This window comes from Streptomyces longwoodensis (assembly GCF_001514125.1).
Taxonomy (GTDB): Bacteria; Actinomycetota; Actinomycetes; order Streptomycetales; family Streptomycetaceae; genus Streptomyces; species Streptomyces longwoodensis.
Genome location: NZ_KQ948551.1, coordinates 147291 through 259311, shown reverse-complemented (window position 1 = coordinate 259311; position 112021 = coordinate 147291). Strand labels below are relative to the sequence as shown.

Annotated in this window: 102 protein-coding genes, 1 other RNA gene and 1 pseudogene (1 of these 104 running past the window's edge); 56 read left to right on the top strand and 48 right to left on the bottom strand. The window is 73.8% G+C overall.

Going from position 1 to position 112021, the window contains the following annotated elements; all coding sequences use genetic code 11:
* From pulA to AQJ30_RS10155, 6 genes are all read right to left on the bottom strand, one after another.
* A protein-coding gene (gene pulA / locus AQJ30_RS10180; RefSeq protein ID WP_067231537.1) for a pullulanase-type alpha-1,6-glucosidase crosses the window boundary here: on the bottom strand, window positions 1–3002 show its 5' portion. The gene continues 2392 nt to the left of window position 1, outside the view; the window shows 3002 of its 5394 coding nt (coding positions 1–3002); the start codon lies at window positions 3000–3002; its stop codon lies beyond the left edge, outside the window.
* A 272-nt stretch (window positions 3003–3274) separates the two neighbouring features.
* The gene (locus tag AQJ30_RS10175) at window positions 3275–4654 is read right to left on the bottom strand and encodes an alpha-amylase (protein ID WP_211278956.1); all 1380 of its coding nucleotides are present in this window, start codon (window positions 4652–4654) and stop codon (window positions 3275–3277) included.
* Between the two features lie 120 nt (window positions 4655–4774).
* On the bottom strand, window positions 4775–6460 hold the full coding sequence (locus AQJ30_RS10170; protein ID WP_067231533.1) for a glycoside hydrolase family 13 protein: 1686 nt from the start codon (window positions 6458–6460) through the stop codon (window positions 4775–4777).
* 218 nt (window positions 6461–6678) lie between these two features.
* Window positions 6679–7587 (bottom strand): sugar ABC transporter permease, encoded by a 909-nt coding sequence (locus AQJ30_RS10165; protein ID WP_067231531.1) that lies wholly within the window; start codon window positions 7585–7587, stop codon window positions 6679–6681.
* A 13-nt stretch (window positions 7588–7600) separates the two neighbouring features.
* On the bottom strand, window positions 7601–8602 hold the full coding sequence (locus AQJ30_RS10160; protein ID WP_067231528.1) for a carbohydrate ABC transporter permease: 1002 nt from the start codon (window positions 8600–8602) through the stop codon (window positions 7601–7603).
* Window positions 8603–8743: 141 nt separating this feature from the next.
* A complete protein-coding gene (locus AQJ30_RS10155; protein WP_067231526.1) occupies window positions 8744–10015 on the bottom strand; it encodes an extracellular solute-binding protein in 1272 nt (423 codons plus the stop codon).
* 431 nt (window positions 10016–10446) lie between these two features.
* On the opposite strand from AQJ30_RS10155, the gene AQJ30_RS10150 reads away from it, so the two are divergent.
* Window positions 10447–11481 carry a LacI family DNA-binding transcriptional regulator gene (locus tag AQJ30_RS10150; protein WP_067231523.1) on the top strand — a complete coding sequence of 345 codons (1035 nt, stop codon included), beginning with the start codon at window positions 10447–10449 and terminating at the stop codon, window positions 11479–11481.
* Window positions 11482–11611: 130 nt separating this feature from the next.
* Window positions 11612–12568: a phosphatase PAP2 family protein gene (locus AQJ30_RS10145; protein WP_067231521.1), complete on the top strand. Its 957-nt coding sequence runs from the start codon at window positions 11612–11614 to the stop codon at window positions 12566–12568.
* On the opposite strand, the gene AQJ30_RS10140 is transcribed toward AQJ30_RS10145, so the two are convergent.
* Both AQJ30_RS10140 and AQJ30_RS10135 read right to left on the bottom strand, forming a co-directional pair.
* Complete coding sequence (locus tag AQJ30_RS10140) at window positions 12556–15561, bottom strand: bifunctional [glutamine synthetase] adenylyltransferase/[glutamine synthetase]-adenylyl-L-tyrosine phosphorylase (protein WP_067231518.1); 3006 nt, start codon at window positions 15559–15561, stop codon at window positions 12556–12558. The genes AQJ30_RS10145 and AQJ30_RS10140 overlap by 13 nt on opposite strands.
* A 40-nt stretch (window positions 15562–15601) precedes the next feature.
* Window positions 15602–16621: a DUF72 domain-containing protein gene (locus AQJ30_RS10135; RefSeq protein WP_079083959.1), complete on the bottom strand. Its 1020-nt coding sequence runs from the start codon at window positions 16619–16621 to the stop codon at window positions 15602–15604.
* A 182-nt stretch (window positions 16622–16803) separates the two neighbouring features.
* Between AQJ30_RS10135 and AQJ30_RS10130 the strand changes: the two genes are divergently transcribed.
* Both AQJ30_RS10130 and AQJ30_RS10125 read left to right on the top strand, forming a co-directional pair.
* On the top strand, window positions 16804–17250 hold the full coding sequence (locus AQJ30_RS10130; RefSeq protein WP_067231516.1) for a VOC family protein: 447 nt from the start codon (window positions 16804–16806) through the stop codon (window positions 17248–17250).
* A 183-nt stretch (window positions 17251–17433) separates the two neighbouring features.
* A complete protein-coding gene (locus AQJ30_RS10125; protein WP_067231513.1) occupies window positions 17434–19836 on the top strand; it encodes an Orn/Lys/Arg family decarboxylase in 2403 nt (800 codons plus the stop codon).
* 17 nt (window positions 19837–19853) lie between these two features.
* Here the strand turns inward: AQJ30_RS10125 and AQJ30_RS10120 are convergent, their stop codons facing one another.
* A complete protein-coding gene (locus AQJ30_RS10120; RefSeq protein ID WP_067231510.1) occupies window positions 19854–20402 on the bottom strand; it encodes a GNAT family N-acetyltransferase in 549 nt (182 codons plus the stop codon).
* Window positions 20403–20434: 32 nt separating this feature from the next.
* On the bottom strand, window positions 20435–21796 hold the full coding sequence (glnA, locus tag AQJ30_RS10115) for a type I glutamate--ammonia ligase (RefSeq protein WP_067231507.1): 1362 nt from the start codon (window positions 21794–21796) through the stop codon (window positions 20435–20437).
* A gap of 368 nt (window positions 21797–22164) precedes the next feature.
* Here glnA and AQJ30_RS10110 point away from each other — a divergent pair, with 368 nt between their 5' ends.
* The 3 genes from AQJ30_RS10110 (at window position 22165) to AQJ30_RS10100 (ending at window position 25588) form a co-directional block, all read left to right on the top strand.
* The gene (locus AQJ30_RS10110; RefSeq protein ID WP_067231504.1) at window positions 22165–22842 is read left to right on the top strand and encodes a thioredoxin-like domain-containing protein; all 678 of its coding nucleotides are present in this window, start codon (window positions 22165–22167) and stop codon (window positions 22840–22842) included.
* A gap of 11 nt (window positions 22843–22853) precedes the next feature.
* Entirely contained in the window at window positions 22854–23462 is a 609-nt protein-coding gene (locus AQJ30_RS10105) for a DUF305 domain-containing protein (RefSeq protein ID WP_391948582.1), read from the top strand.
* A gap of 188 nt (window positions 23463–23650) precedes the next feature.
* The gene (locus tag AQJ30_RS10100) at window positions 23651–25588 is read left to right on the top strand and encodes a S53 family peptidase (RefSeq protein WP_067231499.1); all 1938 of its coding nucleotides are present in this window, start codon (window positions 23651–23653) and stop codon (window positions 25586–25588) included.
* A gap of 202 nt (window positions 25589–25790) precedes the next feature.
* Here the strand turns inward: AQJ30_RS10100 and panB are convergent, their stop codons facing one another.
* Window positions 25791–26666 (bottom strand): 3-methyl-2-oxobutanoate hydroxymethyltransferase, encoded by an 876-nt coding sequence (panB, locus tag AQJ30_RS10095; RefSeq protein ID WP_067231497.1) that lies wholly within the window; start codon window positions 26664–26666, stop codon window positions 25791–25793.
* Window positions 26667–26855: 189 nt separating this feature from the next.
* Here panB and AQJ30_RS10090 point away from each other — a divergent pair, with 189 nt between their 5' ends.
* The 6 genes from AQJ30_RS10090 to AQJ30_RS10065 all read left to right on the top strand — a co-directional run bounded on the left by AQJ30_RS10090 (window position 26856) and on the right by AQJ30_RS10065 (window position 33704).
* Window positions 26856–28445, top strand: a complete 1590-nt coding sequence (locus AQJ30_RS10090) for an MFS transporter (protein WP_067231494.1) — start codon at window positions 26856–26858, stop codon at window positions 28443–28445.
* 106 nt (window positions 28446–28551) lie between these two features.
* Window positions 28552–29166, top strand: coding sequence for a TetR/AcrR family transcriptional regulator (locus AQJ30_RS10085; RefSeq protein ID WP_245726881.1), 615 nt, complete (start codon window positions 28552–28554; stop codon window positions 29164–29166).
* A gap of 176 nt (window positions 29167–29342) precedes the next feature.
* Window positions 29343–30407, top strand: a complete 1065-nt coding sequence (locus AQJ30_RS10080) for an endonuclease/exonuclease/phosphatase family protein (protein ID WP_079083958.1) — start codon at window positions 29343–29345, stop codon at window positions 30405–30407.
* Window positions 30408–30521: 114 nt separating this feature from the next.
* Complete coding sequence (locus AQJ30_RS10075; RefSeq protein WP_067231489.1) at window positions 30522–31733, top strand: MFS transporter; 1212 nt, start codon at window positions 30522–30524, stop codon at window positions 31731–31733.
* 130 nt (window positions 31734–31863) lie between these two features.
* A complete protein-coding gene (locus tag AQJ30_RS10070; protein ID WP_067231486.1) occupies window positions 31864–32889 on the top strand; it encodes an ATP-binding cassette domain-containing protein in 1026 nt (341 codons plus the stop codon).
* On the top strand, window positions 32886–33704 hold the full coding sequence (locus AQJ30_RS10065; protein ID WP_067231483.1) for an ABC transporter permease: 819 nt from the start codon (window positions 32886–32888) through the stop codon (window positions 33702–33704). The genes AQJ30_RS10070 and AQJ30_RS10065 overlap by 4 nt, the downstream gene beginning before the upstream one ends.
* 36 nt (window positions 33705–33740) lie before the next feature.
* On the opposite strand, the gene AQJ30_RS10060 is transcribed toward AQJ30_RS10065, so the two are convergent.
* A complete protein-coding gene (locus tag AQJ30_RS10060; protein ID WP_067231480.1) occupies window positions 33741–37112 on the bottom strand; it encodes an AfsR/SARP family transcriptional regulator in 3372 nt (1123 codons plus the stop codon).
* 170 nt (window positions 37113–37282) lie between these two features.
* On the opposite strand from AQJ30_RS10060, the gene AQJ30_RS10055 reads away from it, so the two are divergent.
* Window positions 37283–38083, top strand: coding sequence for a site-2 protease family protein (locus AQJ30_RS10055; protein WP_067231479.1), 801 nt, complete (start codon window positions 37283–37285; stop codon window positions 38081–38083).
* A gap of 44 nt (window positions 38084–38127) precedes the next feature.
* On the opposite strand, the gene AQJ30_RS10050 is transcribed toward AQJ30_RS10055, so the two are convergent.
* Complete coding sequence (locus AQJ30_RS10050; RefSeq protein WP_067231476.1) at window positions 38128–38307, bottom strand: hypothetical protein; 180 nt, start codon at window positions 38305–38307, stop codon at window positions 38128–38130.
* A 63-nt stretch (window positions 38308–38370) separates the two neighbouring features.
* Window positions 38371–39087 carry an NADPH-dependent F420 reductase gene (gene npdG / locus AQJ30_RS10045; protein WP_067231473.1) on the bottom strand — a complete coding sequence of 239 codons (717 nt, stop codon included), beginning with the start codon at window positions 39085–39087 and terminating at the stop codon, window positions 38371–38373.
* A gap of 99 nt (window positions 39088–39186) precedes the next feature.
* On the opposite strand from npdG, the gene AQJ30_RS10040 reads away from it, so the two are divergent.
* The gene (locus tag AQJ30_RS10040) at window positions 39187–39786 is read left to right on the top strand and encodes a hypothetical protein (protein WP_067231471.1); all 600 of its coding nucleotides are present in this window, start codon (window positions 39187–39189) and stop codon (window positions 39784–39786) included.
* Window positions 39787–40008: 222 nt separating this feature from the next.
* Window positions 40009–41316 carry an MFS transporter gene (locus AQJ30_RS10035; RefSeq protein WP_067232619.1) on the top strand — a complete coding sequence of 436 codons (1308 nt, stop codon included), beginning with the start codon at window positions 40009–40011 and terminating at the stop codon, window positions 41314–41316.
* Between the two features lie 24 nt (window positions 41317–41340).
* Here the strand turns inward: AQJ30_RS10035 and AQJ30_RS10030 are convergent, their stop codons facing one another.
* Window positions 41341–41574 carry a hypothetical protein gene (locus tag AQJ30_RS10030; protein WP_067231468.1) on the bottom strand — a complete coding sequence of 78 codons (234 nt, stop codon included), beginning with the start codon at window positions 41572–41574 and terminating at the stop codon, window positions 41341–41343.
* A gap of 57 nt (window positions 41575–41631) precedes the next feature.
* Between AQJ30_RS10030 and map the strand changes: the two genes are divergently transcribed.
* Window positions 41632–42489, top strand: a complete 858-nt coding sequence (gene map, locus AQJ30_RS10025) for a type I methionyl aminopeptidase (protein ID WP_067231466.1) — start codon at window positions 41632–41634, stop codon at window positions 42487–42489.
* 28 nt (window positions 42490–42517) lie between these two features.
* A complete protein-coding gene (locus AQJ30_RS10020) occupies window positions 42518–43168 on the top strand; it encodes a biliverdin-producing heme oxygenase (RefSeq protein ID WP_067232617.1) in 651 nt (216 codons plus the stop codon).
* 64 nt (window positions 43169–43232) lie between these two features.
* Here AQJ30_RS10020 and AQJ30_RS10015 read toward each other — a convergent pair whose 3' ends face one another.
* Both AQJ30_RS10015 and AQJ30_RS10010 read right to left on the bottom strand, forming a co-directional pair.
* On the bottom strand, window positions 43233–43439 hold the full coding sequence (locus AQJ30_RS10015; protein WP_067231463.1) for a hypothetical protein: 207 nt from the start codon (window positions 43437–43439) through the stop codon (window positions 43233–43235).
* 94 nt (window positions 43440–43533) lie between these two features.
* Entirely contained in the window at window positions 43534–44178 is a 645-nt protein-coding gene (locus AQJ30_RS10010; protein ID WP_067232614.1) for a PhzF family phenazine biosynthesis protein, read from the bottom strand.
* 214 nt (window positions 44179–44392) lie between these two features.
* On the opposite strand from AQJ30_RS10010, the gene efeO reads away from it, so the two are divergent.
* Genes efeO through AQJ30_RS09990 form a run of 4 tightly spaced genes read left to right on the top strand, consistent with a single transcriptional unit; the run spans window position 44393 to window position 48685 of the window.
* A complete protein-coding gene (gene efeO / locus AQJ30_RS10005; RefSeq protein WP_067231460.1) occupies window positions 44393–45532 on the top strand; it encodes an iron uptake system protein EfeO in 1140 nt (379 codons plus the stop codon).
* A gap of 17 nt (window positions 45533–45549) precedes the next feature.
* The gene (efeB, locus tag AQJ30_RS10000; protein WP_067231459.1) at window positions 45550–46830 is read left to right on the top strand and encodes an iron uptake transporter deferrochelatase/peroxidase subunit; all 1281 of its coding nucleotides are present in this window, start codon (window positions 45550–45552) and stop codon (window positions 46828–46830) included.
* A 3-nt stretch (window positions 46831–46833) separates the two neighbouring features.
* Window positions 46834–47730: an iron uptake transporter permease EfeU gene (gene efeU / locus AQJ30_RS09995; RefSeq protein ID WP_067231456.1), complete on the top strand. Its 897-nt coding sequence runs from the start codon at window positions 46834–46836 to the stop codon at window positions 47728–47730.
* Window positions 47678–48685, top strand: coding sequence for an SCO2278 family lipoprotein (locus AQJ30_RS09990; protein WP_067231454.1), 1008 nt, complete (start codon window positions 47678–47680; stop codon window positions 48683–48685). The genes efeU and AQJ30_RS09990 overlap by 53 nt, the downstream gene beginning before the upstream one ends.
* A 30-nt stretch (window positions 48686–48715) precedes the next feature.
* On the opposite strand, the gene AQJ30_RS09985 is transcribed toward AQJ30_RS09990, so the two are convergent.
* The 3 genes from AQJ30_RS09985 to AQJ30_RS09975 form a co-directional block, all read right to left on the bottom strand.
* Window positions 48716–49447 carry a bifunctional DNA primase/polymerase gene (locus tag AQJ30_RS09985; RefSeq protein WP_067231451.1) on the bottom strand — a complete coding sequence of 244 codons (732 nt, stop codon included), beginning with the start codon at window positions 49445–49447 and terminating at the stop codon, window positions 48716–48718.
* A 177-nt stretch (window positions 49448–49624) separates the two neighbouring features.
* Window positions 49625–50233, bottom strand: a complete 609-nt coding sequence (locus AQJ30_RS09980; protein WP_067231448.1) for a TetR/AcrR family transcriptional regulator — start codon at window positions 50231–50233, stop codon at window positions 49625–49627.
* A 36-nt stretch (window positions 50234–50269) separates the two neighbouring features.
* The gene (locus AQJ30_RS09975) at window positions 50270–51271 is read right to left on the bottom strand and encodes a Gfo/Idh/MocA family protein (protein ID WP_067231445.1); all 1002 of its coding nucleotides are present in this window, start codon (window positions 51269–51271) and stop codon (window positions 50270–50272) included.
* Between the two features lie 83 nt (window positions 51272–51354).
* Here AQJ30_RS09975 and AQJ30_RS09970 point away from each other — a divergent pair, with 83 nt between their 5' ends.
* From AQJ30_RS09970 to AQJ30_RS09960, 3 genes are read left to right on the top strand one after another with little or no spacing between them, the layout of a single operon-like run.
* Window positions 51355–52662, top strand: coding sequence for a multidrug effflux MFS transporter (locus tag AQJ30_RS09970; protein ID WP_067231443.1), 1308 nt, complete (start codon window positions 51355–51357; stop codon window positions 52660–52662).
* On the top strand, window positions 52614–53783 hold the full coding sequence (locus tag AQJ30_RS09965; RefSeq protein WP_067231440.1) for a serine hydrolase domain-containing protein: 1170 nt from the start codon (window positions 52614–52616) through the stop codon (window positions 53781–53783). Before AQJ30_RS09970 ends, AQJ30_RS09965 begins: the two co-directional genes overlap by 49 nt.
* Before the next feature lie 41 nt (window positions 53784–53824).
* On the top strand, window positions 53825–54826 hold the full coding sequence (locus AQJ30_RS09960; RefSeq protein WP_067231437.1) for a small ribosomal subunit Rsm22 family protein: 1002 nt from the start codon (window positions 53825–53827) through the stop codon (window positions 54824–54826).
* Window positions 54827–54945: 119 nt separating this feature from the next.
* Here the strand turns inward: AQJ30_RS09960 and AQJ30_RS09955 are convergent, their stop codons facing one another.
* A complete protein-coding gene (locus tag AQJ30_RS09955; protein ID WP_245726879.1) occupies window positions 54946–56601 on the bottom strand; it encodes an alkaline phosphatase D family protein in 1656 nt (551 codons plus the stop codon).
* 132 nt (window positions 56602–56733) lie between these two features.
* Between AQJ30_RS09955 and AQJ30_RS09950 the strand changes: the two genes are divergently transcribed.
* The 3 genes from AQJ30_RS09950 to AQJ30_RS09940 all read left to right on the top strand — a co-directional run bounded on the left by AQJ30_RS09950 (window position 56734) and on the right by AQJ30_RS09940 (window position 58887).
* Window positions 56734–57504 (top strand): SDR family oxidoreductase, encoded by a 771-nt coding sequence (locus AQJ30_RS09950; protein ID WP_067231432.1) that lies wholly within the window; start codon window positions 56734–56736, stop codon window positions 57502–57504.
* Between the two features lie 470 nt (window positions 57505–57974).
* On the top strand, window positions 57975–58520 hold the full coding sequence (locus AQJ30_RS09945) for a DoxX family protein (protein WP_067231429.1): 546 nt from the start codon (window positions 57975–57977) through the stop codon (window positions 58518–58520).
* A gap of 28 nt (window positions 58521–58548) precedes the next feature.
* The gene (locus tag AQJ30_RS09940) at window positions 58549–58887 is read left to right on the top strand and encodes a MazG-like family protein (protein WP_067231426.1); all 339 of its coding nucleotides are present in this window, start codon (window positions 58549–58551) and stop codon (window positions 58885–58887) included.
* A gap of 3 nt (window positions 58888–58890) precedes the next feature.
* Here AQJ30_RS09940 and AQJ30_RS09935 read toward each other — a convergent pair whose 3' ends face one another.
* From AQJ30_RS09935 to AQJ30_RS09920, 4 genes are all read right to left on the bottom strand, one after another.
* The gene (locus AQJ30_RS09935; protein ID WP_067231423.1) at window positions 58891–59940 is read right to left on the bottom strand and encodes a beta family protein; all 1050 of its coding nucleotides are present in this window, start codon (window positions 59938–59940) and stop codon (window positions 58891–58893) included.
* Between the two features lie 123 nt (window positions 59941–60063).
* An RNA gene (gene rnpB / locus AQJ30_RS09930) (RNase P RNA component class A) lies at window positions 60064–60466 on the bottom strand.
* A 46-nt stretch (window positions 60467–60512) separates the two neighbouring features.
* Window positions 60513–61091 (bottom strand): Uma2 family endonuclease, encoded by a 579-nt coding sequence (locus tag AQJ30_RS09925; RefSeq protein WP_067231420.1) that lies wholly within the window; start codon window positions 61089–61091, stop codon window positions 60513–60515.
* Window positions 61092–61217: 126 nt separating this feature from the next.
* Complete coding sequence (locus AQJ30_RS09920) at window positions 61218–62654, bottom strand: RNB domain-containing ribonuclease (protein WP_067232611.1); 1437 nt, start codon at window positions 62652–62654, stop codon at window positions 61218–61220.
* Between the two features lie 142 nt (window positions 62655–62796).
* Here AQJ30_RS09920 and yaaA point away from each other — a divergent pair, with 142 nt between their 5' ends.
* Together yaaA and eda are read left to right on the top strand one after the other, a co-directional pair.
* Window positions 62797–63579 carry a peroxide stress protein YaaA gene (yaaA, locus tag AQJ30_RS09915; protein WP_067231417.1) on the top strand — a complete coding sequence of 261 codons (783 nt, stop codon included), beginning with the start codon at window positions 62797–62799 and terminating at the stop codon, window positions 63577–63579.
* 109 nt (window positions 63580–63688) lie between these two features.
* Window positions 63689–64453 (top strand): bifunctional 4-hydroxy-2-oxoglutarate aldolase/2-dehydro-3-deoxy-phosphogluconate aldolase, encoded by a 765-nt coding sequence (gene eda / locus AQJ30_RS09910; RefSeq protein ID WP_079083957.1) that lies wholly within the window; start codon window positions 63689–63691, stop codon window positions 64451–64453.
* Here eda and AQJ30_RS09905 read toward each other — a convergent pair.
* The 3 genes from AQJ30_RS09905 to AQJ30_RS09895 are packed head-to-tail and all read right to left on the bottom strand — an operon-like array spanning window position 64425 to window position 67296.
* Entirely contained in the window at window positions 64425–65687 is a 1263-nt protein-coding gene (locus tag AQJ30_RS09905) for a bifunctional RNase H/acid phosphatase (protein WP_067231414.1), read from the bottom strand. The genes eda and AQJ30_RS09905 overlap by 29 nt on opposite strands.
* Window positions 65688–65698: 11 nt before the next feature.
* A complete protein-coding gene (locus AQJ30_RS09900; protein WP_079083956.1) occupies window positions 65699–66442 on the bottom strand; it encodes a CT398-like coiled coil hairpin domain-containing protein in 744 nt (247 codons plus the stop codon).
* Window positions 66439–67296, bottom strand: coding sequence for a Nif3-like dinuclear metal center hexameric protein (locus AQJ30_RS09895; RefSeq protein WP_067231408.1), 858 nt, complete (start codon window positions 67294–67296; stop codon window positions 66439–66441). The genes AQJ30_RS09900 and AQJ30_RS09895 overlap by 4 nt, the downstream gene beginning before the upstream one ends.
* A gap of 208 nt (window positions 67297–67504) precedes the next feature.
* On the opposite strand from AQJ30_RS09895, the gene AQJ30_RS09890 reads away from it, so the two are divergent.
* Together AQJ30_RS09890 and AQJ30_RS09885 are read left to right on the top strand one after the other, a co-directional pair.
* The gene (locus AQJ30_RS09890; RefSeq protein WP_067231406.1) at window positions 67505–68788 is read left to right on the top strand and encodes a hypothetical protein; all 1284 of its coding nucleotides are present in this window, start codon (window positions 67505–67507) and stop codon (window positions 68786–68788) included.
* 96 nt (window positions 68789–68884) lie between these two features.
* Window positions 68885–69076: a hypothetical protein gene (locus tag AQJ30_RS09885; RefSeq protein ID WP_067231403.1), complete on the top strand. Its 192-nt coding sequence runs from the start codon at window positions 68885–68887 to the stop codon at window positions 69074–69076.
* A 226-nt stretch (window positions 69077–69302) separates the two neighbouring features.
* Here AQJ30_RS09885 and AQJ30_RS09880 read toward each other — a convergent pair whose 3' ends face one another.
* Window positions 69303–70163: a MaoC/PaaZ C-terminal domain-containing protein gene (locus AQJ30_RS09880; protein ID WP_067231401.1), complete on the bottom strand. Its 861-nt coding sequence runs from the start codon at window positions 70161–70163 to the stop codon at window positions 69303–69305.
* Between the two features lie 168 nt (window positions 70164–70331).
* On the opposite strand from AQJ30_RS09880, the gene AQJ30_RS09875 reads away from it, so the two are divergent.
* Both AQJ30_RS09875 and AQJ30_RS09870 read left to right on the top strand, forming a co-directional pair.
* Complete coding sequence (locus AQJ30_RS09875; protein ID WP_067231398.1) at window positions 70332–71630, top strand: sensor histidine kinase; 1299 nt, start codon at window positions 70332–70334, stop codon at window positions 71628–71630.
* A gap of 5 nt (window positions 71631–71635) precedes the next feature.
* On the top strand, window positions 71636–72268 hold the full coding sequence (locus tag AQJ30_RS09870) for a response regulator transcription factor (RefSeq protein ID WP_067231396.1): 633 nt from the start codon (window positions 71636–71638) through the stop codon (window positions 72266–72268).
* A 52-nt stretch (window positions 72269–72320) separates the two neighbouring features.
* On the opposite strand, the gene AQJ30_RS09865 is transcribed toward AQJ30_RS09870, so the two are convergent.
* Window positions 72321–72989 carry a class I SAM-dependent methyltransferase gene (locus tag AQJ30_RS09865; RefSeq protein WP_067231393.1) on the bottom strand — a complete coding sequence of 223 codons (669 nt, stop codon included), beginning with the start codon at window positions 72987–72989 and terminating at the stop codon, window positions 72321–72323.
* Window positions 72990–73083: 94 nt separating this feature from the next.
* Window positions 73084–74847 (bottom strand): MFS transporter, encoded by a 1764-nt coding sequence (locus AQJ30_RS09860; RefSeq protein WP_067231390.1) that lies wholly within the window; start codon window positions 74845–74847, stop codon window positions 73084–73086.
* Between the two features lie 192 nt (window positions 74848–75039).
* On the opposite strand from AQJ30_RS09860, the gene AQJ30_RS09855 reads away from it, so the two are divergent.
* The 3 genes from AQJ30_RS09855 to AQJ30_RS09845 all read left to right on the top strand — a co-directional run bounded on the left by AQJ30_RS09855 (window position 75040) and on the right by AQJ30_RS09845 (window position 78482).
* Window positions 75040–76488: a DHA2 family efflux MFS transporter permease subunit gene (locus tag AQJ30_RS09855; RefSeq protein WP_067231388.1), complete on the top strand. Its 1449-nt coding sequence runs from the start codon at window positions 75040–75042 to the stop codon at window positions 76486–76488.
* 117 nt (window positions 76489–76605) lie between these two features.
* Window positions 76606–77520 (top strand): N-acetylmuramoyl-L-alanine amidase, encoded by a 915-nt coding sequence (locus tag AQJ30_RS09850; protein ID WP_067231386.1) that lies wholly within the window; start codon window positions 76606–76608, stop codon window positions 77518–77520.
* A gap of 155 nt (window positions 77521–77675) precedes the next feature.
* Window positions 77676–78482, top strand: a complete 807-nt coding sequence (locus AQJ30_RS09845) for a DUF5336 domain-containing protein (protein WP_079083955.1) — start codon at window positions 77676–77678, stop codon at window positions 78480–78482.
* An 80-nt stretch (window positions 78483–78562) separates the two neighbouring features.
* Here the strand turns inward: AQJ30_RS09845 and AQJ30_RS09840 are convergent, their stop codons facing one another.
* From AQJ30_RS09840 to AQJ30_RS09830, 3 genes are read right to left on the bottom strand one after another with little or no spacing between them, the layout of a single operon-like run.
* Window positions 78563–79339, bottom strand: coding sequence for a hypothetical protein (locus AQJ30_RS09840; protein ID WP_079083954.1), 777 nt, complete (start codon window positions 79337–79339; stop codon window positions 78563–78565).
* Window positions 79326–80939, bottom strand: a complete 1614-nt coding sequence (locus AQJ30_RS09835) for a vWA domain-containing protein (protein ID WP_245726877.1) — start codon at window positions 80937–80939, stop codon at window positions 79326–79328. The genes AQJ30_RS09840 and AQJ30_RS09835 overlap by 14 nt, the downstream gene beginning before the upstream one ends.
* The gene (locus AQJ30_RS09830; protein WP_079083953.1) at window positions 80936–82231 is read right to left on the bottom strand and encodes a hypothetical protein; all 1296 of its coding nucleotides are present in this window, start codon (window positions 82229–82231) and stop codon (window positions 80936–80938) included. The genes AQJ30_RS09835 and AQJ30_RS09830 overlap by 4 nt, the downstream gene beginning before the upstream one ends.
* A gap of 169 nt (window positions 82232–82400) precedes the next feature.
* Here AQJ30_RS09830 and AQJ30_RS09825 point away from each other — a divergent pair, with 169 nt between their 5' ends.
* Entirely contained in the window at window positions 82401–82691 is a 291-nt protein-coding gene (locus AQJ30_RS09825; RefSeq protein ID WP_067232602.1) for a hypothetical protein, read from the top strand.
* 57 nt (window positions 82692–82748) lie between these two features.
* Here AQJ30_RS09825 and AQJ30_RS09820 read toward each other — a convergent pair whose 3' ends face one another.
* From AQJ30_RS09820 to AQJ30_RS09810, 3 genes are read right to left on the bottom strand one after another with little or no spacing between them, the layout of a single operon-like run.
* The gene (locus tag AQJ30_RS09820; protein ID WP_067231377.1) at window positions 82749–83819 is read right to left on the bottom strand and encodes a prenyltransferase/squalene oxidase repeat-containing protein; all 1071 of its coding nucleotides are present in this window, start codon (window positions 83817–83819) and stop codon (window positions 82749–82751) included.
* Window positions 83816–84619 carry a class I SAM-dependent methyltransferase gene (locus AQJ30_RS09815; protein ID WP_067231375.1) on the bottom strand — a complete coding sequence of 268 codons (804 nt, stop codon included), beginning with the start codon at window positions 84617–84619 and terminating at the stop codon, window positions 83816–83818. The genes AQJ30_RS09820 and AQJ30_RS09815 overlap by 4 nt, the downstream gene beginning before the upstream one ends.
* The gene (locus AQJ30_RS09810; protein ID WP_067231373.1) at window positions 84613–85986 is read right to left on the bottom strand and encodes a glycosyltransferase family 4 protein; all 1374 of its coding nucleotides are present in this window, start codon (window positions 85984–85986) and stop codon (window positions 84613–84615) included. Before AQJ30_RS09810 ends, AQJ30_RS09815 begins: the two co-directional genes overlap by 7 nt.
* Window positions 85987–86204: 218 nt before the next feature.
* Here AQJ30_RS09810 and AQJ30_RS09805 point away from each other — a divergent pair, with 218 nt between their 5' ends.
* Complete coding sequence (locus AQJ30_RS09805) at window positions 86205–86840, top strand: TetR family transcriptional regulator (RefSeq protein WP_067231371.1); 636 nt, start codon at window positions 86205–86207, stop codon at window positions 86838–86840.
* 3 nt (window positions 86841–86843) lie between these two features.
* On the top strand, window positions 86844–87185 hold the full coding sequence (locus AQJ30_RS09800) for a hypothetical protein (RefSeq protein ID WP_067231369.1): 342 nt from the start codon (window positions 86844–86846) through the stop codon (window positions 87183–87185).
* 10 nt (window positions 87186–87195) lie between these two features.
* Here AQJ30_RS09800 and AQJ30_RS09795 read toward each other — a convergent pair whose 3' ends face one another.
* Window positions 87196–87891, bottom strand: coding sequence for a phosphotransferase (locus AQJ30_RS09795; RefSeq protein WP_107119542.1), 696 nt, complete (start codon window positions 87889–87891; stop codon window positions 87196–87198).
* Window positions 87892–88193: 302 nt separating this feature from the next.
* Between AQJ30_RS09795 and AQJ30_RS09790 the strand changes: the two genes are divergently transcribed.
* From AQJ30_RS09790 to AQJ30_RS09760, 7 genes are all read left to right on the top strand, one after another.
* Window positions 88194–89426, top strand: a complete 1233-nt coding sequence (locus AQJ30_RS09790) for an SCO2321 family membrane protein (RefSeq protein WP_067231364.1) — start codon at window positions 88194–88196, stop codon at window positions 89424–89426.
* Window positions 89423–90082 (top strand): SCO2322 family protein, encoded by a 660-nt coding sequence (locus tag AQJ30_RS09785; RefSeq protein WP_067231362.1) that lies wholly within the window; start codon window positions 89423–89425, stop codon window positions 90080–90082. The genes AQJ30_RS09790 and AQJ30_RS09785 overlap by 4 nt, the downstream gene beginning before the upstream one ends.
* Window positions 90075–91199, top strand: a complete 1125-nt coding sequence (locus tag AQJ30_RS09780; RefSeq protein WP_067231360.1) for an energy-coupling factor transporter transmembrane component T — start codon at window positions 90075–90077, stop codon at window positions 91197–91199. The genes AQJ30_RS09785 and AQJ30_RS09780 overlap by 8 nt, the downstream gene beginning before the upstream one ends.
* Complete coding sequence (locus AQJ30_RS09775; RefSeq protein ID WP_067231357.1) at window positions 91196–92881, top strand: ABC transporter ATP-binding protein; 1686 nt, start codon at window positions 91196–91198, stop codon at window positions 92879–92881. Before AQJ30_RS09780 ends, AQJ30_RS09775 begins: the two co-directional genes overlap by 4 nt.
* Window positions 92878–93723, top strand: coding sequence for an ECF transporter S component (locus tag AQJ30_RS09770; RefSeq protein WP_067231354.1), 846 nt, complete (start codon window positions 92878–92880; stop codon window positions 93721–93723). The genes AQJ30_RS09775 and AQJ30_RS09770 overlap by 4 nt, the downstream gene beginning before the upstream one ends.
* A gap of 238 nt (window positions 93724–93961) precedes the next feature.
* Complete coding sequence (locus tag AQJ30_RS09765; RefSeq protein WP_067231352.1) at window positions 93962–94387, top strand: aggregation-promoting factor C-terminal-like domain-containing protein; 426 nt, start codon at window positions 93962–93964, stop codon at window positions 94385–94387.
* Between the two features lie 183 nt (window positions 94388–94570).
* On the top strand, window positions 94571–95212 hold the full coding sequence (locus tag AQJ30_RS09760) for a YoaK family protein (RefSeq protein WP_067232599.1): 642 nt from the start codon (window positions 94571–94573) through the stop codon (window positions 95210–95212).
* A 1-nt stretch (window position 95213) separates the two neighbouring features.
* Here the strand turns inward: AQJ30_RS09760 and AQJ30_RS09755 are convergent, their stop codons facing one another.
* The gene (locus AQJ30_RS09755; protein WP_342671623.1) at window positions 95214–95408 is read right to left on the bottom strand and encodes a DUF397 domain-containing protein; all 195 of its coding nucleotides are present in this window, start codon (window positions 95406–95408) and stop codon (window positions 95214–95216) included.
* Window positions 95383–96231 carry a helix-turn-helix domain-containing protein gene (locus AQJ30_RS09750; protein WP_067231347.1) on the bottom strand — a complete coding sequence of 283 codons (849 nt, stop codon included), beginning with the start codon at window positions 96229–96231 and terminating at the stop codon, window positions 95383–95385. Before AQJ30_RS09750 ends, AQJ30_RS09755 begins: the two co-directional genes overlap by 26 nt.
* A gap of 81 nt (window positions 96232–96312) precedes the next feature.
* Here AQJ30_RS09750 and AQJ30_RS09745 point away from each other — a divergent pair, with 81 nt between their 5' ends.
* The 3 genes from AQJ30_RS09745 to AQJ30_RS09740 all read left to right on the top strand — a co-directional run bounded on the left by AQJ30_RS09745 (window position 96313) and on the right by AQJ30_RS09740 (window position 97897).
* Window positions 96313–96735: an ATP-binding protein gene (locus AQJ30_RS09745; protein WP_067231344.1), complete on the top strand. Its 423-nt coding sequence runs from the start codon at window positions 96313–96315 to the stop codon at window positions 96733–96735.
* Window positions 96736–96766: 31 nt separating this feature from the next.
* A complete protein-coding gene (locus AQJ30_RS37825) occupies window positions 96767–96904 on the top strand; it encodes a hypothetical protein (protein WP_211278955.1) in 138 nt (45 codons plus the stop codon).
* A gap of 96 nt (window positions 96905–97000) precedes the next feature.
* A complete protein-coding gene (locus AQJ30_RS09740; RefSeq protein ID WP_067231343.1) occupies window positions 97001–97897 on the top strand; it encodes an acyltransferase family protein in 897 nt (298 codons plus the stop codon).
* Here the strand turns inward: AQJ30_RS09740 and AQJ30_RS09735 are convergent.
* The gene (locus tag AQJ30_RS09735) at window positions 97838–98284 is read right to left on the bottom strand and encodes a MarR family winged helix-turn-helix transcriptional regulator (protein WP_067231340.1); all 447 of its coding nucleotides are present in this window, start codon (window positions 98282–98284) and stop codon (window positions 97838–97840) included. The two genes, AQJ30_RS09740 and AQJ30_RS09735, sit on opposite strands and share 60 nt — an antisense overlap.
* Before the next feature lie 108 nt (window positions 98285–98392).
* Here AQJ30_RS09735 and AQJ30_RS09730 point away from each other — a divergent pair, with 108 nt between their 5' ends.
* Window positions 98393–99295 (top strand): alpha/beta hydrolase, encoded by a 903-nt coding sequence (locus tag AQJ30_RS09730; RefSeq protein WP_067231337.1) that lies wholly within the window; start codon window positions 98393–98395, stop codon window positions 99293–99295.
* Here AQJ30_RS09730 and AQJ30_RS09725 read toward each other — a convergent pair.
* A complete protein-coding gene (locus AQJ30_RS09725; protein ID WP_067231335.1) occupies window positions 99279–99731 on the bottom strand; it encodes a VOC family protein in 453 nt (150 codons plus the stop codon). The genes AQJ30_RS09730 and AQJ30_RS09725 overlap by 17 nt on opposite strands.
* Window positions 99732–99829: 98 nt before the next feature.
* Here AQJ30_RS09725 and AQJ30_RS09720 point away from each other — a divergent pair, with 98 nt between their 5' ends.
* A complete protein-coding gene (locus AQJ30_RS09720; RefSeq protein ID WP_067231331.1) occupies window positions 99830–100861 on the top strand; it encodes a helix-turn-helix transcriptional regulator in 1032 nt (343 codons plus the stop codon).
* Between the two features lie 88 nt (window positions 100862–100949).
* On the opposite strand, the gene AQJ30_RS09715 is transcribed toward AQJ30_RS09720, so the two are convergent.
* On the bottom strand, window positions 100950–103013 hold the full coding sequence (locus tag AQJ30_RS09715) for a bifunctional glycosyltransferase 87/phosphatase PAP2 family protein (RefSeq protein WP_067231330.1): 2064 nt from the start codon (window positions 103011–103013) through the stop codon (window positions 100950–100952).
* 274 nt (window positions 103014–103287) lie between these two features.
* On the opposite strand from AQJ30_RS09715, the gene AQJ30_RS09710 reads away from it, so the two are divergent.
* On the top strand, window positions 103288–103959 hold the full coding sequence (locus AQJ30_RS09710; RefSeq protein WP_067231327.1) for an O-methyltransferase: 672 nt from the start codon (window positions 103288–103290) through the stop codon (window positions 103957–103959).
* 19 nt (window positions 103960–103978) lie between these two features.
* On the opposite strand, the gene AQJ30_RS09705 is transcribed toward AQJ30_RS09710, so the two are convergent.
* Complete coding sequence (locus AQJ30_RS09705) at window positions 103979–104356, bottom strand: peptidase inhibitor family I36 protein (protein ID WP_067231325.1); 378 nt, start codon at window positions 104354–104356, stop codon at window positions 103979–103981.
* A gap of 496 nt (window positions 104357–104852) precedes the next feature.
* On the opposite strand from AQJ30_RS09705, the gene AQJ30_RS09700 reads away from it, so the two are divergent.
* Window positions 104853–108098, top strand: a complete 3246-nt coding sequence (locus AQJ30_RS09700) for an RHS repeat-associated core domain-containing protein (protein WP_079083986.1) — start codon at window positions 104853–104855, stop codon at window positions 108096–108098.
* 46 nt (window positions 108099–108144) lie between these two features.
* Here the strand turns inward: AQJ30_RS09700 and AQJ30_RS09695 are convergent, their stop codons facing one another.
* Window positions 108145–108537 (bottom strand): hypothetical protein, encoded by a 393-nt coding sequence (locus tag AQJ30_RS09695; protein WP_067231323.1) that lies wholly within the window; start codon window positions 108535–108537, stop codon window positions 108145–108147.
* Window positions 108538–108622: 85 nt separating this feature from the next.
* Here AQJ30_RS09695 and AQJ30_RS09690 point away from each other — a divergent pair, with 85 nt between their 5' ends.
* Window positions 108623–109057, top strand: coding sequence for a DnaJ family domain-containing protein (locus tag AQJ30_RS09690; RefSeq protein ID WP_067231321.1), 435 nt, complete (start codon window positions 108623–108625; stop codon window positions 109055–109057).
* On the opposite strand, the gene AQJ30_RS40090 is transcribed toward AQJ30_RS09690, so the two are convergent.
* Complete coding sequence (locus tag AQJ30_RS40090; RefSeq protein ID WP_067231318.1) at window positions 109046–109927, bottom strand: hypothetical protein; 882 nt, start codon at window positions 109925–109927, stop codon at window positions 109046–109048. The two genes, AQJ30_RS09690 and AQJ30_RS40090, sit on opposite strands and share 12 nt — an antisense overlap.
* 18 nt (window positions 109928–109945) lie before the next feature.
* Window positions 109946–110599, bottom strand: coding sequence for a hypothetical protein (locus AQJ30_RS09680; protein WP_067231317.1), 654 nt, complete (start codon window positions 110597–110599; stop codon window positions 109946–109948).
* A 162-nt stretch (window positions 110600–110761) separates the two neighbouring features.
* Between AQJ30_RS09680 and AQJ30_RS09675 the strand changes: the two genes are divergently transcribed.
* Window positions 110762–111253 (top strand): GNAT family N-acetyltransferase, encoded by a 492-nt coding sequence (locus tag AQJ30_RS09675; RefSeq protein WP_067231314.1) that lies wholly within the window; start codon window positions 110762–110764, stop codon window positions 111251–111253.
* On the opposite strand, the pseudogene AQJ30_RS09670 reads toward AQJ30_RS09675, so the two are convergent.
* A pseudogene (locus tag AQJ30_RS09670) lies at window positions 111246–112021 on the bottom strand (EmrB/QacA family drug resistance transporter); the annotation flags it as partial. The gene AQJ30_RS09675 and the pseudogene AQJ30_RS09670 overlap by 8 nt on opposite strands.

Below are 112021 nucleotides of genomic sequence, written 5' to 3'. Positions count from 1 at the left end.
GCGGACTTGGTCAGCCGCAGCCAGCGCTCGTCGTCGCTGGTCAGGGCGCCGTCCTCGACGGCGATCGAGCCGTCGCGGGAGGACAGCAGCTGGGTGGAGGCGGCCGCGTCGGAGCCGTTCCAGGCGACGGTGTCCCGGTCGATCCAGACCGCCTTGGAGGTGGTCAGGTCGAGCGCGGCCGCGCTGCCCGCGGGCTGCGGGAGGAGGTACTCCTCCTGGCCGTTCACGAGCCACACCTCGTGACCCGCGGCCGTGAGGTCCAGCGACTGGTCCGTCGGGAGGTCCTTCTGGTCACCCTTGTGGAGGATGTAGCTGAGACTGGTGGCACCCGCGCTGAGCGGCACCTCGTAGACCGCGCCATAGGCGTCAGTCTTCACCGGCCGCAGCGGGTTCGACCACTCGGTGGGGTTCGCGGCGCCCGTCCAGACGTGCAGGCCCCAGCCGTCGTAGTCGCCGTCGGCGCGGTGGTAGTGCAGGACCGCCTTGCCGGTGTCCTGGGCCGGGTGGTCGGGCCGCTCGGTGAGGACGTCGGCCTTGCCCTGCTGGATCCAGACCTCGCCGGTCCTGGTCACGTCGATGGTGCGGTCGGTGGCGACGTCCTTGGTGCCGTCCTTGTCGATCACCAGGAAGCCGACGTTCGAGGCGCCCGGCTTGAGCTTGACCCAGGCGAAGGCGCCGTAGGCGTCACGGCCGACGAAGGGGTGGCTCTTCGGCCAGTCGGTGGCCTCGCCCTCGGCGAGGTCGCCCCAGGCGTACAGGCCCCAGTCGGCGTAGTCGCCGTCGGGCCGCTGGTAGTGCACGACCGCGTAGTCGCGGGAGGAGGCGGTGGGGGTCTCCTCGGCGGGCGGGGTGCCGGAGGTGGAGGCGGCGGTGGCGCTCGCGGTGCGGCCGGCCGAGTCGACGACGACGGCCTTGTAGCGCAGCGCGGTCCCGGCCGGTACGTCCGCGCCGAGCACCTGGGTGACCTTGTACGGGGCGTGGTCGGCGGAGCCGAGGACCTTCCAGGCGCCGTCGCCGACCTGGGCGGCGAAGACGACCCGGTTGAGCTGCCCGCCGTCGACGTCCGCGCCGATCTCGACGGTGCCGGTGGCGCCGGCGGCCGGGGCCCGCAGGGTGACGGCCGGTGCGGCGGCCGGGCGGGCGGGCCTGCCCGCGGCCTTCAGGACGATGGCCGCGCCCGCCGGGACGGTCACGGTGATCTTCCGGTCGGCGTCCGAGGTGACCCGGGCACGGGTGCCGTAGAGGCCGTCGAAGCGCAGGGAGGCGGAGCCGGTCGCGAAGGTGGCGGTCCGGGCCTCGCCGGCGTTGTTCACGGCGACGACGTACTCGGTGCCGGTCCGGGCGTCGGTGCGGGAGAAGGCGTACACGCCGGCGCCGTCGGCCGCGTACCGCTCGGTCTGCACGCCGTCCGCGAGGGCCGGGTTGGCCTTGCGCAGCCGGGACAGCTCGGCGATCTGCCGGTACAGCGGGGCCTTGGTGTCGTAGGCGTCGTCGGCGTGGGTGCGGTCGGTGCCGATCTCGTCGTCGTCGAGGTAGTCGGCGGTCTTCGAGGCGAACATCGGCTGGCGGGCGTCCTTGTCGCCGCCGGCGCCCGTGAAGCCCTGCTCGTCTCCGTAGTAGACGACGGGGTTGCCGCGGCTGAGGAACATCAGCTCGTTGGCGAGCCGGTCCTTGGCGAGGATCTCGGCGTCCGTGGCCTTCGGGTTGTCCTGCTTCAGGAAGTACCCGACGCGGCCCATGTCGTGGTTGCCGAGGAAGGTGACCTGCTCGTAGGCGTTGGCCTTGTCGGTCGTGTACTTGTAGTCGTCGCCGAAGACCGAGGCCAGCTTCCGCGCGCTGCCGCCCTGGGAGGCGTACTGGCGGGCCGCTTCCTGGAAGGGGAAGTCGAGGGTGGCGTCGAGGCGGCCCTGGGTGACGTACGGCGAGGTGATGGAGGTGTCCGCCGAGTAGACCTCGCCGAACATGAAGAAGTCGTCGCGGCCGCGCTTCTCGGCGTACGCGTCGAGGGCGGTCGCCCACTGCGTCCAGAACTCCATGTTCACGTGCTTCACGGTGTCGATCCGGAAGCCGTCGACGTCGAAGTCCCGCACCCAGCGCTGGTAGATCTTCTCCATGCCCTGCACGACCTCGGGACGCTCGGTCCACAGGTCGTCGAGCCCGGAGAAGTCGCCGTACGTGGTGGACTCGCCGGCGTACGTGGAGTCGCCGCGATTGTGGTACATCGTCGGGTCGTTGAGCCAGGCCGGGACCTTGGTGCGGGCGGCGACCGTCGGGGTGCGCGGGAAGGAGTCGGCGTCGACCGCGGGGAACGCGCGCGTGCCGTCGGCGTAGTCGGCGTCGTCGAAGGGCCGGCCGTCCTTGGTCAGGTACGGGAAGGCGCCCTTGGAGAGGTAGTCGTAGGACGTGGGCTCGTAGTCGACGACGTCGGCGGTGTGGTTGGTGATGACGTCGAAGTAGACCTTCATGCCCTTGGCGTGCGCCGTGGAGATGAGGGTCTCGAGGTCCTTGTTGGTGCCGAAGTGCGGGTCGACCTGGGTGAAGTCGGCGATCCAGTACCCGTGGTAGCCGGCCGAGGCGTTGGCGCCGGTGCCCTGCACGGGGCGGTTCTTGAAGATGGGCGCCATCCACAGCGCGGTGGTGCCGAGCCCCTTGATGTAGTCGAGCTTGCGGGTCAGGCCCTTGAGGTCACCGCCCTGGTAAAAGCCCTTGTCGGTGGGGTCGTAGCCGGTGCTCAGGCGGCTGCCGGTCAGGCCGCCGCGGTCGTTGGACGTGTCGCCGTTGGCGAAGCGGTCCGGCAGGACGAAGTAGAACTGCTCGCGGGTGGCGTCGTGCCGGGCGGGCTGTGCGGCCAGGGCGGCGTCGGACGGCGGCGCCGGCGGTGCGGCGGCGTGGGCGGCCAGCGGCTGCACGAGGGCGGCGGCCAGGGCGGCCGCGACGAGTACCGCGACCCGTCCGGTCCGCGGGATACGGCGCGTCGGGGGCGCCGGCCATCTCGGTATCACAGGCGTGAACTCCTAGCAGAAACGGCTCAAGTGGGTCCGACCCCTGCGCCGCGGCGGTGTCTGCCTGGTCCTCGTCCGGTCCTCGTCGGCGTCGTCGCCGGGCGCCCGCGTGACCGTACCCCCGCCGAAAGCTTTACAGCAAGAGTCCTGCAACCAATAGCAAGTCTTTTCATGAGGGGGTGCTCCTCCCCCGCTGGTCGGCACGAACCGCCCGTGCGCGACGGGCGGTTCGTCCGGTCACCCGGAGGGCGGCTCCGGCGTGCGGGAGCGGCTCAGCAGGTCGACTTGCCCGCGTAGACCGCCAGCGCCGTGTGGGCGCCCAGGGTGGCCGTGAACTGGCCCGAGGAGTTCACCGTCACCGTCGTGTTGTTCTGCACGTTGCAGTACGTCCCTGCGGGCAGCGAGGTCTGGTAGGTGCGGCTGAGGCTGCCGGACTCGTGGTTGATGGCCACGTAGCCCTTGCTGCCGCGGCCGAAGGCGATCGCGTCGCCGCCGTTGTCCCACCAGTTGGTGACCGCCTGGCCGCGGGTGGCGTTGCGGAAGGCGACCATGCGCATGATCTCCGGCCACTTGTGCTGGCACTTCCAGCCGTCCTGCCAACAGGCGTTCACCGTGCCGCCATTGGGCGGTCCGGCGTCCGCGTCCGACCACTCGTAGCCGGAGTTGACGTCGGGCGCGCCGTAGGGCCAGGCGAGCATGAAGACGTTGGCCAGGGTGTAGGTGGCGCCGTCCTTGTAGTTGAGGGTGGAGCCGTTGCGCTCGGTGTCGTGGTTGTCGACGAAGACGCCCGCGGCGGAGCTGTTCAGGTAGCCCCAGGCCTCGCCGTAGTTCTTCAGGTAGGCGAGGTTCTCGTTGGTGAAGACCCGCTTGAGGTCGTAGGCGTAGCGGAACTCCTGGACGTCGCCGTTGCCGGTGTACTCGGTGGGCTGGACGGCCTCCCCGGCGCCGTAGATGACCTCCTGCTTCCAGTACACCGACGGGTTGGTGAGCCGGGACTTGATGGTGGCGAGGTCGGCGGTGTCGATGTGCTTGGCGGCGTCGATGCGGAAGCCGTCCACGCCGAGGGTGAGCAGGTCGTTCATGTACCCGGCGATCGCGCCGCGGACGTAGGACTCGCCGGTGTCGAGGTCGGCGAGGCCGACCAGCTCGCAGTGCTGGACGTTCCAGCGGTCGGCGTAGTTGCCGACCTGACTGGTGCAGTCGTCGAAGTCGTACGAGGAGTACAGCCCGGGGTAGTTGTACTTCGTGTACGAGGAGCCGCCGGTGCCGGTGCCGTTGCCGGCCGCCATGTGGTTGATGACGGTGTCGGCGACGACCTTCACACCGGCCGCGTGGCAGGTGGAGACCATGTTCTTGAAGGCGGTCCGGTCGCCGAGCCGTCCGGCGATCTTGTAGGAGACCGGCTGGTACGAGGTCCACCACTGCGAGCCCTGTATGTGCTCGGCGGGCGGGGAGACCTGCACGTAGCCGTAGCCGGCCGGGCCGAGGGTGCTGGTGCACTCCTTGGCCACCGAGTCGTACTTCCACTCGAAGAGGACCGCGGTGACGTCCTTGGTGCCGGGCGGGGAGGCCTGTGCACTAGTCGGGTTCATGCCAACCGTAGCGGCGGCTGCGAGGAGGAGAGCCGCCGAGAGGGTCGTTCTGCGTGCCATGTGGGGTTCCTTCACCGTTGAAGGTTCTTGCTGCAATCTTGCTGAAACCTTGCAGTGACGCAGATGTTAAAGGCCCGCCGCCCAAATGGGCAGCGGGCCGGAGCAAGTTGATGCAAGAAATTACCGGGCGGTGCTCCACCACACCGTGGTGTCCGCCGGGACCTCGGCCTCGCCGCCGGTCTCGGCGACGTCACCGCTGGCCAGCAGCAGCTGCCCGTACGCGGGCGTCGTCACGGACTCCCCGGTGGTGTTGGCGACGCACACGAACTCCCCGCGCCGGAAGGCCAGGACGCCCGCGGGCGCCTTCAGCCACTCCACACCGTCGCCGGCGCCGAGGTCGGGCTGCTCGCGGCGCACCCGCAGCGCGGCGCGGTACAGCTCCAGCGTCGACCCGGCCCGGCCGGTCTGCGCCTCGACGCTCAGCTCGGCCCACCCGGCCGGCTGGGGCAGCCAGCTGCCGCCGCCGCCGAAGCCGTACGAGGAGCCCTCGCGGGTCCACGGGATCGGCACCCGGCAGCCGTCGCGGAAGCCGTCCTGGCCCGCGCCGCGGAAGTACGCCGGGTCCTGGCGCACCTCGTCGGGCAGGTCGACGACGTCCGGCAGGCCCAGCTCCTCGCCCTGGTAGACGTAGGCGGAGCCGGGCAGCGCCAGCATCAGCAGGCTGGCCGCCCGGGCCCGGCGCAGACCGAGCTCGCGGTCGCCGGCCAGCCGGATCTGGGTACCCAGGCCCGGCGGGTTGGCGAAGCGGGTGGCGTGCCGGGTGACGTCGTGGTTGGACAGCACCCAGGTGGCGGGGGCGCCGACCGGGCGCATCGCCTCCAGCGTGCGGTCGATGACCTCGCGCAGCTCCGCCGCGTCCCACGCGGTCGACAGGTACTGGAAGTTGAACGCCTGGTGCAGCTCGTCGGGGCGGACGTAGTGCGCGGTGCGCTCGATGGTCGGGGTCCACGCCTCGGCCACGAAGATGCGCTCCCCGGCGTACTCGTCGAGCACCGTGCGCCACTGCCGGTAGATCTCGTGCACGCCCTCCTGGTCGAAGAACGGCATGACATCGTTGCCCAGCAGCTTGAGTTGGTCGTGGGCGCCCAGGTCGGGCAGCCCCGGCGCCTTGACCAGGCCGTGGGCGACGTCGATGCGGAAGCCGTCGACGCCCATGTCCAGCCAGAAGCGCAGGATCGAGCGGAACTCGTCGCCGACCGCCGGGTGGTCCCAGTTGAAGTCGGGCTGCTCGGGGGCGAACAGGTGCAGGTACCACTCGCCGGGGGTGCCGTCGGGCTCGGTCACCCGGGTCCAGGCCGGGCCGCCGAAGATGGACTCCCAGTCGTTGGGCGGCAGTTCGCCGTGCGCGCCCTTGCCGGGGCGGAAGTGGTAGCGCTCGCGCAGCGGGGAGCCGGGGCCCTCGGCGACGGCGCGCTTGAACCACTCGTGCTGGTCGGAGGAGTGGTTGGGGACCAGGTCGACGATGATCCGCAGGCCCAGCCCGTGGGCGTCGCGGATCAGGGCGTCGGCGTCGAGGAGGCTGCCGAACATCGGGTCGACGGCGCGGTAGTCGGCCACGTCGTAGCCGGCGTCGGCCTGCGGGGAGGCGTAGAAGGGGCTGAGCCACACCGCGTCCACGCCGAGGTCGCGCAGGTACGGCAGGCGGGAGCGTACGCCTTCCAGGTCGCCCATGCCGTCGCCGTTGCTGTCGGCGAAGCTGCGTGGGTAGACCTGGTAGATCACCGCGTCCCGCCACCAGTCGCCGCGCGGGGCGACGGTGGCGAGGGCGGTGTGCGGGGCCGGTGCGGCGGAGTGCTGCTGGCTCATGGCGTCCTTGATGCGTAAGGGAAGGGAGGTCATGGGTCGTCTTCGGCGGCGGACGGTGCGGACGGTGACGAGGTGGCCGCGGGGTCAGCGGGGTCGGATGGACCCCGCGGCCACCACCCCTCGCCGGCACCCGGGGGAACCTGGTCCCGGGCCGTCGTGGCTCGGGCAGGCCGGGTGCGGCGCGGGAGTCCGGTGCCCGAGGGCGCGCCCGGGGGCGCTCAGCCCTTGGTGCCGCCTGCGGTGAGTCCGGTCACCAGGTTCTTCTGCACGAGGTAGAAGAACGCGGACACGGGTATCGCGATGAGCACCGCGGTGGCGGCCATCAGGTTGCGCTGGGCGTCGTGCTCGCTGACGAAGCTCTGCAGGCCGACGGCGAGCGTGTACTTCTGGTCGTCCAGCATGAAGGTCGTCGCGAAGGCGACCTCGCCGAACGCGGTGATGAAGCTGTAGAAGGCGGCGACCGCCAGGCCCGGCTTGGCGAGCGGCAGGATGAGCCGGAAGAAGGTGCCGAACGGGCTCAGCCCGTCCACCCGGCCGGCCTCGTCGATCTCGAACGGGATGGTGTCGAAGTAGCCCTTGAGCAGCCACGCGCAGTACGGCACCGCGGTCGAGCAGTAGACCAGGATCAGGCCGAGGTAGGTGTCGATGAGCTGGAGGTCGGCCATGATCTGGTACATCGGCACCATCAGGACGGCCACGGGGAACATCTGGGTGACCAGCAGCACCCACATGAACTTGCGGTAGCCCGGGAAGCGCATCCGCGACACCGCGTAGCCGGTGGTCGCGGCGACCAGGACGCCGAGCAGGGTGGTGCCCAGCGACACGATCAGCGAACTGGTCAGCCAGTCGAAGAAGTTGGTGTGCTGCAGGACGAACGCGTAGTTGTCGAAGGTCATCTTCGACCAGATGCGCCCGGGGTGCAGGTAGTCGTCCTTGTCCGGTCCGAGGGACAGGAACACCAGCCAGGCGACCGGGAACAGGGCGACCAGGCTCGCGACGATCAGGATGCCGTGCGAGGTGAGGGCGGCCAGCGGGCTGCTCTCGCCGCGCCGGCGCACCCGCCCGGGGGCCGGCGCGGGGCTGTCCTTCGTCACGGCGGCGGAGGTCTCGACGGTGGTCGTGCTCATGGGAACTCCTGCCTCAGATCGCGAGCTGCTGCTCGTTGCGGTTCAGCCAGCGGCGGTAGAACGACGTGAAGACGATCAGGATGGCCAGCAGCAGGATGCCGTACGCGGCCGACTGGGCGAAGTCACGCGGCTGCTGTCCGAAGCCGAGGTAGTACGCCCAGGTGACCAGGATCTGCGCGTCCGGGGCGGTGTTGCCGAACAGCAGGAAGATCACCGCGAACTGGTTGAACGTCCAGATGATGCCGAGCAGGACGACCGTGGAGCTGACCGTGCGCAGGCCCGGGAGGGTGACGTAGCGGAACCGCTGCCAGGCGCTCGCGCCGTCCATCTCGGCGGCCTCGTAGAGCGTGCCGTCGATGGACTGCAGGCCGCCGAGCAGCGAGACCATCATGAACGGCACACCGCACCAGGTGTTCACCATGATCGCGGCGAACCGCTGCCAGAAGGTGTCCTCCAGCCACTGCGGGGTCGGCAGGTGCAGCGCGTCCAGGGCGGCGTTGATGATGCCGGAGTCGGCGAGCATGAAGCGCCAGCCGAAGACGGTGACGAACGTCGGCACGGCCCAGGGCAGGATGAGGAGCAGGCGGTAGACGGTGCGGCCGCGCAGCTTCTGGTTGAGCAGCAGGGCGAGGCCCAGGCCGATGGTGTAGTGCAGCGCGACGCACAGCGCGGTCCACGCGACGGTCCACAGGAAGTGCGACCAGAAGCGGTCGTAGGCGGTCGGGCCCCACAGGATGTCGGCGTAGTTGTCCAGGCCGATGAACTTGTAGGTGGCGTCGATGTGGTTGACGCCGATGGTGCGCGCGGTGTTGAGGCTGTTGGCGTCGGTGAGGGTCAGGTAGAGGCCGTACACCAGGGGGTAGATCACCAGGACGCCGAGCACGACGACGACCGGGGCGATCATGGCGTAGGCGTACCAGTTCTTCTGGTAGCTGTGCTTCAGGCGCCGGCCCAGGCCGGGCCGCGGCGCGTCACCGCGGCGCTTGCCGGTCGCGCGGTCGATGGCGACTGTCATGGTGCGACAACCTTCGTGAAGTCCTGCGGAGCGAGGTCCGGGAGAGCGGTCGGTACGGCGCCCGGGTGGTGCGGCGCGCAGGCCGCCGGCCGCCGGGGCCCGGTCCCGTCAGGGGGGCCGGGACCCGGCGGCCGTGCGGGCTCACTTGCTGAAGTCGGGCACCAGCTTGGCGATGGCGACCTCGGCGTTGCTCAGGCCCTTGTCCAGGGACTCCTTGCCGCCCGCGATCTTGGGCAGTTCGGTGTCGAGCGGGCCCCACAGCGAGCTGTACTCCGGCAGCGCGGGGCGCGGCTGGGCGGCGGACAGGACCGTGCCGTAGCCGGCGATGCCCGGGTCGGCCTTGACCTGGTCGGTGTAGGCGTCGTCGCGCGTGGGCAGCGTGGAGTTCTTCAGCGCGATGGCCGACTGGGACTTCGCGGAGGTCATGAAGTTCACGAACTTCAGGGCCGCCTTCTGGTGGGCGGAGTCCGAGCCGGCGTAGACCGAGAGGTTGTGGCCGCCGGTCGGGGCGCCCGCCTTGCCGGCCGAGCCGGCCGGGACGGTGGCGATGCCGAGGTTGTTCTTGTCGGCGAACGCCGAGCCCTTGTAGAAGTTGGTGATCTCCCACGGGCCCTGGATGATCGCGGCGACCTTGCCGTTGACGAACGCGTCCTGGATGTGGGCGTAGGCGTCGGCGGTGGTGTCGGCCTTGTGCAGGCCCTTGCCGGAGAACAGGCTCAGCCAGGTGCCGTAGCCCTTCTTGGCGGCCGCGGAGTTCACCGTGATCTTCTTGGCGCCGGCGTCGACCGTGTCGGTGCCCTCGCCGTAGAGGAAGGACTGGGCGTAGTAGGCCTGGGTGGAGCCCCAGTAGCCGTCGACGCCGGTCTTGGCCTTGACCGTGGCGGCCGCGGTCTTCAGCTCGTCCCAGGTCTTGGGCGGCTGGACGCCGGCCTTGGCGAAGAGCTGCTTGTTGTAGACCAGCGCCAGGGTGTCGGTGACGAGCGGCACGCCGTACGTCTTGCCCTCGTACTGGGCCTGCTCGATCAGGTTGGACTTGAACTTGTCCTTGTCCGCGAGGGCCTCGGTGCCGTCCAGCGGCAGGAAGTAGCCCTTCTTGGCGAACGCGGGGGTCCAGCCGACCTCCGAGCGCAGCACGTCCGGGGCGCCCTTGGAGCCGGCGGCCGTGTCGAACTTGTTCTGGGCCTGGTCGAACTGGACGTTGACGTACTTGACCTTGACGTCCTTGTTCGCGGCCTCGAACTCCTTGATCAACGCCTGGTACGTCGGCGCCTCGTTCGTCGCGTTGGAGGTGTCCCACCAGGTGATGGTGACCGGCCCGCTCGAGTCGCTGCCGCTGTCGTCGTCTCCGCCGCAGGCCGTCGCCGCGAGGGCGAGGGACGCCACCAGCGCGGTGGCCGCTATGCCACGCCGCATGAGTTCTCCTTGAGGGTGTGAGCCCGTGTAGCTACAGGAGCGGCCCCGTCCGCCGTTCCTGTCGACTTGCCGACAAGCGCCATCGCCGCCGCCGGGCGACCAGGAACGTAACAGCCGTGCAATCGTTCCGAAAGACCTTGCAGAAAAAAAGTGCAAGAGATCGCGGAAGTTACCTCGGCGTGACCGCGTGTCGACCGTTGTGAGACCGCAGTTTTACGGGCTCTGAGCGGGACCGCCCGCGCTGTGCAAGACTCTGCAAGCTCTTGCCATCCGTTTCCGGTACGGGAATCATCACGTTGCAGGGGACAGGACGCCGACCAGAATCACGAGGGATCTCGATGACGCAGCAGCCCGCAGCGCGGCGTTCAACCGCTCGCCTCCGGCGTCCGATTGGTGTGCAAAGGGAGATACGACAGGTACAGTCCAGTGGCGTGACCACACGGCTTGCCGATATCGCTGCGCAGGCGGGGGTGAGCGAAGCGACCGTCAGCCGGGTCCTCAACGGGAAGCCGGGCGTCGCCGCCACCACCCGCCAGTCCGTGCTCGCCGCGCTCGACGTACTGGGCTACGAACGCCCCGTGCGCCTGCGCCAGCGCAGCGCCGGCCTGGTCGGGCTCATCACGCCCGAGCTGGAGAACCCGATCTTCCCCGCGCTGGCCCAGGTCATCGGGCAGGCGCTGACCCGGCAGGGCTACACCCCGGTGCTCGCCACCCAGACCCCGGGCGGCTCCACCGAGGATGAGCTGACCGAGATGCTGGTCGACCGCGGGGTCGCCGGGATCATCTACGTCTCCGGGCTGCACGCGGACACCACCGCCGACATGCAGCGCTACGAGCAGCTGCGCGCCCAGGACGTGCCGTTCGTGCTCGTCGACGGCTTCTCCCCCAAGGTGCAGGCGCCCTTCATCTCCCCCGACGACCGGGCCGCGATGAACCTGGCGGTGACCCACCTGGTGTCGCTGGGCCACACGCGGATCGGCCTGGCGCTCGGGCCGAAGCGGTTCGTGCCGGTCCAGCGCAAGATCGAGGGCTTCGTGCGCACCGTGCAGGACCAGCTGGGGCTCAGCCCCGAGACGATCGAGACGGAGCTGGTCCAACACTCCCTGTACACGCTGGAGGGCGGCCAGGCGGCCGCCAGCGCGCTCATGGACCGGGACTGCACGGCCGTGGTGTGCGCGAGCGACATGATGGCGCTCGGCGCGATCCGGGCCGCCCGGCAGCGGGGCCTCGAGGTGCCGCACGACGTCTCCGTCGTCGGCTTCGACGACTCCCCGCTGATCGCCTTCACCGACCCGCCGCTGACCACCATCCGCAAGCCGGTGCCGGCCATGGGCCAGGCGGCCGTGCGCACCCTGCTGGAGGAGATCGGCGGGACCCCGGCCCCGCACAGCGAGTTCGTGTTCATGCCGGAGCTGGTGGTGCGCGGCTCCACGGCCTCGGCCCCAGGGGACCGGCATCGTCCGTAGGGCGGAGCGCCCGGGTGGGGGCCACTGCGCCGGGAGGACGTCCGTGGGGTCCGCCGGGCGGAGAACGTGCGGGCCGGACCCGACCGGGGGATGATCAGGGCGGAAGGCTTTTCTGGCAGACTCTGTGTCCATGGGTGAACCGACCGTGACGTCTCCGGAAGGCCGTGAGGAGGTCGTTCGGCACCCCGTCACGGTCCCGGACCGGCGTGGGCCGCTGCACCGGCCGCGCACACCGCGCCGTCCCCGGCTGTGGTTCGAGGTCCTGCTGATCGCGGTCAGTTACTGGACGTACTCGCTGATCCGCAACGCCGTGCCCGAGCAGAAGCACGAGGCGCTGCGCAACGCCGACCGGGTCTGGGCCCTGGAGCACCACCTCGGCCTGGCCGTCGAGCAGTCGGTCAACCACGCGGTGAACTCGGTGACCTGGCTGATCGTGGGCATGAACTACTACTACGCCACCTTGCACTTCGTGGTGACGCTGGGTGTCCTGGTGTGGCTGTACCGCAGTCATCCGGGCCGGTACGCGGCGGCCCGGACGGTGCTGTTCGCCACCACGGCCGTGGCGCTGGTCGGTTACTACCTGTATCCGCTCGCCCCGCCCCGGCTGATGAACGGCTCCGGCTTCGTCGACACGGTCCTGGCCCACCGCACGTGGGGTTCGATGGCCTCCGGCGACCTGAAGAACATGTCCAACCAGTACGCCGCGATGCCGTCCATGCACATCGGCTGGTCCCTGTGGTGCGGCCTGACCCTGTTCGCGCTGGCCCGCGTGCCCTGGGTGCGGGTGCTCGGCCTGCTCTACCCGGTCCTGACCCTGGTGGTCATCGTCGCCACCGCGAACCACTTCTGGCTGGACGCGGTGGGCGGTGTCCTCTGCCTCGCCTTCGGCTGCGCGGTCTCCGCGCTGTGGTACGGCGCGCTCCCCCAGCAGCTGCCCCGCACGGTGCCGTCCCGTACGGGGCCGTCGCGTGCTGAGCCGTCCCGTACGGGGCCGGTGCGTGCTGAGCCGTCCCGTACGGAGCCGTTGCCTGCCGAGCCGTCCCGCCCGGGGCCCTCGCGTGCGCGGCGCCGGCGTCAGGCCCCGTAGAACAGCTCGTCCACGACCGCCCGCGCCCGGCGGGCCGTGCGGCGGTAGGCGTCCAGGAGCTCCCCCACGTGTCCGGGGCCGTACCCCAGGTAGCGGCCCACCGCGGCCAGCTCGCGGGGCTCCGAGGGGAACGTGTCGCCCGCCCGGCCCCGCACCAGCATCACGGCGTTGCGGACCCGGGTCGCCAGGACCCACGCCTCGTCGAGCGTCCCGGCGTGCTCCGCCTCGATCAGACCGGCCTCCCGCGCCGCCGCGAGGGCCGCCCGGGTGCGGGTGGTGCGCAGGCCCGGCAGGGTGCTCCCGTGCCGCATCTGCAGCAGCTGCACGGTCCACTCCACGTCGGACAGCCCACCCGGCCCCAGCTTGGTGTGCAGCTTCGGGTCGGCGCCGCGCGGCATCCGCTCGGACTCCATGCGGGCCTTCAGGCGCCGGATCTCGCGGACCGCGTCGTCGCCGAGGCCGTCGGCCGGGTAGCGCAGCGGGTCGATCAGCTCCACGAAGCGCCGGCCCAGCTCCTCGTCGCCGGCCACCGGCTCGGCCCGCAGCAGCGCCTGCGCCTCCCACACCAGCGACCAGCGCCGGTAGTAGGCCGCGTACGACTTCAGGGTGCGCACCAGCGGCCCGGACTTGCCCTCGGGCCTCAGGTCGGCGTCGATCAGCAGCGGCGGGTCGGCGCTCGGCAGCTGCAGCAGCCGGCGCATCTCGGCGACGACGCGGTTCGCGGCCTGGGACGCCTCCCGCTCCTCGACGCCCTCCCGCGGCTCGTGCACGAAGATCACGTCGGCGTCGGAGCCGTAGCCCAGCTCGTGCCCGCCGAACCGGCCCATGCCGATGATCGCGAAACGGGTCGGCAGGTCGTCGCCCCAGCCCTCCCGCACCACCGCGCGCAGGGTGCCCGCGAGCGTGGCCGCGGTGAGGTCGGAGACGGCCGCGCCGACCCGGTCCACCAGGGCGCCCTGGTCGGCCTCGGCGGGCTGGGTCTCGGTGCCGTAGGAGCTGACGATGTCGCCGGCCGCCGTGCGGAACAGCTCGCGGCGGCGCACGCCACGGACCCCGGTGACCGCCTGCTCGGCGCCCGCCGCGCGGCGCACGGTGGCCAGTATCTCCTGCTCCAGCGGGGCCCGCCCGCGCGGCTCGAGGCCGCTGCCCGCGCGGCCGTCGCCGTCGCCGAGCAGGGCCACCGCCTCCGGGGCGCGCATCAGCAGGTCGGGGGCGAGCCGGCCCGCCGACAGCACCCGCGCCAGGTTCTCGGCGGCCGCCCCCTCGTCCCGCAGCAGCCGCAGGTACCAGGGGGTCTTGCCCAACGCGTCCGACACCTTGCGGAAGTTGAGCAGTCCCGCGTCCGGGTCGGCGGAGTCCGCGAACCAGCCGAGCAGCACCGGCAGCAGCGTGCGCTGGATGGCCGCCTTGCGGCTGACGCCCGACGCCAGCGCCTCCAGGTGCCGCAGCGCGGAGGCCGGGTCGGCGTACCCGAGCGCCACCAGCCGCTCGCGCGCCGCCACCGCGCTCAACCGTGCCTCGCCGGGCGCCAGTTGGGCCACGGCGTCGAGCAACGGCCGGTAGAACAGCTTCTCGTGCAGCCGGCGTACGACGGAGGCGTGCCGCTTCCACTCCCGGTTGAGCCCCGCCACCGGATCCGTGCGCAGCCCGAGGCTGCGGCCCAGGCGCCGTTGGTCGGTCTCGTCCTCGGGGACGAGGTGGGTGCGGCGCAGCCGGTACAGCTGGATGCGGTGCTCCATGGTGCGCAGGAAGCGGTACGCCTCGTCGAGCTGCACGGCGTCCGCCCGGCCCACGTACCCGCCGTCGGCGAGGGCCTGGAGCGCCTTCAGGGTGGTGCCGCTGCGCAGCGCGGCGTCGGTGCGGCCGTGCACCAACTGCAGCAGCTGCACGGCGAACTCGACGTCCCGCAGCCCGCCGGGGCCGAGCTTCAGCTCGCGGTCGACCTCGGAGGCGGGGATGTTCTCCACCACCCGGCGGCGCATCTTCTGCACGTCGGCGACGAAGTTCTCCCGCTCGGCCGCCTGCCACACCAGCGGCTGCAGCGCGGCCAGGTACGCCTCGCCGAGCTCCGGGTCGCCGGCCACCGGGCGGGCCTTGAGCAGCGCCTGGAACTCCCAGGTCTTGGCCCAGCGCTGGTAGTAGGCGACGTGGCTGCTGAGGGTGCGCACCAGGGGGCCGTTGCGCCCCTCGGGGCGCAGGTTGGCGTCGACCGGCCAGATCGACCCCTCGACGGTGGTCTCGGAGCAGATCCGCATCAGGTGCGAGGCGAGCCGGGTGGCCGCGCGCAGCGCCTTGTCCTCGTCGGCGCCCTCGACGGCCTCGCCGACGAAGATGACGTCGACGTCGGAGACGTAGTTCAGCTCGTGGCCGCCGCACTTGCCCATCGCGACGACCGCGAGCCGGCACAGCGCCGCGTCGTCGGGCGCGGCGGCCCGGGCCAGCGCGAGGGCGGCGCGCAGGGTGGCGGTGGCGAGGTCGGCGAGCTCGGCGGCGGTCTCCGCGACGTCGGTGGTGCCGCACACGTCCCGCGCCGCGATGGACAGCAGGCAGCGCCGGTAGGCGACCCGCAGCGCCACCGGGTCGTCGGCCTCGGCCAGCCCGCGCTCGAACTCGGTGACGCCCGGGTGCAGGTCCTGCGGCTCGTAGGTGACCAGGGCCTGCCAGTCGTGCGGGTGCCGGGCCAGGTGGTCGCCGAGCGCCGCGGAGGCGCCCAGCACGCCGAGCAGCCGGTCGCGCAGCGGCTTGGCCGCGATCAGCGTGTCGAGCAGACCGCGGCGCGCGGCGGGGTCGGGCTGTGCCTCCAGCAGCCGTACGAGGCCGCCCAGGGCCAGGTCGGGGTCGGCGGTGGCGCCCAGGGCCTCCAGCAGCACCGGGTCGCTGCGCACCCCGGTCAGCTCCTCGCCGGCCAGCAGGCGCTCGGCGGCGGAGGGGTCGGTGAAACCGTGCCGCAGCAGCCGTGTGAACGTACTGCTCCTGCGCCCCGGCGCCGTCATGTGCGGGCTCCCCTCGGCTGTGGGTCGTTCTGGCCAGAGCCTAACCGGCCGCGGAGCGGGGCGCTCCGTCGCGGGGGCGGGACCGGTGGGGGGCGGGCGGGGTGACGGGGGACGTCGGGGCCGGGGTGGTGGGCGGGGTGGGGTCCTCGGGGAAGTCCTCGGGGAAGGGCAGGGTGGGCTGCTCCGCCGGGCGCGGGAGGCGGGCCCCCAGGAGGCGCTGCATGAGGCCGGCCGCGCGGACCGCCGCGTCCGCACAGCAGTTGTTGAACAGCACGTGGGTCTCCGACGCGCGGGACGCCAGGGCGTGGATGCGGGGCAGCCACGCGGTCAGCTCGTCCTCGGTGTACGCGTGGCGGAAGCGGTCCTCCTTGCTGCCGGTCCCCCAGTGCTCGCTGCGGCCGTGGAAGCGGACCACTGCCGGGCCGGGCGCCGTCACGGGGGTCACGGGCGGCATGGAGGTGGGCAGGCCCTGGACCGTGTCGACGGCCACCGCGGTGGCGTCGAGGTCGGCGAGGAGGGCGGCCGTGGCGGCGGCCCGCTCGTCCGCCCACCAGGAGGGGTGGCGGAACTCCACGGCGACGGGCCAGTCCCGGGCCCGTTCGCGGGCCGCGCGCAGGACGCCCTCGGCCTCGGGGCCGGGGAGGAGGGACGGCGGGTACTGGAAGAGCAGGGTGCCCAGCCGCCCGGCGGCGCGCAGGGGCTCGACGGCCTCGGCGTACCGGGCCCAGACCTCGTCCAGCAGGCCCGGGTCGCGGGCCCCGCCCCGGGCGTGGGCGGACCGCAGGTCGGCGGGCAGCGCGGCGGGCCGGGTGGGGTGGCCGGTGAGCAGCGAGAACGCCTTGACGTCGAAGCGGAAGCCGTCGGGGGTGCGCTCGGCCCAGCGGCGCGTGGTGAGCGGGCTGGGCAGCGCGTAGTACGGCGAGTCCGCCTCGACCACGGGGAACCACTCGGCGTAGTGCCGCAGCCGTCCCTCGGCGTCGCGCCGCCCGCGCGGGTACCAGCCGCTGGCCACCAGCGCCTTGTCGGTCCAGGAACACGTGCCCACGAGGATGTCGCCCATGGGGCGCGGGTACCCCGACGGGCGTCCTTGCGGCACGTGTTGGGGGCGCGGACCGCGGACGGCGGCGCGGGACGGCCGTGCCGTGCGCTGGCGCGGCGCGGGTTTCTGGGCTTCGGTGAGTCGGGGAGGGTCGTGCCCCGACGCGCCGGCCCGTCGGCCCCACGTCGCCTTGGAGGACCGTCATGGACTTCTCGCTCGAAGTGATTCCGCTGCCCGTGAGCGACATCGACCGTGCCCGTGACTTCTACCGGGACCGGGTCGGCTTCCACGTGGACATCGACCAGGAGGTCGTGCCGGGCATGAGGATCGTGCAGCTGACGCCGCCGGGCTCGGGCTGTTCGGTCGCGCTCGGCGACAGCATCTGGGAGATGGCGGGCGGCCCGCGCCCGGCGCCCGGCTCCTACCAGGGCCTGCAGCTGTGCGTGGCCGACATCGAGGCGGCGCGCGCGGAGTTGACCGGGCGGGGCCTGGAGGTGTCGGAGCCGGTGCGGTACTCCCCGGACGACGGGGCCACGTTCATGTACTTCAAGGACCCGGACGGCAACGGCTGGTCGGTCCAGGAGTACCGGCGCCGGGCCACCGAGCCGCTGCACCGGGTGCTGGCGGACCTGGCGTCCCGGCGGGAGTGACGGGCGGCGGGTCACCGGGAGCCCGCGGCGGAGGACCGCGGGGGAAGACGCGGGCCGGTCGGTCAACCCGGGGGACGCGTCCCTCCCTCCTCGGGGTGGTTTGCCGGGCCGCACGGTCCGCGCGTCGGCAGGTGGTCCGCACACTGGCCGGGGCGGCACCCGGTCGCCGACGGAGGGGGCGGCATGGCCGACAGCGGGGTCCTGATCGCGGTACGGGAACACCCCCGGGACGAGGGCGCGGCGGCCGGGCAACTGCGGGCCCTGCGGGACGCGATCGAGGCGGCCGGGTACGAGGTCCGCTGGGCGGTGACGGCCGCCGACGCGGAGGCGGTGCTGCGCACCGAGGCGGGGCTGGCGGCGGCGCTGGTGGCCTGGGACCTGCCCGACGGCCGGGGGCGGGGTGACGGCACCGGCGCCCACGACGGGGGCCGAGGGGACGGGTCCGGCGGGGCGGCCGTACTGCGCCAGGTGGGCCGCCGCTTCCAGGAGCTGCCGGTGTTCCTGGTGATGACCGACGACGGCGTACGGGACCTGCCGCTGTGGGTGTCGGAGACGGTGGTGGGCTACGTCTGGCCGCTGGAGGACACCCCCGGGTTCATCGCGGGCCGGATCACGACGGCGGCCCGCGCCTACCGGGAGGCCGTACTGCCGCCGTTCTTCCGGGCGTTGCGCCGTTTCGACGACGCGCACGAGTACTCCTGGCACACACCGGCCCACTCCGGTGGCGTCGCGTTCCTCAAGTCGCCCGCGGGGCGCGCCTTCCACGACTACTTCGGCGAACGGCTGCTGCGCAGCGACCTGTCGATCTCGGTGGAGGAACTGGGCTCGCTGTTCGAGCACACCGGCCCGATCGGCGAGGCGGAGCGCAACGCGGCGCGGGTCTTCGGCTCCGACCACACCTACTTCGTGCTGCACGGCGACTCCACCTGCAACCGCCTGGTGGGCCACTTCAGCGTCACGCGCGACGAGATCGCGCTGGTGGACCGCAACTGCCACAAGTCGGTGCTGCACGGCCTGGTGGTGTCCGGGGCGCGCCCGGTGTACCTCGTGCCCACCCGCAACGGCTACGGCCTGGCGGGCCCGTTGCCGCCGGCGGAGCTGGCGGCGGACGCGGTCGCGGCGCGGATCGCCGCGCACCCGCTGGCCCGGGGGGCGGTGTCGCCGCGGCCGCAGTACGCGGTGTTCACCAACTCCACCTATGACGGCCTGTGTTACGACGCGGCGGCCACGGCCCGCGCGTTCGCCGCGAGCACGCCCCGGCTGCACTTCGACGAGGCGTGGTTCGCGTACGCCCGTTTCCACCCGCTGTACGCGGGCCGGTACGGCATGTCGGTGGACGAGGAGAGCTTCCCGGGGCCGGACCGGCCGACGGTGTTCGCCACCCAGTCCACACACAAGCTGCTGGCGGCGCTGTCGCAGAGCGCGATGGTGCACGTGCGGCCCGCGCCGCGGGCGCCGGTGGAGCACGACCGGTTCAACGAGGCGCTGATGATGCACGGCACCACGTCGCCGCTGTACCCGATGATCGCCTCGCTGGACGTGGCCACGGCGATGATGGACGGGCCGCAGGGCCGGTGGCTGCTCGACGAGGCGGTGACCGAGGCGGTGCGGTTCCGCCAGGAGATGGTGCGGATCGGGCGGCGGATCGAGGCCGCCGGGGACCGGCCGCCGTGGTTCTTCGGGGTGTGGCAGCCTAAGACGGTGACGGACCCGGCGAGCGGGGAGCGGCTGCCGTTCGACGAGGCCCCGCCGGAGCTGCTGGCCACGGAGCCGTCGTGCTGGACGCTGGAGCCGGGCGCGGACTGGCACGGCTTCCCGGGGCTGGCCGAGGGCCACTGCATGCTGGACCCGATCAAGGTCACGCTGACCTGCCCGGGGATGACCGCGACCGGGGAGACGGCCGCCACGGGCATCCCGGCGCGGATCCTCACGGCGTACCTGGCCACCCGGAACATCGTGGTGGAGAAGACGGACAGCTACACGGCGCTGGTGCTGTTCTCGATGGGCATCACGAAGGGCAAGTGGGGGACGCTCCTGGACGCCCTGATGGACTTCAAGGCGCTGTACGACGGCGCCGCGCCCCTGGAGCGCGTCCTGCCGGCCCAGGCCGCGGCGCACCCCGGCCGCTACGCGGGCCTGACCCTGCGCGACCTCTGCCTGCAGATGCACGAGCACCTGCGCGAGATCCGCCTGGTGGAGCTGCTGGACGCGGCGTTCCAGCGGCTGCCGGAGCCGGTCGTGCCGCCGCAGCTGTGCTACCAGCGCCTGGTGCGCGGAGGCACCGAGCGGGTCCGGGTGGCCGACGCGGCGCACCGGGTGGCGGCCGCGATGGTCACGGTCACCCCGCCCGGCATCCCGGTCCTGATGCCCGGCGAGAGCACGGGCGCCCCCGACGGCCCCCTCCTGCGCTACCTCACGGCCCTGGAGTCCTTCGACCGCCACTTCCCGGACTTCGCCAGCGAGACCCACGGCGTGACGACCGCCCCGGACACGGGCGCCTACGCGATCGAGTGCCTCCGCGAGGCCCCGACCCACACCCCGGGCCAAGGCCGGGCCCCGGAGACGAGGACAGCCGCGCACCAGTAGCCGCAGGCGCTCGCATCTCAGGCGTCCGGGTCGCGCAAGCCGACCGCGTCGTGCCGCCAGAACGGCTCCGCGTAGACCAGCGTGCCCGTCATCCAGGGCTCGTGTGCCGGGAACCTGAAGACCTGGAAGGCGCCGTCCGGGATGCGCAGGGACGGCTTGCGGAAGCCGAGGTCGCCACCGGGCACGAAGCCGAAGCGCGCGTAGTAGCCCGGATCGCCCTCCAGGAAGACGAGCGGAACACCCCGCTCGGCGAGGACCCCCAGCCCGTGCCGCACCAGGGCCGAGCCGATGCCCCGCTGGTGCCGCTCGGGCGTCACGGCCAGCGGGCTGAGGACCTGCACGTCGACCAGCCGCCGGGGCGCGTCGAGCAGGCTCCGGGTGAACATGACGTGCCCGACGACCTGCCCGTCCCGCTCGGCGACCAGCGAGAGACCGTCCTCGGGCGTGAGGGTGCCCCGCAGGGTGTCGACCAGATCGGCGACGACGCGGCCGTGGTCGCCGAACGCCTCCAGGTGGAGGTCCCGCACGGCCTGCCGGTCGCCGGCCCGTTCTTCACGAAGATCCATGCCCGGAGGGTAACGGCCCCTCCGGGCCGCGCTCACAGCACCGGCAAGCTCTTCCGCAGCTCGAAGGCGGTCACCTCGGACCGGTACTCCTCCCACTCCTGCTTCTTGTTGCGCAGGAAGAAGTCGAAGACGTGTTCGCCCAGGGTTTCCGCGGCCAGGTCGCTGCGCTGCATCAGGGCCAGGGCCTCGCCGAGGTTCTGCGGGAGGGGTTCGATGCCCATGGCGCGGCGTTCCGCGTCGGAGAGGGCCCAGACGTCGTCCTCGGCGCCCGGCGGGAGCTCGTAGCCCTCCTCGATGCCCTTGAGGCCGGCGGCCAGCAGGAGGGCGTACGCCAGGTAGGGGTTGGCGCCGGAGTCCAGGGAGCGGACCTCCACGCGCGCGGAGCCGGTCTTGCCGGGCTTGTACATCGGGACGCGGACCAGGGCGCTGCGGTTGTTGTGGCCCCAGCAGATGTAGGAGGGGGCCTCGCCGCCCGCGCCCGCGGTGCGCTCGGTGCCGCCCCAGATGCGCTTGTAGGAGTTGACCCACTGGTTGGTGACGGCCGAGATCTCCGCCGCGTGCTTGAGCAGGCCGGCGATGAAGGAGCGGCCGACCTTGGAGAGCTGGTACTCGGCGCCGGACTCGTAGAACGCGTTGCGGTCGCCCTCGAAGAGGGAGAGGTGGGTGTGCATGCCGGAGCCGGGGTGCTCGGAGAACGGCTTGGGCATGAACGTCGCGTGGACGCCCTGCTCCAGCGCGACCTGCTTCATGACCAGGCGGAAGGTCATGACGTTGTCCGCGGTGGACAGCGCGTCGGCGTAGCGCAGGTCGATCTCCTGCTGGCCGGGGGCGCCCTCGTGGTGGGAGAACTCCACCGAGATGCCCATCGACTCCAGCATGGTGATGGCCTGGCGGCGGAAGTCCATGCCGATGTTCTGCGGGGTGTGGTCGAAGTACCCGGAGTTGTCGGCGGGGGTCGGCCGGGAGCCGTCCAGCGGCCGGTCCTTCAGCAGGAAGAACTCGATCTCGGGGTGGGTGTAGAAGGTGAAGCCGAGGTCGCTCGCCCGGGCCAGGGCGCGCTTGAGGACGTAGCGCGGGTCGGCGAAGGAGGGCGAGCCGTCGGGCATGAGGATGTCGCAGAACATCCGGGCCGTGCCGGGGGCCTCGGCGCGCCAGGGCAGGATCTGGAAGGTGGACGGGTCCGGCTTGGCGATCATGTCGGACTCGTGCACGCGGGCGAAGCCCTCGATCGCGGAGCCGTCGAAGCCGATGCCCTCGTCGAAGGCCTGCTCCAGCTCGGCCGGGGCCACGGCGACGGACTTGAGGAAGCCCAGCACGTCCGTGAACCACAGGCGTACGAACCGGATGTCGCGCTCCTCCAAGGTCCGGAGTACGAACTCCTGCTGCTTGTCCATCTTCCGCTTCCCCATCCTTGCTGGTCAGGCCGCCTGGCTCCCGCGCCACGGGAGGCGGTCGCGCACCTGAGCATCCCACCACAACACCATTTCACGCGCGTTGCGCACCATGATCGGCCCACCGAACCCGGAGTGAACGCCCCGCGTACGGCGGGTGTACCGCCCTGTGCCCATCTTGCCTGCTCGCACCGACATCCGTAACGGCGGACCCCGGCCGCGGGCGGGGTGACGGCGGGATCGTCGCACGGCACGGCCGCCGGGCACGAGCGGTCCGTGCCGGGCCCCCTACGACGAATCCCGTCCGTCGCCTACGATCAGCGGGCCCCACCCGTCCCGTCCCCCTCGCCCCTCCCAGAAGGACGTCATCCATGGGTTCCGCCAAGAGCAGCAGCAGCGCGGCGCGCACCGCGCGCATAGAGGAGATGCGGCGCGCGGAGAAGGCGCGTGAGCGGCGCAACCGGATCCTGGTGATCGCGGGCAGCGTCGTCGCGGTGGCCGCGCTCGTGGTGGGCGCCGTCGTCGTCGTGCAGGCGCGCTCCGACGACGACAAGGACACGGCCGCCTCGACGTCCGCCGACGCCAAGGGCGGCGACCGCTTCGTCACCGGCTCCGACGGGGTCCGCACGTGGCAGGGCAAGCTCGGCCGCACCCACGTCACCAAGAAGGTGTCGTACCCGATGGAGCCCCCGGTGGGCGGCGACCACGCGCAGGTCTGGATGAACTGCAACGGCAACGTCTACACCAAGTCCCTCAACCCCATGAACGCCGTGCATTCCCTGGAGCACGGCGCGGTGTGGGTGACGTACACCGGCAAGGCGGCCAAGGCGGACGTGGACGCGCTCGCCGCGAAGGTGCGCAGCACGCCGTACACGCTGATGAGCCCGGACGACGACCAGGCCGAGCCGATCATGCTGACCGCCTGGGGCCACCAGCGCGTGGTGAGCGGCGCGGGCGACCCGGCGGTGGGGGCGTTCTTCGAGAAGTTCGTGCAGGGCGCGCAGACGCCCGAGCCGGGCGCGGCGTGCACCGGCGGTCTGTCGCAGTGAGGTACGTGTCCGTGGCCGTCGCGGCGGCGGGGGTGCTCCTCGCCGCGGGGGCCGTCACCTACTCGGCCGTCGCCGGGGACGACGGCCCGGGCGTACGGCCGCCGTCCGCCGACTCGGCGGACGCCGGGTTCGCCCGGGACATGGCGGTGCACCACCAGCAGGCCGTGGAGATGTCGTACGTGGTGCGCGACCGCACCACCGACGCGGACGTGCGCCGGCTGGCCTACGACATCGCGCAGACGCAGGCCAACCAGCGTGGCATGCTGCTGGGCTGGCTGGACCTGTGGGGGCTGCCGAAGGTGTCGTCGAAGCCGCCGATGACCTGGATGGGCATGGGCCGGATGCCGGCCGGCGAGGACGGCGCGCTGATGCCGGGCATGGCGACCGACACCGAGATGAGGAAGCTGGGCTCGCTGAACGGCCGTCAGGCCGAGGTGTTCTACCTGCAGTTGATGACGGCCCACCACAAGGGCGGCATCCACATGGCCGAGGGCTGTGCGGCCCGGTGCACGGTGGGGGCGGAGAAGCGGCTCGCGCAGGGCATGGTGGACGCGCAGCAGTCCGAGATCGACCTGATGGCGGGGATGCTGAAGGAGCGGGGCGCGGCGCCGCGTCCGTGAGCCCCAGGGGGCCTTTGCGCGCCAAGTCGTAGGGTTTTCCCTCGACTTCGCGGACGTATCCGGCAAATGCGCACAGGTGGTGGCCGCTTGGGCTCTTCTTGGGACGCCCATTCCCCTGGCATGAAGGGTTCATCGCGAGAGTGGCCGGACCGAGTGATCACTCGGACCAACCGCACACAGGGGGTCCCATGAGATCCAACCGCGCCGCGCTGCGCGCCGGGGTGAGCATGGCAGCGACGCTGCCGATGCTCGCCGGTGCGCTCGCGCTCGGCATACCCGCGGCGCAGGCCGCGGACACCCCGGCCCGGGACACACTGGCAGGGACCAAGCCGGCGTGGGCGACGACCAAGGCGGACAAGGGCGCGACCGCGGACAGCGCCCAGGTCTCGGCCCGGGTCTACCTCGCCGGCCGTGACGCCCGTGGCCTGGCCGCCTACGCCCGCGCCGTCTCCGACCCGCACTCGGCCGCGTACGGCAAGTACCTCGGCGCCAAGCAGGCGCAGGCCCGCTTCGGCGCGACGAAGGCCCAGGTCGCCGCGGTCAAGAAGTGGCTGGCGTCGGCCGGTCTGAAGGTCACGGGCGTGACGCAGCACTACGTCTCCGTCACCGGTGACGTCGCCGCCGCCGAGAAGGCGTTCGGCACCCAGCTGCACAACTACGCCAAGGGCGGCCACACCTACCGCGCCCCGGCGAAGGCCGCCTCCGCGCCGGCCGCCCTGGACGGCGCCGTCCTCACCGTGACGGGCCTGGACAACGCCCCGCACAAGGCGAGTTCCAAGGACCAGCTGCCGCCGCCGGACGCCGTGTTCAAGAACTCCGGGCCGTTCTCCTCGTACTACGGCTCGAACATCGCGACCACGCTGCCCGACGCCTACGGCCACAAGATCCCGTACGCCGTGCAGGGCTACACCGGCAAGCAGCTGCGGGCCGCCTACGGCGCGGGCGCGTACACCGGCAAGGGGGTGCGCATCGCCATCACCGACGCGTACGCCTCCCCGACCATCGCCTTCGACGCGGCCACGTACGCGAAGAAGCACGGCGACGCGGCCTGGCGGACCGGCCAGCTGACGCAGGTCCTGCCGAAGAACTACACCAAGACCGAGGAGTGCGGGGCGGCCGGCTGGTACGGCGAGGAGACCCTCGACGTCGAGGCCGTGCACGCGGTCGCGCCGGCCGCGGACGTCACGTACGTCGGCGCCGCGTCCTGCTACGACGACGACCTGCTCGACTCGCTCAGCAAGATCGTCGACAACCACCTGGCCGACCTCGTCTCCAACTCCTGGGGCGACATCGAGGCCAACCAGACGCCGGACCTGGCGGCCGCCTACGACCAGGTCTTCCAGTTCGGCGCGGTGGAGGGCATCGGCTTCTACTTCTCCTCCGGCGACAACGGCGACGAGGTCGCCAACACCGGCACCAAGCAGGTCGACACCCCGGCCAACTCGGCGTGGGTGACGGCGGTCGGCGGCACCTCGCTGGCGGTCGGCAAGGACGACACGTACCTGTGGGAGACCGGCTGGGGCACCGAGAAGGCCTCGCTGTCGGCCGACGGCAAGAGCTGGACGGGCTTCCCCGGCGCCTTCACCTCCGGCGCGGGCGGCGGCACCAGCAGGACCGTCGCGGAGCCCTACTACCAGAAGGGCGTCGTCCCGGACGCGCTCGCGCGGGCCAACGGTGCCGCCGGCAACCGCGTCGTCCCGGACATCGCGGCGATCGCCGACCCGAACACCGGCTTCAAGGTCGGCCAGACCCAGACGTTCGCCGACGGCTCGCAGCAGTACAGCGAGTACCGGATCGGCGGTACGTCGCTGGCGGCGCCGGTGATCGCGGCGGTGCAGGCGCTGGCCACGGAGGCGCGCGGCGGCAAGGCCATCGGCTTCGCCAACCCGGCGATCTACGCCAAGGCCGGCAGCCGGGTCTACCACGACGTGACGGACAACCCGACGGGTTCCGGTCTCGCCGTTGCCCGCGTCGACTTCGTCAACGGCGTCGACGCGGCGGACGGTCTGGCCACGTCGGTGCGCAGCCTCGGCAAGGACAGCTCGCTGTCGGCCGTGAAGGGCTACGACGACGTGACGGGCGTCGGCTCGCCGGCGAAGGGGTACGTGGAGTCCTGGCGCCGGTGAGGTAGTCCCTGGGTGGGCACGCTCACGCGCCTTGAAGGGTCAGCGCTCGGCCCAGCCCCCCGATGAGCACAGCAACCACCGCTTGAGGGACCACGACGGCGAGCAACCACATCCGCGAGAGCGGCGCCGGTTTAGGCGCAAAAAACAGAAGCAGCCCGCCGACGGGGGAAGATCGGCGGGCTGTTTCGGTGTGCCGTGGTGGCTAGTGGACGGAGTGCTCGTCCTGGGGGAACGTTCCGCCGACCACGTCGTCGGCGAAGGCCCGGACCGCTCCGGTCATGACCTCGCGCAGGTCGGCGTACTGCTTGACGAACTTCGGCACCCGGCCCGGGGTCAGGCCGAGCATGTCGGTCCAGACGAGGACCTGGGCGTCGGTCTCGGGGCCGGCGCCGATGCCCACGGTCGGGATGTGCAGGACGCGGGTGACCTCGGCGGCCAGCTCGGCCGGGACCAGTTCGAGGACGACCGCGAAGGCGCCGGCGTCCTGGACGGCCTTGGCGTCGCGCAGGAGCTGCTGGGCCGCCTCCTCGCCCCGGCCCTGGACGCGGTAGCCCATGGCGTGGACGGACTGCGGGGTCAGGCCGATGTGGGCCATGACCGGGATGCCGGACTCCACCAGCAGGCGGATCTGCTCGTGCGAGCGCTCGCCGCCCTCCAGCTTCACGGCGCCCACCCCGGCCTCCTTGACCAGCCGGGTCGCCGAGCGCAGCGCCTGCACCGGGCCCTCCTGGTAGGACCCGAAGGGCAGGTCGCCGACGATCAGGGAGCGCTTGGTGCCGCGGACGACGGCCGCGGACAGCATGGTCATCTCGTCGAGGGTGACGGGCACGGTGGTCTCGTAGCCCAGGTGACAGTTGCCCGCCGAGTCGCCGACGAGGATCACCGGGATGCCGGCCTCGTCGAAGACGGAGGCGGTCATCGCGTCGTAGGCGGTGAGCATCGGCCACTTCTCGCCGCGTTCCTTGGCGAGGCCGATGTCGCGGACGGTGATGCGGCGCGTGCTCTTGCCCCCGTACAGCGCCCTGCTGCCGTCGGAGGACTGGGGGGATGCGCTCTGGGCAGCCGGAAGCTGCGTCATGGCAACGGCTCCTTACGTCATCTCGAGGCGCCCTGACGGCGTCCCCGGACCACTCCCATGGTGGCACCTCGTGCCACGCGGGGCCAGAGCGGGTCCGGAGATGCTCAGGGAAGTCCCGAGCGGGTAAGAGCTCGGTAAATCCTTTCGATACGAGACGGTGCCGTATCGAAATGTCGGTAGGCTCGTCCCATGACTTCTCCTGCCGCTCCCGCGGCCGAGCGGATCCCGGAGGCCGTGCACCGGCGCCGTTGGGCGATCCTCGGCGTGCTGATGCTGAGCCTGCTGATCGTGGTGCTCGACAACTCGATCCTCAACGTCGCCATCAAGACGATCTCGACTCCGGCTCCCACGGGCCTCGGCGCGTCGCAGAGCGAGCTCGAATGGGCGATCAACGCGTACACCCTGGTCTTCGCCGGCCTGCTGTTCTCCGCCGGTCTGCTCGGTGACCGGATCGGCCGCAAGAAGGTGCTGCTCGGCGGTCTCGCGGTGTTCGGCATCGGGTCGGCGCTGGCCGCCGAGTCCGGCTCGCCGGCACAGCTGATCGCCTTCCGGGCGCTGATGGCGCTCGGCGCGGCGTTCGTCATGCCGGCAACGCTGGCCGTGCTGATGAACGTCTTCGAGCGCGAGGAGCAGCCCAAGGCCATCGGCATCTGGGCGGGCGGCGTGGGTCTGGCCATCGCCATCGGGCCGATCACCGGCGGTGTGCTGCTCGCCCACTTCTGGTGGGGCTCGGTCTTCCTGATCAACGTGCCGATCGTGGTGCTGGCGATCGCGCTGATGGTGTGGCTGGTGCCGGACTCCCGCGACCCCAGCCCCGGCCGGATCGACCCGGTGGGCGTGGTGCTCTCGGTGGTCGGCCTGGTGCTGCTGGTCTACGGCATCATCAAGGGCGGCGAGCTGGCCGACTTCACCGACCCGGTCGTGCTGTCGACGATCGGCGCCGGCCTGGTGGTCCTCGCGGCGTTCGTGGTCTTCGAGAAGCGCAGCGACCACCCGTCCATCGACGTGACGTACTTCAAGAACAAGGTGTTCTCGGCCGCGATCGCCGCCATCGCGCTAGTGTTCTTCGCGCTGATGGGCGTGACGTTCTTCTCGGTGTTCTACACCCAGAGCGTGCGCGGGTACTCGCCGCTGCAGACGGGCCTGCTGATGCTGCCGCTGGCCGCCGCGCAGATGATCTTCGCGCCGCGGGCCCGGCTGGTGGTCGACCGGTTCGGCAACCGGGCCACGACCACCGCGGGCATGCTGGTCATCACGGCCACACTGGCGCTGTTCGGCACGCTGGACGCGGACACGCCGATCTGGTGGCTGGAGGTCGTGTTCTTCTTCATGGGCGCCGGGATGGCGCACATCATGACGCCCACCAGCGTCGTCATCATGCAGGCACTGCCGCGCGAGAAGGCCGGCTCGGCCTCCGCGCTCAGCAACACCTTCCGGCAGGTCGGCGGCGCGCTCGGCATCGCCGTGCTCGGCTCGGTGCTGTCGACGTCCTACCGCAACGGCATCGAGGGCCACCTGGGCCTGCTGCCGGCCGGGGCGCGGGACGCGGCCGGCGAGTCCATCGAGGCCACACTGGGCGTCGCCGCGAAGCTCGGCGCCCGCGGCGAGGGCCTGGTCGGCCCGGCCAACGACGCCTTCCTGCACGCCATGCACGTCACGGCGTTCTGGGGCGCGGGCGTGGCGCTGATCGGGGCGGTGGTCGTGGCGGCGTTCCTGCCGGGCAGGCCCCCGGCGCAGAAGGAGGGCACGGAGCCGGAGCTGGTGCGGGCCGAGTCCTAGGACGGCGGCGGGAGCGGGGCGGGGCGGGCGAGACACCCCCTGGGGGGCCCGCCCCGCCGCCGCACGCGTCCGCCGGTGACAATGGGTGCGCGACGAAGGGACGGGAGTGAACGTGACGGTAGGGGCCAGGGGCCGTCCCCGCAGCGAGGCCGTGGAGCGCGCCATCATCGAGGGGACCATGCGGCTTCTGGAGGAGGGCGTCCCGCTCGCCGAGGTGTCCATCGAGCGCATCGCCCGCACCGCCGGCGTCGGCAAGGCCGCGATCTACCGGCGCTGGAGCGGCAAGGAGGAGCTGTTCGTCGACGTCCTGCGGGCCTACGAGCCCGAGGAGCCCGAACTGCCCGGCACCTCCCTGCGCGACGACCTCGTGGTGCTGCTCGACTCGTTCCGCCGCCGCGGGGTCGCCAACCAGTCCTCCGCCCTGCTGCGCACCGTCCACGCCCAGATGAAGTCCAGCCCCAGGATCTGGGCGGCGTACGACAAGCTCGTCATCGCGCCCCGGCGCCGGAAGGCCGTCGAGGTGCTGCGCCGGGGCCAGGAGAACGGCGAACTGCGCGCCGACCTGGACCTGGAGCTGCTGCACGACGTCGTCGTGGGCCCCATGCTGATGCGCGTGGTGCTGCGCCCCGAGGCCGACCTCTCCGAGGACCTCGCGGCCCGGGTGGTCGACCTGGTGCTCGACGGCCTACGGCCCGTCAGTTCGCCGCCGTCCCGGCCGTAATGTGCGGATTCCGTCACAGACGGTTTGTCCGCGACCGGATCCGGAACCCCTGACACCGGCCTGTTCGTCCTCGTGCCCGTACGGCCGTCCCGGACGGCAGGAACAGAGCCGATCATCCCCTAGGGTCGTACCCCGGGGGGACGTACGGTGTGCACGGCAGGCAGTGAGGCGACGGTATGGCGCAGCAGGCGTACTTGACGGAGACGGACAACGGCGGCTCGGGTCCCGACCGCCGGGGGACCCGGTTCCGGCGCCTGCTCGGACGCCGGGCCCGCCGCTTCCTCGACGGCTGGCGCGGCGACCGGCGGATCTGGCGGCGCGGCCTGGTGCTGACGGCCCTGGCGCTCGCACTGTCCCTGGTGATGGTGGCGCACGCGCGCATCCCCAACCGCTACGGCAACCTCGGCAGCCTCACCGAGACGTTCCTGCCCTGGCTCGGCCTCTTCGTGCCGGTGCTGCTGGTGGGCGCGCTGGTGCGCAGGTCGGCCACCGCGCTGATCGCGGTGGTGCTGCCCGCGGTGGTGTGGCTGAACCTCTTCGGCGGGCTGCTGACCGACAAGACCGGCTCCGGCGGCGAGCTGATGGTGGCCACGCACAACGTCAACGCCGACAACCCCGACCCCGCCCGCACCGCCCGGGACGTGGCCGCGTCCGGCGCGGACGTGCTGGCCCTGGAGGAGCTGAAGGCGTCCGCGGTGCCCACGTACGAGAAGGCGCTCGCGTCGACGTACCCGCACCACGAGGTGGTCGGCACGGTCGGGCTGTGGAGCAAGTACCCGCTCAGCGGCGTCAAGGCGGTCGACATCAAGCTCGGCTGGACGCGCGCGATGCGGGCGGCCGTGGCGACGCCCGAGGGGCCGGTGGCGGTCTTCGTGGCCCATCTGCCGTCCGTGCGCGTGAAGATGGAGGCCGGGTTCACGGCCCGGCAGCGCGACAAGAGCGCGGACGCGCTGGGCGGGGCGATCGCCGACGAGCCGCTGCCCCGCAAGATCCTGCTGGGTGACCTGAACGGCACCATGAACGACCGTGCCCTCAACGCGGTGACCTCGCAGATGCGTTCCACGCAGGGCGCGGCGGGCAGCGGGTTCGGGTTCAGCTGGCCGGCGTCGTTCCCGATGGCGCGCATCGACCAGATCATGGTGAGCGGCGTGGAGCCGGAGGCGTCGTGGACGCTGCCGCGGACGGGCAGCGACCACCTGCCGGTGGCGGCGCGTGTGAAGGTGACCACATCCGGGTCGTGAAAACCGCTGCGTAACCGGGACTTCACCGGTCGGAATACTCGGCCGGGGAGAGTTTGTTCCGCCATTGAACATACGATGGCCGTCCGCTCGCTCTCCTGAAAGGCCCACCCCGTCATGCCCCTGGCCCTGCTCGCCCTCGCCGTGGGTGCCTTCGGCATCGGCACCACCGAGTTCGTGATGATGGGCCTGCTGCCCGACGTCGCGGCCGACCTGCACGTCTCGCTGCCCACCGCCGGGCACCTGGTGTCCGCGTACGCGCTCGGCGTCGTCGTCGGCGCCCCGCTGCTCGCGGCGGTGACCGCGCGCACCTCCCGCCGGACCGTGCTGATCTCCCTGATGGTCCTGTTCGTGGCCGGCAACGCGCTGTCCGCCGTCGCGCCCGGCTACGACTCCCTGCTCGCCGCCCGCTTCCTCAGCGGACTGCCGCACGGCGCCTTCTTCGGCGTCGGCGCGGTCGTGGCGACCACGATGGTCGCCCCCGAGCGCAAGGCGCGGTCCGTGTCGCTGATGTTCCTCGGGCTCACCGTCGCCAACATCGCGGGCGTGCCGGTGGCCACGCTCATGGGCCAGCACCTCGGCTGGCGGGCCACGTTCCTCGGCGTGAGCGCGATCGGCCTGGCCGCGATCGCCGCCCTCGCCGCGCTGATCCCCCACGACCACGCGCCCGCCCCGGTCACGGGCCTGCGCGGTGAGCTGGCCGCCCTGCGCTCGCTGCCGGTGTGGCTGGCGCTGGGCACGACGGTCGCCGGGTTCGGCGCGCTGTTCTCGGCGTACAGCTACGTCACGCCGATGCTGACCGACGCCGCCGGGTACGCCGACGGGAGCGTGACCCTGCTGCTGGCGCTGTTCGGGGTCGGCGCGACCATCGGCAACCTGCTGGGCGGGCGGCTCGCGGACGTGTCCCTGCGCGGCACGCTGTTCGGCGGCCTGACGGCCCTGGCGGCCGTGCTGGCGCTGTTCCCGCTGCTGATGTCCGCGGCCTGGAGCGCGGCCCTCGCGGTGGTGCTGCTGGGCGTGGCCGCGTTCGTCACCGGCTCGCCGCTGCAGCTGATGGTCATGGAGAAGGCGTCCTCGGCGCCCTCGCTGGCCTCCTCCGCCAACCAGGCGGCCTTCAACCTCGCCAACGCCGGCGGCGCCTGGATCGGCGGCCTCGCCCTCGCGGCCGGCTTCGGCGTGACGTCCCCGGCCGTCGCGGGCGCCGCCCTGGCGGTCCTCGGTCTCGCCGTCGCCGCCGCGGCCTACGCGGTGGACCGCGGCCGCACCCCGGGCCGGGGCCGCCTGGTGGCGTCCCACGTGCCGCACGAGGAGCTGGCGCCGGCCGAGTAGGGCGGGGCTGGTCCAGGGGCCTTCCCACCGGGCCCCGGCCGATCTGCTTGTCGGTGTCCTGTCGGTGGGCGGGGCCCGGTGTAGGCGTCCTGTCGGTGGGATGTCGGTCGCCGCTGGCACCGTTGCGGTCATGACGCGAATCGACAACGAACCCGCCGGCGCAGGAAGCGCCGTGACCGTGCGGGGGCTGGTGAAGCACTACGGCGACACCAAGGCCCTCGACGGCGTCGACCTGGACGTGCGCGAGGGCACCGTGATGGGGGTGCTCGGCCCCAACGGCGCCGGCAAGACCACCCTCGTGCGCATCCTGTCCACCCTGCTGGCCCCCGACGCCGGCCGCGCCACCGTCGCCGGCTACGACGTCGTGCGGCAGCCCCGGCAGCTGCGCCGGGTCATCGGCCTCACCGGGCAGTACGCCTCCGTCGACGAGAAGCTGTCCGGCTGGGAGAACCTCTACCTCATCGGCCGGCTGCTCGACCTGTCCCGCAAGGACACCCGGGCCCGCGCCGACGAGCTGCTGGAGCGGTTCTCCCTCATCGAGGCCGCGCGCCGGCCGGTCGGGACGTACTCCGGCGGCATGCGGCGGCGCCTGGACCTGGCCGCCTCCATGATCGGCCGGCCCGCGGTGCTCTACCTGGACGAGCCCACCACCGGCCTGGACCCGCGCACCCGCAACGAGGTGTGGGACGAGGTCAAGGCGATGGTCGGCGACGGCGTCACCGTGCTGCTGACCACCCAGTACATGGAGGAGGCCGAGCAGCTCGCCTCCGAGCTGACCGTCGTCGACCGCGGCAAGGTCATCGCGGGCGGCGGGATCGAGGAGCTGAAGGCCCGCGTCGGCGGCCGGACCCTGCGGGTGCGCCCCGCCGACCCCGCGCACCTGCGGCCGCTGGCCCGCGCGCTCGACGAGCTCGGCATCACCGGCCTCGCCACCACCACCGTGGACGCCGAGCGCGGCTCCGTGCTCGTGCCCGTCCTCAGCGACGAGCAGCTCACCGCCGTCATCGGCGCGGTCACCGCGCGCGGCATCACGCTGTCCTCCGTCGTCACCGAACTGCCCAGCCTCGACGAGGTGTTCCTGTCCCTCACCGGCCACCGCGCCAGTGCCCCGCAGGACACCCGTCCCGCCGACGACCGCGAGGAGGTCGCCGTATGAGCGCCGCCACCCTGACCCCCACGGCCGCCGGGGACGCCCCCATCCCGCTGCGCGCCCACCTGCGCCACACCGGGGCGCTGGTCCGCCGCAACCTGCTGTGGATCCGCCAGGACCCGGAGTCGATGTTCGACGCGGTCCTCTTCCCGGTCATCTTCACCCTGCTGTTCGTGTACGTCTTCGGCGGCTCCATCGGGGCGTCGATGGGCGGCGGGCAGGACCAGTACGTGCAGTACGTGGTGCCGGGCCTGATGGCCATGATGGGGATGAACATGGCCCAGGGTGTGGGCACCGGCTTCAACACCGACTTCAACTCCGGTGTCATGGACCGGTTCCGCTCGCTGCCCATCGGACGCGGCTCGGTGCTCGTCGCCAAGATCGCCGTCGAGCTGATGCGGATGCTGTTCGCCACCGTCGTGCTGATGATCGTCGCGGTGCTGGTCGGTTTCGACATCACCCACTGGACCGGGATGCTCGCGTCCATCGGGCTGTCCGCGGTGTTCGGCTCGGCGCTGATGTGGGTGTTCCTCACCCTGGGCGTGGTGATGAAGAGCGCCCAGTCGGTGCAGGCGATGGGCTTCCTGGTGCTGATGCCGCTCCAGTTCGGCTCGTCGATCTTCGCGCCGACCGCCTCGATGCCGGGCTGGCTGCAGAACTTCACCGACTACAACCCGCTGTCCGCGCTCGCCGACACCGCGCGCGGCCTGATGCTCGGCGGCCCCGTCGCGCACGACCTGTGGGTGACGCTGGCCTGGTCGGTGGCGCTCACCGCGGTGATGGCGCCGGTGGCCATCCACAAGTTCCGCACGAAGAACTGACCCCGTGCCCGGCCCCCGGGTGCCCGACCGCGGACGTCACAGCAGGGCGGCGGCCTCCTCGAAGGAGAGGCCGCCGCCCTCGGCGTAGGCGCGGGCGTACGCCGTCTCCTCCAGCACCTCGCGCAGCCGCCGCACGGCCAGGTCGTGGCTGGCGCGCTCCATGCTGTCGCGGACGTGCCCGGACGGCAGCAGCGCGTCCGCGGCGGCGAGCAGCCGGACGGCGTCGTGCGCGCGGGCGCCCCCGTCCAGACCGGCCAGGGCGACGGCCGCGATGGTCAGGTACACGCAGCGCATGTGCGGGGCGATCACCTGCGCGAGCGGGTCACCGGCCTGCTCCAGGGCCCGCCGGACCGTCGTCAGGGCCTGCTCGTGACAGCCGTCCAGCGCGTCCAGCCAGGCCTGCGCACCCAGGATGAACGCGTCGAACACCGCGAAGTGGGCGATGGCGAACTCCTCGCGCAGCAGGCGCAGTTGCTCGCGGGCCTCGGCGATGCGGCCGGTCACGCCGAGCCGGCCGGCGAGGAAGAGCCGGGCCGCGGGCATCGCCTCGTTGACGACGCCGTCCCCCTGCTCGATCACCTCGCGCAGCAGGCGCTCGCCGCGCTCGTCCTCCCCGGCCTCCAGCAGGACGCTGCCCAGCCGGGCGGAGAGCACCGCCACCTGGGCGCGGGCACCGAGCACCTCGGCCTGCTCCCTGGCCTCCTCGAAGGCCGCCGCGGCCTCCCGGTAGGCGCCGCTGCGCTCGTACGCCTCGGCGCGCACGGACAGCGCCTCGGCGGTGCCCCAGGTGTCGCCGAGGCGGCGGAAGATCGCCAGCGCCTCCTCGGCGTCCTGGGCGGCGTCGCCGGCCCAGTCGGTGCGGTTGGCGAGGATGTTGCCGCGCCACTGGAGGCAGAAGGCCAGTTCCCACTCGAAGCCGGAGGTCTCCCGGCAGGTGCGGACGTTGGCGTCGATCAGCTCGCGCAGCCGCTCCATGTCCCCGGTCAGCATCACCGCGTAGTACCACAGCGCGCCGGGCAGCCGGCAGGTCTGCGGCAGGCCGGGCCCGTAGGCGCCGGCGATGGCGCGCAGCTTGGCCTGCGCCGCCGGGTTCTGCCAGGCGTCCAGTTCGGTGTCCATGCAGGCCAGGTGGGCGAGGTGGACCGCGCGCCGTGCCTCCAGCAGGTCCTCGCCGGACAGCGGGGGCGGGCTGTCGGTGGCCCGGCGCCACACCGGGGCGGCCGGACGGACCGGCTCGGCGAACGGGTCGGGGCCCAGCGCCATCGTCTCGCGGCACCAGGTGCGCGTCTCCAGGCGCAGGTCGCGCATCCCCCAGTACCCGGTCAGCGACAGGGTGAGGTACAGCGCCTCCTGTTCGTCGCGGTCGGCGACGGCGCGGCGCAGCGCGGTGCGCAGGTTGTCGTACTCCAGCTCGAACCGGGTGATGGCGGTGCGCTGCTGTGCGCCGCGCAGCAACGGCTCGGTGGTGCGGGCGAGTTCGCGGTAGTACGTCAGGTGGGCGCGCTCGGCGGCGGTGCGGCCACCGGTCTCGTCCAGGCGTTCGCCGGCGTACTCGGCGACGGTCTCCAGCAGCCGGTAGCGCATCTCGCCGTCGGCCGAGGGGCCCGCCACGACGAGGGACTTGTCGACCAGCGAGCCCAGGGTCTCCAGCGCGTGCGGGCCGCACACGGCCTCGGCGGCGGCCAGGTCGCAGCCGCCCGCGAAGACCGACAGCCGGCCCAGCACCTCGCGCTCGTCGGCGTCGAGCAGGTCCCAGGACCAGTCGACGACGGCGCGCAGGGTCTGCTGGCGGGGCAGGACGGTGCGGCTGCCGGAGGTGAGCAGGCGGAAGCGGTCGTCGAGGCGGTCGGCGAGCTGGCGGGGCGTCATCATCCGCAGCCGGGCGGCGGCCAGTTCGATGGCCAGGGGCAGGCCGTCGAGGCGCCGGCAGATCTCCGCGCAGGCCTCGGGGTCGTCGGCGGTGCGGAAGCCGGGGCGGGCTGCGGCCCCGCGTTCGGCGAGCAGCCGCAGCGCCACCGGCTCGGGCAGCGGTTCCACCGGCCGCAGCACCTCGCCGGGCACGCCGAGGGGTTCGCGGCTGGTGGCGAGCAGCGTCAACCGGGGGCAGCGGGCGAGGAGTTCCTCGGCGAGCCGGGCGGCGGCCCCGACGACGTGCTCGCAGTTGTCGAGGATGATCAGCATCCGCCGCCGGCCGCAGTGCTCGACGAGCCGGTCCAGGGGGTCGTCGTGGCGGTCGGCGACGGCCCGCATCTCCTCGGCGCCGGCGCCGTACAGCACGGTGTCGCGGGCGCCCACGGCGGTCAGCACGGCCTGCGGCACGGCCTCGGGCAGGTCCACCGGGGCCAGTTCGGCCAGCCACACCCCGTCCGGTGCGGCGTCCCGCACCCGCTCGGCGGCCTCCTGGGACAGCCGGGTCTTGCCCGCCCCGCCGGGCCCGAGGAGCGTGACGAGCCGGGCGCCGGTGAGGTCGTCCCGGATGGCGTCGATGTCGCTCTCCCGCCCGACGAACGAGGTCAGCCGGGCCCGCAGGTTGCCGACGGCGGGCGCGGCACCCCCGGACGGCGCGGACGGCGCGGGCGGGTCGGCGGGCCGAGGGGCCTCCGCGCGCGGACGGGCCGGAGCGGACGACGCGGCGGCGGCCCTGCGCCCGCCCGGCGGCGGTGCGGGGGCGGGACGGTCCTGCGGGTCGAGCAACTCGGCGTGCAGGGCGCGCAGTTCCGGTCCCGGGTCGGAGCCCAGGCGGTCGGCGAGCAGCCGGCGCACGTCCTCGTAGGCGGCCAGCGCCTCGGCGGTGCGGCCCGCGTCGCGCAGGGCGCGCAGGCGCAGGCCCTGGAGGGGCTCGTCCAGCGGGTGGGCGTCGCACAGCGCGGTCAGCTCGGGCAGGGCCTGCTCGGCCTGTCCGAGGGCCAGCGCGGCGGTGTGGCGGGCGCGCAGGGCGTCCAGCCGGCGGGCGGCGAGACGGGCGGCCTCGGCGGTGCGGTCGGGCAGGTCGGCAAGGACCGGGCCCTGCCACAGGGCGAGGGCGTCGTCGAGGAGGGCGGCGGCCTTGGCGGGGTCGCCGTCGGCCAGGGCGCCCAGGCCGTCGGCGGTCAGCCGCTCGAAGCGGTGCAGGTCGACGTCGTCGGGGACGGCGGTGAGCCGGTAGCCGCCCTCGACGGAGGCGATCGCCCCGGCGCCGAGGGCCCGCCGCAGCCGGCCGACCAGCGCCTGGAGCGCTCCCGGGGCGTCGGCGGGCGGGTCACCGGCCCACACCTCCTCCACCAGCAGGCCCGCGGGCACGGCCCGGCCGGGCCGCAGCGCGAGCACGGTCAGCAGGGCACGCAACCGTGTCCCGCCGATCGCGACGGGGGTGCCGTCGGGGCGGGTCGCCTGGGCTGTGCCGAGGATGCGGTAGCGCACGGGGTCCATTCTCTCCGGTCTCTGCGGCGGTACGGGTCACGGGGACCGGGGGTGGCGCCCGGCCCGTGGATCACCCTGCGGGAACCGACGGGCCACCGCGAGACGTTTTCCGCCTGCGCCCGGTACGGTCGGGCAGGCCGAAGACCCGTACGGACCCGTCTCACCAGGAGCCCGCTTCCATGACCACCGTCACCACCCGTCGCAGCGACCGGCGGATCAGTCCCGTCTTCCTCGGGATCGTGGCCGTCACCGCCGTCACGGGCTGGGCGACCTGGACCGGGTTCGCCGCGCAGCCCGGCGTCGCCGTGTTCCTGTTCGTGACGGCGGCCTGGATCGTCTCGCTGTGCCTGCACGAGTACGCGCACGCGCGCACCGCGCTGCACGGCGGGGACGTCACCGTGGGCGCGAAGGGCTACCTGACGCTGAATCCGCTGAAGTACACGCACGCGGTGCTGAGCATCGTGCTGCCGGTCATCTTCGTGATCATGGGCGGGATCGGTCTGCCCGGCGGCGCGGTGTTCATCGAGCGCGGGCGGATCCAGGGGCGCTGGAAGCACAGCCTGATCTCGGCGGCCGGCCCCCTGACGAACGTGGTGTTCGCGCTGGTGTGCACGGCCCCGTTCTGGTTGGACGCGCTGGACGGGGTGCCGGCCGACTTCCGTTTCGCCCTCGCCTTCCTCGCGCTGCTCCAGGTGACGGCCGCGATCCTGAACTTCCTGCCGGTGCCGGGCCTGGACGGCTACGGCGTGATCGAGCCGTGGCTGTCGTACGGGGTGCGGCGCCAGGTGGAGCCGTTCGCGCCGTTCGGGCTGCTGTTCGTGTTCGCACTGCTGATGGTGCCGTCGGTCAACGGTGTGTTCTTCGACGCGATCTACGCCGTGCTGGACACCCTGGGCGTCGGGGACGTCGAGCGCTACTGCGGCGAGGACCTGTACCGCTTCTGGCAGGGCACCAGCGACTTCTGCGCCGCGGTCTCCTGACCGGACCCCGTGGTGCCCCGGGCCGGCTCCCCCGGCCCGGCTCCTCAGCCCGCGGCGGACTTCCCGGCCTTGCCGCGCTTGAGGTAGTACCAGGTCATGTTGGACGACAGGCCCGCCAGCAGCACCCAGACGATGCCCAGCCAGTTGCCCTGGACGAAGGAGACGACCGCGGCGGCGACGGCGAGGACGCAGACCACGAGGGCGTAGAGGGCGAGGCGGGGCATGGGGCTGGCTCCTTGTGGGGGACACGGCTTCGCCGACCAGTGTCCCCCATCGCCCCGCACGGCTCACACGTCGGTGACGCGCAGCCCGGCGTGCGCCTTGTAGCGGCGGTTGACGGAGATCAGGTTGGCGACCAGGGACTCCACCTGGTGGGCGTTGCGCAGCCGGCCGGCGAAGACGCCGCGCATGCCGGGGATGCGCCCGGCCAGCGCCTGCACGGTCTCCACGTCGGCGCGCTCCTCGCCGAGCACCATCACGTCGGTGTCGATCTCCTCGATCCCCGGGTCCTGGAGCAGCACCGCGGACAGGTGGTGGAAGGCGGCCGTGACCCGGGAGCCGGGCAGCAGGGCGGCGGCCTGCTCGGCGGCGCTGCCCTCCTCGGGCTTGAGGGCGTAGGCGCCCTTCTTGTCGAAGCCGAGCGGGTTGACGCAGTCCACGACGAGCTTGCCGGCGAGGTCCTCGCGCAGGGCCGCGAGGGTGTCGCCGTGGCCCTCCCACGGCACGGCGACGATCACGACGTCGCTGCGCCGGGCGCACTCGGCGTTGTCGGCGCCCTCGACGCCGTGGCCGAGCTCCTCGGCGGCGGTCCGCGCGCGGTCGGCGGCGCGCGAGCCGATGATCACCTTCTGGCCCGCCTTGGCGAGGCGGTACGCGAGGCCCTTGCCCTGCGGCCCGGTGCCGCCGAGCACGCCGACGACGAGGCCCGAGACGTCGGGGAGGTCCCACGGGTCCTTGGCGGGGGCCTTCTGGGGGGCAGCCTGTGCACTGTCGGAAGAGGTCATGGGCCGACTGTACGTGGGGCCGGTCCCCCGTCGCCCGGTCGGGGGAATCCGCCGCGAACGCCCCGCGCGGGCCCCGGCGCCGGGCCAGGATGCGGGGTCATGGACGCCGTACGGGTCGCGCTGCTGCGCGAGGTGCTCGCCGGGACCGAGTGGCTGGGGGCCACGCGGAGGTTCGCCGGGGCGCTGCGCGGCTCGGTGGTGGCGCACGGGGGCGGGCTGCTGCTGGTGGGGACGGCCGCGTACGAGCCGTGGCACCTGGCGGCGCACCTGGTGGACGAGGCGGCCTGGTCCGGCACGCCGGAGCTGGCCCCGACGCTCGTACGGCACGACGCGCGCCCCTCGGACCCGGCGCACCTGGCGGTCGGGCTGGGGCGGATCGAGGCCGCGCGGCGGGGCGAGACGCTGCTGGTGGTGGCGGAGCGGGAGGACGCGGCGCTGCTGGAGCGGGTGGCCGGGGCCCGGCGGGGCGGGGTGACGGTGCTGGCGCTCGGGGCCGGGGACGGGGAGCTGCCCGCGCTGGCCCACGAGGTGCTGCCGGTGCCGGGCGGCGCGGAGCTGGACCTGGACACGGTGCAGCACCTGGTCAGCGCGGCGGCCGGGGAGAACGCCGTCCCGCGCCCACGGGGCCGCCGCCGCTTCCGCGACGCCCTGTCCCGCCTGGCGGAGTCCCTGACGGAGCCCCCGCCGTCGCCCTGGTGAGGCGGTCCGCCCGGCGGTCCGCCCCGGCCGGGCGCGACGGCGGCGCCGGACGGGAAAAGGGTTTGCCGGAGGTCACGCCGGGCCGGACCATGGCATCTCGTGACCGACGCAGCACCCGTATCCCCGCCCCCCGCCGTGCCCGGGCCGCCCCACGACGCCGGGGCGGCCGACGCCCCGCCGGCCGCGGCTGCTCCGGCCGCCCCCGCCGCCCGCGCCAAGGGCCTGCGGTCCGTGCTGCCGGACCTGACCCCCTGGCGGGCCTCGCGGGACTTCCGGCGGCTGTGGGTGTCGGGGCTGGTGTCCGGGTTCGGCAGCTTCCTGACGTTCGTGGCGCTGCCCGTGCAGATCAAGGAGCTCACCGGGTCCGCGGCGGCCGTCGGCGCGATCGGCGCCGTCGAGCTGGTTCCGCTGCTGGTGTTCGGGCTGTACGGCGGTGCCCTCGCCGACGCGCTGGACAAGCGCAAGCTGATCGTGCGGACCGAGGTGGGCCAGGGGCTGCTGTCGTCCGGTCTGCTGCTCAACGCGCTGCTGCCGGAGCCCGCCGTGTGGCCGCTCTACGTGGTCGCCGCCCTCTCCTCCGCGCTGGTGTCGGTGCAGCGGCCCGCGCTGGACTCCCTGTGGCCGCGGATCATCGCCCACGACCACCTGCCGGCCGCGGCCGCGCTGAACTCCCTGCGCTGGACGGTCGGCGGGGTCGCCGGACCGGCCGTCGCCGGGGTCGTGGTGGCCTACGCGGGCCTCGGCTGGGCCTACGGCGCGGACCTGCTGACCTTCGTGGTGTCCGTGGCGCTGGTCGTGCGCATCGCGCCCTCCCCCGCCTCGCACGCGGCGGGCAGGCCGTCCCTGCGGGCCATCGCCGAGGGCGCCCGGTACGCCTGGAGCCGCAAGGAGCTGCTCGGCACCTACGCCGTGGACCTCGCCGCGATGTTCCTGGCCATGCCGCTGGCCGTGCTGCCGTTCCTGGCGGACGAGCTGGACGCCGAGTGGTCGCTGGGCCTGATGTACGCGGCGGTGCCCGCCGGTGCCCTGGTCGTCAGTCTGACCAGCGGCTGGGTCTCGCGCGTGCACCGGCACGGCCGGATGGTCGTGCTGTCGGCCGCGCTGTGGGGGCTGGCCGTCGCCGCCGCGGGACTCGTGCACGACGTCTGGCTGGTGCTGCTGTGCCTCATCGTCGCGGGCGGCTGCGACATGGTCAGTGGCGTCTTCCGGGGCGCCATGTGGAACCAGACCATCCCGGACGAGCTGCGCGGCCGGCTCGCCGGCATCGAGCTGCTGTCGTACTCGGTCGGACCGACCCTCGGCCAGGTCCGCAGCGGCGGGTTCGCCGCCTGGTGGGGCGTGCGCGCGTCGGTGTGGTCCGGCGGTGCGCTGTGCGCGGGGGCGGTGGGCCTGCTCGCGCTGTGCCTGCCCGCGCTGATGTCCTACGACGAGCGCACCAACGAGCACGCCCGCCGCATGCGGGAGGGACGCGCCCCGGCGGCTGAAGCCGCCGCCGGGGACACCCCGGGACCGCCCGGGGCCGTGTCCTAGCCGGGTCCTAGTCGTCAACGGGTCCTAGTCGTCGTCCTTCGGACCGCCCGCGGAGGCGTCGTGCCAGCGCGGGTCGTTCTCCCACTCGAGGTTGCGCTCGCGGGCCGTCTGCATCGCGTGCTCCGCCTCCTGCCGGGAGGTGTACGGACCGAACCGGTCCTTGGCGGGGCAGTCGGGCCCCTCCTCGACCTTGTGGTGCTCCAGGCAGTAGTACCACTCGCCCGGCTTGCCGACCGTGCGCTTCTTGAACAGGGCCATGACCAGCTCCTCTCGCCTCCGACATGTTCCCCGATGCCCGCTCGTTAGACTCGCTCCATGTCTGGCCAGTCGCTGCTCGTTCCGGGGGAGCTGTCCCCCACCCGTACCGTGCCCGGAAACATCCGCCGCCCCGAGTACGTCGGCAAGCCCGCGCCGACCCCGTACACGGGCCCTGAGGTGCAGACCCCCGAGACCGTCGAGGCGATGCGCACCGCCGGGCGGATCGCCGCGCGGGCGATGGCCGAGGCCGCGAAGATCATCGCGCCCGGCGTCACCACCGACGCCCTGGACCGGGTGGCGCACGAGTACCTGTGCGACCACGGCGCCTACCCGTCCACGCTCGGCTACCGCGGCTTCCCCAAGTCGCTGTGCACCAGCGTCAACGAGGTCATCTGCCACGGCATCCCGGACTCGACGGTGCTGCGCGACGGCGACATCGTCAACCTGGACGTCACCGCGTACATCGGCGGGGTGCACGGCGACAACAACGCGACCTACCTGGTCGGTGACGTCGACGAGGAGTCACGGCTGCTCGTGGAGCGGACCCGGGAGTCGCTGAACCGCGCGATCAAGGCGGTCCGGCCGGGCCGGCAGGTCAACGTCATCGGCCGCGTCATCGAGTCGTACGCCAAGCGCTTCGGGTACGGCGTGGTGCGGGACTTCACCGGGCACGGCATCAACTCCTCGTTCCACTCGGGGCTGATCATCCCGCACTACGACAGCCCGCACGCGACGACGGTCATGCAGCCGGGGATGACGTTCACGATCGAGCCGATGCTGACGCTCGGCACCCACGAGTACGAGATGTGGGACGACGGCTGGACGGTCGTCACCAAGGACCGCAGGCGCACGGCCCAGTTCGAGCACACCCTGGTGGTCACGGAGACGGGCGCCGACGTCCTGACGCTGCCGTAGCGTGGACCCGGCCCCGATGACGCCCCCCGTGGACTCGCTCGCCGCGCTCCTGCGCACCGCCACCCGGGACCAGCACGCGGAGGCGGAGGCCTCGGTGTTCCTGGCCCACCTGCTGGGCGGGCGCCTCGACGTGGGTGCGTACGCCCGCTACACCGAGCAGCTGTGGTGCGTCTACGAGGCGCTGGAGGCGCCGGCCGGGCGGCTGGCGTCCGACCCGGTGGCCGGGCCCTTCGTGCGCCCGGAGCTGTTCCGGCTCGCGGCGCTGGAGCGGGACCTGGCGCACCTGCGGGGTCCCGGCTGGCGCGCGTCGCTGAGCGCGCTGCCGGCGACACGCGCGTACGCGGAGCGGATACGGGCCTGTGCGAGCCGGTGGCCCGCAGGGTACGTCGCCCACCACTACACCCGCTACCTGGGTGACCTGTCGGGCGGCCAGTTCATCCGCGGCCGGGCGGAGAAGACGTGGGGATTCGCGCGGCGGGGCGACGGCGTGCGCTTCTACGTGTTCGACCGGATACAGGGTCCGGCCGCGTTCAAGCGGGACTACCGGCGGCTGCTGGACGAGGTGGGCGCCGACGGGCCGGAGCGGCAGCGGATGGTGGCCGAGTGCCGGCTGGCGTTCGCGCTGAACACGGCGGTCCTGCGGGAACTGGGCGAGGAGTGCGCCCTGCCGGCAGCGTGACGGCGTGCGGGTGCCCCGGGGCGCGCCCACGGCAGCGGGGCGCGGTCCGGGGCACCGGTGCGGGTCAGGAGAAGAAGAGGTCGCCGCAGTTCGTGCCGGCACCGCCGAGGTCGGCCGTGACGGTGTCGATGAAGTAGAGGTACGTGCTGCAGGTGGTGTGCTCGTCGGAGCCGCCGCGCTGCTCGTGGTCGGCGGCGGAGGCCGTCGCCGCGCTCACGGCGGTCAGGGCGGCGGTCAGGACGACGGCGGCGAGAGCCGAACGGATGCGCATGGGTCTCCTCGGTTCGGGAGGGGTGACTGGTCAGGGCCATCGGTTCCCCGGCGGCGGCCGCCCCCACACGCGGTTCCACCCGAACGTGCGACGCTCAGCGCTCCAGGTACACCCGTCCGCCGATCTCCACCCAGCCGCCCGGCTGGGGGGCCGTCAGGATCTGCGATCCGGCGCCCTGGGTGATGTTCAGGGCGCGGCCCAGCCGGTCGGTGAGCAGCAGGGCCGCCGCGCCCGTGGCCTCGTCCTCCTCGATGCCGTCGTCGCGGCCGGGGAACGCGCGGGCCCGGACCCGGCCCGCCGGCTCGTCCTCCCAGGCCCAGGCGTAGATCCACTCGCCGGGCGGCGGCACGGCGAGGTCGTCGACCTCGGCGGCGGTGGCGTACCGGCGCAGGGTGCGCGGCGGGGCCCACTCGGCGCGGGCCTCGATCCAGCAGAACTCGCCGTCCTGCCGGGCGCCCACCACCCCGGCCGGGGTGCGGAGTTCAGGCACGTCGAGCAGCCAGGCGGCGCCGACGCAGGGGTGGCCGGCGAAGGGCAGGCGCAGGGTGGGCGTGTAGATGTCGACGATGCCGCGCTCGGGGTCGTCCACGAACACCGTCTCGCTGAAGCCGAGCTTCCCGGCGAGCGCCTGGCGTTCCGCGCGCCCCGGCAGCGCCGAGCCGTCGCGGACCACGCCCAGTTCGTTGCCGTAGCCGCCGTTCGGCGCGCAGAAGACGCGGAGCACGTCGTAGGCGGGCACGTCGTAGTCAGTCACCCGCGCATTGAAGCACCCACCGGGTTCCCTTGAACCTCCCTTGACCTCCGCATGGGGTGCGGTTTGGGACGCCGTGACCGGCTCGTGCTCTTACACCGTCCATGAGAGGCGAATCACGGCCCGGGGCTGTATGAGGCAGGTAAGCCTCAGATAACTTAGGCGAGCCTCACCAATCCGAACTGCCAGGCCGGGAGCCCGCATGCGAGCCGCCAGAGTGTCCGTCGTCACCGCCGTCTCCGTCGTGGCGGCCCTGACCGCCGTCACCGGCTGCACCGAGAAGAGCGACGCCGCCGACGGCGACCGCGTCATCTCCGTCACGGCGACCGACGACACGTGCGACACCTCCGTCAAGGAGATCTCCGCCGGTCACGTCGAACTCTCCATCCAGAACAAGGGCTCCAAGGTCACCGAGGTCTACGTCCTGTTCCCCGACGACCGCGTCGTCACCGAGCGGGAGAACATCGGCCCGGGCACCAAGCAGCGGGTCACCGCCGAGGTGAAGGCGGGCGAGTACCAGATCGCCTGCAAGCCCGGCATGAAGGGCAAGGGCATCCGGCAGACCCTCAAGGTCACCGGCGGCAGCACCGCCCGGCGCGACCCGCTGCTCGACCAGGCCGTGGCCGCCTACCGCCAGTACACGCAGCAGCAGGCCGACGAGACGCTGCCGAAGGTGCAGGCGTTCGTGACGGCCGTGAAGGCCGGGGACGTCGCCGCCGCCAAGAAGGCGTACGCGCCCTCGCGCATCGGCTGGGAGCGCACCGAGCCGGTCGCCGAGTCCTTCGGCGACATCGACCCCAAGGTCGACCTGCGCGAGGCGGACCTGGAGGCCGGGCAGAAGTGGACCGGCTGGCACACGCTGGAAAAGGCCCTCTGGAAGAACGGCACGGTCAGCGCCGCCGGCAAGGTCCTCGCCGACCAGCTGGTCACCGACCTGACGGACTGGCGGAAGCGGGTCGGCACCGCCGACATCACGCCCACCTCCATGGCCAACGGCGCCAAGGAGCTGCTGGACGAGGTCGCCACCGGCAAGGTCACCGGCGAGGAGGAGACCTTCTCGCACACCGACCTGGTCGACTTCAAGGCCAACGTCGAGGGCGCGCAGAAGGCGTACGACCTGCTCAAGCCGGTCGCCCGCAAGAACGACCAGGCCCTGACCACCGAACTGGACCAGCAGTTCGCCGCGCTGGACGCGCTGCTGGACAAGTACCGCGCGGACAAGACGTCGTACGACTTCGTCTCCTACGACAAGGTCGGCGACGCCGACCGCAAGCAGCTGTCGGACGCGGTCAACGCGCTCGCCGAGCCGCTGTCCAAGCTCGCCGCTGCCGTCGCCAAGTAACGGGGAACTCGACTGACATGACGGACACCGACAGCACCCCGAGCACGGGCGGCACCGACCACACGGCCAAGGCGCCCTCCCGGCGCGCGCTGATCGGCTGGGGCGGCGCGGGACTCGCGCTCGGTGCCGCCGCGGCCGGCGGCGCCGTCGCCATGACCCGCGTCGGCAACGACGTGGACCCGGCCGGCGCCGACGCCGGCGGCGCGGTGCCCTTCCACGGCGCCCACCAGGCGGGCATCTCCACGCCCGTGCAGGACCGGCTGCACTTCGCGGCGTTCGACGTGACCACCCGGGACCGGGCCGCGTTCGTCCAGCTGCTGAAGGACTGGACCGCGGCCGCCCGCCGGATGACGGCCGGCCAGGCGGTCGGCGAGGGCGCGTACGGCGGTCTCGCCGAGGCCCCGCCGGACGACACCGGCGAGGCGCTGGGCCTCAAGCCGTCCCGGCTGACCCTGACGATCGGCTTCGGCCCGTCGCTGTTCACCAAGTTCGACCTGGCGGCGCAGCGGCCGGACGCGCTGATCGACCTGCCGAAGTTCGCCGGCGACGCGCTCGACCCGAACCGGAGCCACGGCGACCTGTGCGTGCAGGCGTGCGCCGACGACCCGCAGGTCGCCGTGCACGCCATCCGCAACCTGGCCCGCATCGGCATGGGCAAGGTCGTCATCCGCTGGTCGCAGCTCGGCTTCGGCAAGACCTCCTCGACCACGCCCGGCGCGCAGACCCCGCGCAACCTGATGGGCTTCAAGGACGGCACCCGCAACATCGCGGGCACCGAGACGGACCGGCTGGACAAGTTCGTCTGGGTCGGCGAGAAGGACGGCCCCGGCTGGATGACCGGCGGCAGCTACCTGGTGGCCCGCCGGATCCGCATGCACATCGAGACCTGGGACCGCACCTCGCTGCAGGAGCAGGAGGACGTGTTCGGCCGCGACAAGGGCGAGGGCGCCCCCGTCGGCAAGGCCAAGGAGCACGACGAGCCGTTCCTGAAGGCGATGAAGCCCGACGCGCACGTGCGGCTCGCGCACCCCCACTCCAACGGCGGCGCGACGATCCTGCGCCGCGGCTACTCCTTCACCGACGGCACCGACGGCCTGGGCCGGCTGGACGCGGGCCTGTTCTTCCTCGCCTACCAGCGCGACGTGCGTGAGGGGTTCGTGCGCATCCAGCGCAACCTGGCCACCGACGCCCTCAACGAGTACATCCAGCACGTGGGTTCGGCGGTCTTCGCCGTGCCGCCCGGCGTCCGCGACGCGGACGACTGGTGGGGCCGCACGCTGTTCGCCAAGGAGGCCTGACCCGTGTTCTCCAACTACCTGATCGGACTGCGCGAGGGCCTGGAGGCCAGCCTCGTCGTCTGCATCCTCATCGCCTACCTGGTCAAGACCGGCCGCCGGGACGCGCTGAAGCCGATCTGGCTCGGCGTCGCCACGGCGGTGGTGATCGCGCTCGGCTTCGGCTGCGCCCTGGAGTTCGGCTCCCAGGAGCTGACGTTCGAGGCGCAGGAGGCCCTCGGCGGCTCCCTGTCGATCATCTCCGTCGGCCTGGTGACGTGGATGGTGTTCTGGATGCGGCGCACCGCCCGGCACCTGAAGGCCGAGCTGCACGGCAAGCTGGACGCCGCCCTCGCCATGGGCACCGGCGCGCTGGTGGCGACCGCGTTCCTCGCGGTGGGCCGGGAGGGTCTGGAGACCGCCCTGTTCATCTGGACGTCCGTGCACGCGGCCGGCGACGGCACCCCCCGCCCGCTGCTCGGCGCGGCGCTGGGCCTGGCCACCGCGGTGCTCCTCGGCTGGCTGTTCTACCGCGGCGCGCTGCGCATCAACCTGGCGAAGTTCTTCACCTGGACCGGCGGCATGCTGGTCGTCGTCGCGGCGGGCGTGCTCGCCTACGGCTTCCACGACCTGCAGGAGGCCGACTGGCTGCCCGGGCTGACGGACCAGGCCTTCGACATCACCGGGGCGGTCCCGCCGGACAGCTGGTACGGCACGCTGCTCAAGGGCGTGTTCAACTTCCAGGCCGACCCGACGGTCCTCCAGGTCACGGTGTGGCTGCTGTACCTGGTCCCGACGCTCGCCCTGTTCCTCGCCCCGGTAGGGTTCGCCTCCGGGAAGGGGAAGGTGAAGACACCGGATGACGCACCGGATGACCAGGGAGCGCGGCCCGAGGACCGGCCGTCCAGGGCCCAGCAGGCGTGACCGCGGCGCCCTCCTGGCGGCCTCGCTGACCGTCGTCTCGCTGACCGCGAGCGGCTGCGTGGTCGTCCACGGGGAGCGCGAGGTGATCCCGACCAGCACGCGCGGTGAAGCGGCCCGCGCGGTCGAGGAGTTCACCGCCGCGTACAACAAGGCCGACGCCGCCTACGACGCGTCCCTCGACGCCGCGTACACCGCGGGGCCGCTCAAGGTGATCGACGCGGCCCGGCTGAAGGCGGGGCACGTCAACCACCCCGGGGGCAATCCGCAGCACACCCCGCTGGCGCTGTCGGACGTGCGGTACACGATCCCGAAGAAGGCCGGCTGGCCGCGCTGGTTCGTCGCCGACGCCCGCGCCAACAAGGGCGGTTCGGCCCGCTGGCTGATGGTGTTCCAGCGCCACGACGCCTCCGAGCGGTGGCAGGCCACGTACCTCACGCTCGTCGCGCCGGGCGCGCTGCCGGAGTTCGCGAAGGACGGGGACGGCTGGGCCGAGGCCGTCCCGGCCGACGCGGGCGGGCTCGCCGCCGCGCCCGGCACCCTCAGCAAGGGCTACGCCGACTACCTCCGGGGCGGCGGGAGTTCCTTCGCGGACGGCGGCAACACCAGCGCGCTGCGCGCACAGCGGCAGAAGAACGCGAGCCGGCCCGGGCTCGCCACGCAGTACGTCGACGAGCCGCTGACCGACGGCGACTACGCGCCCGTGGCGCTGCGCACGGCGGACGGGGGCGCGCTGGTGTTCTTCAGCTCGCACCACTTCGTGAAGCAGACGGCGGCGCAGGGCGCGAGCGTGCCGGCGCCGAACGCGAACGTGCGGGCGCTGACCACGGGCGAGATCAAGCAGACGCTGACGATGGAGTTCGTGGCGAACCAGGTGGCCGTGGACCCGGCGGGCGCGGGCGGCCGCGTCGCGGTGCTGGCCCGGGTGGAGGGGCTCACCTCCGCGAAGGGCGAGTGACGCCGGGCCGTCCCCCGCGGGCCCGGTGCCTCAGTGGCGCAGGGGCCACGGGGAGGACGACTGGTCCTGCCCCGCGTACTTGGCGCAGGCGTCCGTGAGGGACTCCAGCAGCGTCAGCGGCTCGGGCAGGGGGTGTTCCGGGCCCCGCACCCAGTGCACCGACTGCCCGTCGTCGCCGGGGAGGCGGGAGGGCGGCACGAGGACGTAGGAGCCCCGGCAGTGCCAGCGCAGGCCGGGGTGCTCGTCCATGGTCTCGGGGTGGCAGTCCAGCTCGCAGGGCCACCACTCGTCCTCGTCCTCGGGCGTGCCGCGGGTGAGGGTGAAGAAGTACATGCGGCCGTCGTCGCTCTCGGCGACCGGGCCGACCTCCACGCCGGAGTTCAGCAGCCGCTCCAGGGCCTCGCGGCCGGCCTCCACGGGCACGTCCAGGACGTCGTGGGTCATGCCGGTCGCGGTGATGAAGTTGGCCTGCGGCTCGTGGCGGGCCCAGCGCTCGACCTGGGCGCGGTCGGTGGTGGACTGCGTCTGCCAGGCGAAGGACACCGGGTGCCGGGCGGGGGTGGGACAGCCCACGCGGTCGCAGGAGCACCGGTAGCCGGCGGCGGGGTGCGCGGCGGGCGCGAGCGGCAGTCCCGCTCCGGCGGCGGCGAGCAGCAGCTCCTCACGGCCGCCGTCGCCGGCGGCCTCCTGCGGGCCGCTCCCGCGCAGCCACTGGGAGATCCTGCCCCGCAGGCCGGTCCGGCCACCGAACTCCGCGCTCATCCGTCCCCTCGCCTCGCTGTTGTGCGGACAGCATGCCCCATGGTCCCACCTTCCCGCGCTCCGGGGGACCGGGGGGCCGCGTCCGGGCAGGTGGGACGAGGAGCACGCGGGGGCGCACACCGGTCACCGGGTGCTCCGCCCGGCTCACGGCGGGCGGGGCGGGCGGGGGCGGGCGCGTCAGCGGGGGGCGAGTCCGTGCAGCGCGTAGTCGACGAGGGTGTCGGTGTAGGTGTGGGAGATCTCACCGGTGCGCTGGAGCCAGCGCTGGGCGAGCGGGGAGACGAACAGTTCCAGCGCGATGCGCGGATCGACCCCGGCGCGGACCTGGCCCGCCTCCTGGGCGGAGCGCAGCCGCTCGACGTACAGCTGGAGCTGGGGCTCCAGGAGCTTGGCCACGAACGCGCGCCCCAGCTGCTCGTTCACCAGCCCCTCGGCGGCCAGGGCGCGCGAGGGCGCCTCGAAGCGGGGGTCGAGGAGTTCGTCGACCGTGGCCCGCAGCACCGCCTTGAGGTCGGCGGCGAGGTCACCGGTGTCGGGGATCCGGTACGGCTGCTGCCCGGCCTCCTCGGCGACCCGCTCCCCCAGGTCGAGGAACGCCTCCAGCAGCACGTCCGCCTTGGACGGCCACCAGCGGTAGATGGTCTGCTTGCCGACCCCGGCCCGGGCGGCGATCCCCTCGACCGTCGTCCTCGGGTACCCGACCTCGCCGACCAGGGAGAGCGCGGCGTCGTAGATGGCGCGGCGGGACTTCTCACTGCGGCGACGGGCGTCCGGACGGTTGACCATGACCCGACGCTACCGCGGCCCCGGCCGGCCCCCGCCTCACGCCTCCTCGGCCGGGTAGCGCACCCCGATCCGCTCGCGGACGGCGTCCAGGGTGCGCATCACCGCGAGGGTGCCGTCCAGCGGGACCAGGGGCGACTCGGTCTCCCCCGCCCGGACCGCCCGCATCACCTCGCGCGCCTCGTGCCGCAGCGTCGTACGGGGGCCGTCGGCCGGGTCCGCCACGAACTCCTCCGGCTCGCGCCCGGTGCGGTGCAGCACGAACCGCTCGGGGTGGAAGAACCCGGCGGGCAGGTCGATCCGCCCGCGCGTCCCGGTGACCGACGCGGACGTGCCGGTGCCGCCGTCGATGGAGCAGTGCAGCGCGGCGAGCGCGCCGGACTCCCAGGACAGCACGGCGCCGGTCTGCAGGTCGACGCCCTCGTCGGAGAGCACGGCCTGGGCGGCGATCCCGGCCGGCTCGCCGAGCAGCAGCTGGGCGAAGGACACCGGGTACACGCCGAGGTCGAGCAGCGCGCCGCCGCCCTGGGCGGGGTCGCGCAGCCGGTGCGCGGGCGGGAAGGGGCCCTCGAGGCCGAAGTCGGCCTGCACGGTGCGCACCTCGCCGATCGCGCCGTCGTCGACGAGCTGCTTCAGGCGGCGGAGCATCGGGTTGCAGTACATCCACATCGCCTCCATCAGGAAGCGCCCCTCGCGCCGCGCGAGGTCGACGAGTTCCCCGGCCTCGCGGACGTTCAGCGTGAACGGCTTCTCGCACAGGACGTTGCGCCCGGCCTCCAGGCACAGCCCGGCGGCGGCCCGGTGCGCGGCGTGCGGGGTGGCGACGTAGACGACATCGATGTCCGCGTCCTTGGCGAGGGACGCCCAGTCGCCGTACGCGCGGGGGATGCCGAAGCGCTCGCCGAACGCCCGCGCCGAGGCCTCGCTGCGCGAGGCGACGGCCACCACCTCGGCGTCCGGCAGGTCGATCAGGTCCGCCGTGAAGGCGGCGGCTATCCCGCCCGTGGCCAGGATTCCCCACCGCACGCTGTCCGTCGTCATGCCCGCCCGCCCTCGCAACCGTCCCAGCAGTCCGTACGAGCTGAGAGCATAGGTGCCGCACGTGTCGGAGAGGGAGGGGCCACATGCCCGAGGGCGGGGCGATACCGGAGCCGGCGGTCACCGGCGGCGCGCCGGACAGGGCGCGGGGGACCGCGCCGGCCGTGCCTCCGGGGCGGGGCGCCGGCCTGCTGGTGACCCTGGTGCTGGGCGGGCTGACCGCGATCCCGGCGCTGTCGATGGACATGTACCTCCCGGCGCTGCCGGAGGTCTCCCGCACCCTGCACGCCCCGGCCGCGAGCGTCCAGCTCACGCTGACCGCGTGCCTGGCCGGGATGGCGCTGGGGCAGCTGGTGGTGGGCCCGATGAGCGACCGGTGGGGCCGGCGCCGCCCGCTGCTGGCGGGGCTGGCGGTCTACGTCGTCGCCACGGCCCTGTGCGCGGCGGCCCCGGACGTGGAGCTGCTGGTCGTGCTGCGGCTGGCGCAGGGCCTGGCGGGCTCGGCCGGCATCGTCATCGCCCGGGCCATGGCGCGGGACGTGTACGACGGGGTGGCGCTGGCCCGCTTCTTCTCCACGCTGATGCTGATCGCCGGGGTGGCGCCCGTCGCGGCGCCGCTGATCGGCGGGCAGGTGCTGCGGGTGACGGACTGGCGGGGCGTGTTCGTGGTGCTGACGGTGGTCGGGGCGCTGCTGGGCGCGCTGGTGTGGGCGCGGCTGCCGGAGACCCTGGTGCCGGCCCGCCGGCACGCGGGCGGGGTCGGGCAGGCGCTGCGCTCGATGCGCGGGCTGCTGGCCGACCTGCCGTTCGCCGGGTACGTGCTGAGCGGCGGCTTCGCCTTCGCCGCGCTGTTCGCGTACATCTCCGCCTCGCCGTTCGTGGTCCAGGAGATCTACGGCGCCTCGCCGCAGACGTTCAGCCTGCTGTTCGGGCTGAACTCGGTGGGGCTGGTCGCGGCCGGGCAGCTCAACGGCAAGGTGCTGGTGGGCCGGGTGCCGCTGGAGCGGGTGCTGGCCGCGGGTCTGGCGCTGCTGGTGCTGGCGTCGACGGCGCTGCTGCTGATGTCGGCCGGCGTGTTCGGCGCGGTGGGGCTCGCCCCGGTGGCGGCGGCGCTGTTCGTGCTGATGTCGGCGATGGGCCTGACGCTGCCCACCGCGCAGACGCTCGCCCTGGTGCGGACCCGGCACTCGGCGGGGGCCGCGTCCGCGCTGCTGGGCACGGCGTCGTTCCTGGTCGGGGCGGTGGCCTCGCCGCTGGTCGGGGTGGCCGGGGAGCACACGGCGGTGCCGATGGCCCTCGTCCAGCTGACCGCGTCACTGGTGGCGGTGGCCTGCTTCGTGGGAATGTGCCGTCCCTGGAACACCCGTACGGGCGCGGAGGGAGCAGGCAGCTGAGCGCACCGAGACTGCGCGTCGACACCCCGGAGAGGGCCGGCCTCGACGCCGAACGCCTGCGTCCGCTCGCCCGCGCGGTGCACGACCTCACGGAGGGCGAGCGCCCCTGGGCTGCGGGCGCCGTCCTGGTCGCCGGGCGCGGCCCGGTGATCGCCGTGCAGGAGGCGGCGGGCTGGGCCGTGCGCTACGCGCGCTACGACCCGGAGACGGACCGCGGTGTCGAACTGCCGCCCGGCGACCGGGTCCCGGTGACCGTCGGCACGCCCTTCGACCTGGCGTCGCTGACCAAGCTGTTCACCTCGGTGGCGGCGGTGCAGCAGATCGAGCGGGGCACGCTCGGCATCGACGCGCGCGTCGGCGCGTACCTGCCGGACTTCCCCGCGGCGGCCAAGCACGGACTGACGGTCCGTCAGCTGCTCACGCACACCTCCGGGCTGCGGCCGGAGCTGCCGCTGTACGACTGCGCCGACGACGCCGGGCGGCTGGCGCTGCTGCGCGCGGAGGAGCCGGTGTCCGAGCCGGGCCTCCCCGTCTACTCGGACCTGAACATGCTGCTGCTCCAGCACCTCCTGGAACGGCTGACCGGCCGCCCGCTGGACGTGCTGGTCCACGACGGGATCACCCGGCCGCTGGGCATGACGGCGACCCGCTTCGGCCCCTGCCCGGACGCGGCCGCCACCGAGGACCAGCGGCGGCCGTGGGCGAAGGCGGACCGGGGCATGCTGCGGGGCGTCGTGCACGACGAGAACGCCTGGGCGCTGGGCGGGGTCGCCGGGCACGCGGGGCTGTTCTCCACCGGCCGGGACCTGGCGGTGTTCTGCCGGGCCCTGCTGTGCGGCGGCGCCTACGGTCCCGCGCGCATCCTGGGCCCGGACTTCGTGGACCTGCTGCTCGCGCCGCCGGGGCTGGGCTTCGCCGTGGACCAGCCGTGGTTCATGGGCGAGCTGGCGGGCCGGAGCGCGGCGGGCCACACCGGGTTCACGGGCACCTCGCTGGTGCTGGACCCGGTCACGGACACGTTCCTCGTCCTGCTGGCCACCACGGTCCACCCGCGCCGCCGCGCCCCCGACAGCACCCCGCGGGCGGCGGCGGCCACGCTCCTCGCCCGGGCGGTGAAGTGACCGTGTCCGAGGTGTGGACGGGCGACGCCTAGAATCGGCGGGTGAACGACCTGCCCTCGGACGACGACCTCCGTACCGCGCTCGACCGCCTGCTCGACGGGCTCCCGCCGTCCCAGGCGGCGCGGGCGGTCGACCGGCTCATCGCGACCTACCGAGGGGCCACCCCGACCCACGCCCCCATCCTGCGCGACCGCGCCGACGTGGCCGCGTACGCCGCGTACCGCATGCCGGCCACGTTCGAGGCGGTGCGCACGGCCCTCGGCGCCCTCGCCGCGGCCGCCCCCGGCTGGGCCCCGGCGGGCCACCTCGACGTCGGCGGCGGGACCGGCGCCGCCACCTGGGCGGCGACCGCGACCTGGGCCGGCTCCCGCCCGGTGACGGTCCTGGACTGGTCCGAGCCGGCGCTGGAGCTGGGCCGGGAGATCGCCGCCGCCAACCCGGCGCTGGCCGGGGCCCGCTGGGAACGCGCCCGCATCGGCGCCGCGCTCACCCTGCCGCCCACGGACCTGGTGACCGTCTCCTACGTCCTCAACGAGCTGTCCCCCGCCGACCGCACCGCGCTGCTGGCCGCCGTGGCCTCCGCCGCCGGGGCCGCGGTGATCGTCGAGCCGGGCACCCCGGACGGCTATGCGCGCGTGCTGGAGGCCCGCGACCGGCTGCTCGCGGCCGGCTTCCGGGTCGCCGCGCCCTGCCCGCACGACGCGGCCTGCCCGATCGCCCCCGGCACGGACTGGTGCCACTTCTCGGCGCGGGTCAGCAGGTCCTCGCTGCACCGCCGGGTCAAGGGCGGCTCCCTGCCGTACGAGGACGAGAAGTTCGCCTACGTCGCGGCCGCCCGCTTCCCCGTCGCCCCGGTCCCCGCGCGGGTGGTCCGGCGGCCGCAGATCCGCAAGGGGCAGGTGCTCCTCGACCTGTGCGAGGCCGAGGAGCGGCTGCGGCGGGCGACGGTGACCAAGCGGCACGGGGACCTGTACAAGGCGGCCCGGGACGCCGACTGGGGCGACGGCTGGCCGCCCGCCGGGGACGGCGCGCCGGACGCCTGACGGGACGCCTGACGGGACGCCTGACCGGTGCCGGTGCCGGCCCCGGTGGGCCGGAGGGCCGGGGGGGCCGGGGGGCCGGGGGGGCCGGGGGGCCGGGGGGGCCGGGGGGGCCGGGGGCGTCACGCCGGGGTGAGCCCCTGCCGGCCGACCTCGGTGACGAACGACGCGGCCGTGCTGATCGCCGCGCCCGGCCGGGTCACGTACGGCACGGTCCTGAAGTCGGCGCGGGCCCGCGACAGGCCCAGCTGGACGGTCGCGTAGCCGCGGCGGCCGTCGTAGAACTTCAGGTGCGGGTTGGCGCTCATGTACGTGTTCCAGTTCCCCGGGCGCTGGGAGCCGTCCTTGCCGCTGGTGATCGAGGTGGCGACGATCTCGGTGCCGAGGGTACGCGAGGACGGCTCGTCGAAGTCGTCCTTGAGGTCGAAGGCGTAGCCGACGTGCACGTCGCCGCTGAGCACCATCAGGTTGTCCAGGCCGGCCGCCTTGACGCCGTCGAGGATGCGGCGGCGGGAGGCCGGGTAGCCGTCCCAGGCGTCCATGGAGACCTTGGCGACGGGGTTCAGGTCGAGTTTGCGCTGGGCGAAGGTGACCTGCTGCGGGACGACGTTCCACACCGCGCGCGAGGAGCGCCAGCCGTCGAGCAGCCAGCGTTCCTGGGTGGCGCCGGTCATCGTGCGGGCCGGGTCGGTGGACTCGGGCCCGGGGGTGTGGGCCACGTCGCCGTAGGCCTGGTCCGAGCGGTACTGGCGGGTGTCCAGGACGTCGAACTGGGCGAGCTGTCCCCAGTGCAGCCTGCGGTACAGCTGGAGGTCGGGGCCGACGGACTGCTGGGCGGTGCGCAGCGGCTGGTTCTCCCAGTAGGCCCGGTAGGCGGCGGCGCGGCGCAGCAGGAACTCCTCCGGCGGGACGGCGTTCTCGGGGATCGACCCGGCGTAGTTGTTCTCGGTCTCGTGGTCGTCGAAGGCCACGACGAAGGGGTGCGCGGCGTGCGCGGCGCGCAGGTCCGGGTCGGACTTGTAGAGGGCGTAGCGCAGCCGGTAGTCCTCCAGCGAGGCGGCCTCGCGGTCGTACAGCGACGGCACGGTGCGGTCGGTGTAGTTCCGGGCGCCGCCGACCGCGTCGACCGCGTACTCGTAGATGTAGTCGCCGAGGTGGAACACGAAGGCGACGTCGTCCTCGGCGAGGTGGCGGTAGGCGGTGAAGTAGCCGTCCTGGTACGCCTGGCAGGCGGTGAGGGCGAAGCGCACCGAGGGGACGACGGCGCCCTGCTCGGGTGCGGTGCGGGTGCGGCCGGTCTCGCTGAGCCAGGTGCCGGCGCGGAAGCGGTAGTAGTGCACGCGGTCGGGGTCGAGGCCGGCGACCTCGACGTGCACGCTGTGGTGGAACTCGGGGTGGGCGGTGGCGGTGCCCCGGCTGACCACGGTGGCGAACGCCGGGTCGCGGGCCACCTCCCAGTCGACGTCGATCCGCTCGGCGGGCAGCCCCCCGTCGGGCTGGTACGGCGCCGGGGCGAGCCGGGTCCACAGCACGACCGAGCCGGGCTGGGGGTCGCCGGAGGCGACGCCGAGGGTGAAGGGGTCGGAGTCGATGCGCGCCGCGTTCATCTCCGCGGCGGCGGCCACACCGGTGCGCGGCAGGTCCACGGCGAAGGCGAGGGCCATGGCGGCGGCACCGGTGGTCAGGAAGCGGCGCCGGCCGATCCGGCGGGCCGCGGCACGGAACGTGGCCGGGTGCGGGGCGGGCTCGCGCCGCGGCGGCATTGCTGCGATTGTCATTCTTTCCTCCCCGGACAGTTCAGGGAGGAGCCCCGGCGGCGGCCGGGGACGACACGCGCCGTCCCCGTCGCGGCAACCCGGATGGCGGACGGATCTGTCCCGAATGGCGGACCTCGCCTACGCTGCCGCCCCATGGACGCCACGGGTACTGAGGACAAGAGCACGATCGCGGTGGTCACCGGCGCCGGTTCCGGCATCGGCCGCGCGGTGGCCACGGAGCTGCTGCGGGCGGGCTGGTCGGTGGCGCTGGCCGGCCGCCGCACCGAGCCCCTGGAGGAGACGGCGGCGCTGGTGCCGGACGCGGACCGTCTCGTCGTACGGACGGACGTCTCGCGGCCCGAGGAGGTGGCCGCGCTGTTCGCGGCCGTGCGGGAGCGGTGGGGGCGGCTGGACCTGCTGTTCAACAACGCGGGCACGTTCGGGCCCGGCGGAGTGCCGGTGGAGGAGCTGGCGTACGACGCGTGGCGGCACGTGGTGGACACCAACCTCAACGGGGCGTTCCTGTGCGCGCAGGCGGCGTACCTGCAGATGAAGGAGCAGCGGCCGCAGGGCGGGCGGATCATCAACAACGGCTCGGTCTCCGCGCACGCCCCGCGCCCGCACTCGGCGGCCTACACGGCGACCAAGCACGCACTGACCGGCCTGACCAAGTCCCTCTCGCTGGACGGGCGGCCGTACCGCATCGCGGTCGGGCAGATCGACATCGGCAACGCGGCCACCGACATGACGGCCCGGATGAGCGCCGGCGTGCTCCAGGCCAACGGGGAGGTCGTGGCGGAGCCGGTGATGGACGTGGCCGATGTGGCGCGCACGGTACGGCACATGGCGGAGCTGCCGCTGGAGGCGAACGTGCAGTTCGCGACGGTGCTGGCGACGACGATGCCGTACGTGGGCCGCGGTTGACGGGCGTGGCGGGGACAACTCGGCGCGTCACGCCGCCCCACGGCTCGTCAACTCCTCAACCTGCACAAGTGGAATTTCTCCGTCCGGCCCATTGCGGCCGATGACGGACTTATGCTCAACTCTCCTGCACGGGAACTTCACAGTTGGAACACGAAGCTTCCGCAGACCTTGTGCCGACCTGGTGGTTCCACACGCCATATCCAGGGGGGAGGCAGCCGCTCCGGGCCGGGTGGGGGTGGACCTCGCGGAGAGTCGCGGGGGAAGCACCGGCCACGGGGCGGCTGCCATGGCGTTGACCGAGGGCCACGGATGCCGAGGCCATGCCGAGGCCGGAACGGCCCGTGCGGTACCCGCCCTTGGTGCGGGCGCGGGTGGCCACCCGTCACCCGAACGGCGGTGTGGGCGGGGCGGGGGGACGGTGGGGGTGCGACGGTGGACGCATCCGGGACGCACCGCGCAGAGGAGTCACCGTGACCTTGTACAACCGACGTGATCTGGGCCTGCTGCTGCTCCGGGTGGGCACGGGCGGGGTGCTGGTGGCGCACGGGGCGCAGAAGCTGTTCGGCTGGTTCGGGGGGCACGGCCTGGAGGGCACGGGCCAGTTCATGGAGTCGGTGGGCTACCGCCCGGGCAGGGCGAGCGCGACGGCGGCGGGCCTGGCGGAGACCGGCGGCGGCGCGCTGCTGGCCCTGGGCCTGGCGACCCCGGCGGCGGGCGCGGCGGCGGCCGGGGCGATGGCGGGGGCGGCGGCGGTGCACGTACCCAACGGTTTCTTCGCCCAGGAGGGCGGCTACGAGTACGCGGCGAGCCTGGGCCTGGCGGCGGCCGGCCTGGCGGTGACGGGCCCGGGCCGCCTCTCCCTGGACCACGCCCTGCACCACGTGGCCGACCGCGGCTGGATGGTCCCGGCGGCGCTGGGCGTGACGGCGGCGGTGACGACGGCGGTGGTGGGGATGCGGGGGCGGCGGGTGCGGCGGGAGCGGGAGGGGGAGCAGGAGGTGTTGTTCGGGGAGTGAGGCGCCCTGCCCATGGCAGGCTGCCCGCATGACCGAACAACAGCAACCCCCTTCCCCTGCACCCGACTTGTGGACGACCGTGGACGCCCTGTGGAGGTGGCTGGAGCAGAACCAGCCGGTGGGCGGCCGCGAGGGCCTGCTGCTGCGCGTGCTGAAGCTGTCGGAGGAGGTCGGCGAGGTCGCGGAGGCGGTGATCGGAGCGACGGGACAGAACCCGCGCAAGGGCCGGAGCCACACGTGGGACGACGTACAGGCGGAACTGTGCGACGTGGTGATCACGGCACTGGTGGCCCTGCGCACGCTGACGCCGGAGCCGCGGGGGGTGTTGGAGGGGCATGTGGGGAGGGTGGCGGGGCGGTCGTTGTGAGGCTCAGACGGCGCGGCCCTGGAGGCAGCGGACCACGTAGGTCATGTGCTGCACGTTGCCGACCTGGTTCCAGGTGCCGGCGTTGCCGGTGCCCTGGGAGCCGGTGGCGTGGGCGCACCGCTGGTACCAGAGTTCACCCGAACTGGCGGGCCCGCCGCGGAACTCCGGGGCCTCGGTGATCCAGCGGGCGGCCTCCCGGGTGACCCCGGTCTCGCCCCGCTTCTCGGCCCAGAACCTGGCGAGGAGGAAGGAGCGGTCCGTCGTGTACCGGAGCAGTCCGAAGCGCGACCGCTCGCCTCCGCCGGCCGCCCTGCCGAGGTGGCGGGCGGGCAGTGTCCCGTAGTCGCCGTACCGCACGGCCTTCGCGTACGACCGTCCGCTCAGGCGGACCTCGTGCCAGGTCTCCCAGTCCGTGCGGTCGGCCTCGCCCCGGTCCCGGTCGAGAAGCCTGTCGACCTGGTCGGGGAAGGCACCGGACAGCACGGCGACCGTGCGCCAAGGGGTCAGGGGCACCAGCGCGTCGAGCGCACGCAGGGCTTCCTTGCCCGCGTCGGGACGATCCGGCAGCACCGTCTGGAGGTCGAGGAGCAGGTCCACCGGTACCTCGGGGCCCACGCGGGAGAGCAACGCAGCGGTGTTCTCCCCACGTTCCTCACTCCAGCCATGAGGGAGCCGTACGCGTATCCCGAGGCCGTTGCCCCCTTCTTGGGCACTGTCCGCGGCCGCGGCCTGGTGGGCGGCGGGGAGGTCCGGGGCGGTGACCGGTCGCAGCGCCGTGTGGGACCAGTAGAACGGGAGGAGGGTCGCGCAGGGGTCCTCATCGAGGTCGGCGTACGGGGCGTCGAGCCATCCCGGGGTGTACTTCTGGACGGCAGCGACCCGCCCGATCTCCTTCCGCACCGCCTGCTGAAGTTCATCGGCGTCCCCGGCCGTCATGACCGGCAATGTCCACAGGGGAGCCGTCCGGTCACGGGTCCACGGCGCGAGGTCCTTGAACGCGGCCACGGCGTGGGGCCGCACGGGTAAGACAGGGATGTACGACGCTCCGGACATGGTGGCCCCTCCCCCAGTGCCCCGCGGTGCTCCAGGGCCAGGGTGAGGTGCCGCGATGCACACCGAAAGGGCGCGATCCGGACATCGGGTGGGGTGCGTCGGTGCGCGTCCCGGGGGATGAGGCAGACGAGCAGGGCTGTACGCCGGGTTCTGTTCCGGCGGGTCCTCGCGGGCCCGTCGGCGACGGCCATCCATCTAGGGCCGGCGTTGCCGCCGGCCTCGTGCGGTCTACCCGGGGGCTCGGGCGGGCAGCCCTCGAACGTCCCCGCAGGAGCGCCGGGGCGCTCCCTCTTGACCTTGCTCCGGGTGGGGTTTACCTAGCTGCCCAGGTCACCCTGGGCACTGGTGGTCTCTTACACCACCGTTTCACCCTTACCGAGGACCGAGGTCCCCGGCGGTCTGCTTTCTGTGGCACTGTCCCGCGGGTCACCCCGGGTGGCCGTTAGCCACCACCCTGCCCTGTGGAGCCCGGACGTTCCTCGGGGAGCCCCTTGCGGGAACTCCACGCGGCCGTCCGCCCGGCTCGTCTGCCGTGCCGACCATGCTACCGGGCCGCGGACCCGCCTTCGGCCTCAGAGGAGGTCGGAGGTGTCCAGGTCGAAGGCGAAGGGCTGCGGCAGGGCGATCTGCTTGCCCAGGGGGCGGGTGCAGTGTTCCCTGTAATCGTCCTTCCCCGGGTCGCTGAAGAGCGTGATCGAGGACGCCTCTCGGTCGACCAGCAGGTACAGCGGGATGCCGCCGCGGGCGTAGCAGCGGCGTTTGGCCTCGCGGTCGGCCTGCGGCTTGGTGGAGGTCACCTCCAGGACCATCGCGACGCCCTCACAGGGCATCCAGGGCTCGGCGCCCCGGTAGAGCCGCAGGTGCCGGGGTGCGAACGTGCCGTCCGGGATCACGTGGTTCTTGGGCCAGCCGCCCCCGCTCGCCAGCTTCAGTCCCTTGTTCCCGGAGAACTGCATGTCGGTTCGCGACAGCCGGTACACCTGGCTGACGATCACCTCGATGTAGTCCTCGTGATCCCCGTCCGGCGGCGGTGTCACTACGATCTCCCCCTCGATCAGCTCCGCCCGGAAACCCTCCGGGGTGTCCAGGGCGAGGAAGCCGTCCAGCAGGACGTCTTCCTGCGTGAGCGGCTCGTGGGCCACGGCAGTCATGTCACGCCCCTCCTTCTGTCGCCCGCCAGACTGGGACATCGGCTGATCACCTGTCCGTGAGATCGAGGACCTGTCCCTCGATCGTGGCACAGGCGTTCCGTCAGCGCCGTCGTCAGCGGCGAAGAATCACGCCGGGACGAAGCGGAGCGTCGGGCCCGTCGGGTCCGCCTCCGTCAGGCGGACCGTCAGGGGGGTGCCCAGGGGCAGGGGGGTCGGGGAGTCGACCCGGCCTATGACTGCGGGGGCGGTCAGGTGGACCGTGCCCGTCGTGGGGTGGTCGTCGGAGACGTCGATCACCGTGGCCGGGAACGTCTCGCCCACGTGGGGCTCCAGGACCGTCGCCTCCAGGAGGTCCAGGCAGGCTCGTTCCAGGGTGTTCGACCTGCGGGTCCCCTCCGTCATCTCCGCGGGGAGGCGGTCCAGGGCCGACAGGACCCACTCCGGTGCGGGGGCGGCCGCCGTCGCCGCCAGGCAGAGTTCCGTCGTGTAGCGGTCGGCCAGGCGGCGCAGCGGGGCCGTGCAGTGGGCGTACGGGGCCGCGACCGCCGCGTGGGTCGTCAGGGCGGGCAGGGCGCCGTCGCGGAACACCGTGTAGCCGGCGCCGCGCAGCAGGGTCGTGCACTCCTGGAGGAACGCCGCGTGGCGCGGGGTGTCCGGGTCCAGGGTGCGGATCAGGTCCGCGTACGACACGTGGTGCGGCCAGTCGATCTCCAGCGCCTGCGCCACGCGCCGCAGGCGGGACACCGCGCCGTCGGGTGCCGTGGGCAGGGTGCGCAGGACGCCCGTGCCGTGGGCCAGCGTCAGGTCGGCGGCCGCCATGCCGGTCAGGAGGGAGAGCTGGGCGTTCCAGCCCTCGGCCGGGAGCGGGGCGCGGTACGTCAGTTCGTAGGTGTGGTCGTGCTGGACTATTTCCTGTTCGGGGACGTTCAGGGAGATGCCGCCGCGTTCCGCTTCCAGGGCTTCGCGCAGCCTTCCGATCGTGCGCAGGAGCGCCAGCGGTTCCTCGGCCGTGCCCGTGTCGATCGCCTTCTGCACGCCCTCGTAGTCCAGCTTGGCCCGGCTGCGGATCAGCGCCCGGCGTACGTCGGCGGCGACCGTACGGCCCTCCGCGTCCAGGTCCAGCGTCCACAGCGCGGCCGGGCGCACCTGGTCCGGGAGCAGGCTCGCGGCGCCCTCGCCGAGCACGGGCGGGTGGAGCGGGACCTTGCCGTCCGGGAAGTACAGGGTGGTGACCCTGCGGTGGGCCTCCGCGTCCAGCGCCGAGCCCGGGGTGACGAAGGCGGCCACGTCGGCGATGGCGTAGTGGACGCGGTAGCCGCTGCCGCGGCGGGACAGGTGCAGCGCCTGGTCCAGGTCCGTGGACGTGGGCGGGTCGACCGTGACGAAGGGGATGTCGGTGGCGTCGGCGTGCCGGAGGGCGGGGGCGCGGGCCGCGCGCTCCGCCTCCGCCAGGACCTCCGGCGGGAAGGCCTCGGGGACGGAGAGCTTGGCGCGCAGCGCGGCGAGGGCGGTCCTGAGGGGCGCCTCGGGGGCGCCGGTCACGCGGAGGGGGCGGCGGGGCATGGTGCCGAGCGTACGGGGGGAGGCGGTCACGGGGCACGCCGTACGCTGATGTCCCGGCCGTCACACCGCCACAACAGCGCCGACGCCGGCAAAGCAACAGCAACAGCAACAGGTTCAGCAACAGCCGCTAGGAGATACCCCCGTGCTCGTCCTGCTCCCACCCTCCGAAGGCAAGGCCGCCTCCGGCCGTGGCGCCCCGCTGAAGCCGGAGTCGCTGTCGCTGCCGGGGCTGACCGGGGCGCGGCTGGCCGTGCTGGAGGAACTGGTCGAGCTGTGCTCCGGCGACGAGGAGAAGGCGCGCGAGGTGCTCGGGCTCAGCGAGGGGCTGCGCGGGGAGGTGGGCAAGAACGCCGGGCTGCGCACCGCGGGCGCGCGGCCGGCCGGGCAGATCTACACCGGCGTGCTGTACGACGCCCTCGACCTGGCCTCGCTGGACGCCGCCGCCAAGCGCCGGGCCGCTTCCTGGCTGCTGGTGTTCTCCGGGTTGTGGGGCGCGGTCCGGGTGACGGACCGCATCCCGTCGTACCGCTGCTCGATGGGAGTACGGCTGCCCGGGCTGGGGGCGCTGGGCGCGCACTGGCGGGCGCCGATGGCGGCCGTGCTGCCCGAGGCGGCCGGGGACGGGCTGGTGCTGGACCTGCGGTCGGCGGCGTACGCCGCCGCGTGGAAGCCGAAGGGCGAGGTGGCCGGGCGCACGGCGACCGTGCGGGTGCTGCACGCGCCGACGCGGAAGGTGGTCAGCCACTTCAACAAGGCGACCAAGGGGCGGATCGTGCGGAGCCTGCTGACCGCCGGGGCCGCGCCGGCGCACCCCGCCGAGCTGGTGGAGGCGCTGCGGGACCTCGGGTACGTGGTGGAGGCGCAGGCGCCCGCCAAGGCGGGGGCGGCCTGGGCCCTCGACGTGCTTGTGGACGAGGTTCATTAGACGCCGACCACTCAGGCCCCGGCCATCCCGCCCCGCCTGTTGCAACATGCCCATTGCAGCATGCGCAATGGGCTTTGCGCAGAGTGCACGCGGTGGGCAGGATGAGCCCATGGCCGACTCCTCCCTGCCCTCCCCTGCCTCCACGCCCTCCCCCACCGCCCAGCCGTCCGGCGGTGCCGTGTCCGTGCTGGACCTCGCGCCCGTGCTGCCCGTCGTCGTGGTGGACGACGCCGAGGACGCCGTACCGCTGGCGCGGGCGCTGGTGGCCGGGGGGCTGCCGGCGATCGAGGTGACGCTGCGGACGGCCGCCGCGCCGGAGGCGATCCGGGCGATCGGCGCGGCCGTGCCGGGGGCCGTGGTGGGCGCCGGGACGGTGCTCGGGCCGGAGCACGTGGACGTCGCCGTGGACGCGGGGGCCCGGTTCCTCGTGAGTCCCGGGTGGACGGACGCGCTGCTGTCGGCGATGCGGGCGTCGGGGCTGCCGTGCCTGCCCGGGGTGTCCACCGCGTCGGAGGTGGTGGCATTGCTGGAGCGCGGGGTGCGGGAGATGAAGTTCTTCCCGGCGCAGGCGGCGGGCGGTACGGCCTACCTGCGGTCGCTGTACGGCCCGTTGCCCCAGGTCCGGTTCTGCCCGACCGGGGGGATCGGGCCCGCGAACGCGCCGGAGTACCTGGCGCTGCCGAACGTCGGGTGCGTGGGCGGGAGTTGGATGGTGCCCGGGGACGCGGTGGCGGCGCGCGACTGGGGGCGGGTCGAGCGGCTGGCGCGGGAGGCGGCGGCGCTCGGGGACACCGTCCCCTCCAGCACCGCCCCGTCCAGCACCGCCACAGCGGTCGCCCCCGCCGTCACGCCCTCAGGTGGGACGTGTCGTTGAGCAGGCGGACGCTGGCGTTGCCGTCGGCGTAGTACGCGATCGCCGAGACGGACGCCGCCGAGAGTTCCATGCGGAACAGGGACTCCGGCGGGGCACCGAGGGCGAGCCGCACGAACGTCTTGATCGGCGTGACGTGCGTGACGAGCAGCACCGTGCGCCCGGCGTGGGCGGCCGTCAGCTTGTCGCGCACTGCGGCGACGCGTACGGCGGTCTCGGCGAAGCTCTCGCCCCCGCCGGTGGGCCGGGCCCCGGTGTCGGCGAGCCAGGCGTTCAGGTCGTCGGGGTGGCGCTCGCGCACCTCGGCGAAGGTCAGGCCCTCCCAGGCGCCGAAGTCGGTCTCGCGCAGGCCGTCCTCGACCGTGACCTCCAGACCGAGGTGGGCGGCGACGATGCCGGCGGTCTCGCGGGTGCGGGCGAGGGGCGAGGACACGATGTGCTGGATCGTCCCGCGCCGGGCCAGGGCCGCACCGGCCCGCTCGGCCTGTTCGCGCCCTGCGGCGGAGAGGGACGGGTCGGTGCCTCCGCTGCCCGAGAAGCGCTTCTGCGGGGTCAGCGGGGTCTCCCCGTGGCGGAGCAGGACGAAGGTGGCGGGGGCACCGAGGTCGGGCGCCGACCAGCCGGAGGTGGGAGCGGCCACGCTCCGCGCGGCCCTCACATCGGCCGCGGCGGCCTTGGCCGTCCCGGCCGTGACGTCGACAGGGGCCTCCGCTGTCCCGGCCTCGACGTCGGCCCCGATACCGACCCCAGTACCGGCACCGGCACCGACCCCGGTACCGGCAGCACCGCCGCCCACCGACTCCCGCCGCACCGAATACCCCGTCTCCCCCGACACCCCGGCGTCCATCGCCTCGTTGGCCAACCGGTCCGCCGCCTTGTTCCGTTCGCGCGGGATCCACTCGTACGTGACGCGGCCGGGCGGGAACACCCGGGCCGCCTCCGCCGCGAGGGGCTTCATGTCGGGGTGCTTGATCTTCCAGCGGCCCGACATCTGCTCGACGACGAGCTTGGAGTCCATGCGGACGTGCACCGTGGCGGCCGGGTCCAGGTCGTGCGCCGCGCGCAGCCCGGCGAGCAGGCCCCGGTACTCGGCGACGTTGTTCGTGACGACGCCGAGGTACTCGGCGCGCTCCACGAGCGTCTCCCCCGTCGCCGCGTCGGTCACCACGGCGCCGAAGCCCGCGGGCCCCGGGTTGCCCCGCGACCCGCCGTCGGCCTCGACGATGAACTCCCTCACCGCGCGGGCCCCTAGAGGCCGGACTCGGCCGTACGGACCAGGATGCGGCGGCAGTTCTCGCACCGCACGACCGTGTCCGGGGCCGCCGAGCGGATCTCGCTCAGCTCGGTGATGGCCAGCTCCTGACGGCAGCCCTGGCAGGTGCGCGCGTACAGCTTGGCCGCGCCGATGCCGCCCTGCTGCTCGCGCAGCTTGTCGTACAGCTTGAGCAGGTCCGCGGGCACCGAGCCGGCGATGACCTCGCGCTCCTTGGACACCGTGGCGACCTCGCCGTCGATCTCCTCGAACGCGGCGTCGCGGCGCGCGGTGGCGTCGTCGATCCGGCCCTGCACGGAGCCGACCCGCTCGGTCAGTTCCGCGACCCGCTCCTGCGCGGCCTCGCGGCGCTCCATGACCTCCAGGACGACGTCCTCGAGGTCGCCCTGCCGCTTGGCGAGGGAGACGATCTCGCGCTGGAGGTTCTCCAGGTCCTTGGGGGAGGTGACGGCGCCGGAGTCCAGGCGCTGCTGGTCGCGGACGGCGCGCTGGCGCACCTGGTCCACGTCCTGCTCGGCCTTGGTCTGCTCGCGGGCGCAGTCGCTCTCCTCGGTCTGCGCGGCCACGAGCAGGTCGCGCAGCTGGGTGAGGTCGCGGGTCAGCGACTCGATCTCGGCGTGCTCGGGCAGGGACCTGCGCCGGTGCGCGAGCTGCTGGAGGCGGACGTCGAGGTCCTGGACGTCGAGGAGACGGATCTGGTCGGCGGGCGCGGCGTTCAGTTGGGGGCTCCCATGGGGCTAGCGGTCGGGCTGGACGCCGCGTGGGCGGTCCAGGGGTCGGTGACCGTGGCGGACACGTGGACCCGCAGGTCCCAGCCCTTCCGGTCGGAGATCTCGTCGAGCTGGGCGGCGGCCAGCTCGCACCAGGGCCACTCGGTGGCCCAGTGCGCCGCGTCGAGCAGCGCGAGGGGGCTGTGGTGCACGGCCTCGGACGCCGGGTGGTGGCGGAGGTCCGCGGTGAGGAAGGCGTCGACGCCGGCGGCGCGCACCTGGTCGAAGAGGCTGTCGCCGGAGCCGCCGCTGACGGCGACCGTGCGCACGACGGCGTCGGGGTCGCCGGCGACGCGGATGCCCTGCGCGGTGGCGGGCAGCCGTTCGGCGGCGCGTGCGGCGAACTCCCGCAGCGGCAGCGGGTGGTCGAGCTCGCAGATCCGGCCGAGGCCGCGCCGGCCGGCGGGGTCGGTGGGGTCGGGCACGAGGGGCCGTACGACGCGCAGGTCCAGGGCGCCGGCGAGGGCGTCGGAGACGCCCGGGTCGGCGGTGTCGGCGTTGGTGTGGGCGACGTGCAGGGCGATGTCGTTCTTGATCAGGGTGTGCACGACGTGGCCCTTGAAGGTGGACGCGGCGACGGTCGTGGTGCCGCGCAGGTAGAGCGGGTGGTGGGTGACCAGGAGGTCCGCGCCCAGCTCCACCGCCTCGTCGACGATCGCCCGGACCGGGTCCACGGCGAACAGCACGCGGGTGACCGGCTGCCCGGGGTCGCCCACGACGGTGCCGACCGCGTCCCAGGACTCGGCCCGCTCGGCGGGCCACAGGTTCTCCAGCGCGGCGATGACTTCAGACAGACGGGGCACGGGGGAAAGGCTACCTGCCCGTTCTGGGCCGGTGCACGGCCGTGGGCAGGGCGGCCTCCCGGCGCGAGCCACCCGCCCAGGGCAGCACACCCACACCCCTCACCTCAGCGGAATCGCTTCTGCACCACTCGTACGGGCGAAGCGGCCGTCCGCCGGTCCCACGGGCGCGCGTGCGAAAACTAGCTTCGTCGCCGGAGGTGACCGAACCATGACGGCCTGTGCGATCGAACCGACGACGGAGGACGGCGAGCGGGACCCGGAGGAGGGCGGGCGGCACACCGGGGAGGGCGAGCGGGGCGCCGAGGAGGACCCGGACCGTACGGCCGCCGCGCCCCTGGTGATCACGGCGGACGGCGCCTACGCGGCCCGGCTCGCCCGCCGCGGCGACTGCTGGTTCCCGGAGCGCTGGACCCTGGACGGCCCCGAGCCGTACGCGGTGCCGCTGCCGGGCCACCAGCCCGAGGAGCCCGGCACCCAGGTGCAGCCGATGGCCGACGGGCAGGTGCTCGTCCACCGCAGGGCGGCCGGGCGGCACACCTTCACCCTGCTGTACCCGACCGGCCCGGGCACCGGCGAGCACCCGCTGGGCGCGATCGACCACCGGGACGCCGGTACCGACGCGGGCACGGACCCGGGCGGTGACGCCGGGCTGCGGCTGCTCCCCCCGGCCCCGTGCGGCACGCGCGCGTACGCCCTCCTCGTCGGCCGGCGCTCCACCGCCCTGTGGCTGGTGGCGGGCGGGGCGTTCGGTCCGGAGCGCGTCGCGGAGGTCCCCGGCCGCTGTTCCGGCGGGGTCTGGCTGGACCGGGCGGGCCGGATGCTGGCCCTGGACCGGGAGACCGGGGGCCGCACCAAGGCGGTCGTGGTGGACCTGGGGCGCGGCGGCGAGGTCTCCCCGCTGCTGCAGATCACCGCCGACAGCGACGACCGGCTGCTGCTCGCCGACCCCGACAGCGGTCTGCTGCTGATCGGCTCGGACGCGCCGTCGCCGGGCGAGCCGCGCCTCGGCTGGGGGGTTCTCGGCAGCACGCTCCCGGTCCGCTTCCCCGAGTCGCTGCGGCTGCCGGGCGGCGCGCTGACGCCGTTCGCGATCCAGCCGGGCCAGGTGCTGCTCCCGGAGAGCTGCGCGGTGGCGTTGCGCGTCGACGGCCCGTGCGGCTCCTGGGTCGGGATGTGGCGCCCGGCGGACCGGCGGCTGCGGCAGCGCGCGGCGCCGGAGGGGTGGCTGCCCGGCGCGGGGCTGTGGACGGCGGACGGCGAGCTGCGGCTGCCGTACGCCACCCCGGCCGTGCCGTGCGGTGTCGCGCGCGTGCCCGCGCCGGATCCCGTGCCGAGGCCGGGCCCGGAGTCCCGCTCGGGGCTCGCCTCCCCCGGGTGCCCCGGGCCCGCCGACGACCGCATCCATGGGGCGTCCGGCGCCCCCGCCGAGCCCTGCGCGCCCCGCCCCGTTCCCCTGCAACAGGCGCCCCTGGCGCGGCTTGTAACGAACTAGTCCCGGTCGGCGTGGCCGCCTGGATCCGGCCCGTGGTCGGCCGGATACACTCGCCCGGCTGTAAAGAAGATCATGTTGACGGGGTGAACTCATCCGATGAGCGACGCAAGCACCACGCAGGGGCTGTCCGCCGGGGTCCAGGAGGCCACGGGGCACGGCAGGCACCGGGGTCCGGTGTCCCACCACGACGGGGACGCGGCACCGCGGGGCCGGCACCGCAAGCCGGCCCAGCAGGGCCAGCAGGCGAACTCGGCGCAGTCCGGCCAGCCGGTCCCGCAGGGGGTCTAGGGGGTGTCTTGTCGATCAGGCCGGATCAGGGAGCGGCGTCTGGTGCCGTGCATCGCAAGGCGGAGGAGGGCGGCGATGCGGAGCATCGCCAACCGACGACAACGCGGCGAGGCGCGGTGCCAGGCGCCGCGAGCCCGGCCTGATCGGCGAGACACCCCCTAGGGCCCGGAGCGGGAGAGCAGGAGAGGGAGGGGGTGGTCCGTCACGGGCCGCCCCCTCCGGCGTGTCAGGTCGCGTCGACCGTTCCGTCCAGCACCGCCGCGTCGTCGCGGTCCGCCGCGGTCACGGTCACCCGGACGCCGTCGCCGGTGGGCCGCCGCCACATCCGGATCCGCAGGGTCTCCCCCGGGTACACCACCCCGGCGAACCGCGTGTCGTACGACCGCACCCTGCGCACGTCCCCGTCGAGCAGCGTGTCCACGACCGCCTTGAGGGTGACGCCGTAGGTGCACAGGCCGTGCAGGACGGGCCGGGCGAAGCCGGCGCGTCCTGCGAACTCCGGGTCGGCGTGCAGGGGGTTGAGGTCGCCGGACAGGCGGTAGAGCAGCGCCTGGTCCTCGCGCAGGCGGCGTTCGACGACCAGGTCCGGCTCCCCGGCGGGCGGTTGCGGCCGGGTGGAGGGCCCCCGGTCGCCGCCCCAGCCGCCCTCGCCGCGGACGAAGACGTGCGCGTCGCCGGTCCACAGGGGCCCCGCGGCGTCGGCGGCGTCGGTGCGCATGACGAGGACCGCGGCGGTGCCCTTGTCGTACACGGCGACGATGCGGCCGGTGGTGGTGGCGGTGCCCTCGGCCGGGAGCGGGCGGTGCAGGGTGAGGGTCTGGCCGCCGTGCAGGACGCGCGCGAGGTCCACGTCGACGCCGGGCCGGGACAGGGCGCCGGTCACCGCGGGCTTCCCGCCGCCCGCGACGGTGGCGAAACTGGGCAGGACGTGGAGCCGGGACTCCAGGGTGTAGCGCAGTTCCCGGGGGTCGGTGGCGGGGACGCCCGCGCCGATGCCGAGGTGGTAGAGCAGGACGTCCTGGCGCGTCCAGGAGATCCGCGTCGTCCGGGGCGCGGCGGCGAGTGCGGTGGCGGCGTCGAGGGGCATGGGGCCGGCTCCTGGTGGTCGCGGGGCGTTCCCCGACGCTATGCCAGGCGGGGCGGCACCCGGGACATTCGTCCTGCCGAGGTCCGTACGGACGCCTCTGCCGGGCGGGGCGCCGGGTGCGTAGCGTCGTGACCGTCGGGAGTGACCGTACGACGGGGGAGGCGGCGGATGTCCGTGACGGGCAGGGTGCGGTGCTGGTACCAGGGCCGGGGCGAGCGGGCCCGGTACCGCGAGCAGGTCCGCGCGGGGCGGCGGGCGGGCGAGGAGCAGGACGACGTCGGGCCGGCGCCGTCCGGCTTCACCCTGCTGCCGTGGCTGCTGATGGGGATGGGGTCCTTCTCCAACCTCTTCCAGGGCGAGACGCCCAACCCGTGGGTCGGGGGCCTGGGACTGCTGACCTTCAACTCGCTCTACATCTACGTGGTGTTCCGGGCGTTCGACCCCCGGGCGCGCACGGCGGCCTCCACCCGGGGCGCGCTGGTGCTGATGGGCGCGGTGACCTGCGGCCTGGCGCTCGGCTACGGCGGCAACTGGCTGAACTTCTTCCCGCTGCTGGGGCTCGCCGTCGGCACCGTGGCGCGCGGGCGGTGGCTGGGCCGGGCCGGCGTGGCGCTGGCCCTGCTGGGCGGCGCCACCGCGGTGGTGCGGGAGGACTGGAAGGACGCGATCGGCGTCGCCTACGGCACGCTGCTGTCGACGCTGGTGACGGCGGCGATCCTGTCCCTGTCCCAGGCGGTACGGGAGTTGCGCGCCGCCCGTGAGGAACTGGCCCGCCGCGCGGTGGAGGAGGAGCGGCTGCGGTTCTCCCGCGACCTGCACGACCTGCTGGGGCACACGCTGTCCGTGGTGGTCGTGAAGGCGGAGGCGGCGCGGCGGCTGGCGCCGCGGGACCTGGACGCGGCGCTGGCGCAGGTCACCGACATCGAGGCGGTGGGGAGGCAGGCGCTGACCGAGATCCGTGAGGCCGTCACCGGCTACCGCGAGGGCAGCCTGCCGGCCGAGCTGGACCGGGCCCGCTCGGCACTGCGGGCGGCGGACGTGGAGCCGGTGCTCTCGCAGTCCGGTCCGCCGCTCGCCCCGCAGACGGCGGCCCTGCTGGGCTGGGTGGTGCGCGAGGCGGTCACCAACGTCGTACGGCACAGCGGGGCCCGGCGCTGCGAGATCGTGGTGGCGGGCGACGGGGACCGGGTCCGGCTGACGGTGACGGACGACGGCCGGGGCGGCGGGGGGTGCGCCGACGGCGGCGGCCCGTGCGGGACCGGGCTGACGGGGCTGCGGGAGCGGCTCGCGGCGGCCGGGGGTTCCCTGACGGCGGGTCCGGGCACGCACGGCGGGTTCACGGTGACGGCGGAACTCCCGGCGGACGGACCGGCCACGGCCCCCCACGACCCGTCCCGCACGGACTCCGGTGGACTCCCCCCCGCGGCGGCTCCCGTCGGCCCGTCGGGGCCTACGCTCTCCCCGTGAACGACATGCCCCGGGACCACCGTCCCGCCCGGTCCATCCGGGTCCTGCTGGCCGAGGACCAGGGGATGATGCGCGGGGCGCTGGCCCTGCTGCTGGGGATGGAGCCGGACATCGAGGTGGTGGCGCAGGTGGGCGCCGGCGACGCGATCGTGGACGCGGCGCTGGTGCACCGCCCGGACGTCGCGCTGCTGGACATCGAGCTGCCCGGCCGCAGCGGTCTGGACGCGGCGGCCGACCTGCGCGAACAGGCGCCGGGCTGCCGGGTGTTGATCCTCACCACGTTCGGCCGGCCGGGCTACCTGCGCCGTGCCATGGACGCGGGGGCCGCCGGTTTCCTGGTGAAGGACGGACCGGTGGAGGAGCTGGCCGGGGCGATCCGCCGGGTGCTGACCGGGGAGACGGTGGTCGACCCGGCGCTCGCGGCGGCGGCGCTGAGCGCGGGCCCCAATCCGCTCACCGCGCGCGAGCGGGACGTGCTGGAGGCGGCCGCGGACGGGGCGACGGTCGCCGACGTCGCGGCCCGGCTGCACCTGTCGGAGTCCACGGTCCGCAACCACCTCTCCGCGGCCATCGGCAAGACCGGCACCCGCAACCGCATGGAAGCCCTCCGAGAGGCCCGCCACCAGGGCTGGCTCTGACCCGGCGGGTGACCTGCCGTCCCGGCCGGCCGGCCGGGACGGACGCCCCGCGTCAGATCCCGGCGCCGGTCCGCCGCAGGACCCGCAGGGACCCCGTGCACGCGATCTCCGTGAAGGCGCCCGAGGCGAGGGCGCGGAGGTGGATGCGGTACGGGGCCTGGCCGGTGAACTCGTCCTGCGGGTCGGGGAAGACGTCGTGGATGACGAGGAGGCCGCCCTCGGCGACGTGCGGGGCCCAGCCCTCGTAGTCGGCGGTGGCGTGTTCGTCGGTGTGGCCGCCGTCGACGAAGACCAGGGCGAGGGGGGTGTTCCACAGCGCGGCGATCCGCGGTGAGCGGCCGACCAGGGCGACCACGTGGTCCTCCAGGCCCGCGCGGTGCAGGGTGCGCCGGAACAGCGGGAGGGTGTCCATCACGCCGAGTTCCGGGTCGACGGTGTCCGGGTCGTGGTAGTCCCAGCCGGGCTGCTGCTCCTCGCTGCCGCGGTGGTGGTCGACGGTGAGGGCGCTCACGCCGGTCCGCCGGGCGGCGTCGGCGAGCAGCACCGTGGAGCGCCCGCAGTAGGTGCCGATCTCCAGCAGCGGCAGCCCGAGCCCGCCCGCCTCGACGGCGGCCGCGTACAGCGCCAGCCCCTCGTCCACGGGCATGAACCCCTTGGCCGCCTCGAACGCGGCGAGGACCTCCGGGGAGGGGCTGAGGGAGGGCGCGGGTGCGGCGGTCATGAGGGGGCCTTTCGGTCGTGCGGCGCAGGGCCGTGCCCATGCTGCCGCACCCCCGGCCGAGGGTTCGACCGGGGGTGCGGGACGGGATCAAGTGCTACGCGCCGACCGTCTCCCCCGGGCGGGACAGCGGCAGGGACAGGTCCAGCTCGACCGCCTGCTCCTGGCCGGGGTGCGTCACCGAGGAGGCCAGCGGTGCGTGGCCGAGGGCCTTGGCGGCGAGGACGTAGGCGCCCTCGGCGGGCACGGCGAGCGTGTACGAGCCGTCCTCGCCGGAGAGGGTCGCGCCGGCCTGGCGGCCCCGCCGGTCGATGAGGGTGACCTTGGCGCGGGCGACCGGGCTGCCGTCGGCGGCGAGCACCCGGCCGCGGAAGCCGTGCGGCGCCTCCTCGGCCCCGGTGGCGCGGGCGGCGTTGGCGAGGTTCGCCTCCTCCTCGCTGGTCGCCCGCAGTCGGGGCGCCCGGTCCGGCCTGGGCAGGAACAGCGCGAGGACGAGGCCGACGGCGACCGCGGCCGTGGCGATGAGGAAGGACACCCGGAAGCCGTGCATGGTGGGTATCGCCACGCCCCCGACGGTGTGCGCGGTGTTGGCGAGCACCATGCCGATGACGGCGCTGGACACCGAGGTGCCGATGGACCGCATCAGGGTGTTGAGGCCGTTGGCCGCGCCGGTCTCGGAGGCGGGGACGGCGCCGACGATCAGGGCGGGCAGCGAGGAGTAGGCCAGGCCGATGCCCGCGCCGAGGACGACGGAGATGACGAGGCTCTGCCAGGCGGCGCTCATCAGGCCGAGGCCGGCGCCGTAGCCGACGGCGATGACCATGAGGCCGATGATGAGGGTGACCTTGGGGCCGTAGCGGGCCGACAGGCGGGCGTAGACGGGCGCGGTGAGCATCATCGTCAGGCCGAGCGGGGCGACCAGCAGGCCGGCGGTGACCATCGACTGCCCGAGGCCGTACCCGGTGGCCTTGGGCAGCTGGAGGAGCTGCGGCAGGACCAGGGAGACGACGTAGAAGGAGACGCCGACCATGATCGAGGCGAGGTTGGTGAAGAGGACGGCCGGGCGGGCGGTGGTGCGCAGGTCGACGAGCGGCGCCTTCACCTTCAGCTCCATCACGCCCCACAGCAGCAGGACGAGGGCCGCGGCGCCGAACAGGCCGAGCGTGGTGGCGGAGGTCCAGCCCCAGTCGCTGCCCTTGGTGATCGGCAGCAGGAACAGCACCAGACCGGCGGACAGGCCGAGCGCGCCCGGCAGGTCGAAGGAGCCGGGGGCGCGGGTGGTGGACTCGGGGACGACGAAGAGGGTCAGCGCGATGGCGACCGCGCCGAGGCCGGCGGCGCCGTAGAAGAGGGCGTGCCAGTCGGCGTGCTGGGCGACGAGCGCGGCGAGCGGCAGGGCGAGGCCGCCGCCGACGCCGATGGAGGAACTCATCAGGGCCATCGCGGAGCCGAGCCGCTCACGCGGCAGCATGTCGCGCATCAGGCCGATGCCGAGCGGGATGGCGCCCATGGCGAAGCCCTGCAGGGTACGGCCGACGATCATGGTGAGCAGGTCGCTGGTGAGGGCGCTGACCAGGGCGCCGGCCACCATCACCGCGAGGCTGGCGATGAGCATGCGCCGCTTGCCGTACAGGTCGCCGAGGCGTCCCATGATCGGCGTGGCGACGGCGCCCGACAGCAGCGTGGAGGTCAGGACCCAGGTGGCGTCGCTGGGCGCGCTGTGCAGCAGCTGCGGCAGGTCCTTGATGACGGGGACCAGCAGGGTCTGCATCACCGCGACCACGATGCCCGCGAAGGCGAGCACCGGGACCACGGCGCCGCTCGCCGCGCGGGTCGGCCGGTCGGTCGTCGTCTGCGTCATGGGTGGGGGCCTCCGGGCCGGGAGAGATCATGGATACATGCAGGACGAACGACGTATGCACGGGCAACTATTCCGGTGCTTCGGCACACTAATGATTTCTTGACCGTCTCTTGACGAAGCGGAGTAGGGCCTCCGGACCAGTCGCGCCTGCGTCGAAATCCCGATCGTCAGGACCGTCCGGCGGCTGAGAGCATGACACCCATGCTCCAGGCCCCCGAAGTCGCCCGTCCGGTCCGCCGCACCGCCCCGCCCGCCTGGCTGCTCGTCGCACTCGCCTGCGCCGGGCAGTTCCTGGTCGTGCTCGACGTGTCCGTGGTGAACGTCGCCCTGCCCTCGATGCGCGCCGACCTGGGCCTGGACCCCTCGGGCCTGCAGTGGGTGGTCAACGCCTACGCCATCGCCTTCGCCGGGTTCATGCTGCTCGGCGGGCGGGCCGGCGACCTCTACGGCCGCAAGCGGATGTTCCTCGTCGGGCTCGCCCTGTTCACCCTGGCCTCGCTCGGCGGCGGGCTGGCCGGGCAGGACTGGCAGCTGCTGCTCGCGCGGGCCGTGCAGGGGCTCGGCGCGGCGGTCCTGGCGCCGTCGACGCTGACGATCGTCACGGCCGCCGTCCCCGAGGGCGCCGCGCGGGCGCGGGCCATCGCGACCTGGACGGCGGTCGGCGCGGGCGGGGGCGCCGCGGGCGGGCTGGTCGGCGGGGTGCTGGTGGACACGCTGTCGTGGCGCTGGGTGCTGCTGATCAACGTGCCGGTCGGCGCGGTCGTCCTCGCGGGCGCCGCACGCCTGCTGCCGGAGAGCCGCGCCGGGGACGGGCGGCGCCTGGACCTGCCCGGCGCGGCCCTGGTGACGGCGGGCCTGGCGACCCTGGCCTACGGCATCTCGCAGACGGAGGCGGCGGGCTGGACGGCGCCGGCCGCGCTGGTGCCGCTGGCCGTCGGCCTGGCGCTGATCGGCCTGTTCGTCGCCGTGGAGGCGCGGACGGCGTCGCCGCTGATGCCGCTCGGGCTGTTCCGGCTGCGGGCGGTGTCCTCGGCGAACGCGGCGATGTTCCTGTGCGGCTCGGCGATGTTCTGCATGTGGTTCTTCATGACGCTGTACGCGCAGAACGTGCTCGGCTACACCCCGCTCCAGGCGGGCCTGGCGCTGATGCCGAGCTCGCTGGCGATCGTGCTGAGCTCCAAGCTGGCGCCGCGCGTGATGCGGGCGGTGGGGGCGCGCAGCGCGGCCGCGCTCGGTACGGCGGTGGCGGCGGGCGGGTTCGCCTGGCAGTCGACGATGGGCGCGGACGGCACGTACGTCACCGAGATCATGCTGCCCGGCATCGTGATGATGCTGGGCGCGGGCCTGTCGGCCACGCCGCTCGCCTCGCTGGCCACCTCGGGGGCGGCGCCCGGCGAGGCGGGCCTGGTCTCCGGGCTGGTCAACACCTCGCGCACGATGGGCGGTTCACTGGGCCTCGCGGTCCTGTCCACCCTGGCGGCGGCCCGCACCGGCGACCGCGGCACCCCGCAGGCCCTCACGGAGGGCTACGCCCTGGCCTTCCGCACGGGAGCCTGGCTCCTGGCGGCGGGCACGCTGCTGATGCTGGCCTGGCTGCCGCGGAGGCCTGCGGCAGGCAGGGCGTCCACCTCGGCGAAGTGACCGCCCGGCGGTCGACGCGGGGCGCCCCGGCCCCCGCGGGCCGGCCGGCCACCCCGTGTCATCCGTCCGGGCGGTGTCCGCCGGTCGTCGTCGGGTGTGGCCGTTAGGGTGGCTGGCGTGTCGTACGTAGGTCCGGAGTTCGAGCCCCCGCGGGTGCCGCGCCGTTCGGTGCTGCGCCGTCCCCTCGTCGTGGCGCTGGCCGCGCTGGTGCCCGGGGTGCTGGCGGGGTGGCTGGCGTACGGGGCCGTGGGCGGCGGCTCCGGGGGCGACGACGGCGGGGGCCGGGCGACGGCCCCGGTGTCGGACACGCCCTCGGCGCACTCCACCGCCACCGCGGGCGCGGACGACAAGGGGGCCGCTCCCCTGAAGGGCCGGGTCGTCGTCATCGACCCCGGTCACAACCCGGCCAACGTCCGGCACACGGCGGAGATCAACCGCCCCGTGGACATCGGCACCCACCGCAAGGAGTGCGACACCACGGGCACGTCGACCAACTCCGGTTACGCGGAGGCCGCGTTCACGCTGGACGTGGCCCACCGGCTGCGCACGCTGCTCCAAGCGCAGGGCGCCACGGTGAAGCTGACCCAGGACGGGGACCGGCCGTACGGCCCGTGCGTCGACGAGCGCGCCCGGATCGGCAACGCGGCGCACGCGGACGCCGTGGTGTCGATCCACGCGGACGGCTCGGCCACCGGCAACCGCGGCTTCCACGTGATCCTGCCCGGCGCGGTGCACGCGGGCGAGGCCGACACCCGGCCGATCGTCGCGCCCTCCAGGGCCCTCGGCACGGCCCTCGCCGACGACTTCGCCCGTGTGACGGGCAGCGCGCGCTCCAACTACCTGGGCGGCGGCACCGGTCTCGTCACGCGCACCGATCTCGGCGGTCTCAATCTGTCAACGGTTCCCAAGGTGTTCATCGAGTGCGGCAACATGCGCGATAGCAAGGACGCGGCACTGCTGACCAGCGGTGCGTGGCGGCAGCAGGCGGCGCTGGGGATGTCTGAGGGAATCGTGAGTTTCCTGCGCGGGTGAGGTCCGGCGGGTCCATCCCGGCGGACACCTCGATCGTTCGGGCGATAGTGTCGTCCGTACGAGGGGTCACCCCCGCGCTTCACACCGGGGCCTGACGGCGACATGGTGACAGCGACGCCTCTACCGACGACGAGACGACTGACGAAGGACCTGAAGTGAATATCCGCTCCCTCACTCGGGGCGACGGCGTGGTGATCGGAGCAGCGGTGTTGCTGTTCATCGCGTCGTTCCTCGACACGTTCGACGGCCCCGGTGACGTCCCCAACGCCTGGGACAACCTCGGCCTGGTGATGAGCATGTACGTCGGCGGCATCATCGGCGCGGTCCTGATCGTCGTCGCCCGCGCGCTGCCGCAGCCGCGCAAGGTCGTCGGTCTGGACCTCGGTCAGCTGGGTGTCGCGCTCACCGTGTTCGCGCTGTGGACGGCCTTCTGGACGATCGTGGACCCGCTGGGCGCGTTCAGCGACTCCTTCGGCAGCGCCAACATCGACACCGGCGCCGGTCTGATCCTCGGCCTGATCGCGGCGCTGGTGCTGGCCGCGGCCGCCGTCGCGACGCCGCTCGTGCCCGCCCTCCAGGCCGCCCTGGTGCCGGCCCCGCGCCCGGCCGCCCCGCAGCCCTACGGCGCCCAGCCGCCCGGTGGTTACGGCTACCCGGGCGCCCCGCAGCAGCCGTACGGCGCGCAGCCGCCGCAGCAGCAGGGCCAGCCGTTCGGCGGTCCGCAGGGCGCTCCGCAGGGCACCCCGGCGCCGCAGCCGGCGGCGGACTTCTCGCCGTTCTGGTTCGCCGTGCCGGTGCCGCGCCCGCTGTACGCGGAGGACGGCTCGCCCTCCCCGATCGCCGAACTGGCGCCGGGCACCTGGTACTTGGCGGTCGAGCAGGGCGGCCAGGGCCTGGTCGCCCAGACCCAGGACGGGCGCCGCGGCGTGCTGCGGGACACCTCGGGCATCCAGCGCGGCTGATCCCGCCGGTCCTCGTCGACGGCCCCCCGCCCTTCCCGGGCGGGGGGCCGTCCACGTGTGCGGCCGGAACGGCCGCCTGGTCAAAGGAAGATGGCGACCGGGTTCACCCGCAGTTCGCCCTTCTCGCCGTTCCACGTCTGCACCTTGCCGAGGCAGCGGGCCTGGAACTCCCCGGTGAAGTACTCCTCGTGGGCGAAGCCCTCGCGCACCCCGGCCGCCTCGCAGGTGATCCGCACCCGGGCGTCCTGCCGCCCCGGCCCGTACGGGGCGCGCAGCACGATGTCGCCGCTCTCCACACGGCGGGCGGTGAAGGTGCCGGTGACCGACACGAACGCGGAGACCACGCCGAGGGAGGACAGCGGGACCCGGCCGTCGCCGCGGCCCTCGCGCAGCCGCTCGGCGAGCGCCCGGTTGGGGGTCACCTCGCCGGTGGTGAGGTCGGCGTGGACGACCACGTCCTCCTTGCGCATGGTGTCCATCAGCAGCCGGATCACGGTGATCGGGGTGGACTGCCGGATGTAGGCGGTGACGCGTTCCTTGGTGACGTCCCGGCGGGCCCCGGCGGTGAAGCCGAGCTTGGCCAGCACGTTCAGGCCGCTGGTGACGTTGATCCGGTCGGCGACCTCCTGCTCCAGGGCCGCGCTGAACCCGCCCTGCTGGTAGAGGTCCATCACCCGCTGTTCGTGCAGGAAGAAGCACATGCCGTGCACGGTGCGCCCGCCGCCCCGGCGGCGCCGCGGCGGCCCGAGGCGCGCCAGCGCGTACCGTGCGAGGACGGCCAGGGCGCAGGCCGTCACCGCCCAGACGGCCACCCACGGCCACCACAGGCCCCACCACTGCCGGTCAATGACACCCACGGATCTCCTTGAACGCGTCGGCGAGGGAGGAGAGGCGCGCGTCGACGACCCGGCCGCCGGTCGCCCGGGCGACCCGCTCCAGCGCGCTCGGGTCGGCCTCTCCGAAGGGCACGGGGAAGGTGGGCACCGCGGCGACCGCGGTGCCCAGGGCGCGGTGGCGGCGCAGGAACTCCGCGGGACCGAGGCCCGCGTTGTTCTCCCCGTCGGTCATCAGCACGATCGCGACGGGCCGCCGGGGTGCCGCGCGCACCGCCTGGGCGGCGAGGGCGTAACCGCGGTCGAGGGCGGACCAGACGGCGGTGGCGTCGTCGAAGCCGCCGTCCGCGACGATCCGGTCCAGCGTGCGCAGGTCGGCGTCGCCGCGCACGGTCACGGTCCGCTCCTGGAGCACCCGCCCGCCGAACCGTACGACGGTCAGGCGCTCCCCGCGGTAGAAGCGGGCGAACTTGCCGGTGGCGGTGCGGTCGGCGCCGCTGAGCCCGGCGAACGCGGCCCGCAGCGCGGCGATCCGCTCCCCGCGCATGGACGTCGAGAAGTCCAGCAGGAACACGACCTGATCGGCGGTGCCGTGCGCGGGGTCGCCGTAGTCGTCCACGAGCCGCTGCACGGTCGACAGCCGGTCGGGGAACGACAGCGCGTTGCCGACGGGCTGCGCCAGCGGCCCGGTCGGCCGGACGTCCGGGTCGACGGGCCGCCGGTGGGTGCGGCGCATCAGCTCGCGCTGCACGTCGGCGCGCAGCAGCCAGTCGACGACCTTGCGGTACGGGCCGCGCTCGCGCGGGTCGAGCAGCAGCAGCGGGAAGTCGGACAGGACCATGCCGTCGTCGGGGTGGACGATCTCCAGCGGCGCGCGCAGCCGGCCCCCGGCGTTCAGCGACAGCAGCTCCGACTCGTGGGCGATCAGCGCGTCGGCGCGTTCCGGGTGGGCGGCGTACGCGGCCAGCAGGGCACGGGAGCTGTCGGCGGTGAGGCTCTGCCCGGAGCGGAAGCCGCGCAGCCGGTCGCAGGAGACGTCCTGGGCGCGCAGGGCGCCGCCGGTGCCGGCGGCGGCCGTGGCCACCCCGACGAGCGCGGCGCGGCCGGTGTCGCTGCGCCGCGGGTCGGCCATGCCGAAGCGCAGGCGGCCCCCGGCGGCGGCGTCGGCGACGTCGGCCCAGGAGATCCGGCCACCGGGGGCCTTCGCCCGCAGGGCGCCGGCCGCCGCGGGGGTGAGGCCGACGACGACGGGTGAGCGCAGGACGGAGGTGGACTCGGGGCGGGTGATGCGGCCGCCGGAGTCCTGCACCCGGAGCTGGAAGGAGCGGTCGGAGGCGAGCCAGGCGAGGTCGGGGGCGGGGCGGCCGGTGGCCGGGTACCGTCCGGCGAGGTCGGCGCTCGCCTCGTACTCCATCGTCAGCTCGACCCCGGTGTCCTCCGCCAGCCGGCCCAACAGGGGCTCGACGTCGGCGAGTTCGGGGCTGGCGAGGACGCGCAGGGTGACGTGGTCGGGTGCGCCGGTGCAGGCGGCGAGCAGGCCGGTGAGGAGCGCCAGGCACAGCGCGAACGGCACCGCGCCGCGCGGGGGTCCCGGTCGTGGGGGTCCCGGGCGCGGGCGGCTCACGGGGCGTCCCCGTCGGGCGGCGGGCAGGTGCCGATGGAGGTGATGAGCTGTTCCAGGACGCCGAGGTCGGGCTCGTAGGACTTGGTGCGGTCGGCGTTCTGCACGGGCACCTGGACGCCGTGCCCGCGCAGGTAGGCGTTGAGGCGGGCGCTGGTGCCCTCCTCGCCGGAGAAGCGGACGCGGAAGCCGAGTTCTATGGCGCGCTCGCGCAGCTCCTCGTCCTTCTCCAGGACGCTGACGAGCCGGTCGCCGTCGTCGGTGAGGGAGATCAGCTGCGGCTCGGTGAGCGCGTAGGGCGTCGGGTAGAGCAGGACGCGGGCGGTGTCCTCGCTGCCGTACCGCTTCCGGTGGGCGATCTGGTGCGCCAGGTACTGGTGTTCGTAGAGGAGGGAGAGGGGGGCGATGCTCTCGCCGAGGTCGGACAGGTAGCTGTCGGCCTGGTCGTCGGCCCACATGCCCTGGAGGCTGATCAGCGGCCTGATCCGGGCGGCGAGCGCGCGCACCTCCGCGCGGGCGGCCCCGGGGTCGCCGGCGTCCTCGGTGCCGGGGGTGGCGTTGCCGCCCGCGACGAAGGCGAGCAGGCTCAGGTAGGTGCCGGCCGCGTTGGACTCGCAGACGCTGGAGGTGCGCACCAGGACCCGGCCGCTGTTGCTGTGCCCGCCGGTGGTGTCGTAGCCGATGCCGTTCCAGGTGTCGGCGCCCTCGGTGCGGCCGTCGTGGTCCTGGTCGGCGGTGGGGCGGCCGTGGTCGGTGCCGTCCAGCAGGCCCATGAAGGCGGGCATGTCGAGGTCGTAGTAGAGGGTGGGGGTGCCGTCCGGGGCCGGCTGCCGGGTGGCGACCCCGGCCCTGACCAGCGTCTCGGCGTAGTCACGGAAGGTGCCGAGCACCAGCGGGGTGACGAAGGGGCGCACCGAGCGCACCGAGTGGTCCTGCCGGTCCAGGATCAGCTTGGCGGCGGGCTGCCCGGACGGGAAGACCACGTCCGTGCCCGCGAGGGACTGGGTGGCGATGCCCCGCGAGCCGAGCCGGTGGATGTCGACGCGGAGGCCGTGGGCGAGCAGCAGGCGCCGTACCTCGGGGTCCCGGAAGAAGTCCGACTTGGAGGCCATGCGGGCCTCCAGAGTGGTGATCCGGTCGAACGGCCGCAGGGTGTTGCCGCTGACCAGCAGGGAGATCAGCCCCGCGAGGGCCACCGGCACCGCGAGCACCACGTGCCGTGGGGTGCGGCGGCGCCTGACCCTGCGGGTGGTCAGGCGCGGTTCCTCGATCGCGGGCGTTCCGGTGCGGGACAACGGCCCTCCTGCCACTCAAGGGGGCAGGATCATCGGCGACCCCCTCGAACGTCGTCCCCAGGAACGGCGAACTCCATGCGGACTCCGGGCGAACGCGGGCGAAGGGCGGGGGCCCGGCCGCCGCCGGACGCCCGCGTTTCAACTCCCCCCGGACGGCAATCCGATGGGCATGTCCCCTAGATACCGCAACGGTAACCAGGCCGGCAGGGTCATCGCGGTCGTCGCCGACATCATGGCCCTGATCATCGGGCTGTGGATCCTGATGTACCTGCTGGACGCGAACCGCGCGAACGACTTCGTGCAGTTCATCCACGACGCGGCCCGCTGGCTGGCGGGCTGGTCGTACGACCTGTTCACCTTCGACGAGGCATGGGCCCGCGTGGTGGCGGGCTACGGACTGGCGGCGGTGGTCTACCTGTTCGTGGGCCACGCGATCGCCGGCCGCGTCAGCCGCCACTGACCGCCGGGCGCGCCTCACCCGGCGGGCGCGCCTCACCCGCCGGGCGCCACCGACCCGTCAGCCGCAGCAGTCCGGGTCCAGGCCCCGCGGCAGCTGCTCCCCGCCGAACACCGCGCAGGTCGCCTCGTGGCCGCCGAGCGCGGCGACGGCGAGGAGCAGCGAGCCGGCCGTCCAGGTCGTCAGCTCGCGCGGCCAGACGGCCCCGTCCTCGAAGACGTACCCGGTCCAGTACAGGCCCGACTCCGCATCGCGCAGGTGCTGGATCGACTGGAGGATCTCCAGGGCGCGGTCGGACTCGCCCATCGCCCACAGGGTGAGGGCGAGTTCGGCCGACTCGCCGCCGGTCACCCACGGGTTGGGCACCACGCAGCGCACGCCGAGGCCGGGCACCACGAAGCGGTCCCAGCCGTCCTCCACGCGGGACTTGGCCTCCGCGCCGGTCAGCGCGCCGCCGAGGACCGGGTAGTACCAGTCCATGGAGTAGCGGTCCTTGTCCAGAAACCGTTCGGGGTGCCGGCGGATCGCGTGGCGCAGGGCCCCGGCGGCCAACTCCCAGTCCGGCTGGGGCTCTTCGCGCTGCTCGGCGATGGCGAGCGCGCACCGCAGCGCGTGGTGCACGGAGGAGCTGCCGGTGAGCAGGGCGTCCGCGGTGGGCGTGCCGTCGTCCTCGCGGCGCCAGCCGATCTGCCCGCCCGGCTGCTGGAGCCGCAGCACGAACTCGGTCGCCGCGTACACGGTCGGCCACATCCGGTCCAGGAACGTGTCGTCGCCGGTGGACAGGTAGTGGTGCCACACGCCGACCGCCGGGTAGGCGACGAAGTTGGTCTCCCGGCCCCGGTCGGTGACGTCGTCGTGCGCGCCGTCCGCGTAGGCCGCGTACCAGGAGCCGTCCTCGTTCTGGTGGCGGGCCAGCCAGTCGTACGCCCGCTCGGCGGCGGCGTGTTCGCCCGCCGCGTCCAGTGCCATCGCGGCCTCGGTGTGGTCCCACGGGTCGAGGTGGTGGCCCCGGAACCAGGGGATCGCGCCGTCCTCGCGCTGCACGGCGAGGATGCCGCGCACGGTCGCGGCGGCCTGCTCGGCGGTGAGGACCCCGGGCAGGACCAGGTGTTCCGTCCGGGGAGTGGTCACCGGGCGGCCGCCTCGGCTGCGTCGGCCGTGCGCGCCGCGTCCGTCGCGTCGGCCGCGCCAGCCGTGTCGGCCTCGTCGAGGCGCGGCAGGTGCGGCTTGGTCGCGTAGGCCACGAAGCTCTTGCCGATCAGTGGGTTGAGGGCCTGCTCGGCGACCCGGGTGGCCAGGGGCTTCTTCATGATGTCCCAGACCAGCAGCTTGTGGTACGCCCGCACGGGGAGCGCCTTGTCGTTGTCGACGCCGAACGCGCACTTCAGCCACCAGTACGGCGAGTGCAGCGCGTGGGCGTGGTGCGTGCCGTACGGCCGCAGGCCGGCGCCGCGCATCTTGGCGAGCAGCTCCTCGGCCCGGTAGATGCGGATGTGGCCGCCCTCGACCTCGTGGTAGGCGTCGGACAGCGCCCAGCAGACCTTCTCGGGGCCGTAGCGCGGGACGGTGACGGCGATGCGGCCGCCGGGCTTGAGCACCCGGACCATCTCGGCGAGGACGCCCTTGTCGTCGGGGATGTGCTCCATCACCTCGGAGATGATGACGACGTCGAACGACTCGTCGGGGAAGGGCAGGGCGAGCGCGTCGCCCTCCATGGCGGTGGCGGTGGCGCCCTCGGGTGCCTCGCCGGCCTCCTTCATCGCCGCGAACCACTTGGCGACCTCGCGGATCTCCTCGCCGTTCTGGTCCAGCGCCACGACCCGCGCCCCGCGCCGGTAGCACTCGAACGCGTGCCGGCCGGCACCGCAGCCGAGGTCCAGGACGCGGTCGCCCGGGGCGAGCGGGAACCGGGAGAAGTCGACGGTCAGCACGTGGCCCTGCTTTCGGGATCGGGTACGGCAACAGCTTCGGTGGCGGTCCGGGCGGCGGGCGCCGACGACGGGCGGGCCATCGCCTCGCGGTAGTGGGCGACCGTGCCCTCGGCCGCGCGGGCCCAGGTGAAGTGCTTCAGGACCCGCTCCCGCCCGGCCGCGCCGAGCCGCGCGCGCAGCTCCGGGTCGCCGAGCAGCCGGCTCAGCCCGGCGGCCAGCGCGCCGGCGTCGCCGGGCGGCACGGCGAGGCAGGTCTCCCCGTCGGGGCCGGCCACTTCGGGGATCGCGCCGCCGGTGGTGGCGACCAGCGGGGTGCCGGTGGCCATGGCCTCCGCGGCCGGCAGCGAGAAGCCCTCGTAGAGCGAGGGCACGCAGGCGACCTCGGCCGAGCGCACCAGGTCGACCAGTTCGGCGTCCGAGATGCCCTTGACGAACTCGACGGCGCCCTCGACGCCGTAGCGCTCGACGGCCTGCGCGACCGGGCCACCGGTGGGCCGCTTGCCGACGACCACGAGGTGGGCGCCGGGGTGTTCGGTACGGACCTTCGCCAGCGCCTCGACGAGGTACACCAGGCCCTTGAGCGGCACGTCGGCGCTGGACGTCGTCACGATGCGCCCCGGCACCACGGGCACCGACGGGTCGGGCGAGAACAGCTCGGTGTCGGCGCCGATGTGGACGACGTGGACGCGGTCCCGCCGGACGCCGAGGTGGTCGACGATCTCCTGGCGGGAGGTCCCGGAGACGGTCAGCACGGACGGCAGGCGGCGCGCGACGCGCTTCTGCATGCGCGTGAAGGCGTACCAGCGGCGCACCGAGTACCGGCGCTTCCAGCCCTCGGCGGCGTCCAGTTCGAGCTGCCGGTCGACGGTGATGGGGTGGTGGATCGTGGTGACGAGCGGGGCGCCGACGTCGCCGAGCAGGCCGTAGCCGAGCGTCTGGTTGTCGTGCACGACGTCGAACTCACCGCGGCGGGCGCGCAGGTGGCGGCGGGCGCGCAGGGAGAAGGTGAGCGGCTCGGGGAAGCCGCCGGTCCACATGGTGGCGACCTCCAGCGCGTCGACCCAGTCGCGGTACTCGTCGCGGCCGGGGGTGCGGAAGGGGTCCGGCTGGCGGTACAGGTCGAGGCTGGGCAGCTCGGTCAGGGACAGACCCGCGTAGCCCTCGTCCAGGACCGGGTACGGCTGGGAGCCGATGACCTCGACGCGGTGGCCGAGGCGGGCCAGCTCGCGGGAGAGGTGCCGTACGTAGACGCCCTGTCCCCCGCAGAACGGGTTCCCTTTGTAGGTGAGGAGCGCGATGGTGAGCGGCAGTTCGCCGTTCACGACAAGGTCCCGCCGGGACCGGGCCCGACTGGCCTCTGCGGTCACTCTGGGCCCCCTTCTGCCTGCACTGTCCCGCGAGACTACGACGGGACGTTAATCTAGAACAAGTTTCAGACTTGATCGTTCGGGAGGCTCTGAATCTACCGGCCGGTAAGGGCGTTGTGAGCAGTGGATCAGGTGATTCACGCCACGGCCGCGGAGCGCCGCGGGCCCTGCCATGCTGGGTGACCGCCACTCCTCACCGACTGTCACGGACGGGACCGATGCCCGCGGAAGCCCCAGCGGACCCCAGCGCCGCACGCCCCGCCGCCTCCGCGCTCACCGAGCGCCAGGAGGCCCGCCGCCGACGCATCCTGCAGGCGAGCGCGCGGCTGGCCGGGCGGGGCGGGTTCGACGCCGTGCAGATGCGGGAGGTGGCGGAGTGCTCCCAGGTCGCCCTGGGCACGCTCTACCGGTACTTCCCCTCCAAGGTCCACCTGCTGGTGGCGACGATGCAGGACCAGCTGGAGCACCTGCACGCCACGCTGCGCCGCAGGCCCCCGGCGGGCGACACGGCGTCCGCCCGCGTCGCCGAGACGCTGATGCGCGCCTTCCGCGCCCTCCAGCGCGAACCGCACCTGGCCGACGCCATGGTGCGCGCCCTGACCTTCGCGGACCGCAGCGTCAGCCCCGAGGTGGACCAGGTCTCCCGCCAGACCACGGCGATCATCCTGGACGCCATGGGCACCCCCGACCCGACCCCCGGCCAGCTCGCCGCGGTCCGCGTCATCGAGCACACCTGGCACTCGGCCCTCATCACCTGGCTCTCCGGCCGCGCCTCCATCGCCCAGGTCCGCACCGACATCGAGACGGCCTGCCGCCTGATCGATCCGACGGATCCCGAGCCCGGTGCATCATGAGGCATGGGCATCGACCTGGAGCTGCACTCGGCGCGACCCGTCCGTAAGGACTGGCGCCGGTCCCGGGCGACCCTCCTGGCCAGTTCCCACGCGTACGGCGAGGTGCTGGCCGAGGCGCTCACCGCGCTCCGGCTCAGCGGTGTCCCGGGGCGGCTCACCGCCCTCGACCCGTACCGGGACACCCTGATGAACGAGCAGGAGGCCGAGGCCGCCCTGCGGGAGATCGACGGCTTGAAGGACGCGTGCGGCAGCGACCGCCGACGCGATGCGCTGGACGAACTCGCGGCGCTGCTCCGCGCGTGCGCGGCCACACCCGGCAGCTACCTCTGGTTCGTGGCCGACTGAGGCCGCGCGGTCAGGCGCCGTCGCGCGCTCGGCCCGCCCCCAGGAAGCTCCGGACCAACTCCCCCGCGTCCCCGAGCAGTTCCACCTCCTCCGCGCTCATCGTCGGATTCGCCGCCCTGCGGCGGAGTGCCTCCGTCAGGGCCGCCTCCGTCAGCGGCGTCTGGTCGGCCAGCAGGGCGGCGAGCATCGGGTGGGCCGGGGCCGCCAGGGGGTGGGGGGAGACGGCGACCTGGGCGAGGATCACCGCGGACGTGGACCAGTCCAGGGCCGGGTCGCCCTCCTCGGTGTTGGTCCAGTCGATGACCCGGGGGCCGTCGGCGGTGAGGACGACGTTGTCGGGGTGCAGGTCGAGGTGGAGGACGCGGGCGGCGGGGTCGGACCGGCCGGGTACGGCGTGCAGGGCGCGCAGCAGGTCGGCCAGCGTGCGCCCGGCCTCCTCGGGGCCCAGGGTCCCGGCCACGCACGCGTGGAGCATGGTCGGCCCGTCCAGCCGCTCCATCACCAGGTCGGTGCGCGAGGCGGACGGCCGCACGGCCGGCACCGGGTAGCCGTGCCGCCGCAGGTGCGCCATCACCGCGCCCTCGGCCGCCGCGTCGCCGTACCCCTGCCGGTCCCGGCGCAACACCCAGCCGTCGTCGAGGGCGTACACGTCGGCCGTGCGGCCGGAGCCGAGCAGCGGGCCCGGCGCCTCCCCCATCGTCGTCATGTGCAGAACATAGCGGCACCCCGGTCCCCCACGGCCCGCCCTCGGCCCCCCGGTTACGGGCCGGTACAGTGACCGGGTCGTCATCACACCCGTACGAGGGGAAGCCGGTGCAAAACCGGCGCTGACCCGCAACCGTGAGCCGTCCGCCGGGCGGTGAGCCGGACTGCCTCGTCCGGGACGTGACCGGCTCACGCGCGTCGGCCCCGCAGGGGCCCGCCACGCACCGTCGAGGTCTACGGAGCCGAGCCGCCCGGGGTGTCCCGCGCTGCCCGGCTCCCCCTAGGGAGAGGCACCCGCCGATCATGAACGTCCGCCGCAGCGCCGCGGCCCTGGCCGCCGTCGCCGTGATCGGCGCCGCCACGCCCGCCCTGGCCGCGTCCCCCTCGCCCACGCCGTCGGTGGCGATACCCGACGGCCTGTACGGCACCGGCGACCCGACGTACGACGGGGTGTGGCGCCAGTCGCTCGCCCTGCTCGCGCAGGACACCGCCGGGGTCGTCCCGGCCGACCGGGCGGTGGCCTGGCTGACCGGCCAGCAGTGCGCCGACGGCGCCTTCGCCGCCTTCCGCGCCGACCCCGCCAAGCCCTGCGACGCCAAGCTGATGGTGGACACCAACAGCACGGCCGCCGCGGTCCAGGCCCTCACCGCTCTGGGCGGCCACGCCGCCCAGACGGGCAAGGCCGTCGCCTGGCTGAAGTCGGTGCAGAACGCGGACGGCGGCTGGGGCTACAACCCCGGCGGGCCCAGCGACGCCAACTCCACCGCCGTCGTGACCGGCGCCCTCGTCGCGGCGGGCGAGCACCCCGAACAGGTCGTCAAGGGCGGCAAGTCCCCGTACGACGCCCTGCTGACGTTCGCCCTCCCCTGCACCGGCGACGGCGCGGGCGCCTTCGCCTACCAGCCGGACAAGCAGGGCAAGCTGACGGCCAACGCCGACGCCACGGCCGCCGCCGTCCTCGGCGCGCTGGGGCAGCCGCTGAACGCCTCCCCCAAGAACGGCGACAAGAAGGCGGACGTCACCGCTTCCGGCTGCGCCGCGCCCACCACCCCCGAGCAGGCCGCGCGCAACGGCGCCCGGTACCTCTCCACCGCCCTCGCCAGGGACCACCACCTCGTCTCCGCCCTCCCCGGCGCCGAGAACCAGCCCGACTACGGCAACACCGCCGACGCGGTCGTCGCCCTCGCCGCGGCCGGTCACACCGACGAGGCCACGGCCGCCCTGCGCTGGCTGGAGGCCAACGCACCGCAGTGGGCCGCGCAGAGCGGCCCCGCGGCCTACGCCCAGCTGGTCCTCGCCGCCCACGCCACGGGCACCGACCCGCGCGCCTTCGGCTCCACCGACCTGGTCCGGCTCCTCGACGCGACCGGCCCGGCGCCGAAGCAGACGGCGACGAAGAAGCCGCAGGCGGCCGACACCTCCGACGACGACGGCGGCTCCACCACCCTGTGGGTCACCGTCGGCGCGGTCGTCCTCGTGGTCCTCGTCGCCGCGGCCCTCTTCCTGGCCCGCGCCCGCCGGAGGCAGCAGCCGTGACCCGGCGCGCGACGACGCTCCTGCTCACCGGCGTCCTCACCGCCCTGCTCTGCGCCTTGGCGGCCGCGCCGGCCGGGGCCACCGGCTACCGCTACTGGTCGTTCTGGGAGCGCACCGGCGGCGGCTGGACCTACGCCACCCAGGGCCCGGCCACGTCCCGCCCCGCCGACGGCTCGGTGCAGGGCTTCCGCTTCGCGGTGAGCGAGGACTCGGCCGACGCGAGCCGGCCGCGCGGCGCGGCCTCCTTCGCGGAGGTCTGCGCCGGGACGCCGGCCCGGGAAGGCAGCAAGCGCGTCGCGCTGGTCATCGACTTCGGCACCGCCGCCGACGCCCCGGAAGGCGAGACCCCGCCCGCCGCCCGGACGGCCTGCGCACGGGTCGCGGGCGACGCCAGCACCGCCGAGGCCCTGGCCGCGGTGGCCAAGCCCCTGCGCTACGACACCAACGCCCTGCTGTGCGCGATCGCCGACTACCCGAAGCGCGGGTGCGGCGAGCAGGTCGCCGGCACCGCCGAGCGGAAGCCTGCGGCGGCCCAGGAGAAGGACCAGGGCGACGAGGGCGACGGGCCCCGGCTGGCCTGGTACGCGGGCGCGGCCGCGGTGGCCGCCCTGGCGGCGGCAGCGGTGTGGCAGTCCCGCAGACGCCGCCATGACTGACCACCGCCCGTCAGGAACCGCCCGCCCCGTGCACCCCGCGGCCTGGTGGCTGTGGTCGCTGTCCCTCGGGACCGCGGCCACCCGCACCACCAACCCGCTCCTGCTCGCCCTCCTCATCGCCACGTCCGCCTACGTGGTGCAGGCGTCCCGCCCCCACACCCCCTGGTCCCGCTCCTACTCCGCGTTCGTCAAGCTCGCCGTCACCGTGCTGCTCGTGCGGCTCGTGTTCGCCGTCGCCCTCGGCTCCCCGATCCCCGGCACGCACACCCTGGTCACCCTGCCCGAAGTCCCGCTCCCCCACTGGGCGCAGGGCATCCGCATCGGCGGCGACCTCACCGCGGAGGCCCTGGTCTTCGCCCTCTACGACGGCCTGAAGCTCGCCACGCTGCTCGTGTGCGTGGGCGCGGCGAACGCCCTCGCGAGTCCCACCCGCCTGCTGAAGACCCTCCCCGGCGCGCTGTACGAGACGGGCGTGGCCGTGGTGGTCGCGCTGACCTTCGCCCCGCACCTGATCGCCGACGTCCACCGCCTGCGTGCCGCGCGCCGGTTGCGGGGCCGCCCGGACCGGGGCCTGCGCGGGCTGCTCCAGGTCGGACTGCCGGTCCTGGAGGGCGCGCTGGAGCGTTCGGTCGCGCTCGCGGCGGCCATGGACGCGCGCGGCTACGGCCGCACCGCGGACCTGCCCGCCGCGCTGCGCCGTACGACGACCGTGCTCACCCTCGGCGGTCTGCTCGGTGTCTGCGCGGGAACGTACGGGCTGCTCACCGCCGAGGGCGGCACGTACGGCGTGCCGGTGCTGCTCGGCGGGGTCGCGGCGGCCCTCGCGGGCCTGTGGCTGGGCGGCCGCCGGTCGCCGCGCACCCGCTACCGCCCCGACACCTGGAACGCGCGGTCCTGCCTGGTCGCCGCCTCGGGCGTCGCGGTCGCCGCGCTGCTGAGCGCCGCCGCGGCGGCCGATCCGGCGGCGCTGCACCCGGGCGTGGTCCCGCTGGTCGCGCCCGTCCTGCCCTTGTGGCCGGCGGCAGCCGTCCTGCTGGGCCTCCTGCCCGCCTTCCTGGCCCCCGCACCGCCCGCACCGCCCGCACCGCGCGCACCTGACAAGGAGCAGCCGTCGTGATCCGCTTCGAGAACGTCTCGGTGACCTACGACGGCGCCGCCGAACCAACAGTCCGCGGAGTTGACTTCACGATCCCCGAGGGGGAACTCGTCCTGCTCGCCGGGCCGTCCGGCGTCGGCAAGTCCACCCTGCTCGGCACGGTCAGCGGGCTCGTCCCGCACTTCACCGGCGGCACGCTGCGCGGCCGGGTCACGGTGGACGGCCGCGACACCCGCACCCACCGGCCGCGCGAACTCGCCGACGTGGTCGGCACGGTGGGCCAGGACCCGCTGTCGCACTTCGTGACGGACACGGTCGAGGAGGAACTGGCGTACGGCATGGAGTCGTTGGGCCTGGCCCCGGCGGTGATGCGGCGCCGGGTCGAGGAGACCCTGGACCTGCTCGGCCTCGCCGACCTGCGCGACCGCCCGATCGCCACGCTGTCCGGCGGGCAGCAGCAGCGCGTCGCGATCGGCTCGGTGCTCACCCCGCACCCGCGGGTCCTGGTCCTCGACGAGCCGACGTCCGCCCTGGACCCGGCCGCGGCCGAGGAGGTCCTGGCCGTCCTGCTGCGCCTGGTCCACGACCTGGGCACCACGGTCCTGCTGGCCGAGCACCGCCTGGAGCGCGTCCTGCAGTACGCCGACCAGGTCGCCCTGCTGCCCGCGCCGGGCGCGGCCCCGGTCCTCGGCGCCCCGGCCGACCTCATGGCCGGGTCGCCGGTCTACCCGCCGGTGGTCGACCTGGGCCGGCTGGCCGGCTGGTCCCCGCTGCCGCTGACGGTCCGCGACGCCCGCCGCCGCGCGGGCGCCCTGCGGGAGCGCCTGGAGGACCGCACGCCGCCCGCCGGGCGGGAGGCCCCCGTGGTGCAGGCCCCGCTGCCGCGTCCGCCCGCCGTCCACCGGTGGCGCCGCCGCAGGGCCGACCCGGCGACCGCCGCCCAAGCCCCCGCCGCCGTCGCCGAGGTCCGGTCGCTCGCCGTGCGGCGCGGCCGGGTCGAGGCGCTGCGGCGCGTCGACCTCACGGTCGCGCCCGGTGAGACGGTCGCGCTGATGGGGCGCAACGGCGCCGGGAAGTCGACGCTGCTCAGCACGCTCGTCGGGCTGGTCGAGCCGTCCGCCGGGACGGTCCGGGTGGGCGGCGCGGTCCCGCACCGCACACCGCCCCGGGAGCTGGTCCGCCGGGTCGGCCTGGTCCCGCAGGAGCCCCGGGACCTGCTGTACGCCGACACGGTGGCCGCCGAGTGCGCCGCCGCCGACCGGGACGCGGGCGCGGAGCCGGGCACCTGCCGGGCCCTGGTGTCCGGGTTGCTGCCCGGCATCGCGGACGACGTCCACCCGCGCGACCTGTCGGAGGGCCAGCGGCTGACGCTGGCGCTCGCGGTGGTGCTGGCCGCGCGCCCGCCGCTGCTGCTCCTGGACGAGCCGACCCGGGGCCTGGACTACGCGGCGAAGGCCCGCCTGGTCGCCGTGCTGCGGGAGCTGGCGTCGGCGGGCCACGCGATCGTGCTGGCCACCCACGACGTGGAGCTGGCCGCCGAGCTGGCCCACCGGGTGGTGCTGCTCGCGGAGGGCGAGGTGATCGCGGACGGCCCGACGCCGGAGGTGGTGGTGTCGTCCCCGTCGTACGCCCCGCAGGTGACGAAGATACTGGCGCCGCAGCCCTGGCTGACCGTGGCCCAGGTGCGGGAGGCCCTGCGATGACCCGGGCCGTCCGTCTCGGCCCCCGGTCCGTGGCCGCGCTGGCCCTGGTCAGCGGGGTCGGCGTGGCCGCGTTCGGCTGGCCGTTCGTCGCGCCGCCGTCCTCCGCCGTGGCGGCGCACGCCCAGGACGCGCCGTGGCTGTTCGCGGGGCTGCTGGTGCTGCTGGTCGCGGTGGTCGCGGCGACGATCTCGGAGTCGGGGCTCGGGCCGAAGGCCGTGGCCATGCTCGGCGTGCTGGCGGCGACGGGCGCCGCGCTGCGGCCGATCGGGGCGGGCACGGCGGGCATCGAGCCGATGTTCTTCCTGATGGTGCTGAGCGGCCGCTGTCTGGGGCCGGGCTTCGGGTTCGTGCTGGGCTCGGTGACGATGTTCGCGTCGGCGCTGCTCACGGGCGGGGTGGGCCCCTGGATGCCGTTCCAGATGCTGGCGATGGGCTGGTTCACCATGGGCGCCGGCCTGCTGCCGGGCCCGGACCGGCTGCGCGGCCGGGCGGAGCTGGCGCTGCTGGCCGGGTACGGCTTCCTGGCGGCCTTCGCCTACGGCACGATCATGAACCTGGCGGGCTGGCCCTTCATGGGCGCGCTGGCCTCGGGCATCGCCTTCGACCCGCAGGCGCCGGTGCCCGCGAACCTGGCCCGGTTCGTCGCCTACTGCGTGGCCACCTCGCTGGGCTGGGACCTGGGGCGGGCGGTCGTCACGGTGGTCCTGACGCTCACCCTCGGCCCGGCGGTGCTCAAGGCGCTGCGCCGGGCCACGCGGCGGGCCGCGTTCGAGACGCCGGTCACGTTCGAGGACGCCGAGGACCCCCCGCAGGCCCGTCGATCGGTGAACCACCCCACATGACGCAGCTCACCCACTAAGCACGGTAGTGGGACAAATGGGATGCCATGAGCACACCAAAACGACCGCTGACCTGGGCTTTGAGATCCAGCTCACAGGGATCGCGCCGACCCGGGATGCGGCCACAACTAGTACAAGGGGTTCTTGCCAGGGCATTTCGGGCCTGTTTCTCTGGACGACGTCGCCACGGACCCCGCAGCGGGTCCGGCGGCCTCCCCGTCCCCGAAAGAACAGGTTCTCCGTGTCCGTCTCCGTCATCCGCCGCGTCGTGTCGTCCCCCAAGAAGGTCCTCGGCACCGCCGCCGTCGCCGCCGCCACCGTCGGCATGGCGCTGACCGCGGCCCCCGCCCACGCGGCGACGACCTCCGTGGCCTCCGCCACGCAGGCGCAGGCGATCGCGCACAAGATGATCCCGGACGCCGCGCAGTTCAACGCCTTCTCGCACATCGTCCAGCACGAGAGCGGCTGGGACGTCGACGCCACCAACGCCTCCTCCGGCGCCTACGGCCTCGTCCAGGCGCTCCCCGGCTCCAAGATGGCGTCCGCCGGCTCCGACTGGAAGACCAACGCCGCCACCCAGATCAAGTGGGGCCTCGACTACATGAACTCGCGCTACGGCAGCCCCGTCGGCGCCTGGAACTTCTGGCAGGCCAACGGCTGGTACTGAGCCGCGCCTCCCTCGTCCGACAGCTGAACGGCGGTGACCCCACCCGGGGTCGCCGCCTTCGGCGTTCCCGCCCCGCCCGCGTGGTCCACTGGGACGGTGAGCGGCGACACCCCTGACACCCCCGGCCCCGACACCGGCCCCTCCGCCCCCGACGCGGGCGCCCCTGACCCCGAGGCGCGCGGACTGCCGCTGGTGGTGGTGCTGCTGGCGCTGACCACGGTGAGCGGGTTCATCGACGCCGTCAGCTACCTCGGCCTGCACCACGTCTTCACCGCCAACATGACCGGCAACGTGGTCGTCCTCGGCTTCGCCGCCGCGGGCGCCCCCGGCTTCTCGGTGTCGCACACCGCCGCCTCGCTGGCCTGCTTCCTGCTGGGCGCCGCGGTCGGCGGCCGGGTCGCGCGCCGGATCGGCGGCCGGTCCCGCCGCACCTGGACCCGGCTGGTCCTCGCCGCCGAGGCCCTGCTGGTGGGCGCCTCGGCGGCGGTCGCGTTCGCGGCGCCGCACGCCACGTGGATGACGTACACGGTCATCGCGCTCACCGCTCTCGCGATGGGCGCGCGCAACGCGACCGTCCGCAAGCTGGGCGTCGCCGACCTCACCACCACCGTGCTCACGATGACGCTGACCGGCCTCGCCTCCGACTCCCGGCTGGGCGGCGGCTCGGGCCACCGCTCCCCGCGCCGCACGGCGTCCGTGGTCGCCATGTTCGCGGGGGCGCTGGTCGGCGCGTGGCTGGTGGTCCACCACGACCTGGGCGTGCCCCTGTTGATCGCGGCGCTGCTGACGGCGGTCCTGGCCCTGACGTCGTCCGGCAGGGAGTGACTCAGCCGGCGGCCGTGTCCCCGCTCCAGGCGACGAACTCCTGGAAGGCACCGGGCCGGAAGGACAGCACGGGCCCGGCAGGGTTCTTGGAGTCCCGGACGGCGATGGCGGGGCAGGGGGTGGAGGCGATCTCGACGCAATCACCGCCCTGGTCACCGCTGTAGCTGGACTTACGCCACTGGATCACCGTCGTCATCGCGTTGCTCTCCATAGCGCTCCTCCATCACACGCCGGATCAACTCCGCCGAGCCCTTGAGGGAAAGAGCGGCGGCCCGGAGATGATCGTAACGGAGCGAGCAGTCGCCGACGGTGTCCGGATTGGCGGTCGGATGCCCGCTGCCGTACCCCTCGGTGTAGACGATGGTGGGATCCCCCGTGAAGCGGTAGAGGTTGAACGAGCCTTGCAAGCCTGCGTGTCCACCTGCCTCGTAAGGCAACACCTGGACATTGATCCGGGGGTTGTGCTCGAAGGCCAACAGGTGGGTCAGTTGCTCGCGCATGACCTCACGTCCGCCGATCTCCTGGTGCAGGGCGGCCTCGCTGATCACCATCCAGAAGACGGGTGGTTGCTCCTTCTCGAAGATCCGCTGTCGGCCCAGCCGGACGGCGGTGCGGTCGTCCAGGTCGGTGTGGTCGAGGACGCTGAGCACGGCGCGCACGTAGGCCCGGGTCTGGAGCAGCCCGTGCACCATGTGCGTCTGGAAGGTGCAGATCTCCGTGGCCCGCGCCTCCAGTTCAGCGGTCTGCCGGAACCAGGCCGGGAGTTGGCTGCGGAGCACCAGGTCGACCAGCCGCGAGAACAACCCCCCGGTCCCCAGCGCCGCGTCCAGCCGTTCGCTGAATTCCGGGGTGGGCACCTTGCGGGCCGTCTCGACCTGGCCGACGAGCGACCCGGTGTAGTTGAGGATGTCACCTAGCTGACGTTGCGTCAGCCCGGCGGCCTCGCGCAGGCGCCGCAGCTCGAACCCGTAGTAGTCGAGCGGGGAGGCGCCGGGATCGAGGACGTTGACGTGGGTCACGCGGGGCCCCTTCCGACCACTCGGGAACGCGTTGTATTCACGTGGTGGCCGAGCGTAGTCACCGCAGGGCACTCTCGTCCCGTGAACGGATACATTCCCCCGACGCCGGCGGCGCCGCGCCTGCCGCACTACCGCCTGACCCTCACGGTCGGCGACCATTCGCCGCGGCACCTGCGCAGGATCGCGCGGTCCCTGCTGGCGGAATGGGAGTTGGCGCACCTGACCGACGCGGTGGAGCTGGCGCTGACGGAGGTGGTGACGAACGTGCACCGCCACGTGCCGGGCCGCCGCTGCACGGTGCTGTTACTCCGGCAGCCGACGGGGCTGCGGGTGGAGGCGACGGACGACGCGCCGCCGCTGCCGCCGGTGGCGCTGACCGCGGACCCGGAGGCGGAGTCCGGGCGGGGGCTGCTCCTGCTGGAGTCGCTGGTGGACAAGTGGGGGGTGGCGCCGGAGCCCGGCGGCGGCAAGACGGTGTGGTGCGAGTGGGGCCACCCGGACTGACCCCGGAGGAACCGCCGGGACGTTCTTCTTCGTGCTGTCGGACGTCGTCCTCGCCTGGACCTACGACGGAGCGGGCGTCCCGGCGCGGGTGTTCCTGCGGCGCCGGTTCGCCCGGATCTGGCCGCTGCTCGCGGTGAGCGTGGCGGCGTCGGTGGCCGTCTGGGCCTAGGCCGTGTCTTTCGGATCAGCCCTGGGCCGCGGGGCTCACCGGCACCGATACGGCACCGCCGATCCGAGTCGGGCTGATCCGAAAGACACGGCCTGGATGGGCCGCCCGGTGCCGGCGGCGGCGGTGGCCGCGACGCTGCTGCTGGTGCACGCCTGGTCGCCCGACCCGGTCGTGTTCACGGGCGGCAACCCGGCGGCCTGGTCGCTGAGCGACGAGGCGTGGTTCTACCTGACGTTCCCGGCGCTGCTCGCCCTGTTCGCCGGGCGGCGCGCACGGGTGTGGGCGTGGACGGCGGCGGCCCTCACGGTGGCCGCCCTGGTGCTGTGGCCCGCGCTGTCCGGGCTGGACCCGACGACCCGGGCCTGGGCGCTGGACTACCTGCCGCTGAGCCGTTCGCTGCAGTTCGTGCTGGGCGTCCTGGCGGGCCTCGCCCTGAAGCGGGGGTGGCGGCCCCGCGTCGGCCTGTGGCCGGCCGTCGCCCTGGTCGTCGCCTGGCACCTGGTCCTGGTCCCCTGGCACCACGCGGTCCCGGACGCCGTCTGGTACGGCCCCTACACCGCCTCGCAGTGGCTGTCGGCGCCCCTGTACGCGGCGCTGATCTGCGCGGCGGCCCGCGCCGACCTGGACGGCCGGCGCACCGGACTGACCGGCACCTGGATGATCCGTCTCGGTCGCTGGTCGTTCGCCTGGTACCTGGTCCACGAGATCGTGATCCGGGCCGCCCTCCGCCAGTGGGGCAAGCCGGCCCCGGGCCGGGAGACCCTGCTGGCCTGGTCGGCCCTGCTGGCGGTCAGCCTCACCGCGGCGGCCCTCGCCTACGTCGGCGTGGAACGGCCCGCCGAACGCCGTCTGCGGGGCACGACACGTCGTGCGGGGACCCGGCCCCGACCGCGTCCGTCGTCCGGGACGGCGCCGTCCGCGGGACCTGCCCCCTCAGCCCGGCCGGCCGTGGGAGCCGGCTTCGAGGGCCGCGCGCAGGGTGACCAGGACTGAGGCGACGCGCGCCAGGTCGTCGGGGGAGACCGCCGAGGTCAGCGAGAGGAGTGCACTCTCGACGACGGGGCGGGAGGCGGCCAGCCGCTCCTCGCCCTCGGGCGTGAGGCGCAGGACGGACGAGCGGCGGTCCTGCGGGTGCGCGACCCGCTCGCACCACCCGGCCGCCACCAGCCGGTCGACCGCCTTGCTGACCGCCCCCACCGTGATCGCCAGCTCCCCGGCGATGTCGAGCACGCGGCACCCCGGCACGCGGTCGACGATCTCCAGGAACTCGAACTGACCGAGCCCGAGTCCCTGTTCCGCGCGCAGGCGGGCGCTCACCGCGTTGTACAGCCTGGTCTCGACGCGGACGAGGTCGGTGAAGACGGGGGTGACGTGGGTCACGGCACACTCCAATGGATTCCCAGGAATCATTTTCCTCGGAATCCGGTTGGGCTCGGACAGATGGATTCCTCGGAATCCATCCTCCCACCCCGACCCACGGAGGCCGACATGTCCCGACAGCAGCGTGACGCACTCGACGCCCTGCTCCGTTCCGCCCCGCGCAGCGAGACGCGGCCCACTCCCGAAGAGCAGCGCAGCGGCTTCGCCGCGGCCGTCGGCCGGCCCGCGACGGAGGGCGTGGTCACCCGCGGGACCGTCCTGGGCGGCCGGCCGGCCCTGGAGCTGGAGCCGGCCGCCGCCTCCGGCCGCGGCCGGCTGCTCTACCTGCACGGCGGCGGATACGTCGTCGGCTCGCCGGACACCCATGCGGGCCTGGTGGGTGAACTGGCCCGCCGCGCCGAACTGCGGACGGTGTCGGTGGACTACCGTTTGGCGCCCGAACACCCCTTCCCCGCGGCCGTCGACGACGGGCTCGCGGCCTACCGCGAGCTACTGGTGGACACCGACCCGCGCGACCTCGTGCTGGCCGGTGACTCCGCCGGGGGCGGCCTGAGCATCGCCACCCTGCTCGCGGCCCGGGACGCGGGGCTGCCGCAGCCAGCCGCCGTGGTCCTCTTCTCCCCCTGGGTGGACCTCACCCTCACCGGCGGGAGCATCCGCTCCAAGGAGGACGCCGACCCGCTGTTCGTCGAAGCCGACCTGCGCGACTACGCCGACCTCTACCTCGGCACGACCGATCCGGCACACCCCCTGGCCAGCCCGCTGTTCGCCGACCTCACCGGCCTGCCCCCGCTCCTCGTGCAGGCCGGGGCGAACGAGGTGCTGCTCGACGATGCGGTCCGGCTGGCCGGCCGGGCGGGCGCGGACGACGTCGAGGTCACGCTGGAGGTCGGGCCCGGCCTCCCCCACGTCTTCCAGCACCACTACGGCCGCCTCGACGAGGCGGACGCCGCACTCGACCGCGCCGCCCGCTTCCTCAGGACCCGCCTGGGCCTCACGACGCGACGCTGAAGCTCCAGGTGACACCGAAGCGGTCGGTGAGCATCCCGAAGCCCGCACTCCACGCCGAGGCGGCCAGCGGCTCGACCACGGTCGCGCCGGGCGACAGTGCCTCCCAGTGGCTCCGGAGCTCCTCCAGGCTGTCCGACCCGACCGACACGAACAGCGCCTGGTCGGTGAGGGTGGTGTTGTTCTCGCGGCGGGTCGAACCGCCGCCGGCGAGGCCTCCCCCGGTCAGTCCGGGGACGTCGTACCCCATGACGCGGAAGCCGCCGTCCGAGGCGACGAGTCCGAAGACGACCTTGTCCGCACCGGGAACGTCGGCGGGCATGCCGAAGTCGGCGTAGGTGGTGAGCACGAGGTGTCCGCCGAACACGGACCGGTAGAACTCCAGCGCCTGGCGGGCGTCACCGCGGAAGTTCAGGTGGGTGGTGGTCTGGATGGTCATCGTCACTCCTGGAGGCAGGCGGCCCTGCTGGCCGGTGCGACCACCCTCCCGCCCGTGTAGGTCAGTTCCTGTCCTGGACCTTCGCTAGCGTGCGGAACATGACGACGACCGCCCGGCTGCTGAGCCTGCTCTCGCTGTTGCAGATGCGGCAGGAGTGGCCGGGAGCGGCGTTGGCCTCCCGGCTGGACGTCAGCGACCGCACCGTGCGCCGGGACATCGAGCGGTTGCGGGAGATGGGGTACCGCATCCGGGCCACCATGGGGCCCGACGGCGGGTACCGGCTCGAGGCCGGCAGCGAGCTGCCACCCCTCCTGTTCGACGACGACCAGACCGTCGCCGTGGCCCTCGCGCTCCAGGCGGCACCGGCCCTCGGCGCCGACATCGCGGAAGCCGCCGTCCGCGCCCTCGCCACCATCCGCCAAGTGGTGCCCGCACGACTGCGCCACCGCCTCGACGCGCTCGACGTCACGGCCGTCGGTCGCGCCGGGGACACCGTTCCCGTGGACGTGTCCCCGGACGTGCTGGTCACCCTCGCCGACGCGATCCGCGACAGGGAGGTCCTCCGCTTCGACCACCTGCCCCGGGACGGGGGAGCCGCCGCCCCCGCCGGGCCGGCCCGCCGCGTGGAGCCGCACCACCTCGTCACCTCGTACGGCAGGTGGTACCTCGTCGGGTGGGACCTCGACCGCGACGACTGGCGGCTCTTCAGCGCGCGACGCATCCGTCCGCGCATCCCCAACGGCCCCCGGTTCACCCGCCGCCCGGTCCCCGGGGGCGACGTCGCCGGGTTCGTCTCCGCACGGTTCAAGGGCTCGGACACCGGCGCCTGGCCCTGCCGGGGAACGGTGCTCCTCCACCTGCCGGTGCGGGAGGTCCTCCCGTTCGCCGGGGACGGCACCGCCGAGGCCGTCGACGACCACACGTGCACCCTCACCGCCGGCTCCTGGTCGTGGGGGGCGCTCGCGGCGTCGTTCGGCCGCTTCGAAGCGGCCATGGAGGTGATAGGCCCCCCGGAACTAGCCGAGGCGTTCACCGCCCTGGCCGCCCGGTACGCCGCCGCCACCTCCCCTGCGCGCGGCACCGGCCGGTCCGGACCGCCCGGACCGGCGACGGTCAGCGACGCACCCTGAACCGCAGGTGCAGCACCCGCTCGCCCGTCCGACGTAGTCCAAGCCCGCACCGTGCCCCCGGTGTCACAGCCCTCGGGGCACGCCGCCCTCACGCCCCCGCGGCGCGTTCCCGCTCCGGTTCCAGGGGGCGGGGGGCGTCCTCCTCGCGTGCCGCCGTGGTGCTCGTCATGCGGCCCCGGGGGCCCTGGAGTGCGTAGGTGAGGGCGAAGCCCGCGACGACCACGACCGCGCCGCCCACCGCGTCCAGCACCCAGTGGTTGCCGGTCGCCACGATCGCCGAGACCGTGAACAGCGGGTGCAGCAGGCCGAGGGCCTTCATCCACCACTTGGGCGCCACGATCGCGATGACCAGGCCGCACCACAGCGACCAGCCGAAGTGCAGGGACGGCATCGCGGCGTACTGGTTGGTCAGGGCGGTCAGCGTGCCGTAGTCGGGCTGGGAGAAGTCCTGCACGCCGTGGACGGTGTCGATGATGCCGAGGTGCGGCATCAGGCGCGGCGGGGCCAGCGGGTAGAGCCAGAAGCCGACGAGGGCGAGCAGCGTGGCGAAGCCGAGCGCCGAGCGGGCCCAGCGGTAGTCGACCGGGCGGCGCCAGTACAGCAGTGCGAGGACCGACAGCGGCACCACGAAGTGGAACGACTCGTAGTAGAAGTCGAAGAAGTTGCGCAGCCAGTCGACCTTGACGACCGCGTGGTTCGCCCAGTGCTCGACGTCGATGTGCAGGAACCGCTCGATGTCGAGGACCTGGTGCCCGTGGGCCTCGGCCCGCGCCCGGCCGCCCGAGTTGGTGCCGCCGGTCGCCGCCAGCCGCACCTGCTGGTAGGCCGCGTACGTGACGCGGATCAGCAGCAGCTCCAGCAGCAGGTTCGGCCGGGTCAGCACCCGCCGCAGGAACGGCACCAGCGGGACGCGGCGCCAGCGCGCCGGGGGCTGCTCGGCGTACTCGGTCGGGACCGGGCGGTAGAAGTACGGCGAGGTCCGCGACAGGAACGGCACCACGGTGGCGGCGGCCAGCGCGGCGAGCAGCACGACGTTGTCGCGCAGCGGGTACAGCGCCGCCATGTTCGGCAGCATCATCCGCGCCGGCAGCGTCATCACCAGCACGACCGCCACCGGCCACACCAGCCGGTCCGAGGCGCGCCGGCCGACCCGGCCGACGACCGCGAGCAGCACCCACAGCAGCTGGTGCTGCCAGGTCGTCGGGGACACCGCGATCGCCGCGCAGCCGGTGATCGCCACCGCGAGCAGCAGCTGCCCGTCGCGCGCGTAGCGCACCGCGCGGCGCACGCCGAGGACCGCCACCGCCGCGCCCAGCGCGAGGAACAGGCCGATCTCCAGCGGTCCGGACAGGCCGAGGCGCAGCAGGGCGCCGTGCAGGGACTGGTTGGCGAGGTCGTCGGCCTTGCCGCCGAGGCCCGTGCCCGCCATGTGGTGCACCCAGTAGGTGTACGAGTCGTGCGGCATGGCGGCCCAGGCGAGCAGCGTGCAGGCCAGGAACGTCAGGCCGGTGGACAGCGCCGCCCGGCGCCGGCCGGTGAACCACAGCAGCGGCGCGAACAGCAGGACCGTCGGCTGGAGCGCCGCCGCCACGCCGATCAGCACCCCGCTGGTGCGCTCGCCCCGGGCCACGAAGCAGCCGCACAGCACCAGCAGCACCGGCAGGATGCTCGTCTGCCCGAGCCAGAGCGCGTTGCGCACCGGCAGGGACAGCATCAGCAGGCTGATCGCTACCGGCGCGGCCAGCAGCGACGCCCGCCGGGTGACCGGCTCGGGCAGCGCGCGGGCGGCCACCAGGCCGAGGGCGACGACCAGCAGCAGCGAGCCGAAGGTCCAGCCCCAGCCGAGGGCCTGCTCCGCGGCCCGGGTGAGGGGCTTGAGGACGAGACCGCCGAACGGCGTGCCGGTGAACCGGGTGGAGTCGTAGAGCGAGCCCTTGACGTGCAGGACGCCGTTCTGCCCGACCCAGGTCTCCAGGTCCGTCAGGCGCTCGCCGCGCGGGGTGCTCAGGACGACGGCCACCTGCCGTACGGCGAGGACCGCCGCGACCGCCCACAGTCCGAGGCGGGCCGCGTGCAACCGCGCCCTGGTCGCGCCGACGGCTGTCGCCCCGAAGGCACCCGCCGGTCGCCCGCTGTGCTCCGCATTCGCCACGCCGCGTCTGCCTCCCGCCCCGTTCGCCCCGCGCGTCCTGTGCGCGGGGTCTCCCCTGCAAACCCTATGAGGCTCGCACCTGCCCGGACAGAGACGCAGGCCACCGCGGTTTCACCTGACGTCCGCTCTCCTTTTGTCCGGAAGACGATAGTGCTCCGGCGGACCGGCCGTCCCGCGGGGTCGGTTTCCGGCCGCGGAGCGGTGGGCGGAGCTACAGTTGGCGCCGCTGAGTTTCTGACGTCAGTGGTCGCACAGCGAGGACGAGGCAGAGCGCATGAGCGAGTCGCAGGTCTGGGATGCCGTCGACGCCTACTTCACCGAGCACCTCTCCCCCGACGACGAGGTGACCGCGGCCGCGCTGCGCGACAGCGAGGCGGCCGGGCTGCCGCCCATCAGCGTCACCGCGAACCAGGGCAAGCTGCTCCAGCTGCTCGCCCAGGTGCAGGGCGCCCGCACCGTACTGGAGATCGGCACCCTGGGCGGCTACAGCACGATCTGGCTGGCCCGCGCCCTGCCGCCCGAGGGCCGGCTGATCTCCCTGGAGTACAGCCCCCGGCACGCCGAGGTCGCCCGGCGCAACATCGCGCGGGCCGGCCTGGACGGCCAGGTCGAGGTGCGGGTGGGCCCGGCGCTGGAGTCGCTGCCGCGGCTCGCCGACGAGAACCCCCCGCCGTTCGACCTGGTCTTCATCGACGCCGACAAGGGCAACAACCCGCACTACGTCGAGTGGGCGCTGCGGCTGACCCGGGAGGGCAGCCTGATCGTCCTGGACAACGTCGCCCGGGGCGGGCGCGTCGTCGACGCCGGCAGCACCGCCGACGACGTGCGCGGCACCCGGGCGGCCATCGAACTCATCGGCTCCCACCCGCGGCTCAGCGGGACGGCGATCCAGACGGTGGGCGGCAAGGGCTACGACGGCTTCGCCCTGGCCCGGGTGCTCGGCTGACCCGGGCGGGCCGCCGTGGTCAGCACTCGCCCCGCCAGGTCGCCCTGGTGAAGGTCACGCCCTCGTAGAAGTCGAGCTTGTACTCGCCGGGGCCGGGGTTGTAGTGCACGCACTGCTCGTAGGTGTTGCCCTGGTACGTCCAGACCAGCTGTATGTGGTCGGCGTCCGGGTACGGGATGCCGTTGTTGAACACGGACCGGCCGCTGACACTGCCGGACCAGCTGTGCTGGGTCTTCACCAGGAGCTGGCCGGTCTGGCCCTCCCCCGCGTAGATGCAGAAGTACTCCTTGGGGCAGCCGGGCGGGTCGGCCTCGGCGGACGCGGTGGGCGCGAGGACCAGGCCCGTCAGGGCGGTGGCGGCGAGCAGGGACAGGGCCAGGGTCAGGCGTGTGGGCACGGCAGGCTCCGTTTCTGGGCATCGGGACTTCGCCCGGTTCCCGACCTTTGTACCGGTCCGCCCCGTCGGACGAACGCGTTCCGCGCACGGGAACCGGTCATCCTGCGGGGTGGACCAACCCCCTTTTTTCCCACGTCAGTTCGCAATCCGACCCAAACCAGTGACAACTCGCCTGCTCACACGCAGGCTTGTTCGAGACTGCATACAACTGCCGATCGGGGGAACGGCCCGCTGTCACCCGTCGGGCGCGTGTCACTTTGAGGGGACCGAGACGGCTGCCGTGGCCGTCTCGCCGTCCCAACGGGGGGAAACGGTGTCGACACCACGTGCCCGCGCACGACGCTTACGCTCCGGACGGCTGCGCGCCGCCCGCACCCTGGCCGTCGTCCTCACGGCCGCCGCCCTCGGCGCGGCCGCCGTCCCGGCCGTCGCCGCCCCGGAGGCCGGACCGCCCGCCGGCGACCGGTCGCACTGGGGGGACCACGGGCGCGCCCCGATGCCGCCGGTGCGCGCCGGTTCGACCCGGCCGCCCGGCACCGTCCGCTCCGCCGGCCCGTCCGCCGCCGAACAGGCCTGGCACCAGCGGGAGTCGGACCGGCTGCGGCACGGCGGGCGGCGCCCGGCGGCGCCGCGCTCCGCCACCGCCGCCGCTGCCTTCGTGCCGCGCGGCCAGGGCGACGTGCCCTGGCACAGCATCTTCGGGTTCCGCATGACCGACGCCCTGACGGGGCGCATCGACTACTCCACCGGCAACCTGATGCTCGCCGCCACCGACTTCGACATCGCGGGCGTCGGGCAGAAGCTGCAACTCACCCGCACCTACAACGCGTTCACCGCACCGGAGGGCCAGGTCAGCCGCCCCTGGTGGGTGAACTGGGAACGCGACCTGGACGTCTCCGGGGCGAACTCGGTGATCGCCTACGACCAGACCGGCGCGACCGTCGAGTTCACCCGGGGCTCCGACGGCACCTTCACCACCCCGTCCGGCTACTCCAGGGACCTGCGCAAGAACGACGACGGCACCTACACCCTCACCGACCGGGGGTCCGGCGCCGCCGACACCTACGACGCGAACGGCCGCCTCACCAAGGTCGGTGACCGCAACGGCGGCGTCCTCACCGTCACCGCGCACCTCGACGCGTCGGGCGCCTCGGCGGGCTTCAAGCTGACCGAGACCCGCTCGGGCCGCTGGATCGACCTCACCCGGTCCGGCACCACCCGCTGGACCGCCGAGGACCACACCGGCCGCACGGTGACCTACACCCTGGACGCCGACCACGGCAACGTCGTACGGACCACCGACAGCACCGGCCACACCACGTCCTTCGGCTACGACACCGACGGCCGGGTGGTGAAGGTGACCAGCTCCGAGGGACGCTCGACCGCGTTCACCTACGACGCCGCCGACCGGGTGACCTCCATGCGCCGCTACGCCGAGAGCGGCGAGGGCGGCAGCGGCCCCACGTTCACCTACGCCTACAGCGCCGCCACCCCCGGGGAGCAGGGCACCACGACCGTGACCGACCCCCTCGGGCACAGGTCGACGTACGAGCACAACGCCGACGGCGAGATGGTGAAGGTGACCGACGCCCTCGGGCACGCCCGGGCCTCGACGTACCAGAATCACCTGCTGCAGACCGCCACCGACGCGATGGGCACCGGCAGCGGCGGCTCCGGCGGCAACGTGACCACCTACGGCTGGGACGCCCGCAACAACCCCACCTCGATGAAGCTGCCGACCGGGGCGAACGCCTCCGGCAAGTGGCAGACGGTGGCCGGCGCCGAACGCCCGAACACCACCACGGGCGCCGACGGCGAGAAGACCAGCTACTCCTACGACACGGCGGGCAACACCGCGTCCGTCGCCACCACCGGCACCGGCGGCGGCACCGTGTCCTTCTCCTACAACGAGGCGACCCCCAAGTGCGGCGGCTTCCAGGGGCAGACGTGCACCGCCACCGACGCCAACGGCAAGAAGACGGAGTTCCACTACGACGCCGCCGGCAACCTGGACAGCGTCACCCCGCCCGCGCCGCTGGGACGCACCACGTACACCTATGACGCCCTCGGCCGCACGGCGAGCACGACCGACGGCCGCGGGGTGAAGACCGCCTACACCTACGACCGGCGCGACCGCGTCGTCGGGGTGACCGCGACCGGCTCCGCCGACGTCACCTACGCCTACGACGGCGACGGCAACCTCGTCGGCCGCACCGACGCCACCGGCACCCAGCGCTACCAGTTCGACGCCCTGAGCCGGGAGACGATCCGCACCCTCCAGGACGGTTCGCAGACCGTGCTCGCCTACACCGCCGACGGCAACGTCGACACCTACCGCGACCCCGGCGGCACCACGACCTACGCGTGGGACGCGGCGCACCGGCTGACCCGGCTGACCGGGCCGCAGGGCAAGAGGACGACGTACGAGTACGACAACGAGGACCGGCGCACGAAGACCACCTACCCGGGCGGCACCGTCCAGGCCCAGTCCCTCGACGCCTCCGGCCGCCCCCAGGACATCCGGACCGTCGCCCCCTCGGGCATCATCCTCAGCCACCTGTCCTACGGCTACGGCTACACCGCCGGCGGCGTCACCGTGGACGGGGCGAGGATCCACTCCCGTACCGACACGCTGACCAAGGCGCGCACGGAGTACACCTACGACGGGGCCGGCCGGCTCTCGCTGGCCAAGGAGACCGACGCCCGGGGCGTGGAGACCTCCTGGCAGCAGTGCTTCGACCCGGCGGGCAACCTCACCTCACGCGGCCAGACGCCCGGCTGCCCGGCGTCCACCGTCTACACCTACGACGACGCCTCCGAGCTGGTCGCGCGCAACGGCGTCACCACCGGCTGGTCCTACGACAAGGCGGGCAACGAGACCGCCGGCGCCCCGACCCCGCAGGCCGCCCGCACCGCCGAGCAGTACACCGGGTACGGCCAGCTCAAGTCCCTCACCACCGGCGGCACGTCGTACTCCGCGCAGTACGCCAGCACCGACGGCAGCGAGCGCACCCGCCTGGGCGACACCGTCTTCCACAACGGTCCGCTCGGACTGTCCGGCCAGACGACGGCCGGCAAGGACAGCGAGTACATCCGGGAACCCGGCGGCACCCTCAACTCCGTGTCCACCAACGGCACCAGCTACTACTACCTGACCGACGCCCTCGGCTCGGTCACCGCCCTGGTCGACGAGTCGGGCAAGCAGGTCGACACCTACGCGTACACGCCGTCCGGCCTGCCGCGCACGGGCACCACCGAGACGGTCCCGCAGCCGTTCCGCTTCGCGGGCGGCCAGCTCGACCCGACCGGGCTGTACCACTTCGGCAGCCGCTACTACGACCCGGAGCTGACCCGCTTCACCCAGCCCGACCCCTCGGGCCAGGAGAAGAACCCGTACCTCTACGCCGAGGGCGACCCGGTCAACCGGATCGACCCGAGCGGGCTGTTCTCGGTGAGCCCGGAAGTCGAAGGCTGCTACTTCGTCTGCCTCGGGGCCAGCTTCAACTTCAACAGCGACGGCACCTTCCACCTCGGGCTCTCCACCGGCCTGGGCAACCCCAGCTTCGGCGGCGGGGTGAAGGTGAACAGCAGCAACGCGAGCAAGGGCTGGAGCGTCCCGCTCTCCTGCTCACTGGGCCCGTTCACCGGCAGCTACGACCTGAAGAGCGACACGGCGTCGGGGTCGGCCGGGGCGAAGTTCAGCAGCCCCAGTTGCTCGGTCCGCGCGTCGTACACCTTCTGACCTGCTGACCGGCTGGGCCGTCACCCCCGGGTGACGGCCCTCTGCCCTACCCCTCGTGGTAGAAGCCGACGTTGACGCTGCGCGGCCCGGTGCGGTCCTGGACGACGATCTCGCCGGAGCCGCCGCGCGGCAGCGGCACGGTCCCGCCGTAGGCGATGGTCTGAGCGTACTGGCCGACCACCAGCCGCACCTCGGAGGACGGGTCGGGCTGCGAGCCGCGCAGCCAGGACACCTGCCAGGTGCCCTCGGGCCCGCACAGGAACTCCAGGTGCACGCGGGACACGAACAGCCAGTCGTCGGGCGTGGCCAGGCGGCACACGGACCTGTCCCGGCCCACCCGCAGCACGGCGCCCGGTTCACTGGGCGCGTCGGCCATGAGCATGCCGGCCGTGGCGCCCTCCTCCGCCCCCGAGACGGACGCCATGGTGAGTTCGAGCACGTGCGCTCCTTCTGAAGAGTCCTCGTGAACTACAGCCGCCGCATGATAAATCGCCCGGCCCTGCCGCGTCCGGCACAATGGACGCATGACCGAGCGAAAGCCACCGGGTGTGCCGTTCGAGTCCTGGGTCGACAAGCAGATCCGTGACGCGCAGCGGCGCGGGGAGTTCGAGCGACTGCCGGGCGCGGGCGAGCCGTTGCCGCCGGGGCTGGAGAGCTCGTACGACGAACTGTGGTGGATCAAGCGGAAGATGGCCCGGGAGGGGCTGTCCGTGCTGCCTCCCGCGCTCGCCCTGCGCAAGGAGGCCGAGGACGCGCTCGAGGCGGCCTGGGCCGCACCGTCGGAGCGCGTGGTGCGGCGGATCATCACCGAGGTGAACGTCAAGATCCGCGACATGATGTTCAAGCCGCCGCCCGGCCCGCCGCTCGGCAAGAAGCCGTACGACGTGGAGGCGGTCGTGCGGGAGTGGCGCGAGCGCCGCGCCACTCCCGGTGGGTCGCCGGACCCGTCAGACGTGTAGCAGCCGCTCCGCCAGCTCGCGGTAGTCCCGCAACGCCAGCCGCAGTTGCTCGGTGTCCGTGGTCGAACCGGCGCCGCGCTTGCCGGTGTCGTCCGTGTGCCACGCCCCGCGCAGCGTACGGCGCCGCTCGGTCACCGCCTCGGTGAAGCGGTTCGCCAGCTCCTCCAGCAGCCGGTCGGCCTCCTCGACGGCCTCCTTGGGCCGGTCGACGAACTCGACGACCGTCTGCCGCAGCCGCCCGGCGAGCTCGTCGCTCGCGTCACGCGGCAGCAGGGACGGGGCGTCGGTCCCGGTCGCCCCGGCCGTCTCCGTGGCCGGGGAGGCGGATCCGTCCGAGGTGGTGCCGGTGCCGGTGGTGGCCGGCTTGGCGAACGTGTCGGTCGTCCCGGTGGTGCCCGTCGTCGTGTCGGGTACGACGGTCGCGTAGGCCCCGGTGGTACCGGTGGTACCGGTGGTACCGGTGGTACCGGTGGTACCGGTGGTACCGGTGGTACCGGTGGTACCGGTGGTACCGGTGGTACCGGTGGTACCGGTGGTGCCCGTGGTGCCCGTGGTGCCCGTCGTATCGGTCGTGCTCGTTCTACCGGCGGCGGCGGTGGTTCCCGTCGTGGCCGTCGCACCGGCCGCGCCGGTCGTGTGCGCCGTGCCGGCGTCCAGCGTGCTGGTGCCGGTGTCGAAGCCCGAGGCCCCGTGGCCCGTGGGGTCCTGCCGGGCGGCCTCGGCCGCCGCCCGGTCGTCCTGGTACGCGTCGTGCGCCCGCTTGGCCTCCCGCACGCGCTCCGCCTCGGTCACGCCGTCGGTCTGCTGGGTGCCCCCGGCCGCCGCGGTCCCGCGGCGCTCGTCCGGGCCGCCCGGTGTCAGGTCGGTCATCGCGCTCATTCCTCCCGGTCAGTGGGCCTGGTGTCGGCGGACGGCGAACGGCTGCCGGCCGGAACGGTCCTTGCCACGGGACGTGTCGCGGACCGCCGGGGCCCGGTCGCGGCCGGAGCCGAGCAGGTCCTCGAACAGCGCGCGGGCCTCGATCAGCGCGGTGCGCATGTCCTCGGTGCCCGGGCCGCTGCCGTCACCGGACGCGGTGCCCGCGGTCCGGCTGTGGGCCACGCCGTGCACGGTCCGGTAGCCGTTCACGTGGTGGGCGTGGTGCACGGACAGCGCGGCGAGCTGCTCCTCGTACTGGGCGCCGTCCGGGTAGCCGCGGGCGCCGGCCAGCTCGGCGACCAGACGGTCCGCCTCCACGACCGCCTCGCGGGGCGAGTCGACGAAGCGCTCCTGCACCGCCGTCCAGCGGGCCTCGTACCGCTCCCGCTCGGCGGGCTCCAGCGGTCGCCGCTGCAGGTTGCCGTGGCGTTCGACCAGGGCGCCGAGCTCCTGCTCGGCCGCCTTCTTGTCGCCGCCGTGCCGGGCGACCGCCCGGTCGTACTCGGGCCCGAAGCGCTGCTTCAGGCCGTGTGCGCCACGCGGGCCGCGGACCCACATGGCCACGAGGACCGCGACGACGACGACCGCCACCACGATCAGAGCGATGATCACGCCTGTGGACATGGTTGCCTTCCGGTGAGTCGGCCGTGTCGGCCGGTTTCCGGTCGTGTTGCCCGCACCACACCCCTCAAACAAGCGCGGATTGTCCCCCCTCGGACCCCGGACCGCGCGCCGGGGCCCTTATTCACTTGCGGCCGGTGCGCCGGCCCGGCCGAGAATGCGGTCATGACCTGGACGATCGCGCCCGAGCCGTACGACTCCGCCGTGGCCGCCGGCCTGTGGCGCGCGTACTACACGGAGGTCAGCGACCGCTGGTACCTCCTGCACGAGGGGCGCCGCACCGACCCCGACGAGCTGGAGCGCGAGGTCGCGGCCCGCACCGGCGCCGAACTCGCCCCGCCCACCGGCCGTTTGCTCGTCGGTCGGTACGGCGGGACCCCGGCCGGCAGCGCGGGCGTACGGCTGCTGGACGCGGCCACGGCCGAGCTGACGCGGGTGTTCGTGCTGCCCGGGGCGCGCGGGACGGGCGGGGCGGCGCTGCTGGTGGCCGCGGCCGAGCGGGCGGCGCGGGCGCTGGGCGCCGCCCGGATCGTGCTGGACACCCGCGCCGACCTGGTCGAGGCGCGGGCGCTGTACGCGCGGCTCGGCTACACCGAGACCCGGCCGCACAACGACGACCCGTACGCCGACCACTGGTTCGCCAAGGCGCTCAGCTGAGGCGGGGCGCGCGGGCGGCGGTGCGCGGCTGTTCTCGGTCGGAGCCGCACAGCTCCGCGTTGAGCTCCTGGACGAGGCGGACCAGGTCGGTGGGGCGGTCCGGCCCCCACCAGTCGCCGAGGAGTTCGGCCAGGGACGCCTCGCGCGCGTGCGCCAGGTCCTCGGCGACCAGGGCCCCCTGCGGGCTCAGCACCAGGTCGATGCCCTCGCGCACGGCGAGGCGGCGCTCCTCGACCTGGCGGGCACCCTCCAGGATGACGGACAGCGGGACGGGGGTGCGCTCGGCGAGCAGGGCCGGCTCGACCGTGCCGTACTTCCTCATCCGCAGGAGCAGCCAGCTCGCCGCGGGCTGGAGGTCGTACCCGGCGCGCTCGGTGATCGTGCGGTAGATCTCGCGGCGGCCCTCGCGCGTGCCGAGCGTGGACAGGGCGCGGCACACCTCGTCGTAGGACGAGCGCTGGACCGGGTTGCTGGCCAGCGTCTCGGTGACGTCGGGCGCGGTGACCGAGCCGCGCAGCTTGTCCTCCTTGAGGAACCAGGCCAGCAGGAAGCCGAGCGCGGCGATCGGCGCCGCGTACAGGAAGACGTCGGTGATGGCGGACGCGTACGCGTGCAGCGCGGCCGGGCGCAGGGACGGGGGCAGGGCGGAGATGCCCCGCGGGTCGGCCTTGAGCGCGTCGGCCGAGGCCCCGGCGGGCAGCCGTACGCCCCGGAACGCGTCGGTGAGCTTGTCGGCGAGGCGGCTCGCGAAGACCGTGCCGAAGATCG

Excerpts from the sequence above, each read along its gene's own strand:
- AQJ30_RS10175 (WP_211278956.1), bottom strand. The coding sequence starts at position 4,654 with ATGGCACGCAGAACGACCCTCTCGGCGGCTCTCCTCCTCGCAGCCGCC.
- AQJ30_RS10170 (WP_067231533.1), bottom strand. The coding sequence starts at position 6,460 with ATGAGCCAGCAGCACTCCGCCGCACCGGCCCCGCACACCGCCCTCGCC.
- AQJ30_RS10165 (WP_067231531.1), bottom strand. The coding sequence starts at position 7,587 with ATGAGCACGACCACCGTCGAGACCTCCGCCGCCGTGACGAAGGACAGC.
- AQJ30_RS10160 (WP_067231528.1), bottom strand. The coding sequence starts at position 8,602 with ATGACAGTCGCCATCGACCGCGCGACCGGCAAGCGCCGCGGTGACGCG.
- AQJ30_RS10155 (WP_067231526.1), bottom strand. The coding sequence starts at position 10,015 with ATGCGGCGTGGCATAGCGGCCACCGCGCTGGTGGCGTCCCTCGCCCTC.
- AQJ30_RS10145 (WP_067231521.1), top strand. The coding sequence starts at position 11,612 with ATGGGTGAACCGACCGTGACGTCTCCGGAAGGCCGTGAGGAGGTCGTT.
- AQJ30_RS10140 (WP_067231518.1), bottom strand. The coding sequence starts at position 15,561 with ATGACGGCGCCGGGGCGCAGGAGCAGTACGTTCACACGGCTGCTGCGG.
- AQJ30_RS10135 (WP_079083959.1), bottom strand. The coding sequence starts at position 16,621 with ATGGGCGACATCCTCGTGGGCACGTGTTCCTGGACCGACAAGGCGCTG.
- AQJ30_RS10130 (WP_067231516.1), top strand. The coding sequence starts at position 16,804 with ATGGACTTCTCGCTCGAAGTGATTCCGCTGCCCGTGAGCGACATCGAC.
- AQJ30_RS10125 (WP_067231513.1), top strand. The coding sequence starts at position 17,434 with ATGGCCGACAGCGGGGTCCTGATCGCGGTACGGGAACACCCCCGGGAC.
- AQJ30_RS10120 (WP_067231510.1), bottom strand. The coding sequence starts at position 20,402 with ATGGATCTTCGTGAAGAACGGGCCGGCGACCGGCAGGCCGTGCGGGAC.
- glnA (WP_067231507.1), bottom strand. The coding sequence starts at position 21,796 with ATGGACAAGCAGCAGGAGTTCGTACTCCGGACCTTGGAGGAGCGCGAC.
- AQJ30_RS10110 (WP_067231504.1), top strand. The coding sequence starts at position 22,165 with ATGGGTTCCGCCAAGAGCAGCAGCAGCGCGGCGCGCACCGCGCGCATA.
- AQJ30_RS10100 (WP_067231499.1), top strand. The coding sequence starts at position 23,651 with ATGAGATCCAACCGCGCCGCGCTGCGCGCCGGGGTGAGCATGGCAGCG.
- panB (WP_067231497.1), bottom strand. The coding sequence starts at position 26,666 with ATGACGCAGCTTCCGGCTGCCCAGAGCGCATCCCCCCAGTCCTCCGAC.
- AQJ30_RS10090 (WP_067231494.1), top strand. The coding sequence starts at position 26,856 with ATGACTTCTCCTGCCGCTCCCGCGGCCGAGCGGATCCCGGAGGCCGTG.
- AQJ30_RS10080 (WP_079083958.1), top strand. The coding sequence starts at position 29,343 with ATGGCGCAGCAGGCGTACTTGACGGAGACGGACAACGGCGGCTCGGGT.
- AQJ30_RS10075 (WP_067231489.1), top strand. The coding sequence starts at position 30,522 with ATGCCCCTGGCCCTGCTCGCCCTCGCCGTGGGTGCCTTCGGCATCGGC.
- AQJ30_RS10070 (WP_067231486.1), top strand. The coding sequence starts at position 31,864 with ATGACGCGAATCGACAACGAACCCGCCGGCGCAGGAAGCGCCGTGACC.
- AQJ30_RS10065 (WP_067231483.1), top strand. The coding sequence starts at position 32,886 with ATGAGCGCCGCCACCCTGACCCCCACGGCCGCCGGGGACGCCCCCATC.
- AQJ30_RS10060 (WP_067231480.1), bottom strand. The coding sequence starts at position 37,112 with ATGGACCCCGTGCGCTACCGCATCCTCGGCACAGCCCAGGCGACCCGC.
- AQJ30_RS10055 (WP_067231479.1), top strand. The coding sequence starts at position 37,283 with ATGACCACCGTCACCACCCGTCGCAGCGACCGGCGGATCAGTCCCGTC.
- AQJ30_RS10050 (WP_067231476.1), bottom strand. The coding sequence starts at position 38,307 with ATGCCCCGCCTCGCCCTCTACGCCCTCGTGGTCTGCGTCCTCGCCGTC.
- npdG (WP_067231473.1), bottom strand. The coding sequence starts at position 39,087 with ATGACCTCTTCCGACAGTGCACAGGCTGCCCCCCAGAAGGCCCCCGCC.
- AQJ30_RS10040 (WP_067231471.1), top strand. The coding sequence starts at position 39,187 with ATGGACGCCGTACGGGTCGCGCTGCTGCGCGAGGTGCTCGCCGGGACC.
- AQJ30_RS10030 (WP_067231468.1), bottom strand. The coding sequence starts at position 41,574 with ATGGCCCTGTTCAAGAAGCGCACGGTCGGCAAGCCGGGCGAGTGGTAC.
- map (WP_067231466.1), top strand. The coding sequence starts at position 41,632 with ATGTCTGGCCAGTCGCTGCTCGTTCCGGGGGAGCTGTCCCCCACCCGT.
- AQJ30_RS10015 (WP_067231463.1), bottom strand. The coding sequence starts at position 43,439 with ATGCGCATCCGTTCGGCTCTCGCCGCCGTCGTCCTGACCGCCGCCCTG.
- efeO (WP_067231460.1), top strand. The coding sequence starts at position 44,393 with ATGCGAGCCGCCAGAGTGTCCGTCGTCACCGCCGTCTCCGTCGTGGCG.
- efeB (WP_067231459.1), top strand. The coding sequence starts at position 45,550 with ATGACGGACACCGACAGCACCCCGAGCACGGGCGGCACCGACCACACG.
- AQJ30_RS09990 (WP_067231454.1), top strand. The coding sequence starts at position 47,678 with ATGACCAGGGAGCGCGGCCCGAGGACCGGCCGTCCAGGGCCCAGCAGG.
- AQJ30_RS09985 (WP_067231451.1), bottom strand. The coding sequence starts at position 49,447 with ATGAGCGCGGAGTTCGGTGGCCGGACCGGCCTGCGGGGCAGGATCTCC.
- AQJ30_RS09980 (WP_067231448.1), bottom strand. The coding sequence starts at position 50,233 with ATGGTCAACCGTCCGGACGCCCGTCGCCGCAGTGAGAAGTCCCGCCGC.
- AQJ30_RS09975 (WP_067231445.1), bottom strand. The coding sequence starts at position 51,271 with ATGACGACGGACAGCGTGCGGTGGGGAATCCTGGCCACGGGCGGGATA.
- AQJ30_RS09970 (WP_067231443.1), top strand. The coding sequence starts at position 51,355 with ATGCCCGAGGGCGGGGCGATACCGGAGCCGGCGGTCACCGGCGGCGCG.
- AQJ30_RS09955 (WP_245726879.1), bottom strand. The coding sequence starts at position 56,601 with ATGACAATCGCAGCAATGCCGCCGCGGCGCGAGCCCGCCCCGCACCCG.
- AQJ30_RS09950 (WP_067231432.1), top strand. The coding sequence starts at position 56,734 with ATGGACGCCACGGGTACTGAGGACAAGAGCACGATCGCGGTGGTCACC.
- AQJ30_RS09940 (WP_067231426.1), top strand. The coding sequence starts at position 58,549 with ATGACCGAACAACAGCAACCCCCTTCCCCTGCACCCGACTTGTGGACG.
- AQJ30_RS09935 (WP_067231423.1), bottom strand. The coding sequence starts at position 59,940 with ATGTCCGGAGCGTCGTACATCCCTGTCTTACCCGTGCGGCCCCACGCC.
- AQJ30_RS09925 (WP_067231420.1), bottom strand. The coding sequence starts at position 61,091 with ATGACTGCCGTGGCCCACGAGCCGCTCACGCAGGAAGACGTCCTGCTG.
- AQJ30_RS09920 (WP_067232611.1), bottom strand. The coding sequence starts at position 62,654 with ATGCCCCGCCGCCCCCTCCGCGTGACCGGCGCCCCCGAGGCGCCCCTC.
- eda (WP_079083957.1), top strand. The coding sequence starts at position 63,689 with ATGGCCGACTCCTCCCTGCCCTCCCCTGCCTCCACGCCCTCCCCCACC.
- AQJ30_RS09890 (WP_067231406.1), top strand. The coding sequence starts at position 67,505 with ATGACGGCCTGTGCGATCGAACCGACGACGGAGGACGGCGAGCGGGAC.
- AQJ30_RS09885 (WP_067231403.1), top strand. The coding sequence starts at position 68,885 with ATGAGCGACGCAAGCACCACGCAGGGGCTGTCCGCCGGGGTCCAGGAG.
- AQJ30_RS09880 (WP_067231401.1), bottom strand. The coding sequence starts at position 70,163 with ATGCCCCTCGACGCCGCCACCGCACTCGCCGCCGCGCCCCGGACGACG.
- AQJ30_RS09875 (WP_067231398.1), top strand. The coding sequence starts at position 70,332 with ATGTCCGTGACGGGCAGGGTGCGGTGCTGGTACCAGGGCCGGGGCGAG.
- AQJ30_RS09870 (WP_067231396.1), top strand. The coding sequence starts at position 71,636 with ATGCCCCGGGACCACCGTCCCGCCCGGTCCATCCGGGTCCTGCTGGCC.
- AQJ30_RS09865 (WP_067231393.1), bottom strand. The coding sequence starts at position 72,989 with ATGACCGCCGCACCCGCGCCCTCCCTCAGCCCCTCCCCGGAGGTCCTC.
- AQJ30_RS09860 (WP_067231390.1), bottom strand. The coding sequence starts at position 74,847 with ATGACGCAGACGACGACCGACCGGCCGACCCGCGCGGCGAGCGGCGCC.
- AQJ30_RS09855 (WP_067231388.1), top strand. The coding sequence starts at position 75,040 with ATGACACCCATGCTCCAGGCCCCCGAAGTCGCCCGTCCGGTCCGCCGC.
- AQJ30_RS09825 (WP_067232602.1), top strand. The coding sequence starts at position 82,401 with ATGTCCCCTAGATACCGCAACGGTAACCAGGCCGGCAGGGTCATCGCG.
- AQJ30_RS09805 (WP_067231371.1), top strand. The coding sequence starts at position 86,205 with ATGCCCGCGGAAGCCCCAGCGGACCCCAGCGCCGCACGCCCCGCCGCC.
- AQJ30_RS09800 (WP_067231369.1), top strand. The coding sequence starts at position 86,844 with ATGGGCATCGACCTGGAGCTGCACTCGGCGCGACCCGTCCGTAAGGAC.
- AQJ30_RS09795 (WP_107119542.1), bottom strand. The coding sequence starts at position 87,891 with ATGACGACGATGGGGGAGGCGCCGGGCCCGCTGCTCGGCTCCGGCCGC.
- AQJ30_RS09790 (WP_067231364.1), top strand. The coding sequence starts at position 88,194 with ATGAACGTCCGCCGCAGCGCCGCGGCCCTGGCCGCCGTCGCCGTGATC.
- AQJ30_RS09780 (WP_067231360.1), top strand. The coding sequence starts at position 90,075 with ATGACTGACCACCGCCCGTCAGGAACCGCCCGCCCCGTGCACCCCGCG.
- AQJ30_RS09770 (WP_067231354.1), top strand. The coding sequence starts at position 92,878 with ATGACCCGGGCCGTCCGTCTCGGCCCCCGGTCCGTGGCCGCGCTGGCC.
- AQJ30_RS09755 (WP_342671623.1), bottom strand. The coding sequence starts at position 95,408 with ATGACGACGGTGATCCAGTGGCGTAAGTCCAGCTACAGCGGTGACCAG.
- AQJ30_RS09740 (WP_067231343.1), top strand. The coding sequence starts at position 97,001 with ATGGGCCGCCCGGTGCCGGCGGCGGCGGTGGCCGCGACGCTGCTGCTG.
- AQJ30_RS09730 (WP_067231337.1), top strand. The coding sequence starts at position 98,393 with ATGTCCCGACAGCAGCGTGACGCACTCGACGCCCTGCTCCGTTCCGCC.
- AQJ30_RS09725 (WP_067231335.1), bottom strand. The coding sequence starts at position 99,731 with ATGACCATCCAGACCACCACCCACCTGAACTTCCGCGGTGACGCCCGC.
- AQJ30_RS09720 (WP_067231331.1), top strand. The coding sequence starts at position 99,830 with ATGACGACGACCGCCCGGCTGCTGAGCCTGCTCTCGCTGTTGCAGATG.
- AQJ30_RS09710 (WP_067231327.1), top strand. The coding sequence starts at position 103,288 with ATGAGCGAGTCGCAGGTCTGGGATGCCGTCGACGCCTACTTCACCGAG.
- AQJ30_RS09700 (WP_079083986.1), top strand. The coding sequence starts at position 104,853 with ATGCCGCCGGTGCGCGCCGGTTCGACCCGGCCGCCCGGCACCGTCCGC.
- AQJ30_RS09690 (WP_067231321.1), top strand. The coding sequence starts at position 108,623 with ATGACCGAGCGAAAGCCACCGGGTGTGCCGTTCGAGTCCTGGGTCGAC.
- AQJ30_RS40090 (WP_067231318.1), bottom strand. The coding sequence starts at position 109,927 with ATGACCGACCTGACACCGGGCGGCCCGGACGAGCGCCGCGGGACCGCG.
- AQJ30_RS09680 (WP_067231317.1), bottom strand. The coding sequence starts at position 110,599 with ATGTCCACAGGCGTGATCATCGCTCTGATCGTGGTGGCGGTCGTCGTC.
- AQJ30_RS09675 (WP_067231314.1), top strand. The coding sequence starts at position 110,762 with ATGACCTGGACGATCGCGCCCGAGCCGTACGACTCCGCCGTGGCCGCC.